Annotated in this window: 106 protein-coding genes and 1 riboswitch (2 of these 107 running past the window's edge); of the genes, 44 read left to right on the forward strand and 62 right to left on the reverse strand. The window is 68.8% G+C overall.

The window, feature by feature from the left end; all coding sequences use genetic code 11:
* Positions 1-534, reverse strand: partial view of a diguanylate cyclase domain-containing protein gene (locus ACE3SG_RS04040; RefSeq protein WP_374562712.1) — the 5' portion only. The gene continues 1,239 nt to the left of window position 1, outside the view; only the first 534 of its 1,773 coding nucleotides appear in the window; it begins with the start codon at positions 532-534; the stop codon falls past the left edge of the window.
* A gap of 61 nt (positions 535-595) precedes the next feature.
* A complete protein-coding gene (locus tag ACE3SG_RS04045; protein ID WP_374562714.1) occupies positions 596-1,645 on the reverse strand; it encodes an extracellular solute-binding protein in 1,050 nt (349 codons plus the stop codon).
* Between the two features lie 293 nt (positions 1,646-1,938).
* Here ACE3SG_RS04045 and ACE3SG_RS04050 point away from each other — a divergent pair, with 293 nt between their 5' ends.
* The 4 genes from ACE3SG_RS04050 to ACE3SG_RS04065 all read left to right on the forward strand — a co-directional run bounded on the left by ACE3SG_RS04050 (position 1,939) and on the right by ACE3SG_RS04065 (position 8,156).
* Positions 1,939-4,683 (forward strand): TonB-dependent receptor, encoded by a 2,745-nt coding sequence (locus ACE3SG_RS04050; RefSeq protein ID WP_374562715.1) that lies wholly within the window; start codon positions 1,939-1,941, stop codon positions 4,681-4,683.
* A gap of 4 nt (positions 4,684-4,687) precedes the next feature.
* On the forward strand, positions 4,688-6,784 hold the full coding sequence (locus ACE3SG_RS04055) for a glycoside hydrolase family 36 protein (RefSeq protein WP_374562716.1): 2,097 nt from the start codon (positions 4,688-4,690) through the stop codon (positions 6,782-6,784).
* Between the two features lie 10 nt (positions 6,785-6,794).
* A complete protein-coding gene (locus ACE3SG_RS04060) occupies positions 6,795-7,598 on the forward strand; it encodes an endo alpha-1,4 polygalactosaminidase (protein ID WP_374562717.1) in 804 nt (267 codons plus the stop codon).
* 123 nt (positions 7,599-7,721) lie between these two features.
* The gene (locus ACE3SG_RS04065) at positions 7,722-8,156 is read left to right on the forward strand and encodes a hypothetical protein (protein WP_374562718.1); all 435 of its coding nucleotides are present in this window, start codon (positions 7,722-7,724) and stop codon (positions 8,154-8,156) included.
* A gap of 127 nt (positions 8,157-8,283) precedes the next feature.
* Here the strand turns inward: ACE3SG_RS04065 and ACE3SG_RS04070 are convergent, their stop codons facing one another.
* Complete coding sequence (locus ACE3SG_RS04070) at positions 8,284-8,568, reverse strand: hypothetical protein (protein ID WP_374562719.1); 285 nt, start codon at positions 8,566-8,568, stop codon at positions 8,284-8,286.
* An 89-nt stretch (positions 8,569-8,657) separates the two neighbouring features.
* On the reverse strand, positions 8,658-8,993 hold the full coding sequence (locus ACE3SG_RS04075; RefSeq protein WP_374562720.1) for a hypothetical protein: 336 nt from the start codon (positions 8,991-8,993) through the stop codon (positions 8,658-8,660).
* Positions 8,994-9,149: 156 nt separating this feature from the next.
* Here ACE3SG_RS04075 and ACE3SG_RS04080 point away from each other — a divergent pair, with 156 nt between their 5' ends.
* Complete coding sequence (locus tag ACE3SG_RS04080) at positions 9,150-9,764, forward strand: hemerythrin domain-containing protein (protein ID WP_374562721.1); 615 nt, start codon at positions 9,150-9,152, stop codon at positions 9,762-9,764.
* Between the two features lie 93 nt (positions 9,765-9,857).
* A complete protein-coding gene (locus ACE3SG_RS04085; protein WP_374562722.1) occupies positions 9,858-10,184 on the forward strand; it encodes a BON domain-containing protein in 327 nt (108 codons plus the stop codon).
* Positions 10,185-10,248: 64 nt separating this feature from the next.
* Here the strand turns inward: ACE3SG_RS04085 and ACE3SG_RS04090 are convergent, their stop codons facing one another.
* Entirely contained in the window at positions 10,249-10,860 is a 612-nt protein-coding gene (locus ACE3SG_RS04090) for an outer membrane beta-barrel protein (protein ID WP_374562723.1), read from the reverse strand.
* Between the two features lie 159 nt (positions 10,861-11,019).
* Here ACE3SG_RS04090 and ACE3SG_RS04095 point away from each other — a divergent pair, with 159 nt between their 5' ends.
* From ACE3SG_RS04095 to ACE3SG_RS04105, 3 genes are all read left to right on the forward strand, one after another.
* The gene (locus tag ACE3SG_RS04095; RefSeq protein ID WP_374562725.1) at positions 11,020-13,239 is read left to right on the forward strand and encodes an ATP-binding protein; all 2,220 of its coding nucleotides are present in this window, start codon (positions 11,020-11,022) and stop codon (positions 13,237-13,239) included.
* 62 nt (positions 13,240-13,301) lie between these two features.
* Entirely contained in the window at positions 13,302-13,655 is a 354-nt protein-coding gene (locus tag ACE3SG_RS04100) for a DUF2845 domain-containing protein (RefSeq protein WP_374562726.1), read from the forward strand.
* Between the two features lie 133 nt (positions 13,656-13,788).
* Positions 13,789-14,796, forward strand: a complete 1,008-nt coding sequence (locus ACE3SG_RS04105) for a DUF3466 family protein (RefSeq protein WP_374562727.1) — start codon at positions 13,789-13,791, stop codon at positions 14,794-14,796.
* Between the two features lie 126 nt (positions 14,797-14,922).
* On the opposite strand, the gene ACE3SG_RS04110 is transcribed toward ACE3SG_RS04105, so the two are convergent.
* Positions 14,923-15,177 carry a hypothetical protein gene (locus ACE3SG_RS04110; protein WP_374562728.1) on the reverse strand — a complete coding sequence of 85 codons (255 nt, stop codon included), beginning with the start codon at positions 15,175-15,177 and terminating at the stop codon, positions 14,923-14,925.
* 201 nt (positions 15,178-15,378) lie between these two features.
* Here ACE3SG_RS04110 and ACE3SG_RS04115 point away from each other — a divergent pair, with 201 nt between their 5' ends.
* Positions 15,379-15,807: a hypothetical protein gene (locus ACE3SG_RS04115; RefSeq protein WP_374562729.1), complete on the forward strand. Its 429-nt coding sequence runs from the start codon at positions 15,379-15,381 to the stop codon at positions 15,805-15,807.
* Positions 15,808-15,837: 30 nt separating this feature from the next.
* On the opposite strand, the gene ACE3SG_RS04120 is transcribed toward ACE3SG_RS04115, so the two are convergent.
* The 4 genes from ACE3SG_RS04120 to ACE3SG_RS04135 all read right to left on the reverse strand — a co-directional run bounded on the left by ACE3SG_RS04120 (position 15,838) and on the right by ACE3SG_RS04135 (position 18,619).
* Positions 15,838-16,797: a lipocalin family protein gene (locus ACE3SG_RS04120; RefSeq protein ID WP_374562731.1), complete on the reverse strand. Its 960-nt coding sequence runs from the start codon at positions 16,795-16,797 to the stop codon at positions 15,838-15,840.
* Entirely contained in the window at positions 16,775-17,233 is a 459-nt protein-coding gene (locus tag ACE3SG_RS04125; RefSeq protein WP_374562732.1) for a phage holin family protein, read from the reverse strand. Before ACE3SG_RS04125 ends, ACE3SG_RS04120 begins: the two co-directional genes overlap by 23 nt.
* 27 nt (positions 17,234-17,260) lie before the next feature.
* Positions 17,261-17,530 (reverse strand): GlsB/YeaQ/YmgE family stress response membrane protein, encoded by a 270-nt coding sequence (locus ACE3SG_RS04130; protein ID WP_374562733.1) that lies wholly within the window; start codon positions 17,528-17,530, stop codon positions 17,261-17,263.
* 111 nt (positions 17,531-17,641) lie between these two features.
* On the reverse strand, positions 17,642-18,619 hold the full coding sequence (locus ACE3SG_RS04135) for an SDR family oxidoreductase (RefSeq protein WP_374562735.1): 978 nt from the start codon (positions 18,617-18,619) through the stop codon (positions 17,642-17,644).
* Positions 18,620-18,862: 243 nt separating this feature from the next.
* Here ACE3SG_RS04135 and ACE3SG_RS04140 point away from each other — a divergent pair, with 243 nt between their 5' ends.
* From ACE3SG_RS04140 to ACE3SG_RS04155, 4 genes are all read left to right on the forward strand, one after another.
* Positions 18,863-19,303, forward strand: a complete 441-nt coding sequence (locus ACE3SG_RS04140; RefSeq protein WP_374562737.1) for a hypothetical protein — start codon at positions 18,863-18,865, stop codon at positions 19,301-19,303.
* A gap of 162 nt (positions 19,304-19,465) precedes the next feature.
* On the forward strand, positions 19,466-20,689 hold the full coding sequence (locus tag ACE3SG_RS04145; protein ID WP_374562738.1) for a glycosyltransferase: 1,224 nt from the start codon (positions 19,466-19,468) through the stop codon (positions 20,687-20,689).
* 113 nt (positions 20,690-20,802) lie between these two features.
* Complete coding sequence (locus ACE3SG_RS04150) at positions 20,803-21,231, forward strand: CBS domain-containing protein (protein ID WP_374562739.1); 429 nt, start codon at positions 20,803-20,805, stop codon at positions 21,229-21,231.
* Positions 21,232-21,317: 86 nt separating this feature from the next.
* Positions 21,318-21,788 carry a response regulator gene (locus tag ACE3SG_RS04155; RefSeq protein WP_374562740.1) on the forward strand — a complete coding sequence of 157 codons (471 nt, stop codon included), beginning with the start codon at positions 21,318-21,320 and terminating at the stop codon, positions 21,786-21,788.
* A gap of 94 nt (positions 21,789-21,882) precedes the next feature.
* On the opposite strand, the gene ACE3SG_RS04160 is transcribed toward ACE3SG_RS04155, so the two are convergent.
* On the reverse strand, positions 21,883-22,149 hold the full coding sequence (locus tag ACE3SG_RS04160) for a hypothetical protein (protein ID WP_374562742.1): 267 nt from the start codon (positions 22,147-22,149) through the stop codon (positions 21,883-21,885).
* 157 nt (positions 22,150-22,306) lie between these two features.
* Complete coding sequence (locus tag ACE3SG_RS04165; RefSeq protein WP_374562743.1) at positions 22,307-22,672, reverse strand: VOC family protein; 366 nt, start codon at positions 22,670-22,672, stop codon at positions 22,307-22,309.
* A gap of 237 nt (positions 22,673-22,909) precedes the next feature.
* Between ACE3SG_RS04165 and ACE3SG_RS04170 the strand changes: the two genes are divergently transcribed.
* Positions 22,910-23,386, forward strand: coding sequence for a PEP-CTERM sorting domain-containing protein (locus ACE3SG_RS04170; RefSeq protein ID WP_374562744.1), 477 nt, complete (start codon positions 22,910-22,912; stop codon positions 23,384-23,386).
* A gap of 51 nt (positions 23,387-23,437) precedes the next feature.
* Here ACE3SG_RS04170 and ACE3SG_RS04175 read toward each other — a convergent pair whose 3' ends face one another.
* The gene (locus ACE3SG_RS04175; RefSeq protein WP_374562745.1) at positions 23,438-24,889 is read right to left on the reverse strand and encodes a UDP-glucose/GDP-mannose dehydrogenase family protein; all 1,452 of its coding nucleotides are present in this window, start codon (positions 24,887-24,889) and stop codon (positions 23,438-23,440) included.
* A gap of 90 nt (positions 24,890-24,979) precedes the next feature.
* On the reverse strand, positions 24,980-27,616 hold the full coding sequence (locus tag ACE3SG_RS04180; RefSeq protein WP_374562746.1) for a PAS domain S-box protein: 2,637 nt from the start codon (positions 27,614-27,616) through the stop codon (positions 24,980-24,982).
* Positions 27,617-27,784: 168 nt separating this feature from the next.
* Here ACE3SG_RS04180 and ACE3SG_RS04185 point away from each other — a divergent pair, with 168 nt between their 5' ends.
* Together ACE3SG_RS04185 and ACE3SG_RS04190 are read left to right on the forward strand one after the other, a co-directional pair.
* Complete coding sequence (locus ACE3SG_RS04185) at positions 27,785-28,057, forward strand: hypothetical protein (protein WP_374562748.1); 273 nt, start codon at positions 27,785-27,787, stop codon at positions 28,055-28,057.
* 103 nt (positions 28,058-28,160) lie between these two features.
* Complete coding sequence (locus tag ACE3SG_RS04190; protein WP_374562750.1) at positions 28,161-28,601, forward strand: response regulator; 441 nt, start codon at positions 28,161-28,163, stop codon at positions 28,599-28,601.
* A gap of 6 nt (positions 28,602-28,607) precedes the next feature.
* Here ACE3SG_RS04190 and ACE3SG_RS04195 read toward each other — a convergent pair whose 3' ends face one another.
* The 14 genes from ACE3SG_RS04195 to ACE3SG_RS04260 form a co-directional block, all read right to left on the reverse strand.
* Positions 28,608-29,753 (reverse strand): putative zinc-binding metallopeptidase, encoded by a 1,146-nt coding sequence (locus ACE3SG_RS04195; protein WP_374562752.1) that lies wholly within the window; start codon positions 29,751-29,753, stop codon positions 28,608-28,610.
* A 52-nt stretch (positions 29,754-29,805) separates the two neighbouring features.
* On the reverse strand, positions 29,806-31,002 hold the full coding sequence (locus ACE3SG_RS04200; RefSeq protein ID WP_374562753.1) for a glycosyltransferase family 4 protein: 1,197 nt from the start codon (positions 31,000-31,002) through the stop codon (positions 29,806-29,808).
* A 115-nt stretch (positions 31,003-31,117) separates the two neighbouring features.
* Positions 31,118-32,203, reverse strand: coding sequence for a DNA topoisomerase IB (locus ACE3SG_RS04205; RefSeq protein WP_374562754.1), 1,086 nt, complete (start codon positions 32,201-32,203; stop codon positions 31,118-31,120).
* 90 nt (positions 32,204-32,293) lie between these two features.
* Complete coding sequence (locus ACE3SG_RS04210) at positions 32,294-33,733, reverse strand: sigma-54-dependent transcriptional regulator (RefSeq protein WP_374562857.1); 1,440 nt, start codon at positions 33,731-33,733, stop codon at positions 32,294-32,296.
* 170 nt (positions 33,734-33,903) lie between these two features.
* Positions 33,904-34,110, reverse strand: a complete 207-nt coding sequence (locus ACE3SG_RS04215; protein ID WP_374562755.1) for a hypothetical protein — start codon at positions 34,108-34,110, stop codon at positions 33,904-33,906.
* Between the two features lie 152 nt (positions 34,111-34,262).
* On the reverse strand, positions 34,263-37,004 hold the full coding sequence (locus tag ACE3SG_RS04220; protein WP_374562756.1) for an ATP-binding protein: 2,742 nt from the start codon (positions 37,002-37,004) through the stop codon (positions 34,263-34,265).
* A 130-nt stretch (positions 37,005-37,134) separates the two neighbouring features.
* Positions 37,135-37,323 carry a hypothetical protein gene (locus ACE3SG_RS04225; protein WP_374562757.1) on the reverse strand — a complete coding sequence of 63 codons (189 nt, stop codon included), beginning with the start codon at positions 37,321-37,323 and terminating at the stop codon, positions 37,135-37,137.
* 43 nt (positions 37,324-37,366) lie between these two features.
* Positions 37,367-38,284 (reverse strand): non-homologous end-joining DNA ligase, encoded by a 918-nt coding sequence (gene ligD, locus ACE3SG_RS04230; RefSeq protein ID WP_374562758.1) that lies wholly within the window; start codon positions 38,282-38,284, stop codon positions 37,367-37,369.
* A complete protein-coding gene (locus ACE3SG_RS04235) occupies positions 38,281-39,267 on the reverse strand; it encodes a lysylphosphatidylglycerol synthase domain-containing protein (RefSeq protein ID WP_374562759.1) in 987 nt (328 codons plus the stop codon). The genes ligD and ACE3SG_RS04235 overlap by 4 nt, the downstream gene beginning before the upstream one ends.
* A complete protein-coding gene (gene clsB / locus ACE3SG_RS04240; RefSeq protein WP_374562760.1) occupies positions 39,257-40,522 on the reverse strand; it encodes a cardiolipin synthase ClsB in 1,266 nt (421 codons plus the stop codon). The genes ACE3SG_RS04235 and clsB overlap by 11 nt, the downstream gene beginning before the upstream one ends.
* Positions 40,519-41,325 carry an endonuclease/exonuclease/phosphatase family protein gene (locus ACE3SG_RS04245; RefSeq protein WP_374562761.1) on the reverse strand — a complete coding sequence of 269 codons (807 nt, stop codon included), beginning with the start codon at positions 41,323-41,325 and terminating at the stop codon, positions 40,519-40,521. Before ACE3SG_RS04245 ends, clsB begins: the two co-directional genes overlap by 4 nt.
* Positions 41,326-41,438: 113 nt before the next feature.
* Entirely contained in the window at positions 41,439-42,242 is an 804-nt protein-coding gene (locus ACE3SG_RS04250) for an alpha/beta hydrolase family protein (protein WP_374562762.1), read from the reverse strand.
* Positions 42,229-43,416: a DUF3182 family protein gene (locus tag ACE3SG_RS04255; protein ID WP_374562763.1), complete on the reverse strand. Its 1,188-nt coding sequence runs from the start codon at positions 43,414-43,416 to the stop codon at positions 42,229-42,231. Before ACE3SG_RS04255 ends, ACE3SG_RS04250 begins: the two co-directional genes overlap by 14 nt.
* A gap of 58 nt (positions 43,417-43,474) precedes the next feature.
* On the reverse strand, positions 43,475-43,678 hold the full coding sequence (locus ACE3SG_RS04260; RefSeq protein WP_374562764.1) for a hypothetical protein: 204 nt from the start codon (positions 43,676-43,678) through the stop codon (positions 43,475-43,477).
* Between the two features lie 550 nt (positions 43,679-44,228).
* Here ACE3SG_RS04260 and ACE3SG_RS04265 point away from each other — a divergent pair.
* The 7 genes from ACE3SG_RS04265 to ACE3SG_RS04295 all read left to right on the forward strand — a co-directional run bounded on the left by ACE3SG_RS04265 (position 44,229) and on the right by ACE3SG_RS04295 (position 50,027).
* Positions 44,229-44,897 (forward strand): energy transducer TonB, encoded by a 669-nt coding sequence (locus tag ACE3SG_RS04265; protein ID WP_374562765.1) that lies wholly within the window; start codon positions 44,229-44,231, stop codon positions 44,895-44,897.
* Between the two features lie 104 nt (positions 44,898-45,001).
* Positions 45,002-45,832: a MotA/TolQ/ExbB proton channel family protein gene (locus tag ACE3SG_RS04270; RefSeq protein WP_374562767.1), complete on the forward strand. Its 831-nt coding sequence runs from the start codon at positions 45,002-45,004 to the stop codon at positions 45,830-45,832.
* Positions 45,833-45,943: 111 nt separating this feature from the next.
* The gene (locus ACE3SG_RS04275; RefSeq protein WP_374562768.1) at positions 45,944-46,375 is read left to right on the forward strand and encodes an ExbD/TolR family protein; all 432 of its coding nucleotides are present in this window, start codon (positions 45,944-45,946) and stop codon (positions 46,373-46,375) included.
* A gap of 13 nt (positions 46,376-46,388) precedes the next feature.
* Positions 46,389-46,811, forward strand: coding sequence for an ExbD/TolR family protein (locus ACE3SG_RS04280; protein ID WP_374562769.1), 423 nt, complete (start codon positions 46,389-46,391; stop codon positions 46,809-46,811).
* A gap of 95 nt (positions 46,812-46,906) precedes the next feature.
* Positions 46,907-48,115 (forward strand): hypothetical protein, encoded by a 1,209-nt coding sequence (locus ACE3SG_RS04285; protein ID WP_374562770.1) that lies wholly within the window; start codon positions 46,907-46,909, stop codon positions 48,113-48,115.
* A gap of 26 nt (positions 48,116-48,141) precedes the next feature.
* Entirely contained in the window at positions 48,142-49,113 is a 972-nt protein-coding gene (locus ACE3SG_RS04290) for an MBL fold metallo-hydrolase (RefSeq protein ID WP_374562771.1), read from the forward strand.
* Positions 49,114-49,220: 107 nt separating this feature from the next.
* Positions 49,221-50,027, forward strand: a complete 807-nt coding sequence (locus ACE3SG_RS04295; protein WP_374562772.1) for an SDR family NAD(P)-dependent oxidoreductase — start codon at positions 49,221-49,223, stop codon at positions 50,025-50,027.
* 31 nt (positions 50,028-50,058) lie between these two features.
* On the opposite strand, the gene eda is transcribed toward ACE3SG_RS04295, so the two are convergent.
* The gene (gene eda, locus ACE3SG_RS04300; RefSeq protein ID WP_374562773.1) at positions 50,059-50,685 is read right to left on the reverse strand and encodes a bifunctional 4-hydroxy-2-oxoglutarate aldolase/2-dehydro-3-deoxy-phosphogluconate aldolase; all 627 of its coding nucleotides are present in this window, start codon (positions 50,683-50,685) and stop codon (positions 50,059-50,061) included.
* A gap of 162 nt (positions 50,686-50,847) precedes the next feature.
* The gene (gene edd / locus ACE3SG_RS04305) at positions 50,848-52,671 is read right to left on the reverse strand and encodes a phosphogluconate dehydratase (RefSeq protein WP_374562774.1); all 1,824 of its coding nucleotides are present in this window, start codon (positions 52,669-52,671) and stop codon (positions 50,848-50,850) included.
* Positions 52,672-52,806: 135 nt separating this feature from the next.
* Between edd and ACE3SG_RS04310 the strand changes: the two genes are divergently transcribed.
* Entirely contained in the window at positions 52,807-53,394 is a 588-nt protein-coding gene (locus ACE3SG_RS04310) for a gamma-glutamylcyclotransferase (RefSeq protein WP_374562775.1), read from the forward strand.
* Positions 53,395-53,401: 7 nt separating this feature from the next.
* Here the strand turns inward: ACE3SG_RS04310 and ACE3SG_RS04315 are convergent, their stop codons facing one another.
* Positions 53,402-54,043 (reverse strand): NTP transferase domain-containing protein, encoded by a 642-nt coding sequence (locus tag ACE3SG_RS04315; RefSeq protein ID WP_374562776.1) that lies wholly within the window; start codon positions 54,041-54,043, stop codon positions 53,402-53,404.
* A 136-nt stretch (positions 54,044-54,179) separates the two neighbouring features.
* Here ACE3SG_RS04315 and pdxH point away from each other — a divergent pair, with 136 nt between their 5' ends.
* Positions 54,180-54,815, forward strand: coding sequence for a pyridoxamine 5'-phosphate oxidase (pdxH, locus tag ACE3SG_RS04320; RefSeq protein ID WP_374562777.1), 636 nt, complete (start codon positions 54,180-54,182; stop codon positions 54,813-54,815).
* Positions 54,816-54,827: 12 nt separating this feature from the next.
* On the opposite strand, the gene ACE3SG_RS04325 is transcribed toward pdxH, so the two are convergent.
* The 4 genes from ACE3SG_RS04325 to ACE3SG_RS04340 all read right to left on the reverse strand — a co-directional run bounded on the left by ACE3SG_RS04325 (position 54,828) and on the right by ACE3SG_RS04340 (position 63,881).
* Positions 54,828-57,599 (reverse strand): PAS domain-containing protein, encoded by a 2,772-nt coding sequence (locus tag ACE3SG_RS04325; RefSeq protein WP_374562778.1) that lies wholly within the window; start codon positions 57,597-57,599, stop codon positions 54,828-54,830.
* A 162-nt stretch (positions 57,600-57,761) separates the two neighbouring features.
* Complete coding sequence (gene msrA, locus ACE3SG_RS04330) at positions 57,762-58,298, reverse strand: peptide-methionine (S)-S-oxide reductase MsrA (RefSeq protein WP_374562779.1); 537 nt, start codon at positions 58,296-58,298, stop codon at positions 57,762-57,764.
* A 66-nt stretch (positions 58,299-58,364) separates the two neighbouring features.
* A complete protein-coding gene (locus ACE3SG_RS04335; RefSeq protein ID WP_374562780.1) occupies positions 58,365-61,994 on the reverse strand; it encodes a DUF748 domain-containing protein in 3,630 nt (1,209 codons plus the stop codon).
* A 333-nt stretch (positions 61,995-62,327) separates the two neighbouring features.
* A complete protein-coding gene (locus ACE3SG_RS04340) occupies positions 62,328-63,881 on the reverse strand; it encodes a UbiD family decarboxylase (protein WP_374562781.1) in 1,554 nt (517 codons plus the stop codon).
* A 262-nt stretch (positions 63,882-64,143) separates the two neighbouring features.
* On the opposite strand from ACE3SG_RS04340, the gene ACE3SG_RS04345 reads away from it, so the two are divergent.
* The 3 genes from ACE3SG_RS04345 to nrdR all read left to right on the forward strand — a co-directional run bounded on the left by ACE3SG_RS04345 (position 64,144) and on the right by nrdR (position 67,064).
* Complete coding sequence (locus ACE3SG_RS04345) at positions 64,144-65,061, forward strand: transglycosylase SLT domain-containing protein (RefSeq protein ID WP_374562782.1); 918 nt, start codon at positions 64,144-64,146, stop codon at positions 65,059-65,061.
* Between the two features lie 55 nt (positions 65,062-65,116).
* A riboswitch (ZMP/ZTP riboswitch) is annotated at positions 65,117-65,253 on the forward strand.
* A 66-nt stretch (positions 65,254-65,319) separates the two neighbouring features.
* Entirely contained in the window at positions 65,320-66,570 is a 1,251-nt protein-coding gene (gene glyA / locus ACE3SG_RS04350; protein WP_374562783.1) for a serine hydroxymethyltransferase, read from the forward strand.
* 50 nt (positions 66,571-66,620) lie between these two features.
* Positions 66,621-67,064, forward strand: coding sequence for a transcriptional regulator NrdR (gene nrdR / locus ACE3SG_RS04355; protein ID WP_374562784.1), 444 nt, complete (start codon positions 66,621-66,623; stop codon positions 67,062-67,064).
* A 58-nt stretch (positions 67,065-67,122) separates the two neighbouring features.
* Here the strand turns inward: nrdR and ACE3SG_RS04360 are convergent, their stop codons facing one another.
* The 7 genes from ACE3SG_RS04360 to ACE3SG_RS04390 all read right to left on the reverse strand — a co-directional run bounded on the left by ACE3SG_RS04360 (position 67,123) and on the right by ACE3SG_RS04390 (position 74,519).
* Positions 67,123-67,614, reverse strand: a complete 492-nt coding sequence (locus tag ACE3SG_RS04360) for a type IV pilin protein (protein WP_374562785.1) — start codon at positions 67,612-67,614, stop codon at positions 67,123-67,125.
* A 4-nt stretch (positions 67,615-67,618) separates the two neighbouring features.
* Entirely contained in the window at positions 67,619-71,236 is a 3,618-nt protein-coding gene (locus ACE3SG_RS04365) for a pilus assembly protein (RefSeq protein WP_374562786.1), read from the reverse strand.
* 55 nt (positions 71,237-71,291) lie between these two features.
* Positions 71,292-71,852, reverse strand: coding sequence for a hypothetical protein (locus ACE3SG_RS04370; protein WP_374562787.1), 561 nt, complete (start codon positions 71,850-71,852; stop codon positions 71,292-71,294).
* Positions 71,849-72,736 (reverse strand): PilW family protein, encoded by an 888-nt coding sequence (locus ACE3SG_RS04375; RefSeq protein ID WP_374562788.1) that lies wholly within the window; start codon positions 72,734-72,736, stop codon positions 71,849-71,851. Before ACE3SG_RS04375 ends, ACE3SG_RS04370 begins: the two co-directional genes overlap by 4 nt.
* A gap of 2 nt (positions 72,737-72,738) precedes the next feature.
* Positions 72,739-73,326 (reverse strand): type IV pilus modification protein PilV, encoded by a 588-nt coding sequence (pilV, locus tag ACE3SG_RS04380; protein WP_374562789.1) that lies wholly within the window; start codon positions 73,324-73,326, stop codon positions 72,739-72,741.
* Positions 73,326-73,850, reverse strand: coding sequence for a GspH/FimT family pseudopilin (locus ACE3SG_RS04385; protein WP_374562790.1), 525 nt, complete (start codon positions 73,848-73,850; stop codon positions 73,326-73,328). Before ACE3SG_RS04385 ends, pilV begins: the two co-directional genes overlap by 1 nt.
* Before the next feature lie 105 nt (positions 73,851-73,955).
* Positions 73,956-74,519 (reverse strand): GspH/FimT family pseudopilin, encoded by a 564-nt coding sequence (locus ACE3SG_RS04390; RefSeq protein ID WP_374562792.1) that lies wholly within the window; start codon positions 74,517-74,519, stop codon positions 73,956-73,958.
* Between the two features lie 143 nt (positions 74,520-74,662).
* Between ACE3SG_RS04390 and ribD the strand changes: the two genes are divergently transcribed.
* The 11 genes from ribD (at position 74,663) to tolA (ending at position 83,798) form a co-directional block, all read left to right on the forward strand.
* Positions 74,663-75,805 (forward strand): bifunctional diaminohydroxyphosphoribosylaminopyrimidine deaminase/5-amino-6-(5-phosphoribosylamino)uracil reductase RibD, encoded by a 1,143-nt coding sequence (gene ribD, locus ACE3SG_RS04395; RefSeq protein ID WP_374562793.1) that lies wholly within the window; start codon positions 74,663-74,665, stop codon positions 75,803-75,805.
* A gap of 47 nt (positions 75,806-75,852) precedes the next feature.
* Positions 75,853-76,950 (forward strand): bifunctional 3,4-dihydroxy-2-butanone-4-phosphate synthase/GTP cyclohydrolase II, encoded by a 1,098-nt coding sequence (gene ribBA, locus ACE3SG_RS04400; RefSeq protein ID WP_374562795.1) that lies wholly within the window; start codon positions 75,853-75,855, stop codon positions 76,948-76,950.
* 36 nt (positions 76,951-76,986) lie between these two features.
* Positions 76,987-77,451: a 6,7-dimethyl-8-ribityllumazine synthase gene (gene ribH, locus ACE3SG_RS04405; protein WP_374562796.1), complete on the forward strand. Its 465-nt coding sequence runs from the start codon at positions 76,987-76,989 to the stop codon at positions 77,449-77,451.
* On the forward strand, positions 77,448-77,930 hold the full coding sequence (nusB, locus tag ACE3SG_RS04410; RefSeq protein ID WP_374562797.1) for a transcription antitermination factor NusB: 483 nt from the start codon (positions 77,448-77,450) through the stop codon (positions 77,928-77,930). The genes ribH and nusB overlap by 4 nt, the downstream gene beginning before the upstream one ends.
* A gap of 7 nt (positions 77,931-77,937) precedes the next feature.
* Complete coding sequence (locus ACE3SG_RS04415; protein WP_374562798.1) at positions 77,938-79,122, forward strand: pyridoxal phosphate-dependent aminotransferase; 1,185 nt, start codon at positions 77,938-77,940, stop codon at positions 79,120-79,122.
* A gap of 76 nt (positions 79,123-79,198) precedes the next feature.
* Positions 79,199-80,803, forward strand: a complete 1,605-nt coding sequence (locus ACE3SG_RS04420) for a serine/threonine-protein kinase (protein ID WP_374562799.1) — start codon at positions 79,199-79,201, stop codon at positions 80,801-80,803.
* A complete protein-coding gene (locus tag ACE3SG_RS04425; protein WP_374562801.1) occupies positions 80,800-81,177 on the forward strand; it encodes a TssQ family T6SS-associated lipoprotein in 378 nt (125 codons plus the stop codon). The genes ACE3SG_RS04420 and ACE3SG_RS04425 overlap by 4 nt, the downstream gene beginning before the upstream one ends.
* 85 nt (positions 81,178-81,262) lie before the next feature.
* Complete coding sequence (gene ybgC, locus ACE3SG_RS04430) at positions 81,263-81,658, forward strand: tol-pal system-associated acyl-CoA thioesterase (RefSeq protein ID WP_374562858.1); 396 nt, start codon at positions 81,263-81,265, stop codon at positions 81,656-81,658.
* Positions 81,655-82,347 (forward strand): protein TolQ, encoded by a 693-nt coding sequence (gene tolQ / locus ACE3SG_RS04435; RefSeq protein WP_374562802.1) that lies wholly within the window; start codon positions 81,655-81,657, stop codon positions 82,345-82,347. Before ybgC ends, tolQ begins: the two co-directional genes overlap by 4 nt.
* Positions 82,348-82,366: 19 nt before the next feature.
* Positions 82,367-82,801 carry an ExbD/TolR family protein gene (locus ACE3SG_RS04440; protein WP_374562803.1) on the forward strand — a complete coding sequence of 145 codons (435 nt, stop codon included), beginning with the start codon at positions 82,367-82,369 and terminating at the stop codon, positions 82,799-82,801.
* Positions 82,802-82,871: 70 nt separating this feature from the next.
* On the forward strand, positions 82,872-83,798 hold the full coding sequence (tolA, locus tag ACE3SG_RS04445; RefSeq protein ID WP_374562804.1) for a cell envelope integrity protein TolA: 927 nt from the start codon (positions 82,872-82,874) through the stop codon (positions 83,796-83,798).
* On the opposite strand, the gene ACE3SG_RS04450 is transcribed toward tolA, so the two are convergent.
* Genes ACE3SG_RS04450 through ACE3SG_RS04465 form a run of 4 tightly spaced genes read right to left on the reverse strand, consistent with a single transcriptional unit; the run spans position 83,770 to position 86,244 of the window.
* The gene (locus ACE3SG_RS04450) at positions 83,770-84,234 is read right to left on the reverse strand and encodes a DoxX family protein (protein ID WP_374562805.1); all 465 of its coding nucleotides are present in this window, start codon (positions 84,232-84,234) and stop codon (positions 83,770-83,772) included. The genes tolA and ACE3SG_RS04450 overlap by 29 nt on opposite strands.
* A 12-nt stretch (positions 84,235-84,246) precedes the next feature.
* Positions 84,247-85,074: a putative DNA-binding domain-containing protein gene (locus ACE3SG_RS04455; RefSeq protein ID WP_374562806.1), complete on the reverse strand. Its 828-nt coding sequence runs from the start codon at positions 85,072-85,074 to the stop codon at positions 84,247-84,249.
* Positions 85,071-85,904: a DUF692 domain-containing protein gene (locus ACE3SG_RS04460; RefSeq protein ID WP_374562807.1), complete on the reverse strand. Its 834-nt coding sequence runs from the start codon at positions 85,902-85,904 to the stop codon at positions 85,071-85,073. Before ACE3SG_RS04460 ends, ACE3SG_RS04455 begins: the two co-directional genes overlap by 4 nt.
* Before the next feature lie 58 nt (positions 85,905-85,962).
* Positions 85,963-86,244, reverse strand: coding sequence for a DUF2282 domain-containing protein (locus tag ACE3SG_RS04465; RefSeq protein ID WP_374562808.1), 282 nt, complete (start codon positions 86,242-86,244; stop codon positions 85,963-85,965).
* A 102-nt stretch (positions 86,245-86,346) separates the two neighbouring features.
* On the opposite strand from ACE3SG_RS04465, the gene ACE3SG_RS04470 reads away from it, so the two are divergent.
* Complete coding sequence (locus ACE3SG_RS04470) at positions 86,347-86,922, forward strand: sigma-70 family RNA polymerase sigma factor (protein WP_374562809.1); 576 nt, start codon at positions 86,347-86,349, stop codon at positions 86,920-86,922.
* On the forward strand, positions 86,919-87,143 hold the full coding sequence (locus ACE3SG_RS04475; protein ID WP_374562810.1) for a zf-HC2 domain-containing protein: 225 nt from the start codon (positions 86,919-86,921) through the stop codon (positions 87,141-87,143). The genes ACE3SG_RS04470 and ACE3SG_RS04475 overlap by 4 nt, the downstream gene beginning before the upstream one ends.
* 45 nt (positions 87,144-87,188) lie before the next feature.
* Here the strand turns inward: ACE3SG_RS04475 and ACE3SG_RS04480 are convergent, their stop codons facing one another.
* The 12 genes from ACE3SG_RS04480 to ACE3SG_RS04535 form a co-directional block, all read right to left on the reverse strand.
* Entirely contained in the window at positions 87,189-88,346 is a 1,158-nt protein-coding gene (locus ACE3SG_RS04480; protein ID WP_374562811.1) for a hypothetical protein, read from the reverse strand.
* Positions 88,347-88,422: 76 nt separating this feature from the next.
* Positions 88,423-89,574 (reverse strand): hypothetical protein, encoded by a 1,152-nt coding sequence (locus ACE3SG_RS04485; protein ID WP_374562812.1) that lies wholly within the window; start codon positions 89,572-89,574, stop codon positions 88,423-88,425.
* 74 nt (positions 89,575-89,648) lie between these two features.
* On the reverse strand, positions 89,649-90,866 hold the full coding sequence (locus ACE3SG_RS04490) for a hypothetical protein (protein ID WP_374562813.1): 1,218 nt from the start codon (positions 90,864-90,866) through the stop codon (positions 89,649-89,651).
* 204 nt (positions 90,867-91,070) lie between these two features.
* Positions 91,071-92,279, reverse strand: coding sequence for a hypothetical protein (locus ACE3SG_RS04495; RefSeq protein ID WP_374562814.1), 1,209 nt, complete (start codon positions 92,277-92,279; stop codon positions 91,071-91,073).
* 85 nt (positions 92,280-92,364) lie between these two features.
* Complete coding sequence (gene pcp / locus ACE3SG_RS04500; RefSeq protein ID WP_374562815.1) at positions 92,365-93,024, reverse strand: pyroglutamyl-peptidase I; 660 nt, start codon at positions 93,022-93,024, stop codon at positions 92,365-92,367.
* On the reverse strand, positions 93,024-96,677 hold the full coding sequence (locus tag ACE3SG_RS04505; RefSeq protein ID WP_374562817.1) for a hydantoinase B/oxoprolinase family protein: 3,654 nt from the start codon (positions 96,675-96,677) through the stop codon (positions 93,024-93,026). Before ACE3SG_RS04505 ends, pcp begins: the two co-directional genes overlap by 1 nt.
* Positions 96,678-96,719: 42 nt before the next feature.
* On the reverse strand, positions 96,720-97,706 hold the full coding sequence (locus tag ACE3SG_RS04510; protein WP_374562819.1) for a TRAP transporter substrate-binding protein: 987 nt from the start codon (positions 97,704-97,706) through the stop codon (positions 96,720-96,722).
* Between the two features lie 46 nt (positions 97,707-97,752).
* Entirely contained in the window at positions 97,753-99,045 is a 1,293-nt protein-coding gene (locus ACE3SG_RS04515; RefSeq protein ID WP_374562821.1) for a TRAP transporter large permease, read from the reverse strand.
* Positions 99,046-99,064: 19 nt separating this feature from the next.
* Positions 99,065-99,577: a TRAP transporter small permease gene (locus tag ACE3SG_RS04520; protein ID WP_374562823.1), complete on the reverse strand. Its 513-nt coding sequence runs from the start codon at positions 99,575-99,577 to the stop codon at positions 99,065-99,067.
* 17 nt (positions 99,578-99,594) lie between these two features.
* On the reverse strand, positions 99,595-100,569 hold the full coding sequence (locus ACE3SG_RS04525) for a TRAP transporter substrate-binding protein (RefSeq protein WP_374562824.1): 975 nt from the start codon (positions 100,567-100,569) through the stop codon (positions 99,595-99,597).
* Between the two features lie 44 nt (positions 100,570-100,613).
* Entirely contained in the window at positions 100,614-101,411 is a 798-nt protein-coding gene (locus ACE3SG_RS04530) for a putative hydro-lyase (protein WP_374562826.1), read from the reverse strand.
* An 85-nt stretch (positions 101,412-101,496) separates the two neighbouring features.
* Positions 101,497-102,417: a LysR family transcriptional regulator gene (locus ACE3SG_RS04535; protein ID WP_374562827.1), complete on the reverse strand. Its 921-nt coding sequence runs from the start codon at positions 102,415-102,417 to the stop codon at positions 101,497-101,499.
* A gap of 181 nt (positions 102,418-102,598) precedes the next feature.
* Here ACE3SG_RS04535 and ACE3SG_RS04540 point away from each other — a divergent pair, with 181 nt between their 5' ends.
* On the forward strand, positions 102,599-105,148 hold the full coding sequence (locus ACE3SG_RS04540) for an ATPase, T2SS/T4P/T4SS family (RefSeq protein WP_374562828.1): 2,550 nt from the start codon (positions 102,599-102,601) through the stop codon (positions 105,146-105,148).
* Between the two features lie 8 nt (positions 105,149-105,156).
* Here ACE3SG_RS04540 and ACE3SG_RS04545 read toward each other — a convergent pair whose 3' ends face one another.
* From ACE3SG_RS04545 to ACE3SG_RS04555, 3 genes are all read right to left on the reverse strand, one after another.
* Positions 105,157-106,047: a LamG-like jellyroll fold domain-containing protein gene (locus tag ACE3SG_RS04545; RefSeq protein ID WP_374562829.1), complete on the reverse strand. Its 891-nt coding sequence runs from the start codon at positions 106,045-106,047 to the stop codon at positions 105,157-105,159.
* 218 nt (positions 106,048-106,265) lie between these two features.
* The gene (locus ACE3SG_RS04550; RefSeq protein ID WP_374562830.1) at positions 106,266-107,396 is read right to left on the reverse strand and encodes a hypothetical protein; all 1,131 of its coding nucleotides are present in this window, start codon (positions 107,394-107,396) and stop codon (positions 106,266-106,268) included.
* Between the two features lie 26 nt (positions 107,397-107,422).
* Positions 107,423-109,969, reverse strand: coding sequence for a hypothetical protein (locus ACE3SG_RS04555; protein WP_374562831.1), 2,547 nt, complete (start codon positions 109,967-109,969; stop codon positions 107,423-107,425).
* Between the two features lie 262 nt (positions 109,970-110,231).
* Here ACE3SG_RS04555 and ACE3SG_RS04560 point away from each other — a divergent pair, with 262 nt between their 5' ends.
* Complete coding sequence (locus ACE3SG_RS04560) at positions 110,232-111,104, forward strand: helix-turn-helix domain-containing protein (protein ID WP_374562832.1); 873 nt, start codon at positions 110,232-110,234, stop codon at positions 111,102-111,104.
* A 15-nt stretch (positions 111,105-111,119) separates the two neighbouring features.
* On the opposite strand, the gene ACE3SG_RS04565 is transcribed toward ACE3SG_RS04560, so the two are convergent.
* Positions 111,120-112,225, reverse strand: partial view of a glycoside hydrolase family 18 protein gene (locus tag ACE3SG_RS04565; RefSeq protein ID WP_374562833.1) — the 3' portion only. The gene runs 193 nt beyond the window's last position; the window shows 1,106 of its 1,299 coding nt (coding positions 194-1,299); its start codon lies beyond the right edge, outside the window; it ends in the stop codon at positions 111,120-111,122.

Raw genomic sequence — 112,225 nt, forward strand, 5'->3', positions numbered from 1 at the left:
CGCGTGGGCCCCCACTTCGTGGTTGATCGCCGGGCGCGACACGTAGACCGCGCCGGCAGGCAGGCGCAGCGTCTCGAACACATACGGGTAGTGGCCTTTTTCCTGCAGGTCGTCGCCGCGCACCCGCACCAGGCCCCCTTCGTCGCGGTCGACACGGATGCGCTCCAGGCCGTGGTCGGTCACGTCGATCAGCCGCATCTGGAAATACTCGGGGTGCGTCGCCAGCATGCGTTCAAACAGCAGGCCCACGTTGTTCTCGCTCAAGGCCTGCATGCCCGCGTCGGCGCGGGCAAGCAGGCGCGCGGCCTGCGGGTGATCGGCCACCAGCCGCACATCGCGCGCGGTGCCGTTCAGGCCGATCGCCAGTTGCCGCACCAGCACCCGCGTGGCCGTCTTCAGGCGCTCCTCGGCGCCAGCGATCAGCATCGCGCGGCTGGCCAGGTAGCCGTAGTAGCCGGTCAGGCCGGCCGCCAGCACGCCGACGCAGGCCAGCGCCAGCGCCAGGCGGCGGGCGATGCCCAGGGTCGGCTTCATGGGTGCCCCCTCCTCTTCCTCTGCGAAAGGGAACGGGGCTGTGCGGGCGGCCGTGGGTGACTCATGGCGCCAGCACGCGCGACGCGCGGTCGCCCGAGCGGATGCGGGCCCACAAGGTCTCGCGCCGGCCGGCGTCCTCAACCGGCTCGAGCCACAGCAGCCGCACCTCGGGCCGGCTCGACGCCGACTCGGTGGTGGTGCTGGCCAGGCCCTGGCGCTGCACCAGCAGCCGGCCGGCCTGGTCGCTCAGCAACTGGTCGATCCAGGCATGGGCCAGCGTGGCGTCGCGGGCCCGGCGGGTGATGGCCCAGCAGTCGAGCCAGGCCAGCGCCCCTTCGCGCGGGATCACGTAGCCCGCGTCGACCCCCTGGGCCTTCAGCAGGTGCAGTTGCTGGGTGCCGTAATTGGCGTACATCAGCGCCGCCTTGTGGCGCTGGAACAGGCGCACCGACTCGTCGGGCTGGTTGTAGAAACCCAGCACGTTGCGCCGCAGGTCGACCAGCGCGTCGACCGCGCGGGGCCACAGCGCGGTGTCGATCTTAAATGGTGACGGGGCGCCCAGCATCTGCGCGGCTAGCGAGAAGTTGTGGGTGCCGCCGCTGTAGGCGATCACCTTGCCCTGGTAGCGGGTGTCCCACAGCGCGGCGATCGAGTCCGGCGGGTCGCTGATCTGGCGCCGGTCGTAGATCAGCCCCATCTCGGAATAGGTGAACGGGATCGCGTAGGTCTGCGCCACGCCCGCCTGCACATGGACCAGCCCGGCGATGCTGGCGCGCTGGCGAAAACGCGGCAGCTGCGTGAGGGTGTTGGGGATCTTGTCGGTGTCCACCGGCTGCACCAGCTTGGCCTGGATGTAGCGCTGCAGCTCGGCGGTGTTGACCGCGAACACATCGAAATCGGCGCCGTCGTGCGCGCTGAGCTTTTGCCACATCGACTCGTCGGAGTCGATCACCGTCAGCTCGACGCGGGCGCCGGTCTTGGTCTCGAACTCGCGCACCACCTCGGGCTCGGCATAACCCGGCCACGCCAGCACGCGCAGCACCGGGCCTGCCATCGCCTGCGCGCAGGCGATGGCGAGCGCCACCGCCACTGGAACCAGCTTCAACCGCATCGGCACCCCGCCAAACCACCGGTTTTTCGTAACAGCCATCTTAGGTCCGCCACCGGCCACCGGCGCAATCTAATCTTCAGCGTTTTGCACACATCGGGCCACCCGCGCGCGGGCGGGTCAGGCCCCACAGAGAGCGGCGTCGCCTTCGAAAAACTGCGCCTCGAAAGGCTTTCGAATTTAATTTGAAAGAAAGAAAAAGACATTATCGACAGCATACGAAAGCACATCTACATTTCGCACGAACGGTGCAGACGTTTGGACAGGTGCACTGAAGCCCCCTGGAGGAGAACCCCTTGCCCCGCCACGCCGCCGATCGTTTCGCCTTGACCACCCTGGCCGCCGCGGCCCTGTCGGTGGCCGCCTCGCCGCTGTGGGCGCAAGACACCGCGACGACCACGCCGGACCAACCGGCCGACACGGTCGAAAGCATCGTCGTCACCGGCACCCGCGCCAGCCTGGCCAAATCGCTCGAGCTCAAGCGCAACGCCAGCCGCGTGCAAGACTCGATCTCGGCCACCGAGCTGGGCCGCTTCCCCGACGACAACGTGGCCGATTCGCTGAGCCACATCACCGGTGTCGCGATCAGCCGCACCGCCGGCGGCGAGGGCCTGAAGGTCAGCGTGCGCGGCCTGGGGCCGGGCTACAGCCTGGTCACGCTGAACAACCGCATCCTGGCCACCGACGACGCCGGCCGCGACTTCGCATTCGACGTGCTGCCGGCCGACGTGATCGGCGGCGCCGACGTGGTCAAGTCGGCCCAGGCCTCGTTGACCGAAGGCGCGATCGGCGGCCTGGTCAACCTGCGCTCGGCGCACCCGTTCGACGAGCCCGGCCGGCATGCACTGGTGCGCGCCGAGACCGACTACAACACGATGTCGCGCCTGTCCGGCAACAAGCTGTCGGCGGTCTACAGCGACACCTTCGCCGACAACACCATGGGCCTGCTGATCGGCGCGGTGCTGGCGCATCGCAAGGTGCGCACCGACAACGCCGGCTACACCTACTTTCGCGGCATCGACCTGAACGGCGACGGCACGATGAGCGACGCCGACCTGGACCTCGCCGGCACCTGCTGCATGACCTTCGGCTCGATCATGGAGGACAAGAAGCGCACGGCCGTGTCAGCCGCCTTCGAGTGGCGGCCGAGCCCCGACATGAAGATGGTGCTCGACGGCCTGTACACCCGGCTCGACTCGCCGCAGGTCGGCTACAACCAGGCCTACTTTCCGAACTGGGTCGACGGCCGCTGGTCCGACATGCAGGTGACCAACGGCGTGGTCACCGCGATGACGGTGAAAGACCTGGTGCCCGAGATCGCCAACATCACCACCGACCGCGTCGTCGACACCACGCAGTTCGGCTGGAACGGCAGCTGGCAGGCCACGCCCGACCTGGTGCTGACGGGCGATGCCTACCAGTCCACCTCCACGCGGCTGGGCGGCGGCAAGGACACCTATGTGGTCGCGCAACTGGCCGGCCACACCACCGGCTACTGGGCCAACACCGGCCAGATGCTGCCCCACATCCGCGTGCAGCTCGAAGACGGGCGCGACCTGGCCACCGCGCTGGCCGCGGGCCAGCTGGGCGATGCCAACTTCGGCCCGCACTACGTGGGCCTGCACGGCGACGATGTGCACGACACCATCAACGGGGCCAGCGCCGGTGGCCGCTGGGCCATCGACTCGGGCATCTTCGACCAGCTGCACTTCGGCTGGGCGGGCACCGACCGCACCAAGAAGCGCGACTACTTCGAAAACGACTTCACCAACGGCAGCGTGCAGTACTCGGGCAGCGAGTCGACCACCTTTGCATCGATGGGCGCGCATGTGGCGCAGCGCTCGTTCACGCTGCCGAACTTCATGCCGGGCGCGGGCAGCGGCTTTCCCACCTCGTTCGTCGCATTCGACGTGCCGGCCTACCTCGACGCGCTGAAGAAGCTCGACGGCCAGCCGAACCCGAACGGTGGCGTGTTCGACTACCGCAAGACCTTGCCGGTGCTGAACCCGGTGCAAAGCTACCGCGTGAAAGAGAAGACCGACGCGGCCTACCTGCAGCTCGACCTGGCCGGCGAGCAATGGAGCGGCGATGTCGGCGTGCGGCTGGTGCACACCCGCACGCAGTCGTCGAGCGCGTACAACCAGATCATCTCGATCACGCCACCGCCGCCCAACGACCCGACCGGTGCCTACTTCGTCGAGTACAGCCCGGCGGTGCCGATCGATGTGGGCGGCAGCTACACCAAGGCGCTGCCCGCGGCGAATTTTCTATACCACCTGAACAAGACGCTGCAGATGCGCCTGGGCGTGGCCGAGACGATCGCGCGGCCCAGCGTCGACCAGCTCGCCCCGACCCGCACCGACGGCGCCAGCTGGGGCGCCGACGTGATCTGGATCTCGGGCGACCCGCACCTGAAGCCCTACACCGCCTGGCAGCAAGACCTGTCGCTCGAGTGGTACTACGCGCCCAAGTCGGCGCTGAACGGCGCGGTATTCGCCAAGCAGATCAAGAACTTCATCACCGCGACCGCCGAAGAGAACGTCGACATCGGCGTGCCCGGCCACCTGTTCACGATCGTCTCGCCGATCAACGGCGACAAGGCCACCGTGCTCGGCTTCGAGCTGGGTTGGCAACACCTGATGGACAACGGCTTCGGCATCCGCGCGCAGTACACCTACAACAAGACTCGCTCGTGGGTCGATGGCGAACTGGTGGGTGAACTCGAAGGCGTGGCCCCGGCCAGCTCGTCGCTCGGGCTGATCTACGAGAAGGGCCCGGTCAGCCTGAACCTGTCGGCCGACTACACCAGCCCCTACACCGTGACCAGTGGCACCGAGCTCGGCGTGCCCAGCAAGGCCAAGGCGGTCACCTGGGTCACGGCGCAGGCCGCGTACGAGTTCACCGGCGGTTTCAAGCTCACGCTCGAGGGGCGTAACCTGACGAACGCCCAGGAGCGCACCGACCTGGGCCGGCGCGACCTGCCCTACAGCTACAACGCCTACGGCCGCTCGTTCACCCTCGGTGCCAGCCTGAAGTTCTGACCACATGCCACGAGCCCTCCCCATCGCCCGGCGCGCGTTCTTGCAGTGGCTGGGCGCGTCGGCCTTGTGTGCACCGGCGGTGGCGGCCAGCGCGCCAGCCATCGGCCGCGGCCACGTGCGCATCGCCGATGCGGTGGTCTCGCTGCAGTTCGACGAGTGGATGAGCTGCCGTGTCGTCCACCTGGCCGGCCCACGGACCGCGGCGCTGACCGGTTTCGACGCCAGCGAAACCTTGACGCTGGCCGATGGCGCCAGCGTCGAGCGCTTCGTGCTGCGCCAGACGCAGGTCGACGCGCTGCACGACGACGCCCACGGCCCCGGCCGCCGGCTGCGCATCGAAGGCCGCTCGGCGCAGGGCATCGTCAAGACAGTGGCGGTGACGCTGCACGATGCCTTCCCCGGCGTCGCCTGGCTGGCGGTGAGCTACCGCAACGAGTCAGCGGCCACGCTGTCGATCAAGGGCTGGGGCAATGCGCAGCACCGCGTGCTGCCGCGCGCGGGCCGCACCGAAGCCTTCTGGTCATTCGCCGGCGCCAGCCACGAAGACCGGCACGACTGGGTGCAGCCCGTGAAAGCCGGCTTCGCGCAAGACAACTTCATGGGCATGAACGCGCCCGACTACGGCGGCGGCACGCCGGTGGTCGACGTGTGGCGGCGCGACGCGGGCCTGGCCGTCGGCCACCTCGAACGCGTGCCGCAGCAGGTGTCGCTGCCGCTGCGCTGGTCGCGCGGCGGTGTGCAGCTGGGCATCAGCGCCAAGCGCGCCACCACGCTGGCGCCGGGGCAGACGCTGACCACCGCGCTGAGCTTCGTCGCCGTGCACCGGGGCGACTACTTCGCCGCGCTCGACGCCTACCGCCGTGTGATGGCGCAGCGCGGCATCGCCGCCGCCACGCCACCGGCGGCGGCCTACGAGCCGATCTGGTGTGCCTGGGGCTACGAGCGCGAGTTCAGCGTCGAGCGGGTCGAGGCCACGCTGCCCAAGGTCAAAGAGTTGGGCCTCGATTGGGCGGTGATCGACGACGGCTGGCAGGCCGCGATCGGCGACTGGCGGCCGAACGCCGACAAGTTCCCTGGCGGCGACGCGCAGCTGAAGGCATTGGCGGCGAACATCCGCAGCGCCGGCCTGAAGCCGCGGCTGTGGATCGCACCGCTGGCCGTGGCCCCCGGCAGCGACGAGCTGCACGAGCACAGTGACATGCTGCTGCGCGACAAAGACGGCGCGGTGCAGAACGTGAGCTGGTGGAACAGCTTCTACCTCTGCCCGGCCTACGGCAAGACGATCGAGCGCGCCCAGGCGCTGGTGCGCAAGGTCATCGGCGAGTGGGGCTTCGAGGGCCTGAAGATCGACGGCCAACACTTGAACGGCGCCGCGCTGTGCCACAACCCGGCCCACCGGCACGCGCGGCCCGAAGAGTCGGCCGAGCAGCTGAGCCAGTTCTTCCGCGCGATCTACGACACCGCGCGCGCGATCAACCCGAATGCCGTGATCGAGCTGTGCCCTTGCGGCACCTCGTTCGCCTTCCACAACCTGCCCTACATGAACCAGACACCGGCGTCGGACCCGCTGTCGTCGTGGCAGGTGCGGCACAAGGGCAAGACGCTGAAGGCGCTGATGGGGCCCAGCGCCGCCTATGCCGGCGACCATGTCGAGCTGAGCGACGGTGGTGCCGACTTCGCGTCCACCGTCGGCATCGGCGGCGTGGTGTCGACCAAATTCACCTGGCCCGAAGACCCGAAGCCGAAAGACTCGTTCTTGCTGACACCCGAGCACGAGGCCCTGTGGCGGCGCTGGATCACGCTCTACCGCGCGCAGATGCTGCCCACCGGGGTCTACCGCGGCGAGCTCTACGACATCGGCTTCGACCAACCCGAGGCCCACGTGGTCGAGAAAGACGGCCGCCTGCACTACGCCTTCTACGCGCCGCAGTGGAACGGCGTGGTCGAGTTGCGTGGCCTGACCGAGGCGCTGTACGAACTGCGCGACCTGTTCGATGGCCGGGCGCTGGGCACCGTGAGCGCCGCCCACCCCCGCGTCAAGCTGGCCTTCAAGAACCACCTGCTGCTGTGCGCCACACCACTCGACACCCACATCACCTGAGGAGACCCCGATGCCACTGCCCCGTTCATCGAAACTGCTGACCGCCGTGTGCCTCGCCGGCTGGGCGCTGGCCGCCTGGGCCGCGCCCTGGGTGCCGCATGTGGACGACAGCTTCCAGATCCAGCTGACCGGCAAGATCAACACCGGCTACGACGTCGAGGTCTACGACATCGACCTGTTCGACACCCCCGATGCGGTGATGAACACGCTGCACGGCCGCGGTGTTCATGTGGTCTGCTACTTCTCGGCCGGCACCGCCGAAGACTGGCGCCCCGACTACGCGCAGTTCAAGCCGGCCGACCTGGGCGGCAACCTCGACGGCTGGCCCGGCGAGCGCTGGGTCGACACCCGCTCGGCCAATGTGCGCGCGATCATGAAGGCACGCTTCGACCGCGCCGCGGCGCGCGGCTGCGACGGTGTCGACACCGACAACGTCGACGAGTACACCTACACCGACTCGGGCTTCCCGCTTACCGCCAGCACGCAGCTGAACTACAACCGCTTCCTGGCGAAAGAGGCCCACGCGCGCGGCCTGAAGATCGGGCTGAAGAACGACGTCGGCCAGCTGTCGGCGCTGGTCGCGAGCTTCGATTTCGCGGTCAACGAGTCGTGCCACGTCTACAAGGAATGCGGCGGCTATTCGTTGTTCACCGGCGCCGACAAGCCGGTGTTCAACATCGAATACAAGAAGAAGTGGGTCGACGACCCCGACGCGCGTGCCCGCATGTGCGCGCAAGCCCGCGCCGCCAACCTGCGCACGCTGGTGATGCCGCACCTGCTGAACGACGACTTTCGCTTGAGCTGCGACGAGTAGCCCCGAAACCTGGGCCTGACCCGATGCTGGTCAGCCCCAAGATACCCAGCCGTGTCGTTGTGCTACACCGTCGATCTTTCGCGGGAGCGTTTTCATGTTGTCGACTGCCAGCCGTTGCGCGCCATGAACAAGTACAGGCTGTCGCCCTCGTGCGACTACGTGGCTTTGTTCAAGAGCACGCCGATCGACTTCTTCTCGCCCGAGAAGCGGCGGCCGCTGCAGCGCCTGCGGTTCGGCCGGCGGCCCCAGCGCGGCGTGGTCGAGATCAACGACGGCAAGCTCGACTTCGAGATCCACCTGCGCGCGCGCAACTCGGTCGTCCCGCCGGGCGACCTCGCTTTTGCGCAGCAGGTGCTGGCCCAGGTCGCCGAAATGGACTCGGCCGCGCGCGAGCTGCCACAACGGCTGGGCATGGACCATGAAGAGTACCTGGCCTACATCACGATCGCGCCGCCCAAGGTGGTGCTGCGTTACTGCGCCGCGGCCTTCAACACCGAGTGGAGCGCCCACTTCGTGCCCGGCAAGAGCGGGCGCTACCAGCTCGTCCGCCTGGGCTGAGCGGCGGCGGCGTCAGGCTGCGGCCTGGTTGTGCAGCAGCGCCGTTGGTGAGTTTTTGTAGCCTTTGCCCGAGGCTTGAAAAAAAGGGCTCGGGCCGCTTCGGCCCGAGCCCCGTCTGGCGGGGTGATCAGCGCTGGTCGCGCTTTTGCTGGCCTTGCTGACCCAGTTGGTCGCGGCCGGCGTCTTGCGAGCCCTGCCCTTGCTGGTCACGGCCCAGGTTCTGGCCGCTCTGGCCTTGCTGGCCCTGGTTGCCCGAGCGTTGCTGCTGCTGGTCTTCAGGCTTCTTCTGCTGCGACTGGCCCGGCTGACCTTGCCCCTGGCGCGGTTGCTGTTGCTGGTCCTGGGTGCGGCTCGAGTCGCTGGTGCCTTGCTGGGTGGTCTTCTGGTCTTCCGGGTTGCGGTTCTGTTGCATGGTCACTCCTTGGGTTGAATCGACGGGATCGCCGACACGGTGGAGATGGCAATCTCGATGCCCGACCAGGTGGCAGCCGGGCCCCGAGTTCAGCGGCTCAACCGCCCCACCAGCACGCCCAGCAGCAATGCGCCGGCGAGGTAGCTGAGCGGGTGTTCCCGCACGCTGGCGCGGCAGGCTTCGGCGTATTCCTTCTCCATCGCGCTCAGGCGATCGGCCTTGTTGCGCAGCGTCTCGGCCGCTTGCGCCATCGATTCGGCCGCGCTGTCCACCGCTTCGTGGGCACTGCTGACGACCTTGTCCAGCCGCGGGTGGGCAGACGAGTCGGCGCTGCCGTTGCCAGGGTTGGCGCTGCGCGAGGTGTCGGCATTCGAGCCGGTGGGGGGGTTGCTGGCGTAGCCCTGGTAGGGCAGATCGTTGGCCATGGTGCGTTCTCCTGGAATGAGGTCAAGGGAAAGGGACTGCCCCGATCAGCGGCAAGCAGCGTTCCTTCACAGGTCACTCCAGCGATATGGGCGCGGCAGCCGGCACACCGCTTGCCATCTCAGTGAAGAACCCTTGCCGCCTACAGGAGCCGCACCATGCCGCAAAGCCACCCCAACAGCCGCGCCGCCACCGCCGCGCGCAGTCACATCATCGAGCTGCTGCAGGACGACCATTGGCGGCTCAAGCGCGCGTACCGCGAATTCCAGCGGCTCGATGCCGAGCGCAACGGCGACCTCTGCGAATCGATCGTGCGCCGCACGCTGCACGAGTTGCGCGTGCACGCCGCGCTGGAAGAAGAGCTGATCTACCCGGTGATGCGCCCGATCGTCGGCGACCCCGAGCGTGTCGACCAGGCCGAGGTCGAGCACGAAACCATTCACCTGCTGATCACCCAGCTCGAGGCCGCCCATGCGGTCGACGAGAAGTTCTCGGCCCGCTTCGTGGTGCTGTGCGAATACGTGCTGCACCACATCAAGGAAGAAGAAGGCGAGCTGTTCCCGCAGCTCAAGCGCGCCAAGCTGGACTGGGAGTCGCTGTGCGCCGAGTTCACTGAGCGCCGCGAAGCGCTGCTGACGGCCGACGCGAACGAAAGCCTGACCGGGCTGAACGACCTCGCGCCGGTCGACGAGACCGGCCTGCTGATGACCGGCCAGTACCCGGCGCGCTACCCGCCGCACGAAGCCGGCTCGATCACCAGCCGCAAGATCTGACGGGGCGGACCACCATGTATTTCTGACCCCGATCACTGGGCGGGCACACGGCTTGCTCCATGGGCAGTCCATCCATACATGAGGAGCCTGGAAATGAGAAAACTCTCTCTGATCGCCGCTGCGTTCATTGCCGCCGGCGCCGTGTTGGGCAGCGTGGGTTGCGCCGTCACCAGCGGCCAAAGCAGCGTCGGCCAGTACGTCGACGACAGCACCATCACCGCCCGCGTCAAGACCAAGATGGCCACCGACCCGACGGTCAGCGCGATGCGCATCGACGTGAAGACGGTGAACGGCACCGTGCAGTTGGCGGGCTTCGCCACCAGCCAGGCCGAAAAGGAAGCTGCGGGCAAGATGGCCGCCGACGTGCCCGACGTGAAGTCGGTGCGCAACGACATCATCGTGCGCGCGCCCAGCAACTGAGCTGGGTCTCGTGACCCGGACACACGGGGCCCGCGGGCCCCGTTTCAATGTCTTGCCTGCATGTTCAGAACCGGTAGCGGTAGCCCAGCGTCGTCAACTGCACTTCGCGCTTGCCCTGGCCCTGGAACCTGAAGTCGTGGCGCTCCCATTCGAGCACCAGCGCCGAGCTGCGCGCGACCTCGTAGGTCAGGCCGGCGCCGTAAGAGCTGCCCCAGCCCTTGGCCACCCCGGTCGGCAGCCCCGACAGGTCATCGGCGCTCACCTCGGTGCGGCCATAGGTGCCGCCGAGCTTGAAGAAGGCGCTCCACGCGCCCATCGGCAGGCGCCCGAGCAGGCTCAGGTTCACGCCCTGCGCCGAGGTGCGCCCCCCGGCCCGCTCGGCACTGCCCATGTGCACGTAGCCCAGCTCGACACCGACGTGGTTGCTGAACAAGCCGCCCACATGCACGCGGCCGGCCAGGTCGGGGTTCTTGCACCGGTAGCCGCCGAAGCCGCAACCGGTGGAATAGCGGGCCTGGCCGAAGTCGATGCCGAGGTAGCCGCTCTTGCCGATGTTGGCCGGCGTGAAGCCCTCGACGAGCACGGGCGCGTTGCCCTCCTGTGCGTGCGCCGGCAGGCCCACCGTCGCGCAGACGGCCAAGGTGATCAACGCGATGCAAGGTTTGCGGGCTGGCATGACTCGCCTTTCAACTGAAACAGTTCAGACACCTCTTGGCGACATCGTGGCCATGGCGTGGCCTCTACGGTGTCGGACGGCGCCGCATCCACAGCTGCTCTAAAGTCTGAGCGTGCTGTGGGCCGGCCGGCCCTGCCGCTGCCCCCGCTCCCCTTGCCCATGCCGATCTCGATCCGTTCCCGTTTGCTGTTGCTGCTGATGTCGGTGCTGCTGCCCGCGATGGCCGGTGCACTGTGGGTGCTGTTCAACACCTTTCGCGCCGAGCAGCGCACGATGGAGCGTGGGCTGCGCGACACCGCCAACGCGTTGTCGATGGTGGTCGACCGCGAGCTGGCGCAACGCGCCGCCATCGCCCGCATGCTGTCGATGTCGGCCATGCTGGACAACGCGCCCGCGTTGACCAAGGACCAGCTGAGCTACTTCGATAGCCAGGCCCGCCATGCGCTGCAAGGCCTGGGCGGCTGGGTCGAGCTGCACTCCGACCAGGGCCTGCTGCTGAGCACGCGCTACCCGCCCGGCATGCCGGGGCCCGCGCCCACGGCGGCCAGCGCCCCGGCCACGCTGGCCGAGACCGAGCAGGTCGGCCCGCTCGCCCGCGACCCGGCCAACGGCGAATGGCGCGCCTCGGTCGTCGCGCCGGTACGCCGCGCCGAGCACACCGCGCTGAACCTGGCGGTCACGATCCTGCCGATCGAGCTGCAGCAGATCGTCGACCACCAGCGCCTGCCGCACGGCTGGGTTGCCACCGTGATGGACGCGCAAGGCGCGGTCGTGGCCCGCTTTCCCGGCGGCTCGTCGTACATCGGGCGGCCCACCACGCCCGACCTGAAGGCGCAGATCGCCGCCAAGCGCGAGGGCCTGTTCCAGTCGACCTCGCTGGACGGCGAGCCCGTCACCGGCTACTTCAGCACCTCGCCGCAGGGCTGGACCTTCCTCACCGCGGTGCCCCGCTCGCAGCTCGCCGGCCATGTGCCGGCGGCGGTGATGCAGTTGCTGGCGGTCGGCGCGGTGCTGGCCGGCGTGGCGATCTTCGGCGCACGCTGGCTGTCGCGCCGCATCGTCGAGCCGGTGGTCGCCTTGAAAGACATGGCCGAGCGCATGCAGGCCGGCCTGCCGGTGCATGCCGAGCCGACCGGCATCGAAGAGTGCGACAAGGTGGCCAACGCGCTCGAAGCCGCCGCCTATGCCCAGCAGCGCGCCCGCGGCGAACTCGAGCGCCAGGTCAACGACGCGATCGCGCGCACCCGCGACGCCGAGCAACGCGCCTCGCACAACCAGCGTGTCGAGGCGCTGGGCCGCCTGACCGGCGGGGTGGCGCACGACGTCAACAACTTGCTCGGCGTGATCAGCAACAGCGCCTACCTGATCGAGCGCCGCAACGACGGCCAGCTCGACATCGACTCCCCGCTGGCCGCCACGATGCGCGCGGTCGAGGCCGGCCGCCGGTTGACCCAGCACCTGCTGCGCTTTGCCGGCCGCCACGCCACGCGGCCCGAGCGCGTCGACCTGGTCAGCACCCTGCCCGAGCTGCGCGAGCTGCTGGGCATCGTGCTGGGCAAGCGCATCGCGGTCGAGGTCAAGGTCGCACCCGACACACGCGCCGTGGTGGTCGACGCGGGCGAGCTGGAGCTGGCGCTGATCAACCTGGCCCTGAACGCACGCGACGCGATGCCGAACGGCGGCCACCTGTGGCTCGAAGCCGGCAACGCCGGCCCGGCCGACACCACCGAGCTGCCGGCGGGCGCGTATGTGCTGATCACCGTGACCGACGACGGCACGGGTATCAGCGACGAGGTGGCCAACCGCGCCTTCGAACCCTTCTTCACCACCAAGGCGACCGGCCTGGGCAGCGGGCTGGGGCTGAGCCAGGTGCACGGCTTCTGCACCGAGGCCGGGGGTGCCGCGCGCATCGCCGGCACGCCGGGCATGGGCACCGCGGTGACGCTGGTGCTGCCGGCCGCCCCGGCCACGGCCACCACGCCGGCCCGCAAGCCCGCGGCCGACGCGGGCGCGATGGCCGGCCTGCGGGTGCTGGTGGTCGAAGACAACGAATCGCTCGGCGACGTGACGGCGGCGCTGCTCGGCTCGTATGGCTGCCAGGTGCACCTGGCCCGCAGTGCCGAGCAGGCGCTGACCTGCTTCGACGGGGGCGAGCCGCCGTTCGACGCCGTGTTGTCCGACATCGTGATGCCGGGCGGGATGGACGGCGTGGCGCTGGCCCGCCAGCTGCGCGCGCGCTACCCGCAGCTGCCGCTGGTGCTGATCAGCGGCTACAGCAACGTGCGGCCGGCACAGAGCGAATTCACCGTGCTGAGCAAGCCCTGCAGCCCGGACGACCTGGTCGGTGCGCTGAAGCAGGCGGTGGCCGCCAAGGCCTGACGCCGGCGCCAACGCACGCCCGCGCGCACAATGCTCGCAGCCTGTTGCCGGCCGAGGCCGCCATGAAACCACGTCACGCCATCGTTTGCATCGCCGCCGCCGCGCTGGGCCCATGGGCCGCGGCGCCGGCCTGGGCCGAATCGCTGCGCTGCAACGGCAGCAGCACCGGCGAGGGCGATTCGCGCCTGGCGGTGCTCTACAAGTGCGGCGAGCCGCTGCTGAAAGACAGCTACTGCGCCCCGTGGGTGCAGGCCGGCACGCTGCAGCCGCTGCCCGGCCCCTACGCCGCCGTAGTGGCGCCCTGCCAGCCGGTCGAAGAGTGGGTCTACGACCGCGGCCCCGGCAACCTGATGGCCACCGTGCGCTTCAAGTCGGGCGTCGTGCAGTCGATCCTCTACGGCCGCGCGCCGCAGTGAAGCCCCCCTCGCGGGGACTTATTCAGCGCCGCCCTAACCAGCAAGTTAGGGGGTCAACGGGATCGGTTCGAAGGGCTACGATCGGCCGTCCGCACCCGCCCCCCGCACCCTCGCACTCGGGAGAGCTTTCAGCATGGCCGCCTCACACGCCCTCGCCGGTCTCGTCGCCGCCTTCAGCATCGCCGCTGCCCAGGCCGCCACTTACCAAGTCACCGATGTCGCAGCCTCCCAGGCTTTCCACATGGGCATCAATCGAAGCGGCGCGGTGACCAGCACGCTGGGCATCGACGGTGTCGACTATGCGTTCGTGTTCGAGAACGGCAGCCTGCGCTTGCTCGAAGCCGCCGGCCAATACAACTCGGGCAACGCCATCAACGACCGGGGCGACGTGGCGGGCACCTGCCAGGGCCCCCAGGCCCGCCGGCCGAAGGCCTGCATCTGGACCACCGCCGGGCTGCGCAAGTTCAAGGGGCTGCTCGGCGGTGGCATGGTCACCGTCGAGGGCATCAACGAGGCGCGCCAGGTCGTGGGTTCGTCAGACGCAGGTTTGGGCCGGGTCCACCCATACCGCTACGACCATGGTGTGATGATCGATCTCGGCACCCTGGGCGGCAACGATTCGCGCGCCTTCGCGATCAACCGGGCGGGCCACGTGGCGGGCTACTCGCTCGTGGCAGGCAACCAGATCCACTACCACGCCTTCATCCACGACGGTGCCCAGCTGAAAGACCTCGGCACGCTGTCGGGCGGCTCCAGCTTTGCCTATGCGCTGAACGACGCCGACGTGGCGGTCGGTGCCAGCGACCTGGACGACGGCCGACGCCACGCGGTGATCTTCGATGGCGGGCGGGTCACCGACCTCGGCACACTGGGCGGCAGCAGCAGCGCCGCGCGGGCCATCAACAACCATGGCGTCGTCGTCGGCTGGTCCGACACCCCCACCTACCGCCACCAGCGGGCCTTCATCTATCGCAATGGCCACATGACCCCGCTCACCCATCACCTGGACCCGGTCAGCGGCGCGGGCTGGACGCTGACCAACGCAGGCGCCATCAACGACGCCGGCCAGATCGTCGCGCAGGGCTACCGTGGCGAAGACACGCAAGACGCCCACACCCTGCTGCTGACACCGATCGACTAGGGCCTGTTCACACTACGCAAGCCCGTGCGAACGGGCCGGGCAGGGATGCAGGGCAAGGCGCACGCCGCCGCCCAGGCTGATGCCTGGGCAAGGTGGGCAACGACGCCATGCGCCGGGCCCGGCAGGTCACCCGATCAACAGCCCGGCCGCGGCCAGGCGCGACTTCATCGCCGCGAAGCCGCCTTCGTATTCCCAGTACATCACCCGGCCGTGCGACGAGGTGACCAGCAGGTACTTTTCGGACACCGACTGGATGCGGTCGACCGCGACGAGTTTCTCGACGAAGGCCTCGTCGCGGATCTCTTCGACGACCTCCTGGTTGTCATCGGTGTAGCCATGCATGACGATGGCCGAGCGAACGCGAACGGAGATGAATTTCATGGGGGGTGGGGTACAGCAGCGCAAGGTTGGCCCACTATTCTGGCGTGGCGCTGCCAGCCTTGCAGCCGTGGGGTTAGGATCTGCTCGCGCTGGGTGAGCGCCCCCCCGCGGCGACCCGCACCGCGCCACCACAGCATTCCAAGGCGCCGGACTCGCGCACGATCGCCAGGGCCCTGGCGACACTGAAGAAAGGACACCGCCATGTTCCCCTGGCTCTGGTTCTGGGCACCCCAAATCCACTTCCCCTGGAGCGGCAACGACGCGCTGCGCGTCGACCCGAACACGCATTGGTTCTTCCAGGGCATCAGCCCGGGGGCCGGCAACGCCCAGATCGAAGAAAAGGCCTTCGGCGTGGCCAGCTACGGCAAGCAGCTGGGCCTGATCACCGAGGTGCTGATCGCGCAGGCCGAGCAGAACGGCAGCGCCACGCCGCAGGCGGCCGAATCGCTGGCCAAGCTGAAGGCGATCGCCCGCGAGATCGAGGCCATCAAGCATGGCGAATACGAGCAGGCCGCGGTCGACCTCGAAGCGCAGCTGCAATCCCTGCAGCGCCGCGGCGGGCCGGCCTACGCGCAGCTGAGCGCGCGGCTGCTGCCGTTGCTGCAGGCGCCCCCGGCGATCGGCGGCTGACGGCCCACCGGCGCGCTGCGCGCAGCCCCGTCAGCTCGCCGCCGGGCCCGGCTGCGACACCTGCAGCTGCTCGACCGGAAAGCCCAGCCCACGCGCCAGCTCGACCATCTCGGCCAGAGCCTCGGGCGCGATCTGCGGCTCGCGCGCCAGCACCCACAGGTTGCGTCGGCCCGGCTCGCCGATCAGCGCCAGCGAGTAGTCGTCGGCGAGGTGCAGGATCCAGTAGTCGGCCCAGCCGATCGGCAGCCAACGCAGCCAGGTCGGCAGGAACGTGACCTCCAGCTTGGCGCCGTGGCTGCCGGGCCGCACCCGCGCCTGGCCGTGCGCCAGGCGCTCGTGGCCATCGGCCTCGAAGCAGCCGTTCAAGACCTCGAGCACCCCGCCCTCGCGCAGCGCGTAATGCGCCCGCGGCTGGCCACTGCAGGCCCGCTCGAACGTGTTGGGCAGGCGCGCGATCTCGTACCAGGTGCCGGCGTAACGCCCCAGGTCCACCTGGGCCACGGTGCGCAGCGGTGGCAGCCCGGCGCCGGCGTCGCGAGCCTCGCCGGCGTGGCTGAAGGCGTCGCGCAACCCGTCCATCAGGTAGCGCGAGGCGAGCATGCCCAGGTTCATCATCGCGCTGGTCGGGTTCGAGCCCCAGCGCTGGCGCCAGTGCTCGGGGATGAAGGGCCAGGCCAGCGCCACCAGCTCGAGCCAGTCGAGCTTGCCGGGCCGGGCAGCGCCCGCGGCGGCCGCATGGTGCGCCGCCGCGTGGGGCGCAGGCCGCGGGCGCACGCGGCGCCACAGCCACCAGCCTGCCAGCAACGCCAGCGCCCCACCGGCCACCGGCATCACCCAGCGCGCCGGGTCGCGCGCGCGCCGCACGCGTTGGCCGAGCAAGGCCACCTGGCGCTTGACGCGTGCGTCGCGGGCCATCAGCGCCAGCTCGGCGCGGCGGATGCGCGTGTCGAGATCGTCGCTGCTGGCGTCAGGGAGCGGTGGGTGGGCCATCGGGCTCGTCAGGGTTGGCTTCAGGGGGAGCCGGCGGCGACGACATCGTCAGGTGCCGGCGCGTCGCGGGCAGGCTCAGCCGGGTGGCCAGCTGGCGCACCTGGCCCACGGCCAGCAGCACCGCCGCCAGGTTGATCAGCAGCACCGGCAGCAAGGCCAGCGCCCAGTGCACGCCCAGGCCCACCAGCGCGATCACCACGCCGGCCCACAGGGCCAGCCAGGCGGTGACGCCGAGGATGGCGATCGCCACCACCCAGGCCACGATGCGCGCCAGCGCCGAGCCGGCGCGCGCGAGTTCGAGCGCGAACAGCTCGACCCGGTCGCTGACCAGGCCGGGCAATTCATGCAGCAGGCTCTGCAGCGACTCGGTCAGCGTCTCGCCGCGCGCGGCGCCGCCGCCGGCCAGTGGCTCATCGTCTCGGGATCCATCGGCCATGCGCGGCGCCTCGTTTCAGCGGCGGGCTCAGCGGGGTGTCCCGCGGCGCACCAGGTTGACGATGGCCAGCAGGATGACGGCCCCGACCAGCGACACCAGCAGCGCGCCCAGGCTGAAGGCGCCCTGGTTGATCGTCGGCACGCCGACCATCGGTGAAATGAACCAGCCGCCCAGCATGGCGCCGACGATGCCGACGATCACGTTGAGCAGCACGCCTTGCTGCGCATCGGTGCGCATGATCATGCTGGCGACCCAGCCCAGAAGACCACCAATAACCAGCCAGATGATGAGGTTCATGTCGGCAACTCCTTGTGAGAGGTGGGGAAGTTTGAAAACGCGAACCCTCTTTGAGCAAACGCCGTGCCTTGCGCCTTATGCCATATGCCTGCCGGGCGCCAGCCGCCCCACTCAGATGGCGCCAACGCTGCCGGTGACCGGCAGCACCACCCCGCTGATGTAACCCGAACACACCGGCGATGCAAGAAAGACGTAGGCCGGCGACAACTCCTCGGGCTGGGCCGCGCGCTTCATGTCGGTCTTCTGGCCGAACTCGGCCACCTTGTCGGCCGGGCTGTCGGCCGGGTTCAGCGGCGTCCACACCGGGCCGGGCGCCACCGCGTTGACGCGGATGCCCCGCTCGAGCAGGTTGCTGGCCAGCGACTTGGTGAAAGCGTGGATCGCCCCCTTGGTGGCCGAGTAGTCGAGCAGCTTCTCGCTGCCGCGCAGGCCGACGACCGAGCCGGTGTTGATGATCGAGCCGCCGCGCCGCAGGTGCGGCAAGGCGGCGCGGGCCATGCGGAAATAACCGCCAATGTTGGTGTCCAGCGTCTCCTGCAGGCGCACGTCGTCGATGTCTTCCAGCGACGCCGCATGCTCCTGGAAGGCGGCGTTGTTGACCAGCACGTCGAGCTTGCCGAATTCGGCCACGGTTTGCTGCACGGCCTGGCGGCACCAGGCGTCGTCCTTCACGTCGCCCGGCAGCAGCAGGCAGCGCCTGCCCTCGGCCTCGACGCACCGTTTGGTTTCGGCCGCATCGTCGTGCGACGAGTGGTAGGCCACGGCCACATCGGCCCCCTCGCGGGCGAACAGCACCGCCACCGCGCGGCCGATGCCTGAATCGGCACCGGTGATCAGCGCCGCAAAGCCCTGCAGCTTGCCGCTGCCGCGGTAGTCGGGCGCCATGAAGCGCGGCTTCAGCTCCAGGTCAGCCTCGCGGCCCGGCTTGGCCAGGTGCTGGGCTGGCAGTTTCTCGGGCTGGCGGCGGGCACCGGCCTGCACCGCGTGGTGGCCGGCATCGTCCTGCCCGGCCTGGCGTTCCTGGTCACGGCGGTCTTGCTGTTGCTGGATCTCGCGTTGGGTCTTCGAGGTGGTGTCGGCCTTGGCCATGGGCTTGCTCCTGTTGAAACGATCGGCACAGGCCCGGTGGCCGGGCCCGCAAGGGGCCCTGAGCAGCCCGCGTGCCGCCAGCCGTGGCAGGACCGGCCGACCGCAGGCATGCCCCGATGGCCGCCCGGTGCGCCGCACGCGGCACGAGGATTGCCGGCCAGACGACGCGGCGCTTGCCGCGCCAACGGCCTTCAACCGCCCGCGGCGCGCAGCGAATCCTCAACCTACCTTGGAGTCTTTGAGATGAACAAACTCGTCACCCGTCTGACCAGCGCAGCCGCTGCTTGCCTCGTCGTGGTCGCCGGCGTCGCCGTCGCCCAGAACACCGACAGCGGCAAGGGCGGCGGCACCACCGGCCCGGACACCACCGCCTCGCCGACGCTGCCCAATTCGGCCAACACGACCACCATGCCGTCGACGACCACGCCGTCGACCACCACACCGTCGACGAGCGGCAGCTCGACCACGATGCCCAGCTCGACCTCGTCGCCGAGCACGGTGAACCCCAACACCAGCACCGGCACGACGCCGAGCACCGGCGCCACCGGCACCAGCAGCTACAACAGCGGCAGCGCCACCACGCCGTCGACCACCGACTCGTCGGCCACCGGCAGCAGCTACGGCTCGACCCCGTCGAGCGACTCGACGCTGACCGACCGCGCGGCGCGCAGCGACCGCAACTGAGTGCCAAGCGTGCCGCCGGGCGCAGCAAGAACTGCCGTCCGTCGGTAGGCCTTACGGCACAACGGGCGCGCGCCGGCCATGCCGGGACGCGCCGCTTTCCTGCCCTTGCGGGTGAAACCCGCCGCAACGACGCGGTGGCATAAGCCTTGCAACGACCGCTGCATGCCCGACACCTCGCGCCCCCCGCCGCGCAGCCTTTACCGGCCGGAGGGCCCTCACCTGCTCGACGCCACGATGCTGTGGGCGCGCGAGGCCTGCGGTGGGGTGCGGCGGGCCATCAGCACCAAGCGCGCCATGCTGGTGGCGCAGGGCTGGCGGCACACCCTGGTGGCGCCGGGTGTGCGCGGGCCGGACATGGTCGACGTTGGCGGCGTGCCGCTGCCCCTGTCCGGCGGTTACCGGTGTGTCTGGAACCGCGCCCAGGCCACCCGGCTGATCGAAAAGGCCGAGCCCGAGATCATCGAGTCGTCCGACCCCTTCACGCTGGCCTGGGCCGCGCTCGACGCGGCGCGCGCGCTGCAGGTGCCGTCGGTGGCGTTCTGCCACAGCAACCTGCCGGCACTGGCGGCGCATTGGGCCGGCAACCGCTGCGCCACCGCCTGGCCCGGCCGCTGGGCCGAACGCCAGGCCCAGCGCTACCTGGCGCGCGTGTATGCCGGCTTCGACATGGTGCTGGCCCCCAGCCGCGCGATGACCGACACGCTGCACGACCTGGGTGTGCGTCACGCGCAGCACCAGCCGCTGGGGGTGGACTGCGCGGTCTTCAACCCGGCCGCGGCCGACCCGGCGTGGCGGCGCGCGCTCGAGCGCCGGCTGCAGTTGCCGCCGGGCACGCGCCTGCTGGTCTACATCGGCCGATTTGCCGCCGAGAAGCACCTCGACCTGCTGAGCCGGGCCGTCGAGCTGCTCGGGCCGAAGCATGTGTTGCTAGCGGTGGGCAGCGGCCCGCGCCCGCCCAAGGGCCGCCAAGTGATCGTGCTCAAGCCCCAGTTCCACAGTGGCCGACTGGCGCGGCTGCTGGCCAGTTGCGACGCGTTCGTGCACGCCGGCGACCAGGAAACCTTCGGCCTCGCCGCGCTGGAGGCGATGGCCTGCGGCACCCCGCTGGTCGCCAGCGCTGCCGCCGGCCTGGGCGAGCTGGCCGACGGGGTGGCGATCACGATGACCTCGCGCCGCCCCGGCGACTGGGCCGAGGCGATGCGCGCCGCGCTGGCCGGGCGCGACGGCGACCTGGCCGGCCGGGCGCTGGCCCGCGCCCGTGAACACGACTGGAAGCGCGTGCTCGACGGGTTGTCGCAGCGCTACCTGCACCTGCTGCAGCGCGGCCCGCTCGACACCGACGAGCCCAGCGCCACCCCGACCCAGCCCCTGTTGCTGCAAGCCTGACGCCGGGTCGCCCGCCGGGGCGGCCGATGCGCAGCCCCGCGCCACAAGAGGCCACCACGCGGGCGCGCGGTTTGCCCGGTCAGGGTTCCGTGTTCGTGCCTCAGGAGAACCCCATGCCCCACGTGAGCGAGATCATGTCCCCCAGCCCCCAGGTCATCGGCCCCGAAGACACGCTGCAGCGTGCCGCCCGGATGATGAAGGAGCTCAATGTCGGCGCGCTGCCGGTGTGCAACGGCAAGCGTGTGCTCGGCATGGTGACCGACCGCGATATCGCGATCCGCGGCGTGGCCGCCGGCATGAAGCCCGATGCGGCCTGCGTGTCCGACATCATGACCGTCGACGTGCAATGCGCCACCGAGGACCAGGACAGCGACGAGGTGATGCGCCTGATGGGCGACGCGCAGGTGCGCCGCGTGCCGGTCGTCAACCGCCGGCACGAACTGGTCGGCATCTTGTCGCTCGGCGACCTGGCGCTGCGCCAGTCGCACGACACCGACCAGACCCTGCGCGAGATCTCGCTGCCCACCGCCCACGCGGCTTAGGACCCCCTACTTCCTGCCGCCGCCCCCGCCGCGGCGGGATCGGCGCTTGCCGCTCGGGGCCACAACGGCTGTGAGAGGGATCCTGGGTGAGCGATGACATCGACAACCTGGCCGAGTTGCGTGTGTTGATCGTCGACGACAGCGTCGACGCGGCCACGTCACTGAGCTATCTGCTGCAAATGATCGGCTGCAAGACCGCCGTCGCCTTTGGCGGCGAGATGGGGCTGCGCGTGGCCGAGCTGTTCCAGCCGGCGCTGGTGTTCCTCGATCTGAACATGCCGGGCCACGACGGCTGCGAGGTGCTGGCCAAGGCGCGCAAGCTGCAGGGCCGCATCACGCACGCGCTGTTCGTCTGCCTGACGGCCACCGGCAGCCTCGACGATGAGCAGCGCTGCCTGGCCGCCGGTTTCGACCACTTCATCCGCAAGCCGCTCGAACCGCAGGTGCTGAGCGACATCCTGCTGAAGGCCCGCGCCCGCCAGGCCAGCGTGGCCGCGGGCTGGTGGCCGCTCGACGCGGCGCAGCAGCCGCCCGACGCCGACGACCCCCGCTCCTGAAGCGAGGTTGTGCGCACGTGAGGCGCACGACAAAACGGGCGGTGCCCGAAGACACCGCCCGCCGATCAGAGACAGGTTCGGGGCGCTTGGGCGCCTACTTCGCCTCGCCCTGCGGTTTCGGCTCGGGCTTGGGCTGCTTGTTCTCTTTCTTGCCGCTGTCGGCCTTCGGGTCGGTGGGCGACGAGGCAGGCGCGGTCGGCGCAGCAGGCGCCGAGGCGGCCACCGTCGGGGCGGCGACCGGGGCGGCGACCGGGGCGGCGACCGGGGCGGCGACCGGGGTGGCGACCGGGGCGGTGGTCTGGGCCAGCACCGGTGCGGCCATGGCGGCGAAGGTCACAAGGGCCATCAGGGAACGGGTCATCGGATGAAGTCCTTTCGAGGTGGTTGCCGCCGGCGATGGGGTTCATCACCCGACGTGCGAAGCCATCCTAGAAAGCTTTGGCTGATGCAAACCGGCCCAAGGCGCTACAGCTGCAACCCTGTGCAAATGCGCCAGGCGTTGTCCTACACGGCGGCTTTCAGTCGATGTTCTGCGCCACGCGCCACAGCACGCCGCTGGGGTCGAACAGCACGAAGTCGCGCATGCGCCAGGGTTGGTCCTGCGGCTGATCGACGCGCACGCCGAAGCGCTGCTGCACCCCCGACTGCAGCACATGCGCATGCCAATCGTCCACGTTGGCCACCAGCAGGTGCATCTGAAAGTTCTTCACGAACTCGGGCTGGTTGAAGTCTTGCAGCAAGAAGCTCGTGTCGCCGTGGCGAACGTAGGCCAGGCCCTCGCCCGACCACGGGATCTCGAAGCCGAGGGCACGGTAGAACTGCTGCGAGCGCTCGAAGTCGAGCGCGGGTACGAAGGCCTTGATTTCGGTCGTGGCGAGGTTCATTGGCAGACGCTCGGCGAAGGTGGAAGCCGCCGATTCTGGCAGCCCACGCGCCGCCGAAACGCTTGCAGAAAAAGCTGCCCCGCCGACCGCGCCGCCGCCGCTCGTGCCGGCCGTTTCGCGCCCGATTCGCCGGGCCGGCCTGGCCTGTGGTTTGCCATTGCACAAAGCCGCACCTCGTCTGCAAAAGGCGCCCGGGCGGCACAGCCGCAGGGATCTGTCGCCGCCGAAGGAGAAGTCATGAATCTGATGTGTGGGGCCGTCGTGATCATGGTGCTGGCCGCGGGCCCAGCCGGCGCCGCCCTGCCGCAACCTCATCGCGACATGCGCGACGATCACTGGGGCTCGGTGGCAGGCCACCCCATCGCCGGGGCCGACCTGACCGGCAGCGACTGGGCCCAGCGCATCGACTTCGCCTCGGCCGCCAACGGCCCGCTGCAACCGGTGGCCTGGTCACCCCCGCCGGTGCGGGCAGACTTCGATCACCTGCCGCCGCCCGCGCTGCCAGCGCCATTGGCCGACACCGCCGACCCGCTCGGCCCGATGCCACGCAGCGGCGACACCGGCGCCGCGCTGGCGGGCGACATCGTCGCCGAGGACGGCCTGGCCCATCTGGGCGAGGTGCTGGCGGTGCCCGAGCCTTCGGCCCTGCTGATGATGCTGGCCGGCCTGGGGGCGATCGCGTTCGTGATCCGCCGCCGCATCAACGACGCCTGACGGCCTCGCGGCCCGCGCAGGCCACCAAGCCCACCCCGGCGGGCCGCGGCATCAACGCGCGAAGGCGACGATCTCGGCCGGCCTGTCGTGCACGGCTCGGCCGACCCCGCGGTAGCCGAAGCCCAGCTCGACCAGCTCGTGCGCCGGGCAGACGTTGCGGCCGTCGAAGACCCGGTGGCCCTGCATGCAGCGGCGCACCTTGCGCCAGTCGATGCGGCGGAACTCGGGCCAGTCGGTGACGATGGCCAGCGCATCGGCGCCCACCACCGCGCCGAACGGATCGGCGGCAAAGCGCAGCCGCGGCAACCCGGCGTAGCGCAGCCGCGCGGCCGGCATCGCCTGCGGGTCGTAGGCCACCACCTCGGCCCCTTCGGCCAACAGCGCCTGGATCAGCGCCTCGCTGGGCGACTCGCTCAGGCTGTCGGTGCCCGGCTTGTAGGCCAGGCCCCACAGCGCGATGCGGCGCCCCGCCAGGTGGCCGTCGAAGGCCTGGATGATGTGCCACGGCAGCAGCGTCTTCTGGCGCTCGTTGGCCTGCTCGATCGCGTCCAGCATCGGCAGCACCAGCCCCAGGTCGGCCGCGCTGCGGCGCATCGCGCGCACATCGCCGGGCAGCCCGGGGCCGCCGAAGCCGCAGCCGGGCGACAAGGCCCGCTCGCCGATGCGGGCGTCGCCGGCCATGCCGCGCTGGACCTCGCCGATGTCCACCTGCAGTTGCTCGGCCAGCAGCGCCAGGTCGTTCATCAGGCTGATGCGCGCGGCCAGCATCGTGTTGCTGGCGTACTTGGTGAACTCGGCAGCGCGCAGGCCCATCGGCACCCACTGCACCGGCGCCTGCAGCAGCGGCGCGTACAGCTGCCGCAGCAGCCGAAACGCGGCCGGCGTGTCGGCACCGGCCACGATGCGCGGCGGTTGCAGAAAGTCGTTGACCGCCTGGCCGTGGCGCAGGAAGCCGGGGGTGGCCGCGACCGCGAACGGCAGCGCCGCACCACGGCGGGCCAGTGCCGCGCCGATCACCTCGCGCACCCGATCGGCCGTGCCGACCGGGGCCGTGCAGTGGGTGGCCACCAGCACCTCGCGCGTGATGCGCTCGCCAATGCCACGGGCCGCGGCCAGCACCTGCCGCACGTCGACCCAGCCGCCTTCCTGGGCCTGGCCGCCGTAGATGCCAGAGGGCGTCTGCGCGATCAGCTGCACCCGGCCATGCGCGACCGCCATGTCGGTGTCGGCGGTCAGGCGCAGGCGGCAGGTTAGGCCGTGCCGCACGATCAGCTCGGCCAGCCCCGGCTCGTCGAACGGCAGCTCGGCGCGGGCCAGCTGCGCCAGGCGGGCCGCGCCCGCGTCGGTGCAGACCACGCTGTGGCCGAGCTCGGCCAGGCAGGCCGCGGCGACTAGGCCGGCGTGGCCGGCGCCGTGCACGGTGACCGCCAGCGGCTCGAACGGCACGGGTCTGTCGACCGGCGCGGGCCGGGCGCCTGGCGATGCCGAGTCGTCGGCCCTCATGGTTGCACCTCGTGGGGGGCGACGCAGCGGTGGAGCACGGGCAAGGTCATGCCCGCGCATCGGGCAAGCGGCGTTCCTGCACCGGGGCCTTCAATGCCGCGGCGCCGCGGTGGTCTCGGCCACGCCCAGCAGGCGCAGCAGGCTGTTGATGTCGACCGGCTTGACGAGGTGGAAATCGAAGCCGGCTTCGTTCGCGCGCTCGCGGTCGGCCTCTTGGCCCCAGCCGGTGCAGGCGATGCACAGCGGCGGCCGGCCGGCGCTCTGGTCGCGCAGGCGCCGGCACAGCTCGTAGCCGTTCAGCTCGGGCATGCCGATGTCGAGCACTGCCACGTCGGGCCGCCACTGCGAAGCGAGCTGCAGCGCCTCGCGCCCGCCATAGGCCGTGCGCACCTCTTGCCCGTGCAGCGACAGCATGGCCGCAAGCGTCTGCGCCGCGTCGACGTTGTCGTCGACCACCAGCAGCCGGTGGCGCGGCGGGTCGGTGGCCTCGGGCCGCGCCGGCGCGCCGGCCTCGACCGGCACCGCCTCGCCCACCGGCAGCCGCAGCGTGAATTCGCTGCCCCGGCCGGGCCCGTCGCTGTGGGCGTGCAGCGTGCCGCCGTGCTGCTCGGCCAGCCCGCGCGCCAGCGCCAGGCCGATGCCCAGGCCACCGCGCGTGCGCTCGAGCGCCGGCGACAGCTGCGAGAACATGTCGAAGATCAGCGGCAACTGTTCGGCGGCGATGCCGATGCCGCTGTCGCGCACGCTGACGCAGGCGTGGTCGCCGTCGCGCCAGGCGCGCAGCACGATCTCGCTGCCGGGGTCGGAGTACTTGGCCGCGTTGCTCAGCAGGTTGGCCAGCACCTGCGTCAGCCGCGTCAGGTCGGCGTGCACGGTGATCGGCTGCCCGGGCAGCGCCAGCTGCAGCCGGTGCCGCTTCTCGTCGACCAGCGGCTGCGTCGCCTCGATGGCCTGGCCGACCACCCGCTGCAGGTCGAGCCGCTCGAGCCGCAGCTCGATCTTGCGGCGGGTCAGCCGGCTCGCATCCAGCAGGTCTTCGAGCAGGTGGCTCATCTGCACCACCTGGCGCTCGATGATGTCGCGGCACCAGGCCACGCGCTGCGGGTCGCTCACGTCGTGGTGCAGGATGCTGACCGCGTTGCGCAGCGGCGCCAGCGGGTTGCGCAGTTCATGGGCCAGCGTGGCGATCATCTCGTCCTTGGCCTGGTCGGACTTGCGCAGCGTCTGCTCGCGCTGGCGCAGCTCGGCGACCAGGTGGCTGCGCTCGAGCATCGCCGCCACCTGGCTGCACAGGCTCTTGATGACCAGCAGGTCGCCGCCGCGAAAACGGTCGCGGCTGGTCGACACGAAGGCCGCCACGCCATAGACCCGGCCGTGCGCCATCAGCGGCCAGCCGACATAGCAGCGTGCCCCCGCCTGCCTCAGCCGCCGCACCTTGTCGAACGGGCTGTTCTGCACGTCGTCGACCACGATGCGGCTCTTGCGCTGCACCGCCAGGCCGCAGGGCGAATCGGCCACGGGCACGCGGGCCAGCTCGGCCTGCTGCTCGTCGCTCAGGCCGATCGACGACTGCAGCTGCATCACCTGGCCGTCTTCGCTGACGCCGTAGTTCAGGCAGATCTCGCACCCCACGGCGGCGCGCACCCGCTCGAGCAGCTCGCGTTGCATCGTGGCCGGGTCCTGCTCGCCCAGGATCAGCCCCTGGCTCGCGCTGGCCAGCACATCGAGCTGGCGGATGCGCTCGTGCAGCGCCCGGTCGACACGGTGGCGCTCGCTGATGTCGCGCGCGATCAGCGCCGAGCCCACGACCTCGCCCCGCTCGTCACGGATCGGCGACAGGCTCATCGACACCGGCACCCGCGCGCCGTCGGGCTGCAGCCGCTCGGACTCGAGGTGCGCCACCTTCTGGCCCTGCCGCAGGCGGTACAGCAGGTCGGCCTCTTGCGCCTGCAGCTCGGGCGGCACGAGCGCGTCCATCGTCTGGCCCAGCATCTCGTCGGCCGTGCGCCCCAGCAGCCGGTGGGCGCCCTCGTTCCACGAGGTGACCCGGCCCTCGACGTCGCGGCTGACGATCGCATCGTCCGACGACGCGACGATGGCCGCGAGCCGCGCCAGGCCCTCGCGCATGCGCACCCGCTCGCTGATGTCCAGCAGCGCGATGCGGCATTGGCGGCCGCCGTACGGCGTGGCCTTGACCACCGTGGTCTCGAGCGCAACCCAGCGCCCCGCCCCGCCGCGCGCCGGCAGCAGCGGCAGCTCGAGCGGGCCGCCCCCGCGGCCGTGCTCGACCGCGTCGATGTGCAGGCGCAGGCCGACCAGGTCTTCGCGGTGAAAGAACTGCCGCAGCGAGCAGCCCAGCAGCTCGGCCTGCGGCACGCCCAGCAGGGCCGCGGCCACGTGGTTGCCGTCGACGATGCGGCCCTGCGCATCGAGCGTCACATAGCCCAGGGGCGCGCGGTCGTACAGGTCGACATAGCGGTCGCGCGATTGCTTCAGCTCGACGTGGGCCTGGCGCAGCTGCTCGTTCTGCATCTCCAGCTCGACCTGGTGCTGGCCCAGCTCACGGATCAGGCGCGCCATCTCGTCGGGCTCGATCGCGCCGTCGTCCCGCTGCAGGGCCTCGGCCACGCGCGCCTCGGTGCGGCGGTGGATGTCCGAGAGGGTCGCGCCCAACCCAGCCGCTGCCGGCTGGGCGGGGTCGAATGGGGTGGGGTCGAGAGAGGTCAACGGCTTCCCAGCGTTTGCAAGGTGCCGGCCCACACTGACCGGTCGCTCTTGCGCAGTGCCGACACGGCAATCCCCGTACCTGAAAGCCTGGCGGGCGGGCATGGCAAATGCCGCGGGCTTTGCCACGTGCCCGGGCTGCCCGAGCAAAGCTTGCCGAAAGGAGTTCCGATGAAAGCCCGGCCCCGCGTCGTCCCCGCCCCTGCGAAGTCACCGCGCAACGTCGGCAAGCCGCCGATCGCGCCCGGTTCTTCGATGAAAAGCGATGGCCGCGACCTGGCCTTGCCGCACGAGCGCGACGAGTCGGCCGGCTCGGCCAACCCCGAGCCGCAGCCCGTGATGCAGCAGGCCTACGCCGACATCCAGGCCGGCCAGGTCGACACCGACCTGCGGGCCACACCGGGCCTGGACGCACGCCGACGACGGGCCTTGCTGCGGCGCTGATACGAGCTGTTTCCAAGCCACCGCGGCCAAGCGGGGCTTGGGCACGTCGATTGCTCTTCTGTTTGATCGTTGGCCCATCATCAAACAGACCGGAGTGTCGCGAATGGATGACTTGTACGGCAGGCCCGGCCGGCCGCAGGTGTTGTACGTCGAAGACGAGCCCACCAACGCTTTCCTGATGCGCGCGTTGTTCCGCTTGCGACCCCATCTGGAGTTGATCGTGGCCGCCGATGGCGCCGAAGCCATCGCGCTCGGCGGGGCCATCCGCCCGGCGCTGCTGCTGCTGGACCTGCGCCTGCCCGACTGCTGGGGCAGCGACCTGCTGCCGCGCTTGCGCACGCAGTTTCGCTGGCGCCATGTTCCCGCGGTGGCGGTCACGGCCGAGGCCGATTTCGACGGCGCCCACAGCGGGTTCATCGAGACCTGGCAAAAGCCGCTGGACCTGCATTTCGTGATGCAGCGGCTCGACCGCTGGCTGCCGGCGCCCACCGGGTGGCGACCGCCGGCTGCGGCCCCGGCGGCGCACGAAGCGCGCGCCTGCTGAGCCAGTCTATGCCGGTGCACCGATCACCCGGTGCACCAGGTAGAGCTTGCGCAGCACCGCGGCCGACAGCACGAAGGGGTAGAAATCGGGCACGCCCATGCTGCGTGACAGCTCGTTGAGCACGCCGGTCAGCTCCATCCAGCCGTTCACCAGCCGCAGGAAGCCCGGCGCGCTGGCGTCGGCCCAGGTGCCCAGCACGTCCGGCGTGAAGCGCTCGTAGTCGAGCTCGATGGTTTCGCCGTCGACACCGAAGCTGCGCGCGGTGTCCAGCGTGTCGCGCAGGTGCAGGTAGTGGGCCCAGGTTTCGGCCCAGTCTTCCCATGGGTGGCTGCTGGCGTAGGCGCTCACATGGCGCTCGCGCCAGTCGGCCTGAGCACCCTGCTGGTAGTGGGCCTGCAGCGCCGCGGCGTAGTCCTGCCGCTCGTCGCCGAACAGTTCGCGAAATGCGTCGAGCCAGGGGCTGGCCTCGTCGCCCACCAGGCGTTGCCAGTAGTAGTGGCCGGTTTCGTGGCGCAGGTGGCCCAGCAGCGTGCGGTAGGGTTCTTGCAGGTCGGCCCGGCGCTGCTCGCGCCGCGCGTCGTCGGCCTCTTCGGCGTCGAGCGTGATCACGCCGTCGGCGTGGCCGGTCATCACCGGCGGCTGGCCGGGCAGGCTGCGCAGCACGTCGAACACCAGCCCGTGCTGCGGGTCTTCGCTGATGCGCGACTGCACCGGCAAGCCCAGCCCGATCAGCGCCGACACGAGCCGGCGCTGGGCCTGTGCGATGCGCAGCCAGTAGCCCTGGTTCTCTGGCACCGACAGGTCGGGCAGCGTGCGGGTCAGCCGGCAGCAGCGGCACAGCGGCGCCTGGCCGGGCTGCAGCACCGCATGGGTGTCCCCCGGGTCGACCAGCCAGTTGCAGGCGGCCGGGCTGTCGCGGTGGGCGCAGAGCTGGTAGGGCCGGCTCTTGCGGGCACCGGCGGCGCGCCAGAGCTCCGGTCCGCCCGCGTCGCCCTGCGGGGTGTCCACGCGCTGCAGCGGCAGCAGCAGGCGCCGGGCCGGGTCGTAGCCCAGCGGCGTGTGGCAGGCCAGGCACTGGCTGTTGCGAAAGAAGATCGGCCGGCCACATCGACAGCGAAACGCGCGTGGCGTCAACGGCCGCGGCACTGCCATTGCGCGTCAGCCCCGCGTCGGCAAGGGTCTGTCGGCGGCGTGCAAGCCCGGCTCAGGCGAGCGCGGCATCACGCACCTGCGAGCCGGCCAGCGCTTCGGCCAGCACTGCGCTGAGCTGTTGCTCGAACGCGTGCAGCGCGCTGTCCCAGTCGCTGCGCAGGGCCAGCGTGCGGGCCCGCTGGCGCAGCGGGCAGCCCAGCGCCGAGTCTTGCAGCGCCAGCTCGGCCGCATGGAAGAAGCTGCCCCGGTCGCCGGGCGCCGCCAACCAGCCATCGTGGCCGTGGTGGATCAGCCCACCGGCGCCGGCACCGTTGAACGCGACCACCGCCAGCCCGCTGGCCAGCGCTTCGAGCACCACGTTGCCGAAGGTGTCGTTGTCGCTGGGGAACAGGAACACATCGGCGCTGGCATAACAGCGGGCCAAGGCACCGGCACGCTGCACGCCCACGAAGCGCACGTCGGGGTGCTCGGCCGCCAGCCTGGCGCGCAGCGGCCCTTCGCCGGCCACCACCATGCGCAGCCCCGGGCGGCGGCGGCGCAGGTATTCGAAGGTGTCCAGCGCCAGGCCCACGTTCTTCTCCGATGTGAGCCGGCCCACGTACAGCAACACCCGCTCGTCGGGCCCGACACCCCAGGCCTCGCGCAGGCCGTCGTCGCGCTCGGCGGGCGAGAACAGGCCCGCATCGACCCCCCGGCCGATCACCGAGGGGCGCTGGAAGCCGCGCGCCGTCAGCTCGTCGGCGAGCGAGCGGGTCGGCACGAAGGTGCGGTGCGCCATGTTGTAGAGCTGGCGCAGGTAGGCCAGCACCGCAGGCTGCAACCAGGCCAGGCCGAGGTGCCGGCCGTAGGCGGGCAGGTTGGTGCGGAAGTCGGCCGTCGACGGCAGCCCCTCGGCCTTGGCCGCGCGCAATGCCGACCAGGCCAGCGGCCCCGGCGTGGCCACATGCACCAGCTGCGGCGCACTGCGCTGCCAGCGCTCGCGCAAGGCGCCCACGGTGGCCCAGCCGAAGCGCAGCCCGGGGTGCATCGGCACCGGCGCCCCAGCGGTGCGCCATTCGCCGTTGTCGAAGGTGTGGTCGCCGGGGTGCTCGGTGTCTTCGAACGAACGCGTGGCCTCATGCGCTTGGCGCGGCCGGATCAGCTGCACCGTGTGGCCGGCCCGGCGCAGGTGGTGCACGGCGCGCGCGGTCGTCAGCGAGACGCCGTTGATCTCGGGCGGAAAGGTTTCGGTGATGTAGGCAATGCGCACGGCGGACTTTCACTTCGAGGTTGTGGACACCTGGCGGGGCAACCAGCGGCTTGTCGCTGGCTGGCAAGCCCTGTTCCCGCCGCGAGCCTGCCCACGCACGCCGTGGGCCGCCGCGTCAAGCGCCTGGCCGGCGCCGGCTACCCGCCTGCAGCAGGCCCAGCAGCTGCCGCTCGGCCAGCGCCAGCCCCCGCCGCGCGGGCGGCGACACCACCCACGGCTGCGCCAGCAGCCCGGCCCGGCCCTCGGCGCTGGCCAGTGCGTCGCCCAGCGCGAGCACCGCCGGGTGGATGTAAGCCTTGCGGCAAACCGCCGGGGTGTTGCCCAGGCGGCGCGCCACCTCGGCCACCACCATCGCCGGGGTCGGCACCGGCTCGGCGCTGCAGGCGGCCAGCGTCAAGGCCAGCGCCTGCACGCTGCCATGCCAGGTGCGAAAGTCTTTCGCGGTCGCATGCAGCTCGCCGCTCGCGTCTGCCAGCCAGGCGTTGACATCGGCCGAGCCGAGCCGGCAGACCTTGCCGTCGTCGTCGAGGTACTGGAACAGCTCCTGGCCCGGCAGGTCCTGGCAGCGGCGCACGACCCGGGCCACACGGCGGTCGGCCAGCCGCACCTCGTGCCGCACCCCGCTCTTGCCGACGAAGGCCAGCCTCAGCTCGGCGCCGCGCACGCCCGCATGCCGGTTGCGCAAGGTGCTCAGGCCATACGAGCCGTTGCTGCGCGCGTACTCGTCGTTGCCGATGCGCAGCCAGGTGGTGTCGAGCAGGCGCACGAGGGTGGCGAGCACGCGCTCGCGCGTCGGCTCGGCCGCACCGCCCAGGCGCCGCAGCACCCGCTGGCGCAGCCGCGGCAGCACCTGGCCAAAGGCCCGCAGGCGATCGAACTTGGTCTGCCCGCGGTGGGCCTGCCAGTCGGCGTGGTAACGGTACTGCTTGCGCCCGCGGGCATCGCGGCCGGTGGCCTGGATGTGGCCATCGGCGCGCGGGCAGATCCACACGTCCTGGTAGGCCGGCGGCACCGCGAGGCGGCGGATGCGTTGCAGCTGCGCTTCGTCGCGCAGCGGGCGGCCGCTGGGCAGCAGGTAGACGAACTGCTGGCCGCGGCGCTCGCGGCGAATGCCGGGTTCGCTGTCGCTCACCCAGACCAGATGGCTGCACACCGGCAGCGTGTCGCGGGTCGGCATGCGCTGCAGGATTGCAAACGACATGCCGGCCATGGCCGCCGGACCGCCCGGTTCAGGCCGACGCTGAATGGGCCCACGCGAGGCGGCGCGCCCTGGTTTGGGTTCAGCGTTGCCTCAGGTCGAGGCCGAGGTGTCCTCGCTGTCGGCGGCGTATTCCTTCAGGCGGTTGTACAGCGTCTTCAGGCTGATGCCGAGGACCGCCGCGGTGCGCTCTTTCTGGAACTTGTGATAACGCAGCGTGGCTTCGATCAGCGCCCGCTCGGCCTGGGCCATCGAGGTGCCGACCGGCAGCGACACGATCATCGATGGGTCGACAGCCGGCGCGGCGAGCTCGGCAGCCGCCACCGGTGCCGCCGGCTCGGCCTGCAGCGCCGCCGCGGCCGGCAGCGCCACACCCGCCTGGGGGCGTGGCAGCCATTCCTCGTTGATCTCTTCGCCGGCCGCCATCACATAGGCCCGCTGCACCGCGTTGCGCAGCTCGCGCACGTTGCCCGGCCAATGGTAGGTGGCCAGGCGCTCGAGGGCCGAACTGGTGAAGCGCTTGGGCTGGCCCTCTTGCTTGGCGATGCCTTCGAGAAAGTGCTGGGCCAGCAGCCCGACGTCCGACAGGCGATCGCGCAGCGGCGGCAGCTCGATCGGGAACACGTTCAGCCGGTACAGCAGGTCTTCGCGCAGCTTGCCCGACGCCACGGCCTGCTCGGGCAGGCGGTTGGTGGCGGCGATCACGCGCACGTCGGCCTCCTGGCTTTGCGTCGAGCCCACGCGCATGAAGCGGCCTGTCTCCAGCACGCGCAGCAGCTTGACCTGCAGCTCGAGCGGCATCTCGGTGATCTCGTCGAGGAACAGCGTGCCGCCGTTCGCGCGCTCGAAGAAGCCCAGGTGCTGGCGGTCGGCTCCGGTGAAGCTGCCCTTCTCGTGGCCGAATATCTCGCTTTCGATCAGGTTGGGCGAGATCGCGCCGCAGTTCACCGCGAGGAAAGGCTGCTTGCGCCGCCGGCTCAGGTCGTGCACGGTTTGCGCCACCACCTCTTTGCCGGTGCCGCTCTCGCCGGTGATGAAAACGGTGACGGCCGTGCCGGCCACGCGCGAGATCTGCTCGTACACGCGCAGCATCGGCGGCGCCTGGCCCCACAGGTGGCCGAAGTGGCCCTTGCTGGCCAGGCCGGCGTTCATGCGCGCCACATCGGCCTTCAGCGCCGCGGGCTTCATGAAGCGCGACAGCACGCCCTGCAGCTGCCGCATCACGATCGGCTTGACGATGTAGTCGGCCGCGCCCAGGCGCAGCGCCTCGATCGAGGTCTCCAGGCTGGCGTGGCCGGTGATCAACACCAGCTCCGAGCTGGCGACCAGGTCGGGGTCGGAGAACAGGTCCAGCCCGCTGCCGTCGGGCAGTTGCAGGTCGAGCAGCACCAGGTCGGGCGGCTGCAAGGCGATTTGCCGCCGGGCGTCGCGCAGCGTGTGCGCGAGCGCAACGGAGAAGTTTTCGGTCGCGACGAGATCGCGCAACGAAGTCGCGGAGTCGACGTCGTCGTCAACAATGAGCACGTGGTTCAGGGCGGTCCTCCCGCAGAGCTGCAGTTTTGGCCGATTATGGAACCGGCCCGCGTGGACAACATCATTCAACCGGCGTCGCCGTGTTTGTATCGCCGTGTGTCGGTCGGCGGGGAAGAACTATCCCTCATGGGTTTTTGTACTGGCGCCGCGGCCGGCGCATCGACATGCGCTCAAGGCGTGGGCACCGACGCGGGCGACCCCTCGGGTGCCTTGGTGTCGGGCAGGGTCTTGGGCTTCGGGGTGTTGCGCTCGGGGTCGGACGGCCGTGGCACGTTGCTCGGCCGGTGGTCGCAGCCGGCCAGCGGGCCGACCGCGCCCAGGCCGGCCAGCAAGGCCAGGCACGCGGCCGCGCGGCGCCGCGGGAAACGCTTGTTCATCACCAGGCTCCGATGAGGAGGTGCCGCAGCGGCACGGGCCCAGGCCAGGGCAAACGGCGTGCCTGAGGCGGTCAGCCGCAGCGCCGCGAGGCGCAGTCAGCCGAACAGCGCCGCGAGGCGCAAATCAACCAAACAGCGCCGCCAGGCGTAAATCAACCAAACAGCGCCGCCAGGCGCTGGGGATCCACCGGCTTGGTCAGGTGGTGGTTGAAGCCGGCCTCCAGCGCGAGGTGGCGGTCGCTTTCCTGGCCCCAGCCGGTGATCGCGATCAGCACCGGGCGCTGGCCGCCGGGCAGACCGCGGATCGCCCGCGCCAGCTCGTAGCCGTTGCGGCCCGGCATGCCGATGTCGAACAGGCACACATCGGGGTCGAAGTGCTGCCAGGTCGACAAGGCCTCGTTGCCGTCGAATGAGAGCCGGGTGTCGTGGCCGTCGAGCTGCAGCAGCGCGGCCAGGCTGTCGGCGGCGTCGCGGTTGTCGTCGGCGATCAGCACCTTGCGTGGTGCCAACGTGGCCGATGCCATGCTGACCGGCCCCTGCGCTTGGGCAGCGGCCTCGCCGGCGGGCAGGCGCACGGTGAAGGTGCTGCCGGTGCCGGGGCCGGCGCTGCGCACCGCGATGCTGCCGCCGTGCAGCTCGACCAGGCCTTTGGACAAGGCCAGCCCGATGCCCAGGCCGGCGCTCGACCGCTCGCCGGTCGCGTGCAGCTGCGAGAACATGCGAAAGACCTCGGGCATCGAGCCCGCCGCGATGCCGATGCCGTCGTCGCTGACCTCGATCACCACGTCGCCGCCCTCGCGCTGCGCCGACAGGCGGATGTGACCACCGCGGTCGGTGTACTTGGCGGCGTTGGTCAGCAGGTTGGCCACCACCTGTGCCAGGCGCAACGGGTCGGCCTCAAAGTGCACGGGCTCTGGCGGCAGGCTGATCGCCAGCTGGTGGTCCATGCCGTCGATCACCGGCCGCGCCGTCTCGACCGCGCTCGCCACCACCGCCGACAGCTCGGTGCCGGTCTTGCGCAGCGGCAGCACGCCGCGGGTGATGCGCGAGACGTCGAGCAGGTCGTCCAGCAGCAGCGCCATGTGCTGCACCTGGCGCTCGATCACCTCCTGGCTCCAGCGCTTTTGCGCCTCGGTCGCGTGCGGCGCGGTCGACAGCTGCGCGGCCTGGCGGATCGGCGCCAGCGGGTTGCGCAGCTCGTGGGCCAGCGTGGCGAGGAACTCGTCCTTGCGCCGATCGGCCTCGCGCAGCAGCGCCTCGTTCTTCTTGCGGTCGGTGATGTCGTTGAACCAGACGGCCACCGACTCGCGCATCGGCGACGCGATGCAGTGAACCCAGCCCTCGCTGCCGCGCAGCTGCGTGCGGGCCTCGAACTCGCGCGTCTGCCGATCGCGCACCACCGCCACGTACTGCTGGAACGCGTGGCTGTCGGTCCAGCTCTTGGGCAGCACCTCGGACAGCCGGTGGCCCATCAGCTCTTGCGGCGTGCGCTGCTGCACCTGGGCGGCGGCGCCGTTCATGTAGTTCCAGCTGAAGTCGGTGATGTTGCCGTCGTCGTCGTACAGCGGTGTCAGCACGATGAAGGGCACGGCCGAGGTTTCGAGCACCGCGCGGAACCGCCCCTGCGATTCTTCGAGCGCGGCCTGGGCGCGGGCGCGCTCGCTGAACACGGCCGCCTTGCGGGCGCAGATGTCGGCCAGCGCGCACTCGCGCTCGGTCGGCTCGCGCGGCCGGTCCAGGTGCACCGAGATCACGCCCAGCACCTCGCCGCGCAGGCTCAGCAGCGGGGTGCAGTGCACGGCCCGAAAGCCCTCGCGCCGCGCGATCGCGCGCAGGCCTGGGAAGCGCTCGTCGGTCTCGGTGTCGGCCACGACCATGCGCTGGCGCTGCATGCCGGCCATGGCACAGGCGCCTTCGCTCAACGCGGCGCGGGCCCCGGCGTCGGAGCTGAAGCCGATGCTGGCCTCCAGCCCGAGGCGGCCGGTGGCCGGGTCGAGCAGCGCGGCCAGGCCGCGGCCGCTGCCGTGGAAATGCGCCAGCGTCACCAGGATCATCTGCAACTGCTCGCGCAGCGTGCCGGCGTCGGGCAGGTTGCTGCTCAGCTCGTGCAGTTGGTCCAGGTCGTCGACCTGCTGGCTCAGCTCGGCCTTGGCGCGGCTCAGCTGCGAATCGATGGTCTTGCGCTCGGTGATGTCGACGCAGGCGCCGCGCAACCGCACCGCACGGTCTTCGACCCAGGTCAGGTGCACGCGCAGCAGCAGCCACAGCGGCGTGCCGTCGCTTTGCGGCACGCGGATCTCGCGCTCATAACCACGCGAGCGGGCTCGGAACTTGTCGATCAGCTGGCGGCGGCTCTCGGCCAGCAGGTCGGGTGGCGTGCGGGCCAGCCAATCGGCCAGCGGCACCGCGCCCGACGACACCGGCAGGTTGACCAGCCGCGCCAGCGCCGGCGAGACATAGGCCGTCTCGGCCATCAGGTCGATGTCGAACACGCCGATGCCGGTGCCCTGGATCGCCATCACCAGCCGCTCTTCGGCCGCCAGCGCGCGCGCGCCGGAGCGGCGCATCATCGTGCCCAGCTCGGCCAGGAAAGCCCCGAAGGCGCAGAACAGCAGCAGCGACAACCAGTCCGCCGGGTCGCTGGTGGTGCCGTGTTCGCCGATCAACGGAAACCACAGCGCAGCGCTGACGATGCCGCCGCCCAGCGGCAGCAGCCCAGGGCCACGGCCGCCGGTGGCCGCGGCCAGCGCGATCGCCGGCAGAAAGGCCATGAACGGCACCTTGTTGCCCAGCCACGGCTGCAGCACCCACTGCAGGCCGAAGGCGAGCAGCGTCACCAGCACGGCCACCAAGTAGGCGCGCAGCAGCGACAGCGAGAAACGACGAGCAGGCATGAAGGGCGGGCACCCAGGCAGCACGAGGGCTGCAAGCGTATCCCAGCGCGGGCCGCACGCTGTGACAGGGCGCACAGGCCCCACGGCCTTCAGGCGCGCGCCTCACCCTGTGGCGCGCCGGCGCCGCATGTCAGACCGCGGCGAATTCGCGGGTGGAGTCGTGCCTGGGGTCGGCGGCCGCCTGGCCCTGCGGCGACATCGGCCACGCCCAGGTCGACGTGGCGGGCGAGGCGTGGTCGTCCGCGCCCGCCTCGTCCAGCGGCGGCGTGCCGCCATAGAACCACAGGCGCACGCCTTCGAGATCTTGGTTGTCGCACATGCCGAAGTCCCTCTCGGTCGTCGTGGATCGCGCGGCCCGGTGGCTACGCGCGGCTGGATCTGGCGGTGGCAAATTTCAGGCCCAGGGCCCGGGCCGGCGCCGAGAGCGACTGGCGGCAGGCGGCGTAGCCGGCCCACGGGTCGGGGCCCTGCGCCAACAAGTGATCGGCGGCGGTCGCCACGGTCCAGTGGGCGCCGCCGGTCAGCTCGGGCAGCTGGTCCCAAGCCACCGGCATCGACACGCCCAGCCCCGGCCGCGCGCGGGCCGAGAAGGCGGCCGCGGTGGTGGCCGCGGCGCCGTTGCGCAGGTAGTCGATGAAGATCTTGCCGACGCGGTTGCGCGCCCCGCTCCTGGCCACGAAACGCCCCGGCTGCTCGTGCACCAGGCGCTCGACCACCGCTTTCGAAAAGGCCTTGACCGCATCGAGCGGCCAGCGGCGCGCGATCGGCACGACCACGTGCAGGCCCTTGCCGCCGCTGGTCTTCAGCCAGGCTTGCAGCCCGAGCGCCTGCAGCACGTCGCGCACCTGCTGGGCACCTTGCTGAACCTGCGGCCACGCGGCGCCCTCGCCCGGGTCGAGGTCAAAGACGATGCGGTCGGGCCGGTCGGGTGACCTCAGGCCGGCGTTGCCGGTGTGGAACTCGATCACGTTGAGCTGCGCCGCCGCCAGCAACGCTGCCGCCGTGGCGATCTTCAGCGGCGCCTCGCCATCGTCGGCATGGCCGTCGTGGCGCTGGAAGAACAGCGGGCCCCGAATGCCTTGCGGCCCGCGCACCTCGGCCACCGGCCGGCCTTGGAGATGCGGCAGCATGCGCTCGGCGACGGCGCTGTAGTGGCGCACCAGATCGAGCTTCGTCAGGCCGGTGCTGGGGTCGATCACGCGGTCGGGGTGCGACACCCGCAGTCCGCCCAGGCGCGTGCGGGCGCGGCCCGCAGCGGTGGGGGTGGCGGCGTGGCTCACCGGGCCCTCCGATGGCGGTCGATGACGAAGAACAGCAGCGTGGCCAAGGCCAGCGGCAGCACGTAGTAGATGACCCGGTAGCCGAGCATCGCGGCCAGCAGGTCGGCCTGGCCGGCGCGGTGTTGCAGCAGCGCCAGGAAGATCGCCTCGAGCACCCCGAGCCCACCCGGCACGTGGGTGATGAGGCCAGCGACGGCCGACACGAGCAGCGCGTTGAGCACGCTGGCAAAGTCGACCTGCCGCTCCAGCAGCGCCCAGCAGACGGCGGCCGTCAAGGCCCAGTGCAGCGCCGACAGCGCCAGCTGCGCGAGCGCCATCCGCAGCGAAGGCAAGGTGATCACATGGCGGCGCCAGCGCCACTGGTGGCCCTCGGCCCAGTAGCACGCCGCGGCGTAGGCCAGCGTGACCAGCACCATGCCGACGCCGAGCGCCTGCAGCGCCGCGTCGCCGAGCGCCCAGCCCGCCGGCAACACGGGTGGGCGCCACAGCAGCAGCAGGCCGGCCAGGCCGGTGTAGCCCAGCCAGTTGGTCAGCACGCTCGACGCCAGGATGCGGGTGATCTCGTCCACCGTCATGCCCAGGCGCGAATAGAGCCGGTAGCGCAGCGCCACGCCGCCGAGCAAGGTGCCCAGGTTGAGCTTGAAAGCGAACGACACGAAGCCGACCGCCAGCACCCAGCGCGACGGCACCGCCGCCCCGGCGCCGGCCAGCGCCACATCGGGCTCGCGCCCGAGCACGTCATAACTCGCATACAGCACGTGACCGACCGCCGCGAAACCCAGCCCCGCGAGCAGGGCCGTCCGCGGCAGGCCACGCAACGCGGCGAGTGCGCTCGACCAGTCCCAATGCCGGCCGGTCTCGACCAGCAGCACGGCGGTGATCAACAGGCACAGCGTCCAGAAGGCGCGCTGCGCGGCGGGCCACCAGGGCCTGGTCGTCAGGCCAGCGGGCGCGGGCGGCGGCGCAATGGCATCAGCGGCCATGCGTGCCCCCGGCGGCCTGCGGCTGCGCTTCGGCCGGCGCCAGCAGCTCGAGCTTGGGCGCATGCGTGGGCAGGCGCGCCGCCCAGACCGGGAAGCGGCGCAGGAAGTGGAACACCACGAACCCGCGCAGCTGCGCCCACCAGGCCACGCTCTGCTTCGCCGGCACCTCGACCTGCCGGCAGCTGTGCTCGATCAGGTGGTCGAGCCGCGAGCGCAGGTGGCGCGCAAACGGCTTGTCGCGCAGCACCACGTTGGCCTCGAGGTTGAGCGACAGGCTCAGCGGGTCGAGGTTGCTGGAGCCGACCGTCGACCACTCGTCGTCGATCACCGCCACCTTGCCGTGCAGCGGCCGCTCGCAGTATTCGTAGATCTTCACGCCGCCACCGTGCAGGTAGTCGTACAGCGTCGACGCGGCGGTGCGGGCGATCGGCACGTCGGGCTCGCCCTGCAGGATGAGCTTGACCTCGACCCCGCGCTTGGCCGCGCGGCGCAGCTCGTGCAGCAGGCGGTAGCCAGGGAAGAAATAGGCGTTGGCGATCAGCACCTGCTTGCGCGCGCGGCGGATGGCGATGCGGTAGTAGCGCTCGATGTCGTTGCGGTGCTGCAGGTTGTCGCGCCGCACGAACAAGGCATCGGCACCGCCGGCGGGCACCGTGCTGGCGGGCCCACGCCCTGCTCCACCCTGCAGGCGCCAGCGGCCCCACGCGGCGCGCAAGCCGTGGTGGTGGGGCGCGCCGCCTTCGGTGGGGCCGTGGATCGCCGAGCGGGCAAAACGGTGGATCTCGCCGACAATCGGGCCGACCAGCTCGACGGCGTAGTCCTGCTTGGCCTGCGGGCCGAAGTCGGCCAGGTGGTCGGCCGAGTAGTTGATGCCGCCGACGAAGGCCCGCTCACCATCGACCACCACGATCTTGCGGTGCATGCGGCGCAGCACGTTGAAGCGCATGCCGAGCACCCGCACCGCGGGGTCGAAGGTGCGCACGCGCACGCCGGCGGCGGTGAGGCTGTGGATGTAGTCCGGCGTCAGGTCGGCCGAGCCGAAACCGTCGACCAGCATGTCGATCTGCACGCCGCGCCGGGCCGCGCCCAGCAACACCTCGTGCAGCTCGCGCCCGACCTTGTCTTCGAAGACGATGAAGGTCTCGAGGATGACCTCGCGTTGCGCATGGCGGATGGCATCGAACACGGCCGGGAAGAAGGCCTCGCCGTTCTCCAGCAGGTCGACACGGTTTCCGCGGTACCAGGGGGTTTTCACAGCATGATCTCCGCAGCCAAAGGGGCGTGGTCCGACAGGTGCGACCACGGGAATCGGGGCAACGCGACAGGCCGGTGGGCCCGCACGTTGCGCACGTAGATGCGGTCCAGCGGCAGCAGCGGGAAGCGCGCCGGAAAGGTCTTGGCCGCGCTGCCGTGGGCCTGCACGAACACCTCTTGCAGGCCGGCGCAGCGGCCCAGCACCTGGTGGGCCTTGTTGCGCCAGTCGTTGAAGTCACCGGCCACCAGCAGCGCCGCGGTCGGCGGGATCTGCTGGTCGACGATGCCGCACAGCAGCTCGAGCTGATGGCGCCGGTGCGACTCGGCCAGGCCCAGGTGCACGCTGATCGCATGCACCGGCTCGCCGCGGCCCGGCACATCGAGCAGGCAGTGCAGCAGGCCGCGCGCCTCGTGCTTGGGCAGCGACACGTCATGGTTCAGCTGGCCGACGATCGGGTACTTCGACAACACCGCGTTGCCGTGGTCACCTTGCTGGTACACCGCATTGCGCCCGTACGCGAACTGCGGCCAGATCTCGTCGGCCAAGAACTCGTAGTGCGGCGCCTGCGGCCAGCTGGCGCCGACGGCCGCATGGTGGCTGTACTCGCCCTGCACCTCTTGCAGGAACACCACGTCGGCGTTGACGGTGCGCACCGCGTCGCGCAGCTCGGGCAGCACGAAGCGGCGGTTCAGCAGCGTGAAGCCCTTGTGGGTGTTGACGGTCAACACGCGCAGCAGGGCCGGCCGGGCCGGCGCCGGGGTGGTCGAGGGGTGCGGGTGATGCGGAGGGGTCGCCGGGGACATGCGACTTTTTTATCCGCAGCCCCTGGCCGGGCTTGTAGGAAAGCGCCCCCATGGCGTGCAGGCGCCGGCCGCGAGGGGCCGGCGCCTGCACGCTCAAGAAGCAAGGGGCCGCATCAATGCGAACGAGGTGGCGTCTCGGGGTGGACCACGCGATCGGCCGCCGGCGGCACCACCGCCCCACGCCGCGCGCCGTGGATCATTTCCTTCAGCCACGCGACCAGCACCTTGGTGTAGGCCCGCTGGTCGCTTTCGCTGGTCAGGCCGTGGTCGGCGCCATCGAGGCAACGGTAGGTCAGCGAGCGGGCGTGCGTGGCCGCCTCGCGGTAGCTGGTCAACACCGTCTTCGGGATGATGGTGTCCTGCTCCGACTCGATCAGCATCACGTCGCCCTCGAACGACTGCACCGCCTGCAGCGCGCGGTTCTCGCTGGCCAGCACCAGGCGCTGGCGGTAGGTGCGCAGGTCCTGGTCCTTGTGCAGCTGCAGCTTGGGGCTTTCCCAGCCCGAGTCGATGTAGAGCGCCGGCGAGCGCAGCGCCAGCCATTTGACCGGCCGCATCGAGCTGAGGATGGTCGCCAGGTAGCCGCCATAGCTGCTGCCCACCACCGCGATGGCGGCGGGGTCGACGTGTCGGCGCTTGACCAGCGTGTCATAGGCGGTCAACACATCTTGCAGGTTGTTGGCCCTGGACACGGTTTCGAACTGGCGTTTGGTCTGCGCGTGGCCACGCAGGTCGAAGGTCAGGCAGACACAGCCGAGCGCGGCCACGTCCCTCGCCCGCGACAGGTACTGCGCCTGGCTGCCGCCCCAGCCGTGCACGAACAGCACGCCGGGGATCAGCGTGCCCGGCGTGACGAAGGTGCCGGCGATGTCGACGCCGTCGACCGAGATCTGGGTGGTTTCCTCAAGCGTCGACATCCGGCGTCACCTGCGCGTATTTGACCAGCCGGCCCCCTTGGTTGTCCGGGCCATCGTAGAGCAACCACGCGCCGCGCGGCAGCGTGAAAGCGTCGTCGTAGACCTCGCAGGTCGACGCCTGCACGCGGCGCAGCGTCGGGTTGGCGGCGAAGGCGTGCAGCGCGGCGGCCTCGGCCCCGCTGGCGCCGCCGATGCGCCACGACTGCTCGAGCACACCGGACAGCGGCCGGCCGTCATCGTCCAGCCCCTGGGCCACGTCGTAGTTGCAGCGCGAGGCGAAGAAGCCCGGGAAGCAGCTGGCCGTGGCTTTGTGGAAAACCAGCGCCTGCTCGACCGCGGTGCACACATCCGGCTCGAGCGGCTGCTTCAGCAGCGCATCGAAGCCACCGCGGCAGACGGTGAGCTGCGAGCCACCGTAGACTTCGTGGCCACGGTGGTTGCGTGTCAGGCCCTGGGTGCCGAAGTAACTCGCCACGTGGGCGCCCACCACCACCTGGCCCACGCTGTGCGTGACCACCTGGTTCAGGTTGCGCTCCAGCACCAGGCCGTGTTGCATCAGCCGTTGCGGCCCGATCTCGGCCAGTCGCGCGTCGAGCTCGTCCAGGCTCTCGATCACCCATTGGCCCACGCCGCCGACACCGGCGGGGTCCTTCAGCCGCACGCCGCCGCCCTGGAACAGGCGCTCGGCGGCCAGTCGCGCGTCTTCGGCGCTGAAGACCGAGTAGCCGGGCAGCACCGCGTCGCGCACCTGGTCACCGTAGGCTGCCGACCAGCCCGGCAGCGAGCAGGCACCGGGCTGCACCAGCGGGTGCGAGATCACCTTGGTGGCAACGAAGGGCTGCGGCACCACGCCGCCGAACAGCTGGTCGGCCCGGTTGATGCCCAGGCGCTGCGCTTCGGCAAGCGTCGGCAGGGTGTCGGTGGGCACCAGGTACAGGCTGCCGGTAGGCGGGTGGGCCAGGTCCAGCTCGCCGACGAATTCGTGGCCGAGCAGGCGGGCCAGCGACTCGGCCACCCTGCATTTGGAGCTGGCGTCGTGGTCCAGCGGGCCGGTCTGGCCATTGCTGCGAAAGAAGGCCACGGCGGGCGCCGGCGCGCGCGTCGGGCGCGGGCGCGCACGGGGCTGGCTGCGGCTGCTGGGTTCGGCGCGCGGGGCAGCGAGGGCGGTGATCATGGTGTCTCCTTCAGCGGATGCAGGTGATGGATGGGAGGGAACACGGGGTCAGGCGGCCTCAATGCGCCGGCGCCGTCGCGGGCGGGCGCAGGCCGGCCAGATCCTTGACCGTGTCAGGCACCGCCAGCACCGTCTTCGGGGCGGCGAAATCGATCGACAAGGCGTGCAGGCGCTCAATCGGGCTCGGTGCCTGGTCAGATGCCAGACCCAGCGCTCGTAGGTGGCTAGGGAAAACTCGCAAATCGTCGGATGGGCCGCGCATGGCGTCGCTCCTGGCTGCTGAATGTCAGACGCAGCGTAGAAACAGGCCAGCGCCGTGGCTGTCAGCCGCCGGCGCGACGGCGTGTAGGAACAGTCCAGCAAGACAAGTGGTTGCCAATACGCTGCCGCCGCAGGCCGGCGCTGAGCTATAGTCCGGGCCACTGAAAAACGACGCGCGCGACGCGGCCACCGAGCCTGCAGCCGCCGCGTCTGACTGACAGAGGTCGAAACTGCGGTTTCGGCCTTTTTCGTTTCTGGGCTGCCGTAACCGCGCTGTACCTTTTCTCCCCCCAGTTTCGAAACCGCCGAGCGGGCCGCCGAGCAAGAGCGGACCAAAGCATCGGTGTGGCCAGCCTATGGCCTTGCAACACTCGGTCACGGCCGCCAACCGGCACATTCCATGCGGCGAACATCCAGTTTCAGGCGTGAATCATTAGGGTGAAGCCTATATCGATCGAGATTAACTCCGCGCTATAGTCTTCGATCCGGTGGCCCTCGAGGCTGCGTTTTGATGACAAGACAGCGCCCAACTTGGCGACTGGAGGAACCGAGTGAACTACGCAGAAGCGCAGCGCAATCCGACCAAGCATCCGGTCGGACTCAGCGTTGTCATCGTGCTGCACGTGCTACTGGGCTATGCGCTAGTCAGTGGCTTGGCACGTCGAGTGGTCGAGGTGGCGATCAAGCCGGTCGAGACCAAGATCATCGAGGAGGTCAAGCCTCCGCCGCCGCCAGAGCCTGAAAAGCTGCCGCCCCCGCCGCCGAAGATGCCTCCGCCGCCGGTCTTCGCGCCGCCGCCGGAAGTCAACGTGGCAGCACCGCCAGTGCAGGCCCCGACCGTGGCAGCCACCACCGTCGCTCCGCCGCCCACCGCCCCGGCCCCCGTGGTCGCGGCAGCGCCGCCGGCCCCGCCGGCCCCGGCACGCGTGGCCACCCCCGCCCGCATCGATTTCGCCAATTGCGAAAAGCCCGAGTACCCCGCAGCGGCCCGCCGCGCCGAAGCCACCGGTGTCACCCGCGTGCGCTTCAGCATCGACGAGACCGGCCACGTGGTGAAGGCCGAGGTGACCGGTTCGTCCGGCTCGTCACGCGAACACCGACAACTCGACAAGGTGGCCGTCGAAGCCCTGAGCCAGTGCCGTTTCAAACCCGGCATGGACGAGAACGGCAAGCCCGTGGGCGCCTTCTCGAACGTCGAGTACGTCTGGAAGCTCGACTGATCCCAGCCTAGCCCCGCCCCCGATTCTTTCTTTTCACTAAGGCGCAGATCGCTGCACCAACGGCACGACGTTGCGCCACTGACCCATTGCCCCCTGGAGGAAACATGTCTTTGATGAAAATCGTGCGCGCCCCCTTCCTGGCCGCCTGCATCGCCCTGATGGGCGCCGTCGCGATCACCCCGGTTGACGCACTGGCTCAAGAAGCCGCTTCGGCACCTGCCGCCACCACCGACACCGCCCCGGCCGGCGTGGTGACGCCCGAAGTGAAGAAGGAAACGATCGACAACCCGTACGGCCTCGAAGCCCTGTGGACGCAAGGTGACTTCGTCGCCCGCGGCACGCTGATCATCATGATCATCATGTCGATGGGCAGCTGGTACATCATCTTCACGAAGATCTGGGAACAGTCGAAGCTGATGAAGAGCGCCAAGGCCGCTGCCGACACCTTCTGGACCGCCGGTTCGGTCAAGAAGGGTGCCGAGACGCTGGACGAAGCCAGCGCCTTCCGCTACATGGCCGAACAAGGTCTGAAGGCCGCTGACCACCACGAAGGCAGCCTGGTCGAGCAAATCGACCGCCACACCTGGATCGGCATGAGCGTGCAGCGCTCGGTCGACAACATCAACAGCCGCCTGCAAGACGGCCTGGCCTTCCTGGCCACCGTCGGTTCCACCTCGCCGTTCGTCGGCCTGTTCGGTACCGTCTGGGGTATCTACCACGCCCTGACGCAGATCGGTATCTCCGGCCAAGCCTCGATCGACAAGGTCGCTGGCCCGGTGGGTGAAGCGCTGATCATGACCGCCTTCGGCCTGGCCGTCGCGGTGCCCGCGGTGATGGGCTACAACTGGCTGATCCGCCGCAACAAGGGTGCGATGGAACGTGTTCGCGCCTTCTCGGGCGACCTGCACAACGTGCTGCTGGCCGGCAAGCGCTGATTGGGGCCCGGCGCCGCTCAGGCGGCGCTGCCCCCAGCGGGAAACCCTTCCCGCTGGGTGGCACGGCAGGCAATCTGCCGCCCCTGTTGCGAATGAGCGAAGGAATTCGAGATGGCCATGACTGTAGGCGCCGCCGATGGCGGTGACGAAGAGCAGATGAATTCCAGCATCAACACCACGCCCCTGGTGGACGTGATGCTGGTGCTGCTGATCATCTTTCTGATCACGATTCCCGTGGTGACCCAGTCGGTGCAGCTGACGCTGCCCAAGGAAATCAACGTCCCCACACAGACCAAGCCGGAGAACATCCTGCTGGCGGTGACCAAGGACGGCGACATCTACTGGAACACCAAGAAGATGGCCGACATGGAGACCATCGTCGACGCGCTGAAGAAGGAATCGATCAAGGAACCCCAACCCGAAGTGCACATCCGCGGTGACGAGAATGTGCGCTACGAGTCGGTGGGCCGCCTGATCGTGGCCTGCCAGCGCGCGGGCATTGCCAAGGTCGGGTTCATCACTGAACCGCCGGCCAAGAACTGAAAGGACCCCCACCATGGCAATGAGCGTTGGCTCCGCCGGTGAAGACGACATGATGGTGGAAATGAACACCACGCCGTTGATCGACGTGATGTTGGTTCTGCTGATCATGTTCATCATCACGATCCCCGTGCAGACGCACGCGGTGAAGATGAACATGCCGGTGAACTCTCCTCCCAATGTGACGACACCGCCGGAAGTGATCGAGATCGACGTCGACTTCGACGGCACGATCGCCTGGAATCACGAACTGGTCCCCACCCGCGCCGACCTGCAGGCCCGCCTGTACCGCACGGCGCAGATGGCGGATCAGCCCGAGGTTCACCTGAACCCCAACAAGCTGGTCACCTACAAGTACGTGGCCATGGTGATGGCCGAGGCGCAGCGCCTGGGTGTCACCAAGATCGGTATCGTTGGCAACGAGAAGTTCATGAACTGATCGTCTCAAAACGTATCGCCGGGGATCGGCCGTCAGCGGTTCGGTCCCCGTTTGCGTTTTGACCTGCGACTGTCTTTCCTTTCCGGACCCGCCTCATGAAATCCCTGCGTGCCCTCACCTTGGCCCTGGTGGCCGCCGGCTGCCTGACCGTGGCCCACGCCCAGAACGTCCGCCCCGAAGTGGGCAAACCGCTGCAAGCCGCCGGCGACCTGCTGCGCGCCGGCAAGGCCCGCGAAGCCCTGGCCAAAGTGCGAGAAGCCGATGCGGTGGGTGGCAAGACCGCCCAGGAACAGCTGATGATCGACCGCATGCGTGGCTCGGCCGCGCAGCGCGCCGGCGACAACGCAACGGCCATCCAGGCATTCGAATCGGCCTTCAACTCGGGCAAGCTCAGTGGGGCCGACCAGGCCCAGGTGGCCGAGTCGCTCGCCTTTGCCTACTCGCAGCAGCGCGACAACGCCAAAGCCAGCCAGTGGGCGAGCCGCGCCCAGCAGCTGGGTGCCAACAGCGCGCAACTGAAGCAGTTGCAAAGCTACCTGCAGTCGCAAAGCGGTGACTATGGCGCGATCGCGAAGGACGCCGCCGCCGCCGTGTCCGCCGCCGAGCAGGCCGGCCGTCGCCCGGAAGAAAACGACCTGCTGCGCCTGGCCGATGCCTACCAGCACACCAATGCCAGCGCGGCCCAGAGCGCCACGCTCGAAAAGCTGGTCGCCTACTACCCGAAGAAAGATTACTGGGCCGCCCTGCTCGGCCGCCTGCCCCGCAAGCCCGGCTTTGCCGACCGCTTCGCGCTCGACGTGCTGCGCCTGAAGCTGGCCACCGGCAACCTGAGCAAGACCGAAGACTTCATGGAAATGGCCCAGCTGTCGCTGCAAGGCGGCTACCCGGCCGAGGCCAAGGCCATCGTCGACAAGGGCTTTGCCTCGGGCGCCCTCGGTACCGGCGCCGAAGCCGAACGCCACAAGCGCCTGCGCGACCTGGCCAACAAGCAAGACGCCGAAGTCCGCGCGAACCTGGAAAAGAACATCGCTGCGGCCACCGCGGCCAAGGACGGCAACGACCTGGTCCAGGTCGGCACCGTGCTGGCGAGCATGGGCCAAGCCGAGCAAGGCGCGGCGCTGATCCAGCAAGGCATCGCCAAAGACGGTTTGAAGCGGCCCGAAGATGCCAAGCTGCGTCTGGGCCAAGCCCTGGCGCAAAACCCCAAGACCCGCTCGAAGGGCCAACAGACGCTGCGCAGCGTGCAAGGCACCGACGGCGCTGCCGACCTCGGCCGCCTGTACGCGGTGCTGGCCGCGCAGTAAGCAAGTCGCGGCGGCGTGATTCAGCCATGAGTTCACCCGCCGCTCCCCTGCCCGACAGCCTGCAAGCGCTGGGTCATGGCGTCTACGCCATCGACACCGGCTTCCAACGGCCGCGCTTCGACGCGGCCTATTTGTTGGTCGACCAGGGCCGTGCGGCCTTTGTCGACACCGGCACACGGCACGCGTTGCCGCGCCTGCTCGGCGCGCTGCAGGCGCTCGGCCTGCCGCTGGGCGCGGTCGACTGGGTCATCCCGACCCATGTGCACCTCGACCACGCCGGCGGCGTCGGCCCGCTGATGCAGGCGCTGCCGAACGCCCGGCTGCTGGTCCACCCGCGCGGCGCCCGCCACATGATCGACCCGAGCGCGTTGTACCAGGGCGCCCTCGCCGTTTACGGCCAGGCCGAGATGGAGCGCTCGTATGGCGAGTTGGTGGGGGTCGACGCCGAGCGCGTGCAGACCAGCACCGACGGCATGACGATCACGCTCGGCGCGCGCACGCTGGAATTGATCGACACCCCTGGGCACGCTCTGCACCACCACTGCGTCTGGGACCCGGTCTCGCGCGGCTGGTTCACCGGCGACACCTTCGGCATCTCGTACCGCGAGTTGGACAACCCCGCCGGCGAGCCCTTTGTCTTTCCCGCGTCGACACCGGTGCAGTTCCAGCCCGACGCGCTGCGCGGCTCACTGGCCCGCCTGCTGGCCCGCGAACCCGAGGTGGTCTACCTCACGCACTACGGCCGGCTCGACCAGGTGCCGTCACTGGGCCGCCAGTTCCTGCGCATGCTGGACGACGTGGTGGCGCTTGGGCGCGCTGTTCGAGACGACCCGCAACGCCACGACGCGCTGTGCCGGGGCCTGCGCGCGCTCTACCTGCGCAGCGCGCGCGAGCACGGCTGCAGGCTGGCCGACTCGGCGATCGACGAGATCCTCGCGATCGACATCGAGCTCAATGCACAAGGCATGGCCGTCTGGCTCGACCGCGAAAAACGCTGACCTTTTCGGCGCAGGGGCAAGCCGCCCGGGCTTCGCGAGGCCAAACCCGGCCGCTACACTGACCGATTCCCCCTCGCCAACGCAGCGCCATTGACGGCGCACCTGCCATGCTGAACCCCGCCTCTTCGACCCGCCCCCACTTCGGCCTCGGTGGCCGCGTGATCGTGATCACCGGCGGTGGGCAAGGCATCGGCGCCGCGTGTGCCGAGCGCTTCGCTGCCGAAGGCGCCAAAGTCGCGCTGTGGGACGTGAACCTCGCCGCCGCGCAAGCGCTGGCGCAGCGCCTGACCGATGCCGGTGGCCAGGCCGAAGCGATGCCCTGCAACGTGGCCCGCAAGAGCGAAGTCGATGCCGCCCTGGCCGCCACGGTGCTGGCCTTCGGCCGCGTCGACGGCTTGGTCAGCAATGCCGGCATCTTTCGCGCCGCAGACTTTCTCGACGTCACCGAAGACGACTGGGACGCCGTGATCGACGTCAACCTCAAAGGTGCCTTCCTGGTCGGCCAGGCAGTCGCGCAGCAAATGGTGCGCCAGGGCCAGGGTGGCGCGATCGTCAACATGTCGTCGGTCAACGGCTCGATGGCGATCGCCAGCATCGCCAGCTACAACGCCAGCAAGGGCGGCATCAACCAGCTGACGCGGGCGATGGCGCTTGCGCTGGCCGACCACCAGATCCGCGTCAACGCCGCGGCCCCCGGCACCATCGCCACCGCGCTGGCGCGCGAGGCCGTGTTGACCAGCGAAGAAGCCAAGCAGCGCATCCTCGGCCGCACGCCGATGAAGCGGCTGGGCGAGCCCGAAGAAGTGGCCGACGTGGTGGGCTTCTTGCTCAGCGATGCGGCCCGCTACATGACCGGCGAAATCGTGCACATCGACGGTGGCCGCATGGCGCTGAACTACACCGTGCCGGTCTGACCCTCGCCGGCCATGCCGGCGACGCCCGGCCCTAACGCCGCAATGCAGCGGCTTCTGCCGCCAGTCGGGTGATCCGGGCCCAGTCGCCGCTCTTGACCGCGTCGGCGGGTGTCAGCCACGAGCCACCGCAGACCTTCACTTTCGGCAGCGACAGGAACTCGGGCGCGCTTTGCAGCGTGATACCGCCGGTCGGGCAGAAAGCCACGTCGGGGAACGGCCCGGCCAGAGCCTTCAGCATCGGGATGCCGCCCGCCGCCGTGGCCGGGAAGAATTTCAGGAACGACAGGCCATCGGCCTGCGCCGCCATCACCTCGCTCGCGGTCGCCACGCCAGGCAACAGCGGCAGGCCGATCTCGCGGCAAGCCGCCCCCACCTCGGCCGTGTAGCCCGGGCTGACGCCGAAGATCGCGCCCGCCTGCCGCGCCGCGCGGGCATCCGCCGCCGAGCGAATGGTGCCGGCCCCGACGATCGCGCCGGGAACGTCACGCACCATCGCCTCGATCGCCCCCAGCGCCACCGGCGTGCGCAAGGTCACCTCAAGCACCTTCACCCCACCTTCGACCAACGCGCGCGCCAGCGGCACAGCGTCTTCGAGCCGGTCGATGACGATGACCGGAATGACCGGCCCCTGGTTAGCCAGTTCAAGCGTGTTCAGCATATTCAATGTTCAATCAAACCAAGACAAGACCAGGAACCGAAGTTGACGTCTCAGGCGCTCCGCAGGAGCCGCCGCCCTTCAAGCGGCGTGCGCGGATCCGGCTCTGCCGGTCCGCTGCGCGAGCCCCCCTGGGGGGCAGCCCCCAGAGGGGGCGTGGGGGCCTCATAACCACGTGCAAGCCCCCTCTTCAGCGCTGTTGACATTGCGGCGCATGCCGGCAAACAACTCGCGGCCCAGGCCATGGGCGTGTTCGTCGGCCATCGCCTCGCTGCGCTTGGCGGGGGTGCGGGCGGCCCATTCTTCGGCCGGCACCAGTGCGGCCAGGCTGCCGGTGGTCGCGTCGAGGCGGATCAGATCACCGTCGCGCACCTTGCCCAGCGGCCCGCCGGCGAGCGCTTCGGGGCTGACATGGATCGCTGCCGGCACCTTGCCCGACGCACCGCTCATGCGGCCATCGGTGACCAGCGCCACGCGGAAGCCCTTGCCCTGCAACACCGCCAGCGGCGGCGTCAGCTTGTGCAGCTCGGGCATGCCGTTCGCGTGCGGGCCCTGGAAGCGCACGACGACGACGACGTCTCGGTCGAGCTCACCGGCCTTGAAGGCGGCGTGCAGGTCTTCCTGGCTGTCGAAGACGCGAGCCGGGGCCTCGATGATGTGGCGATCGTCCGGCACCGCCGAGACCTTGATCACCGCACGGCCGAGGTTGCCTTGCAGCAGCGCCAGGCCGCCAGTCGGCGAGAAGGGATCGGCGGCGGTGCGCAGCACCGCGGCGTCACCGCTGTCGGCCGGCAGCTTGGCCCAGCGCACCCGCTCGCCGTCGAGCTGCGGCACGTCGGCATAACGCGCCATCCCACCTTCGGCGACGGCGCCTGCGTCGGCGTGCATCAGCCCGGCCGACATCAGCTCGCGCAACACGAACGACGGGCCACCCGCGGCCTGGAACTGGTTCACGTCGGCACTGCCGTTCGGGTAGACACGCGCCAGCAGTGGCACCACCGCAGACAGCTCGGAGAAGTCGTTCCAGTCGATCAGGATGCCGGCCGCGCGCGCCACCGCCACCCAGTGGATCAGGTGGTTGGTGGAGCCGCCGGTTGCCAGCAAGGCCACCATCGCGTTGACGATGCTGCGCTCGTCGACCAGGTGGCCGATGGGCAGGTCACGCCGGCCGGCGCGCAGGCTCAGCACGGTGGCCACCGCCTCGTCGGTCAAGGCCTGGCGCAGCGGTGCATGCGGGTGCACGAAGGCGGCGCCGGGCACATGCAGGCCCATCGCCTCCAGCAGCATCTGGTTCGAATTGGCGGTGCCGTAGAAGGTGCAGGTGCCCGGCGAGTGGTAGGCCGCCTGCTCGGCCTGCAGCAGCTCGCTGCGCCCGACCAAGCCCTGCGCCGCCTGCTCGCGCACCTTGGCCTTGTCGTTGTTCGACAGGCCCGAGCCCATCGGCCCGGCCGGCACGAACACACAAGGCAGGTGGCCGAAGTGCAGTGCGCCGATCAACAGGCCCGGCACGATCTTGTCGCAGATGCCCAGCAGCAGCGCCGCATCGAAAACGTCGTGCGACAGCGCGATCGCGGTGCCCATGGCGATGGTGTCGCGCGAGAACAGGCTCAGCTCCATGCCGGCGTAGCCCTGCGTGACGCCGTCGCACATCGCCGGCACACCGCCGGCGACCTGCGCGGTGGCGCCCAGGCGGTGCGCGGTCGCGCGGATCTGCGCCGGGTAGCCTTCGTACGGCTGGTGCGCCGACAGCATGTCGTTGTAGGCGGTGACGATGCCGATGTGCGGCGCCTTCTCGGCGACGATGCGCAGCTTGTCTTCGCCCGGCATCGCGGCGAAAGCGTGCGCCACGTTGGCACAGCCCATGCGGTCGGCACCGCGGGGCCGTTGGCGCAGCGCGTCGACCCGTTTCAGGTAGGCGCCACGCGCGCTGGCACTGCGCTCGCGGATGCGGTTGGTGACCTGGGCCAGAACGGTGTTCAAAGTGTTCATGGCAGACGGTGGAAGAGAATCCAGTGGATGTAACCCATGGACAGATTATCAGGTAACTTGGTTACATGGTCAAACCAAGATGCAAACCTGTGACGAGGGTGCGGACAGCCTGCTAGATTCGCCGGCATGGATGGCATGGACCATGAAGCGCTGACGCTGCGTGACCCCGCCCCGCTGCTCGAACGCACCCTGCACGAATGGGGCGGCCGCGAGGCGCTGTGGATCTTTGGTTATGGCTCGCTGCTGTGGCGGCGAGAGTTCGAAACCGACGCCGAAGTGCCGGCGCAGGTGCACGGTTGGCACCGGGCGTTTCGCATGCGCTCGCGCGTCAACCGCGGCACGGCGGCCCAGCCGGGGCTGGTGTTTGCGCTGATGGCCGGCGGCTCGTGCCATGGCGCGGTGTTTCGCGTGCCGCTCGAGCGCGCCGAGGCCGAGCTGAGGCAGCTGTGGCTGCGCGAGATGCCGACCGGCGTCTACGACCCGCGCTGGCTCGCTTGCCGCACGCCCCGCGGCACGATCAACGCGCTGGCCTTTACCCTGCACCGCAGCAGCCCGGGGCACACCGGCCGGCTGGCGGACGCGCAGATGCGGCACATCCTCGCCCATGCACAGGGCCGCTATGGCAGCACGCTGGACTACTTGCGTGAAACCGCGTTGGAACTTCGCCGCCGCGGCATCCGCGACCGAGAGGTCGAGCGGCTGATGCGGCTGGCCGGCGATTGAAGCCGGCTCACGGCCTCGTGGACGACGCGTTGGTATTGGCCAGGTGGGCGCGCAGGCTGGCGAGATCGGCCTCGGTGTCCATGTCGAGCAGCACGCCGGGGTCGTCGACCTCCACCGCCTGCCCCGGGAAGCGAGCCAGGATGCGCCGCGCACCCTCTTCGCCGCTCAGGCGCACCAGCTCGGAGAACAGCTCGCCGCCAAACGCCACCGGGTGACCGCGCCGCCCCTGGTATTGGGCGTAGGCCACCGGGTGCGGCCCGAGGCCGGCGGCAACCGCCGCCATCGTCGACGGGCGCACCAGCGGCATGTCGGCCGGCATCACCAGCCAGCCGCCCGCGCCCGGCCGGGCCGCGACGCCGGCGGCGATCGAATCGCCCATGCCGCCCGGTGCAGCGCCGCCGTTTTCGCCCAGCACCACGATGTCGCGCTTGGCGACCAGGTCGGCCACTTCGTCGGCAAAGCGCGCGGTCGTGACCACGAGCACCGGCAGGCCGCTGGCCAGCGCGTTGCGCACGGTGCGGCCCAGCACGCTGTCGCCGTCCGCATGGCCCTGCCCGAGGCCCAGCGGTTCGGCCAGTTTGTGCCGTGGGCCGGTGTAGCGGCTGCCCCGCCCGGCGCCCAGCACGATGATGGTGGGTGGCGTCTTCATTCTGTTGGACCGTCCCCTCGAAGCCCCTGTCGGCTTCGCCCAAACGCAAGTTGTTGTGGTGACCCTAGGATGGGAGCGATGGGTCGCAGGTTCCAGTGGGACGATCACCTAAGGCCTAGCCCCTACACTGCGCTGCATGGATGATCTGGCCGCGCTGAGAAAAAGCTATGAACGCGCCGAGCTCGACGAATCGGCTTCGGCCGCCGAGCCCTGGCAGCAGTTTTCCCACTGGCTGAATGAAGCCATCACCGCCAAAATCCCCGAGCCCAATGCGATGACCTTGGCCACCGTGGGCGCCGATGGCCGGCCGTCGACCCGCATCGTGCTGATCAAGGGCTTCGATGCGCAGGGCATCGTCTGGTACACCAACTACGAAAGCCGCAAGGGCCACGAGCTGGCCGGCAACGCTTTCGCGGCGCTGCAGTTCCACTGGGTCGAGCTGGAGCGGGTGGTGCGCATCGAAGGCCGGGTCGACAAGGTCAGCGAGCAGGAGTCGGACGCCTACTACCGCTCACGCCCGCTCGACTCTCGCCTGGGCGCCTGGGCCTCGCCGCAAAGCCAGGTGATCGGCTCGCGTGCAGTGCTGGTGGCCAATGCGGCCAAGGCCGCCGTGCAACATGGCTTGAACCCGGCGCGGCCACCGCATTGGGGCGGCTACCGCCTGCAGCCCGACCGCTGGGAGTTCTGGCAGGGCCGCAAATCGCGCCTGCACGACCGCCTGCGCTACCGCCTGGTCGACGGGGCCTGGCTGCGCGAGCGGCTGGCGCCGTAGCCGGCGCGCGGGTCAGCCCCGCCCGAGCCGCTTGGCCAGGGCGTCCATGTCGGCCAAGAACTGCTGCAGGTTCAGCGGCTTGGTCCAGTACTCGTTGAAACCCGCCGCCAGCGCCTGGGACACGTCTTCGGGCATCGCATTGGCCGACAGCGCCACGAAGCGGCAGGCCGACAGCGCCGGCTCGGGGCGCAGGCGTTTCATCACGTCGATGCCGTTCATGTCGGGCAACTGCAGATCGAGCAGGATCAGGTCCGGCACGCTGGCCAGGGCCTGGTGGATGCCGCTGCCGCCATCGGGCGCGCTGTCGAGCACGATGCCGGGCCGCAGGCTCAGCATCTCGCGCACCAGCATCTCGTTGACCGGGTTGTCTTCGATGTAGAGCACGCGCAACGTCGGCGCGGCGGTGTCTGCCACGGCGGGTGCAGCCGCGGCGGGCGGTGCCGTGGGTTCGACCATCTCGCCCGGCGCCTGGGCCGTGGCCGCGTCAGCGCCCTGCTGCGCGCCAGGCGCTGGCAAGCGCACGCTGAACCGGCTGCCTTCACCCAGCCGGCTGTCGACCGACAACTCGCCGCCCATCCCGGTCACCAGCTGCTGCACGATGCTCAGGCCAATGCCCGTGCCGGGGATGCCCTCGCGCTCGGCCCCGAGGCGGTTGAAGGGCTCGAACAGGCGTTGCAGCTGCTCGGGCGACAGGCCGCGGCCGTCGTCGTGCACGGTCAGCTCCCAGGCGGGCTGCTCGGCCATCACCGTGGGCCGCAGGTCGAGCCAGACACGGCCGCCCGGCTGGTTGTACTTGATGCCGTTGGTCAGCAGGTTGATCAGCACCTGACCCAGCCGGCGCCGGTCGGCCAGCACCGCGGCATCGGCCGCCACCGCATCGGCCACGACCTCGACGCCGGCATCGGCGGCCAGCGTGGCGACCCAGGGCAAGGCGTCTTGCAGCACATCGGCCAGCGGCACCGCCTGAACGTCCACCACGCGGCCGCCCTGGTCGGCGCGCGACAGCTCCAGCAGGTCGTCGATCAGGCCCAGCAGGTGCGTGCCGGCGGCCCGGATGTGGCCCAGCCGCTCGGCCTGCGCCTCGGGCAGCGCGGCGTCGTGCGCCATCAGGTCGGCAAAGCCCAGCACCGCGTTCATCGGCGTGCGCAGCTCGTGGCTCACGCGGGCCATCAGCTCGGACTTGGCGGCGCTGGCCTGCTGCGCCCGGTCGCGCTCGCGGGCCAGTTGCTCGACGCGCCGGCGCTCGGTGATGTCGACGTTGATGCCGGCCACCGCGACGGCGTTGCCGTTCGAGTCGCGCACCGCGCGCCCGTTGGATGCCAGCCAGCGCCGCGTGCCATCGGGCCAGGTCACCTCGAACTCGAACGTGAGCCGCTCGCCGGTGGCAATGCACTGCTTCAGCCGCCGCAGGGCCTCGGCGTCGTCGTCCGGTCGCATCGTCGCGTCGACGATGTCCTGCAGCGGCCGCGGGTCGTCGGCATCGAGGCCGCGCAGCCGGTACATCGTCGGGCTCCAGTAGACGGGCATGCCATCGGGGGCGCGCCGCTCCCACACGCCGATGCCGGCCGCCTCGATCGCGAACTGGTCGCGCTGGCGCTCGAGCTCCGAGCGTTGCTCGGCGCGCCGGCGCTCGGTGATGTCGACGTGGATGCCGAGCGAGACACGGTGGCCATGGCGCATCAAACGGCGCGTCCACGACTGGATCCAGCGCTCGCTGCCGTCCGGCGCGAGGGTGCGGAAGGTCACGTCCGACGCCGGCGTCCACTGGTGGTAGTGCACCTCCTGGCGCGCCGCCATCCAGCCGCGGTCAGCCGGGTGCACGTGGCGGCTGATCCACTCGTCCAGGCTCGGCGGGCCCTCTGCCGGCTGGCGGTGGTGCATGCGGTACATCTGCTCGTCCCACTCGAAGATGCCTGCATCGAGGTCGCGCCACCAGAAGCCGACGCCGATCGTCTCGGCCACCATCTGCATGCGCTCGAGCAACGACAGCGACCGCTCGCGCTCGCGCACCAGCTCGCTCACGTCGAGCGACATGCCGCGCAGCGCGACCGTGCGGCCGAGCTCGTCGCGCATGCGGTAGCGGCGGGTCAGCAGGTGCTTGTATTCGCCGGTCGAATCGCGGTAGCGCGCCACCGCCTCGACCAGCCGGTCGGTGCCCATCGCCTCTTCGGCCGCGCGCTCGATCAGGCCGCGGTCTTCGGGGTGGATCGCGGCGCGCACATCGGCCAGGCGCACGCCCTCGGGGTGCCGGTCGGCGCCGAGGATGCGAAAGCCCTGCTGGTTGTAGAACACACGCTGCGCCGCCAGGTCGATGTGCCACAGCGAGATGCCGGCCATCGTCAAGGCGCGGCCGATCACGCTTTCGTCTTCCCACTGTGCGCTGTAGGTGTCGACCGCGTCGGTGTCGTCGATGACGAGCGTCCAGCGCAGCGTTGCCGCCGCCTGGCTGGCGGCCGGCGTCGCGCTCAGCAGCTGAAGGTGGCGCACCGCGCCGTCGTTGCGCAGCACGCGGCAGCGCAAGGCGGCAGGCGCTGCGCCGCCCTCGGCAGGCCGCGCCAGGCCCGGCCACGCCTCGCGCACGCGCTTGGCATCTTGCGGGTGCAGCCGGCCGAGCAAGCCGCCAGCGGGCACGCCCTGCGCCGGGTCCATCCCGAGCATGCGGAAGGTGGCGTCGTCCCAGCCTTCGGCATCGGTGGCGGTGTCTTGCCAGAGCCGGCCCAGGCGACCAGCGGCGCACAGCAGCGCTTGCGCGTCTGGTTCAAGGGCCGGTGGGGCTTCGATCATGAACAGCGGCAGCCGGTTCGTGGTGGGAGTAGCACCCTGAACACAGTGTAGCGGCGAGGCTGCCGCCCCCGGCACCGCACCCGGCCCCTGTTGCCAGGGTTTGCGCCAGGACCGCACGGCGCCTGGCGCCGACGCGCCCAGGCGCCCAAGCGCCCAAGCGCTCTACGCCGGCTTCATCAGCCGGGTGAAGCTGTGGCGAAACTTCTCGACCTTGGGCGCCACCACGAACGCACAGTAGCCCTGGCCAGGGTGCTGGACGAAGTAGTGCTGGTGGTAGGCCTCGGCCCGCCAGTAGTTGGCCACCGGCTCCAGCTCGGTGACCGCGCGGTTGCCGGTGGCGGCATTGACTTCGGCCAGCACCTCGCGTGCGACGGCGGCCTGGGCCTCGTCGTGGGTGTAGATGCCCGAGCGGTACTGCGGCCCCACGTCGTTGCCCTGGCGGTTGCGTGTCGTCGGGTCATGGATGCTGAAGAACACCTCCAGCAGCTCGCGCAGGCTCACCACCGCCGGGTCGAACTCGATCTTCACGACCTCGGCGTGGCCGGTCTCGCCGCCGCAGACCTGCTCGTAGCTCGGGTTCAGCACCTGCCCGTTGCTGTAGCCCGACTCGACGGCGACCACGCCGCGTACCTGCTCGTAGACCGCCTCCAGGCACCAGAAGCAGCCGCCGGCCAGGGTGATCGTTTCTGTCTTGCTCATGCTCGCGTTTCCTTGGTTGCCAAGTCTGTCGGCGACGTGAGTTAGAACCTTACGGCCAGCGCGGCGTCAATGCGTTCCCAGGCCCAGCTGCACGCGTGGCGTCCAGTGTGCTTCTGCCTCACCGGCGGGCTGCAGCTTCGGCGCGGCCAGGAACAGCCGCTCGCCGGGTAGGCCTTTGGCGATCAGCGCGTCGCGCACCGCCAAGCCACGCTGCAGGGCCAGCTCGCGCGCATTGTCTGCGCTGACGGCGTGCGACGCGCGCAGCAGGGCTTCCATCTCCGCGACCGGGATGTCCTTGGCCAGCCCGACCACGTTGCGCGGCTTGTTCGGCAGCTTGGCTTCGCCGTACAGGCGGCGCACCAGGCGGGCGCGCTCTTCGGGCGCCAACGCCACGACGGCGGCGGTGCCGGGCGCCTCGGGCGTTTCGCCGGCGCGCAGCTTGTCCTTGCGCAGCTCGGCCACCAGCCGCTCGTCGAGCCACTGGGCCTGCATGGCCTCACGCTCGGCCTGCAGGTCGGCCGAGGCCGTGACCGTCAGGCGCAAGGCCGGCCGATCGGTCAGCGCCTTGGCCACCTTGTCGAGAACAGGGGCCGCGTTGTCGGCCAACTGCACGCTGCCGGGCTTGAACTCAACCACGCTGAGGTCGTCGCTGCCGCCACCCGCCAACAGCGCAAACGGCGCGGTCAATGCCTTGGCCAGCAGGTTGACGATCAGCTTCAGCACCACGCCACCGACGCTGAACTCGGGGTCGTTCAGCGAGCCGCCGATCGGCAGGTTCAGGTCGATCACGCCGTCGCGGTCTTTCAACAAGGCCACGGCCAGCAAGACCGGCAGCTTGGTGGCATCGGGGCTCTCAACGCGCTCGCCAAAGGTGAGCTGGTTCAGCACGATCTGGTTCGAGGCATCGAGACGGCCATCGGCACCGATGCGGTAGCTGACGTCCATCGTCAGCTTGCCGCGCTCGATCGCATAACCGGCGTATTTGGCGGCATAGGGCGACAGCGGCGCCAGCTCCAGGTCGCTGGCGCGAGCCTGGACATCGAGCGCCAGCGGGCGGGCCGTTGGGTTCAGCGCGCCGCGCACCTCCAGTTGCGCCGTGCCGGCCACGCGGCCGCGCAGGTCCAGCGTGGCCATGTCGCGGCTGCCACTGCGAAACCCGCCGAGCCGGCCGTTCAGCTCGGACAACGCGGCGCTGTAGTTGGGCCGCACGAAGTGGTCCGAGAAATCGACCTTGCCGTTTTTCAACTGAACGCCGCCGACCACCAGGTCGAGCGGGAACTCGCCACTGGGCGCAGCAACGGCAGAGGCGGCCGATGCCGCGGGCGCTGGCGGCGCGGCGTCGGCCGGCGCCGCATTCAGGTCGGCCAGGTTGAAGTGCCCCGCCTCGTTGACCATCAACTGGGCGTAGAAATCGTTCAGCTGGGCCTCGCCCACCTCGACACGCGGCCGCTTGCCGGGGCTCAGGGCCACCTGCACGCCGGGCAGCTCCATCGATTGCCAGCTGAGCAGCTCGTCCGCCCCCACGCCGGCCGCGCCGCGCGGGTAGAGCCGCAGGTCGGTCAACCGACCCTCCCCTTTCAGCGCCAGGCTCAGGCCTTCGGCGGCCCACCCGCCTGACACCTGACCCGCCCAACCCAGGTCCGCTCGGCCCACCGCAACCGGCAGCGACGCCGCGGCGTAAGCCGCCACGGCCTGCAGCGGGACACGCGTGAGCTTGGCCGTGCCACGCCAGGCCAGCGGCGCCAAGCCTATGTCGCCTTGAAAGCTGAGCGAGCCCGCGGGCGTGTTGCCGGCGCCGGGCACCTGGGCGCTGAGTTGCCAGCGCGAGGTGGCGCCAGCCGCCGCCGGCCATTGCACCGCCTGGGCGCTGAGCTTCAGGCGCTGCAGGTCCAGCGCCACCGGCTCGGCGCCTTGCAGGGCCGCGTCGCGCCAGCTGAGCCGGCCACCATCGACCGCGGCCTCTTGCAGGCGCACCTGCCAGGCCGCAGAAGCAGGCGAATCGTTGGCGGCAACCGACGGGGGCGCGATCCACCACTGTGCCAGGTCGATCTCGCCGGCAGCACTGCGCCGAGCGCGCAGCGCCGGCTGGTCCCAGGCCAGGCGACCCAGGGTTGCACTGCGCTGCGCCAGGTTGATCTGCAGGTCGGTGAGGTGCAGCTGTTTCCACGCGGCCGAAGGTTGCTTGTCGCCCGGCTCGGCCGCGGCAAAGTCGTCGACCTGCAAGTCGGCCACTTGAATCTCTGGCGCCTGCGCGCCCGGCTCGCCCTGCCACTTGGCCGTGGCATCGAACGCCAGGCTGCCCGCCAGACGTGGCTTCAGCAATTTGGCGGTGTATGGCGCCGCCCAGGCCAGCGCCCACTCGCTGCCGCGGGCCCGGAGCTGGCCACCTGCAGCCGTCCAGTCCCCTTCCAGCCGCCATTCGGGGGCCGACGCGGCGGCCGAGGGCGGCGCGGCGCTGTTGGCCAGATGGGCACTGGCGCTCAGGCGTGCGGGGGCGGCCCCGCCCTCGAGCGGCCAGCGTAGGTTGTCCAGCTGCAGTTGCAGCGCCTCGGTCGACCACTGCACCGGCGGTTGAACAGCTTCGTCATGCCATTGAATCTTCGTGTCAGTGACCGCCAATTTGGCCAGAGCCAGCTGCCACGGCGTGGCCCCGCCGGGCGGGGCATTCGCCGGCGCCGCGCCGGACGATGGCAGGTTGAGCCGCCCTTGCGCATCACGCGCGGCATGCAGCACCAACCCGTCGGCCGCCACCGTGCCCAGCGACACGCGGTGGCGCAACGGCTGCAGGTCGACGATCTGCAACGCGAGCGTGCCCAACTCGGCCAACGGCGCACGAGACGCGTCTTCGAGCCGAATGGACCGGGCTCGCACGCCGCCGCGAATCGCGATGTGGGCGTTGCCCTGCACCGGTGCCTTGAACTCGAGCGTCAGGTCCAATGCCACCGCCCCCGACACCGGGCGCACCGACAGGTCGGCCGGCAGATAGGGTAGCCAATCGCTCAGGTCGATGTCACCCGTCTTCAGCGTCAGCACACCGGCCCGCTCGGGCGTGAAGAGCGTGGCCTGTGCGCCGGTGTCGAAGCGGGTGTCATCGGCCTGGAACGACAGGTGCGGCTCGACCTTGACTTCGACCGCATCGTCGAGGTTGGACAGGAACGGCACGCCCAACTCGATGTGCGTGATGTCGTGCACCCGCGCCTTCGGCCGATCGTCGAAGCGGATGCGGCCACCGGTGACGCGCAGGTTGTACAAGGCGAATCGCTGCGGCTCTTGCCCTGCGACCGAAGGCTGGTTGAAGCGGGTCAGCAGATCGTCGATGTCGTAGCGACCATCGGCCAGCCGCGCGACGTTGAGCTCGGGCGACTGCAGCTCGATGGCCCCCACCACCGGCGCGCGGCGCCACAGGCTGATCAACTGCGCGTTCACTTCGCCGTGGGCCAGGCGCAGCAATGGCTTGTCGGCAGCGCCCGCGGGCCCTGCGACAACCAGGCCGTCGACGCCGATCGTCAACGTCAATGGATTGACCTGCAGCGCCTCGATGGTCACGGTGCGCCCCAGCGCGGTCGAGGCTTGGTCTTGCGCAAAGCCGCGCAGCCAAAGCGGCAACACCAGCCACGCCAGCAGCATCAGCGAGGCGAGCGCCGCTGCCGAGCCCAGCAGCCAACGCCGGCCGCGCGTCGAGGTGGCCATCTGCATCAAAGGGGGCGTCGGCAACAGAGGCATCGGCAGCGCACGCAGGCGAGATTCAGGTGCCCATGATTGTGGCCGAGCGCTGCGTGTACACGTGAAACAAACGCCCCAATGACGAAGCCCCTCCTGACCCTTTCGGGCGGAGGGGCCTGTGAGTGGCGATGCCACTCAGTGGGGCTCCGGCAGGGAAGTGGGCCGGGGCTCCGTAGGCGCGGGAATTGCGCTTACAGGGTATTGCCTCGAAGAGGCGGAGCCAGTGTGCGACAGCCTCGTGAGCGGGGCAAGCATCTTTACACGCTCATCCAGTGGGGCTGTACGCCGTGCACCCGGCCGTCTCGATCACCGCTTCAACAGCGCCTCGACGAGGCCGGCCATGCGCGCTTGCACCGCAGCGTCCATCGTGATCGTGCGGCCCCACTCGCGGTTCGTTTCGCCCGGCCATTTGTTGGTCGCATCCAGGCCCATCTTGCCGCCCAGGCCACTGACGGGCGACGCGAAGTCGAGGTAGTCGATCGGCGTCTCGCCGACCAGCGTCGTGTCGCGGACCGGGTCCATCCGGGTGGTGATGGCCCAGATCACTTCCTTCCAGTCGCGGATGTTCACGTCGTCGTCGGTGACGATGATGAACTTGGTGTACATGAACTGGCGCAGAAAGCTCCACAGCCCGAACATCAAGCGCTTAGCGTGGCCGGGGTAGCTCTTCTTGATCGAGATCACCGCCAGACGGTAGCTGCAGCCTTCGGGCGGCAGGTAGAAATCGGTGATCTCGGCAAACTGCTTCTGCAGAATCGGAACGAAGACCTCGTTCAGCGCGACCCCCAGCACCGCCGGCTCGTCGGGCGGCTTGCCGGTGTAGGTGGAGTGATAGATCGGATCGCGCCGGTGCGTGAGCCGGCTCAGCTCGAACACCGGGAACCAGTCCTGCTCGTTGTAGTAGCCAGTGTGGTCACCGAACGGGCCTTCGAGCGCGTGCAGGTAGCCGTTGACCTCGCGCAGCGGCACGCCCAGCTCGCTGTGGCCCTCGTAGCCGGCGGGTGCCGGCGGGATGTGCCCTTCGAGCACCAGCTCAGCCCGCGCCGGCACCTGCAGTTTCAGATCACCCTCGCCGACCGAGCTGTCGGCCAACTCGGTGCGGCCACCACGCAGCAAGCCGGCGAACTGGTACTCGGACAAGCTGTCGGGCACCGGCGTGACGGCACCCAGCGTCGTCGCCGGGTCTGCCCCCAGCGCCACCGCGATGGGAAACGGCTGCCCCGGGTTGACGCGGGCGAAGTCGCGAAAGTCGAGCGCCCCGCCGCGGTGGGCCAGCCACCGCATGATGACCTGGCGCCGCCCGATCACCTGCTGCCGGTAGATGCCCAGGTTCTGCCTCAAACGAGGCCGCCGCACTTGGCGGGGGCCCCGGGTGATGACCAGGCCCCAGGTGATCAACGGCCCGGCATCGCCCGGCCAGCAGAACTGGATCGGCCAGCGGCCAAGGTCGACATCCGGCCCGTCGATGACCACTTCCTGACAAGGCGGGGCGCTGACGCGGGCCGGTTTCATGTCCCAAACCGCCTTCGCCATGTCCCAAAGTTTGCCGACCTCCCTCAACGAATTAGGGGGTTCCGGCTCTTTCAGCGCGGCCAGCAGCCGGCCGACGTCACGCAATTCGGCGACATCCTCGGCCCCCATTCCCAAGGCCACCCGGCGTGGCGTGCCAAACAGGTTGACCAAGGCCGGCATGTTGAATCCCGGCACGTTTTGCAGCAGCAATGCTGGGCCGCCAGCCCGCAGCACCTGGTCTGACAAGGCCGTCATTTCGAGCCGAGGGGACACCGGATCGACCACGCGGCGCAGCTCGCCGAGGCCCTCCAGGCCGTCCATGAAGCCTCGCAAGTCCCTGTATTTCATACCGAAAAGTAATTAGACGTAGACTTCATATGCTTGACTGGTTATTTGTCGGCTTCCTAAAATTCGCCGCAACAACCGTAACCAGGGTTTACCCGCGCCACCCGTTGGGGCGCGAGTCAAGGTAAACACCCGCCCTGCCGCCGGCGCGCCTGCCTTGCAGCGCACCTTTGCGAGGTGGCAGCCGATTATCACCAGCCCCTCGGCACGGGGCCGGGCCTTTGCCCGCCGTGCCGCCAGCCTGGTGGAGAGAGGAAGGATGGACATGAACGAGCCCCAGTGGTGGCTGCGCATGACCCAGGCCACCCGTCGAGCGAGCAGCGTCTTTCTGCGCGACGTCGGCAACGGCCTGCTGGAAGTCAGCCACAACATGCTCGCTTTGGTCGGCCTGCTGGTCGTCGCACTGAGCGTGTTCGCCGCCGGTCGCGCCGACCTGCGCGCCAGTGTCGAACAGCAAGCCTTGGACTGGCTGCAACAGCGCCACAGCGCCCGCGCCGAAGACCTGGTCGGCTATGTGGCCGAGCCGGACGACGCCGACAGCGCCGCGCTGGCGAAGGCCCTGGCCGCCGACCCCGCCGGGCTGAACCGCCAGCAGGCCGCCGTGGCCACGTGGCTGTCGCGCCGCTACCGCGTGGCACCCGAGCCCGTGGCCCGGCTGGTGCAAGAGGCCTGGCAAGTGGGCCAGCGCGCGAGCCTGGACCCGACACTGATCCTGGCCATCGTCGCGATCGAATCCAGCTTCAACCCGTTTGCCCAGAGCCCCGTCGGTGCACAGGGCCTGATGCAGGTGATGACCCGGATTCACAATCAGAAGTACGAAGCCTTCGGCGGCGCCCTGACCGCGTTCGACCCCGTGACCAACCTGCGCGTGGGCGTGCAGGTGCTGAAGGAGTGCATCGCGCGCGCCGGCAGCCTGGAAGCGGGGCTGAAGTTCTATGTGGGCAGCGGCAACATGGAAGACGACGGAGGCTACGCCGCAAAGGTGCTGGCCGAGCAGCGTCATCTGGTTCGCGTGGCCGCCGGCCAGCAGGTGCCGGTGACGGTGCCAACCGTTCTGACGCCGGCCGTGGCGGCCACCGCACCGAGCGCCGGGGCAGCCTCTGCAGCCGCCGCCAATCGCGCTGAAACGCCCCCCGCGGAAACGAAGCCTTCCGAACACGAGCAGGTGGCGCTCGCCCGCTGATGGTGCACGACGCTCGCCAAGTGCCGCAAGTCACGCCCCTTCGCGGGATACACTAGCTTCGACGCGCAACTGGCGATAGTGGCGCCGCCGACCGAACCCTCGGCTCTGGTGGTCCCCACGAGGTGGATCACCACCGGGAAGCGCGGGGCGGCACACTGCCGCCTTGAACAGCCGTTCGCCTGGGCAGCCTCTGGTTTGTTTCGTCATACCGAAACAGCCTGCGCAGGTGCAACCGCCCCGACTTGAAGGAAGCCTCCCATGTTCGACCGCTCGCAATCGACGATCGCCAACGTCGACCCCGATATTTGGGCCGCCATCCAGGCCGAGAACCGCCGGCAAGAAGAGCACATCGAGCTCATCGCCTCGGAAAACTACACCTCGCCGGCCGTGATGGCCGCGCAAGGTTCGCAGCTGACCAACAAATACGCCGAGGGCTACCCCGACAAGCGCTACTACGGCGGCTGCGAGTATGTCGACGTCGTCGAGCAACTGGCCATCGATCGCCTGAAGCAGCTCTACGGCGCCCAGTTCGCCAACGTGCAGGCCAACTCGGGCTCACAAGCCAACCAGGCCGTCTTCTTCGGCCTGCTGCAGCCCGGCGACACGATCATGGGCATGAGCCTGGCCGAAGGCGGCCACCTGACCCACGGCATGGCGCTCAACATGAGCGGCAAGTGGTTCAACGTCGTCAGCTACGGCCTGGACGCCAACGAGGCCATCGACTACGACGCGATGGAGCGCCTGGCCCACGAGCACAAGCCGAAGCTGATCATCGCCGGCGCCTCGGCCTACAGCCTGCGCATCGACTTCGAGCGCTTCGCCAAGGTGGCCAAGGCCATCGGCGCCTATTTCATGGTCGACATGGCCCACTACGCGGGCCTGATCGCCGCCGGCGTCTACCCGAACCCGGTACCGCACGCCGACGTGGTGACCTCGACCACCCACAAGAGCCTGCGCGGCCCGCGTGGTGGCATCGTGCTGATGAACGATGAGGCGATCGCCAAGAAGATCAACAGCGCCATCTTCCCGGGCATCCAGGGTGGCCCGTTGATGCACGTGATCGCCGGCAAGGCGGTGGCTTTCAAGGAGGCCCTCGGCCCCGACTTCAAGGTCTATCAGCAGCAAGTGCTGGCCAACGCCGAGGTGCTGGCCGACACTCTGACCGAGCGAGGCCTGCGCATCGTCAGTGGTCGCACCGAAAGCCACGTGATGCTGGTTGACCTGCGCCCAAAGAACCTGACCGGCAAGGAAGCCGAGGCCATCCTGGGTGCCGCGCACATGACCTGCAACAAGAACGGCATCCCGAACGACCCGCAGAAGCCGATGGTGACCAGCGGCATCCGCCTGGGCAGCCCGGCGATGACCACGCGCGGCTTCAAGGAAGAGCAAGCGCGCGCCACCGCTAACCTGATCGCCGACGTGCTGGACAACCCGCACGACGAAGCGAACATCGCTCGCGTGCGCGAGAAGGTCGCCGCGCTGACGCGCGACTTCCCGGTCTACCGTTGATCACGGCTGCGCACGGTCAAGCCTAGCGTCACCGCCCCAGCACTGCTGCCATGCGCTGCCCCTACTGCTCCCACGTCGAAACCCAGGTCGTCGAGACCCGGGAATCCGATGAAGGCGATGTGGTACGGCGGCGGCGCAAGTGCACCAAGTGCGACAAGCGCTTCACCACCTACGAACGCGCCGAAATCGCCCTCCCGGCGATCGTCAAGCGCAGCGGCGCCCGGGTCGAGTTCGACCCGGCCAAGCTGCGCGCCTCCATGACCCTGGCGCTGCGCAAGCGCCAGGTCAGCATTGAGCAGGTCGATGCGGCCATCGAACGCATCCAGGACAAGCTCCTCGCCAGCGGATTGCGCGAAGTGCCATCCACCCGCATCGGCGAGTTGGTCATGCGAGAGCTCAAGCGCCTGGACAAGGTCGCCTACGTCCGCTTTGCTTCGGTCTATCGGAGCTTTGAGGATGTGGATGAGTTCAGCAGGTTGATCAAGGAAATCTGAATAGAAAACGGCTGCCCTTGGCAGCCGTTTGTTCATCGACAGGACGGCCTGCAGTTGGTCACTTCCAGCATTCAGGGACGGTACCTGCGGAAACACCCTTTTCGCCCCTGTGGGTCAACGTGAGGTTGCCGCAGTCGCTGTCTGTACGTGCAGGCGTAGCGGTCAATTTGTAGCCACGCCCTGAGTCGGTGACTTCGATTCTGATCGCGTAGCTGGCCGTATCGGCATTCTTGGGCGCTTGGTCCAGCCCGGCTCCATGGAGTGCGCTCTGTGCCACCGTATCCGAGGCACCGAACGTGTTGTTAGCGTTGTAGTAGCGCTGCATAAACTGCGCCGCCTCCTGCAGGACGGTCGCCGCATCACTGCGTTTGCCGCGCTGCACCTGCTTCGTGTAGGACGGGTAGGCAATCGCAGCCAGGATGCCGATGATGGCCACCACGATCATCACCTCGATGAGGGTGAAACCCGCCTCCCGCCCGCGGCGACGATCGTGGGTTGATGCGTAAGCCAAGGTCATAACGTGAGCCTCGCTCTTCAATTCGTGGATCATGGTGTCAGCCACCCGTGGGCGGATTGACGATCTGCTTCCAGACGCGATCCTTCGGGCCGGTCGAGATCGCCGAGCAAGGCACCCGTACCTTCTGAGCCTGACCAGTGGTGTCGATCCGGTAGTAGGTGCGCCAGCCATCCACGCACGGCGGGTCGGGCTCATTCTTGTCGTCTTCCTTGATGATGGTGTCTCGTCCGTCGGCGGGTGTCTTCACGCCTTGCACGATCTTGTCATCGCCGTTGATCTTGCCGTCGCCATTCGTGTCAAACAGCGGTTCGGTGGTAACCCCACCATCAGAACCATGCAGCAGGAAGTTGTAGCCCTCACCGCTGGAAGCGTCGCACTGCGATGCAGGTGCAGCCGGCACGATCGTACTGAAGTACACATACTCGCCCGCCAGCACAATCGACGGGTAGATCACCCGCTGACGACTCCATGGCAGGTCGATGTACCAGCCCTTCTGGGTCACCCAATCCACCTCCTTGGAGACGACATTGAAAAAGGTGCCGCCTTTGTCCTCAACCGGCGTGGTGTCGATCTGTTGCTGCTGCAGGGCGCTTCGATTGGGCTTGTCGTCGGCAAACGGGCTCTTCGAGTCGGAAGAGGCACCGATAGGCGTCTTGTCCCACACGCCGTAGTAGGTCTGCACGTCGACGTTATCAGAGTCAACCTTGTTGATCAGCTTGCCCGTACCGAACAACACGACCCGACCATACTCGGTGTGGTTGACGAATACCGGCGGCGCTGTGATGGGTTGCCGAAGTTGGCCGGGGCTGGGGTCGGTCGCAACGAACAGCGGGTTGCCGCCAAAGCCCACCTTCACCACCCCGTCCACGACGTCGAAGCGCCACAGGTTACCCTTCAAGTCTCCGGCGTAGGCGCCGACGACCTCATTGCTCGTAACGTCACGGATCAACGAAACGCCCATCAGTCCGGTATCGCCCCCATCGTCCACCTTGATGCGCTCGACCGTGCCATCAGCCAGATCGACCACCAACAACACGGCGTCACCACTGGTGCTGTACACACCGTTACCGATGAAGGCCTTCCAGCCGCCACCCTTTACCTTGCCTGTGGCGAAGTCGGCAAACATGTAGCCGATGTCCTCGTCGTCGACGCCGGATTTGTCCCACATCACCGTGTCGGCACCGAAGTCTGACGCCGTCAGGCCCCCATACGCTGTGGGAACCCGCAGTGCAAAGAAGCCCTTGCCACCTGCGCCCATCGCACCCAGCACCATGTTGGTCCACTGGCCACCGATCTTGGCATCGGCTTCGGTCATCGGGCCGTCCACGAAAAAGCGATGGAAGCTGTCGTTGGTACCGTAGTCTTTGCTGGCAATCAGCTTCAGATTTGCCAAGCCCGTCTTGGGCAGGTACCCGAACACCTCGGTGCCATCGCTACCTCGAAAGAAGTGAACCATGCCACCATTGCCACCGAGCACGATCAGCGGTTCCGCGCGATTGTTGCTCTTGCTGGACAGATAGTCCGTGTAGGTCGGATCGAACGCCGCATAGCCCATGTCGAGATAGTTGCCCACCAGCACCGGCGGCGAATTCACGAAATCGGCCAGCACTTTGCCCGAACGATCGCGAAACAACTTTCCCTCTCCTTCCTGGCTATGGTCGCCACGGATGAAGTCGGTCAACTCTGCACTACCCACCAGCGCTTGATTCGCCGAGCCCATCCCGCCCCAGGTGAACGGGAGGGGCGATGACACGTCCCAAGTGAAAAGGTTGCGATCAGACGGCGCCGGAACCTTGTCGCTGGCCTTCCATTTCAGGCTTTCCTGATCGCCGGTATCCGTCAACTCATAGGCCTCCAAGTCGCCGTACCACTTCACCGATTGGTACTTGGGCACGTACTTGACGTTGTCCGCCGTAGTAAAGGGCGCTGCGGTAGCCACCCCCGCCTCTTTGGCCTCCACGCTCAAAGCCCCCTCAATGGCGCTTGCAAATGCCTTCGTCAATTCGTCACCGTTGGCGACCGAATAGAAGTCCCCTCCCGTGTTGAAGGCGGCATGCCACATGTCGTCGATCAGTGTCGGCGCATTGGTTTGACTCGGCACAGGCCAGTGAAGATCGCCGGCTCTGATCTTGTCGATGGTGACCTTCTTGGCGTCGGGGGTCGATGAATCCAATGTCCCGCGGACGCCCAAGCCCACCATAAACTGCGTCAGGTGCTGCCAGTAGGCAATGTCGTCGGTACGCGTCCGCACCTTGTTTTGGATGTTCGGGTCGAGGTCCTTCTTGAAGTACTGTGTTGCCACATCCGCCAACGTGTTGGACACGGCATCGGGTTCATCGATGAAGGGGCGGATTGCCTCGTACTGATTGGGCGGCGGATTGCCGTTCGGGTTTTGGGCGTCCACATACGGGGGGCCCGACGAGCCGTCGGCGTCACCAGCCGATTTGTAGTCATTGTCGTTATAGTAACCGTCCGTCATCAACAGACTGACCGAGCGGCGACAAGAGAGCTTTCTGGAGTCCGGATTCGCAGGATCCTCCAACCAGGGATTACCCTTTTGGTCGTCGATGTTTTTGGTAGGGCGGTCGAAGTAGCTGCCAATGGCGTCTAGTGCATATCGCAAGGGCGTGCTGCCGCTCGACCTGACGGCCTGAATACCCGTCAGCACTGTCTTCATCCGCGCCGCACTGAAGGGTCGCATCGGCCCGCCCTTGGCTTCAGTCTCAACGCGAGAAACCATCTTGCCGCCGTCAACGGAGTATTCCGTGGTCTTATTGATATGCGCCCAGCCCACGCGCAGCTTGTCGACATATTGGCTCAGCGATTTCGAGACGGCCGCCTTGGTCAAGGTCTCCCGCATACGGTGGTAGGTGAACCAATTGGCAAAATTCTGCCGCTCTTGCTCTTGCGTACACCTAATTGGCTTCTTGTCGGTGTCGACGCATTCTGTACGACCAGCTCCGGGTGTGGCCGGCGCATACTTGTTGGCGTCATTGATGTTATAGGGAACGTAGCTGGACGCCTGGGTCGGGTCCGCCTTGTCCTTCAGGCGATAGTAGAGGCCCGGGTCGAAGTTGCGCGTTTCCCATACGCATGTGTTCGCAGCGGTGCACCATGAAGCGTCAATGTTTTTCCATCGCGCCGTCAGGTTGCGAGTTACGGTCGGCGACGTGGGATCAATTGCCGCATTCGCAGGTGGGCTGTCCGGCAATAGCCCACCGCCGGGTGCAACCCAGGGGTAGTAGCGTATGTCGGGGTTGTAGTAGATGCGGTTGACATCTGGGGAGCGGTACTGCCGCTGATAGACATTGGTGGCATCGCCCGCCAGCCCCACGACCACACCGTCGTAGAGACGTGCATTGGACTTGCGCACATCATTGGGGTAGCCGCCGATATAGCCAGTGCCACCCCGGACACCGATGGACAGATTGACCTTGAATCCATTGAGAGTGAAATCGTCCTCGGGCATGAAATCGGCCAGCATCGAACCCGAGTCATCGATCGTGACCATGAAGTTCGGCGGCGGGGGTATCGAAACTCGGCTGGTCAGCGGAATCTGCGCCGGCTCCACAGCGACAGCGCCAGCGCCTGCCAGGGCCAATGCCAGCCAAGTGGCCGCCGCATGAAGGTGGAAGGAACGGATAGAGAACGACATATGGACCTCGCAGGGGGTCAAGGGCATTCGAAGAAGGGGCGAAGGTGGCAGCGACTTAGTGGTACAGCACGCGCGACTGAAGCCACACCGCCGAGCCAGATTGCGGATTGCCGTTTTCGTCGGCCGAGTAGTCAGGACTGAAGCCGCGGGCGGTCACGACAAAGTCCTTTTCGTTCGAGGCCGTGTCTTGCAACTGCTCCACCATGCACTCTGGGCGGGTCTCCGGAATGAAACTGCTGTCGCGGGACTCCATCCACGTAGTCGGCACGGTTTCGATATTGGCAGACCTCCAGTTGCGCAGGTCGTTGAAGAACGACGGCTCCCGCGCTTCCGTCTTATGCAACTTCGCCATGTTCGAACCATCGGACGGCGTGCTGTCGTCGAGCAGGCGCTCGCAATAGGCCAGGCCAATCTGAGCGGCCTGGCTGGCCAGCGACTGCACCCGTGTGTTGTTGGCGACCAGATCGGAGCTGAGCGCGCCGCGCATGACGGAAACCGAGGCCAGACCAATGATGACCAGCATGACAAGTGCGACCAGCAACGCAACGCCGCGCTGGCCTACTGCAGGCTTGATGTGGCGACGGCGATGATCTCGAGGTGAAGCAATGTGGTTCACAGGTGCCCCTCCAGTCGGTTGTTCAGAACGACGGTGGTGTTATAGGAGCGGAACATGCGCCGGTCAGTGTCGCCACCAGGCGGGTTGACCAGATTGCCTTCGCAATCGACGTATTGCGTCACCGCGTCCAGCACGTCGGCGGCGCTGGCTACGGTGACACAGACGCGCACCGACAACACCTGGTCAAACAAGTTGCCTAATGCGTCCTCGGTCCAGATACCCGCGGCATCCATATAACGCACCACGCGGTACCTCTTGAATGGATCGCTCGGATCACCGCCGACGCCGTAGGTCACCCGAAGATCGATCACGTTGTCCACCAGCGCCTGCGGGTCGGCGCTGCCCGGGCCTTGACACTCCAGTGCTCCATTGCTGACGAAGAAACGCTGGTAGGCCATTCGGACGCCGCTGCCCGGGTCCGGCACCTCGTTGCCAATGCAGTCCAGGGGATTGCCGGCGGAGTTCACGGCGCTGTTCTGCGCGTCGGCCTGGTAGGTCACCGCAATGGCGTCGGGCTGGGTCGCATCGGTCCCACAGGTCAAGCCGCCCATGGTCTGGTCAGGATCGGCAAACGGCGCACTGCAGCCCCGTAGCGTCACTCTGCGACCGTTGTCGCCCGCCGCATTGACGAATCCGTCAACGTCGGAACCCGTGGGCACGATGTAGCTGGTGGACGCAATCGCCGAGCGCATCACACTCAACGCGATGCTGGCGTCTTCGGTGATCTGGGTCATGGCCCGGGTGTTGCGGCTGGACAGACCCGAGCCCAGGTAGGCCGAGAACATGGCGCCGATGATCACCAGGCCAATGACCATGGCGATCAGCAGTTCAACGAGCGAAAAGCCTGATTGCAGCGCGCGGGAAGGTTGATGAAGCGTTGTCATGTTCACAATCCCACGCGGAAGAATGCGCAGCGCGGCTGAGGACTGCCAGTGACTTCAAAGTCCGGAGGGCATTCCTTGTCGGCCGCAGGAAGCCCAGAATCGGCATCCGGATCCAGCCATGCGATCCAGATATCGGCAGCGAAATTCTCCCGCGCCGCGCCCGCATCACCGACCTGAGCCACCGACACATAGCCGGCGCCACCCGGCAGGCTGGAAAAGACCGATCGCGACCATTCGGCGATGTCGCGCGCAGCGAGTTCCGCCGCGGTACATTCGTTCACGTTTGCGCAGGCTTGCGGATCGCCGGGCTCAGTCTCCCAACTGCTGTAGTCACCGGTCACGTTGTAGGCGGTGACACTGCCAGGCGTTGGCACGTTGCTCCTGAGTGCGTCCTTGTTCGCCCGAATCCGGTCCGCCATGTCGGTCGCCAGCAAGGTGGCCACCGCACGAAACTCGCTTGTCTTGCCGTAGCGCGAAGCCGTCGCCAGCAGACCGGCCATGGCGAGCACGCCGACCGACACCACCAGCATGGCCACCAGCACCTCGACGAGCGCCACACCCTTCGGGCGCTGCCGCAGACTGCGCTTCATCACTCGACCCCCTTGGTTACCTTGACCTTGCCTTGGACATCCAGCTGGACAACGCGCTGCAAACTGGTGTCCCCACCGGTGGGCACAAATGTGAAGGAACTACTACCGTCCGTAAGACCGGTCACAAGGCCCGTGGAGGTAAAAGTCGCTGTGTCAACCCCCCCCGTCAGACTGCTCATCGCGGCCAGCCCGTTCTGAACGCGCAGCACCGTGCCCGAGGAGGTCGTCACAATCCAGCCGGCCTTCCAATCCTGGCCACACGCCTGCCCGTCGCTGCTTGCGCAAACCGTGATGCTGGCCGAGCGTTTGATGGCCTCCGAGCGGGCAAAGCGAAACGCTGCGGCCAACTCGTCGGCGTTGCCGGCAGCCGCCTGCTCGGCGAGGAAACTGGTCATGGATGGCACGGCAAGCGCGACCAGAATGGCGGCGATCGCGAGGGTCACCATCAGTTCGACCAGCGTGAACCCACGCGTCCGGTGCAATGATCGGCCGCGCGGCGAGGGAATGAGCGGGAGGCTATCCATGCACTCATGATTGCGCAGCACGAAGGCACCCGCGCTGGCCACCTGACGAACGGCGACCGCCGGCCGATCAGCGGCAGCCTCGACTGACGCCGATCGGCAAATTCTTCAGTCGCAGTGCGGCTTGCTTGCGATGCGGGGCCGCCCCGTCTTGTTCAGGCAAATCAATGAGGCACCCGGCATGTCCTGGTCCAACAGTGGCTGCCCTGGGCCCAGCACACGGAAGTGCGCCATGGCGGACAGGAGGACGCCTGTCGGCCGATAGGTGACGAAGCGCCCGGTACCCACGACGCCAGCCCGCGCTGGCGCCTGCTGCACGAACACGACGCGGTCGGCGTCGTCCATATCCCCTCGATCGTCGCGATCGATGAAGACAATCCAGCCCGCACTCCAGTTCTTACCGCGGGCCAGGCACTTCGGTGCGCCAGACTCGGCGCTGGCCGGGTCCATAGCGCATACGCTGACCTGCTCCCCGCGGCTCACGGCCTCGTTGCGAGCCAGCCGCAGCGCGGACATCAGCCCCTCGGACTGCGCGCTCACCACCGCCTTGCCGTTGAACGACGCCATGGTAGGCATACCCACCGCAGCGAGCGCGCCAGAAACTGCCATTGCGGCGCACAGCTCGGCCAGGGTAAAGCCCATCTGGCGCTTGCGGATCGTCGATCGATTCATGTGTATTCCCTCCTGTTTGTGAACTCCCGCCGTGAATTTTTCGTGCCGCCGGCACCTTCGTCTCTCCCCCTGAAGGGCTCCACAACCTGATGAGGACACCCTCTTTCGGGGGGATACCGCAGCACCCGTAAACTCGCCTGGCCATGCCTGTCGCGATCGCCTTCCAGTCGAATCCCCTGCCGATGCAGCATGCCTTGGCGCTGGCCGAAGCCGCCGTCGGGCTGACCGAGCCCAACCCGCGGGTCGGCTGCGTTCTGGTCGCGCCCGGCGGCCAGTGGATCGGCGAGGGCCATACGCAGGCCGCCGGCTCGGCCCATGCCGAGGTGATGGCCTTGCAGGACGCGCGGGCCAAAGGCCATTCACCCGAAGGTGCGACCGCCTACGTCACGCTGGAGCCTTGTTCTCACCATGGCCGCACCCCCCCTTGTTGTGACGCGCTGGTCGCGGCCAAGGTAGCCCGGGTGGTCGTCGCTCTGGGCGACCCGAACCCGGCGGTGAGTGGCCGTGGCGTTGCCCGACTTCAAGCCGCCGGAATCCAGGTTGATTTCGCGGACGACGCGGCGGCGACCGCCTCTCGCGAGCTGAACATCGGCTTCTTCTCGCGCATGCAACGTGGCCGCCCTTGGGTGCGGATGAAGATCGCCGCGTCGCTGGATGGCCGCACGGCGCTGGACAACGGCGTCAGCCAATGGATCACCGGCGAAGCCGCCCGCCACGACGGCCATGCCTGGCGCAAGCGCGCCGCGGCGTTGTTGACCGGCTCCGGCACCGTATTGGCCGACAACCCGAGGCTGGATGTTCGGGGCCATGCCATCGCCCGCCAGCCGCTACGAATCGTGCTGGATTCGAAGCTCGCGACCCCCGCCGACGCCCGCCTGTTCGACGCTTCGGCGCCCACCCTGTTCGTGACGGCCGGGTCAGACGCTCAGCGATCGCAAGGCCTTCAAGCCCGTGGCGCCGAGGTCATCAACTGCCCTGGTCCGGACGGCCGGGTCGACCTGGCAGCGCTGCTGGGTGAACTGGCGCGCCGTGAGCTGAACGAGATTCACGTCGAAGCCGGCGCCCGCTTGAATGCCGCCTTGCTGCAGGCCGGCTGGGTCGACGAGTTGCTGGTGTACCAAGCCCCGCTGTTGATCGGCCCGGGCCGGGGCATGGCCGCGCTGCCGGCACTGGATTCTTTGAACGAACTGCAGCGCTTCGCCTACCACCGGGTCGACCGGGTGGGCAGCGACCTGCGCCTGCTGTTGCGGCAGGCCGCTCAAGCGCCAAGCCCACCGTTGGTTTGAGCCCCGCGCCACTGCGCGGCGCAGACCCCGCCGCCTACAATGGCCGGATGCCCATTTCTCCCATTCCCGAGCTGGTCGCCGAGCTGGCGGCCGGCCGCATGGTGATCCTCGTCGACGAGGAAGACCGCGAAAACGAGGGCGACCTGGTTCTGGCCGCCGACCACGTCAGCCCCGAGGCCATCAACTTCATGGCCAAGCATGGCCGCGGGCTGATCTGCCTGACGCTGACGCGTGAGCGCTGCGAGCGTCTGCACCTGACGCCCATGGCCAGCCGCAACGGCACCGTGCACGGCACCGCCTTCACCGTGTCGATCGAAGCCGCCACCGGCGTGACCACCGGCATCTCGGCGGCCGACCGTGCGCGCACCGTGCAGGCCGCCGTCGCCCGCGACGCCAAGGCGTCCGACCTGGTGCAGCCCGGCCACATCTTCCCGCTGCAGGCGCAAGACGGTGGGGTGCTGATGCGAGCGGGCCACACCGAAGCCGGTTGCGACATGGCGGCGATGGCGGGCCTGTCGCCCACCGCGGTGATCTGCGAAATCATGAACGACGACGGCACCATGGCCCGCTTGCCGGACCTGGAGGTCTTCGCTCGCGAACACGGCCTGAAGATCGGCACGATCGCCGACCTGATCCACTACCGCAGCCGCAACGAAACCCTCGTCACCCGCGCCGGTGAACGGCCCTTGCAAACCGCCCAGGGCAGCTTCAACGCCCAGGTCTTCCGTGACCGGTCCGGCGGCGTGCACCTGGCATTGGTGAAGGGCCAATGGACGGCCGACGACGAGGTGCTGGTGCGTGTGCACGAGCCGCTGTCGGTGCTCGACCTGCTGGACACCGGCACCTGCGGCCACTCGTGGCCGCTGCCCAAGGCCTTGGCCAAGCTGCAGGCCAGCGAACGCGGCGTGGCGGTGCTGCTGAACTGCGGCGCCGCCGAGGCCGACCGCCTGGTCGCCGGCTTGCTGCCCCACGCCGAAGCCGCGGCCACCGCCCCGTCGATGATGGACCTGCGCACCTACGGCGTGGGTGCCCAGATCCTGCGCGAGCTCGGCATCACCCGCATGCGCCTGCTCGGCAGCCCGCGCCGCATGCCCAGCATGACCGGCTACGGCCTCGAGGTCACTGGTTTCATGGCGGCCGAATGAGCGCCCTCACCTCTTTCTTCAAACAAGGAAACTCCCATGCAAGGTGCTGACCAGGGCCAAAGCGCGCCGCTCGACGGCGACGGGCTGTCCATTGGCATCGTGCGGGCCCGCTTCAACGACACGATCACCCGCGCGCTGGCCGATGCCTGCCTGGCCGAGCTCGCCGCGCTGGGCGTGGCCGACAAGCACATCGTGCAGGTCACCGTGCCCGGCGCGCTCGAGGTGCCGGTCGCGCTGAAGGCGATGGCCGACAGCGAAGACTTCGACGCGCTGATCGCACTGGGCTGCATCATCCGCGGCGAAACCTACCATTTCGAATTGGTGGCCAACGAAAGCGGCGCCGGCGTCTCGCGCGTGGCGCTGGACCACCAGATCCCGGTGGCCAACGCCATCCTCACGGTCGAGAACGAAGAGCAGGCCTGGGCCCGCGCTGCCGACAAGGGCCGCGACGCCGCCCGCGTTGCCGTTGAAATGGCCAACCTGCTGGACGAGTTGTTGTGAACACCCCTGAATCGAGCGCGCCCAAGAAGCGCGTCGCCCCCAAGTCCGCCCGCCGCCGATCACGCGAGGTCGCGCTGCAAGGCCTGTACGAATGGCTGATCGCCGGCAGCGACGCCGGTGTCATCGAGGCTCACATGCGCGAGCAAGACGGCTTCGACAAATGCGACGCGGTGCATTTCGACGCGCTGCTGCACGGCTGCATCCGCGATGCGGCCACGCTGGACGCCGTGCTGTCGAAGCACGTCGACCGGCCGACCAACGAGCTGTCCCCCATCGAGCACGGCGTGCTGTTGATCGGCGCCTACGAGTTGAAGAACTGCGTGGACGTGCCCTACAAGGTCGCCATCAACGAAGCGGTCGAGCTGGCCAAGAGCTTCGGCGGCACCGACGGCCACAAATACGTGAACGGTGTGCTGGACAAGGCCGCTGCAGAGCTGCGCCCCGCCGAAGTGGGCGCGGCGCGCTCGGCGCGGCGCTGAGGGCGGGATGAAGCTCAGCGCCCGGCTCGACCACATCGAGCCCTTCTACGTGATGGAGTTCGCCAAGGCCGCGCGCGAGCTCGCGTCGTCGCCGGCCTGCGACCCGGCGCAAGGCGGCCGGCCGATGATCTTCCTGAACATCGGCGAGCCCGACTTCACCGCACCGCCGCTGGTGCAGGCCGCGGCCAAGGCGGCCGTGGCGGCCGGCCGCAGCCAATACACCGAAGCCACCGGGCTGAAGCCGCTGCGCGAGCGCATCTCGCGCTGGTATGCCGAACACCACGGCCTGGCCATCGACCCTGGCCGCATCATCGTCACGGCCGGTGCATCCGCCGCGCTGCAACTGGCTTGCCTGGCACTGTTCGAGCCGGGCGACGAGGTGCTGATGCCGGACCCGTGCTACCCCTGCAACCGCCATTTCGTGGCGGCCACCGGGGCCCGGGCCAAGCTGGTGCCGTCGGGCCCGCCAGAGCGCTTCCAGCTCAGCGCCGACGGCGTCAGCGCGAACTGGACCAGCGCGACGCGCGGTGTGCTGCTGGCCTCGCCGTCCAACCCGACCGGCACATCGATCGCGCCGGCCGAACTGGCCCGCATCGTCAATGCGGTGCGCGAGCGCGATGGTGTCAGCATCGTCGACGAGATCTACCTCGGCCTGAGTTACGACAGCGCTTTCAGCCACAGCGCGCTGGCGCTCGGCGACGACGTCATCTCGGTCAACAGCTTCTCGAAGTACTTCTCGATGACCGGCTGGCGGCTCGGCTGGCTGGTGGTGCCGCCAGAGCTGGTCGCGCCGATCGAGAAACTGGCGCAGAACCTGTACATCTGCCCGTCGACCATCGCGCAGCACGCCGCGCAGGCCTGCTTCGAGCCCGAATCGCTGGCCGAGTACGAACGCCGGCGCGAATCTTTCCGCGCGCGGCGTGATTTTGTCGTGCCCGCGCTGAATGCCCTCGGGCTTACAGTGCCGGTGCTGCCGGACGGGGCGTTTTACGCATGGGCCGACTGCAGTGCCCATGCCGAAAGCAGTTGGGCTTTGTGCGAACAATTGATGCAGCGTGCTCATGTGGCGCTGACACCCGGGCGGGATTTCGGCCCCGCTGCTGCCGAACGTTATGTGCGCCTGTCCTTCGCGACGAGCTTGCCGCTGTTGCAGGAAGCCGTCACTCGCATCGAACAGGCGCTGATTCAGTGACAAGCCGTTAACCACCAAGCTTGAACCCGATCAATTCCCCCGTTGCAGGCTGACCGCCTTGGCTATGCTTGCGTCCATGCGTTGGAACCCGTTCCGGCGAGCCCCGTCTTCGGATGCGAGTGCCGCCGCCTTTGAAGCCACCGTGGCCGACGACCTGTTGGCCACCGCCGGCCTCATGGGAGAGGTAGCGCCCAGCGCGAATGGCGGCGGGGCGTTCCCCACGGGCGAGAAGCCCGAAGTCGGCGCCTCGACCTTGCCGGTCAAGCGGCCGGTGATCGGCCATGTGGGGCGTTATGCCCTGAAGGCCGTGTTGGGTGAAGGTGGCCTGGGCACGGTCTACGCCGCCTGGGACCCGCTGTTGTCCCGCGCCGTGGCGGTCAAGACGCTGCGCCTGCACATCGAGACCCAGGCGCTCGGCGCGCTCGACGACCTGATCCTGAACGAAGCGCGCGCGGCCGCCCGGCTGTCGCACCCGCACATCGTGACGGTGTTCGATGCCGGCCCTTCGGACCAGGGCATCTACATCGCGATGGAGCCGCTGCGCGGCCGCGACCTGCGCCACATGCTGCACGAGGGTTGGCGGCCCACGCCGATCGAAGCCGCGCAGATCGTGCGCCGTGTGGCCGATGCCCTGGCCTATGCCCACGGCAAAGGCGTGGTGCACTGCGACATCAAGCCGGCCAACATCTTCATGGTCGGTCGGCGCCAGCCCAAGGTGCTTGATTTCGGCATTGCCCGCGTCGCCCACCGCGAGACGCCGTCGGTCGAAGGGCCGGTCGCCGGTTCGCCCTACTATCTCGCGCCAGAGCAGCTGCGCGCCGAGGCCGTCGACCGCCGCTGCGACGTCTATTCGCTGGGCGTCGTGTTGTTCGAGTTGCTGACGGGGCAGCGCCCCTTCACCGGCCAGACGCTGGACGACATCAACCACGCCGTGCTGAACGCGCCGACGCCGTTGGCGCGCCAGGTCAATTCCAAGGTGCCGGCCTCCCTGTCGGCCATCGTTGCCCGCGCGATGGCGCGCAACCCGAACGACCGTTACCCCTCGGCGCGCCACCTGTCGATGGAGCTGCGCCACTGGCTGGAGCAACCAGAAGCCCGCGCGCTGGTTGAAAGCCCCGACAGCGTGCGCCGCCGCCGCCTGACGCTGGTGGCCTTCGGCGCCGGGACCGCGGCCGTCGCCGCGGCGCTGCAATCCTGGCTGCCCTGGGCCAGCGACCCGACCCCCGTGGCCGAAGAGGTGCCTGCGGTGGCTGCCCCCGCGTCAGTGCCCAGCCCGGCCCCCGCGCCCGAGCAGGCCGCATCCGCCACCATCGTCGCCGAGCCGCCCCCTGCCGAAGCGCCGCCCCCGGCGGCAGCGCCGGTCGAAGAAGCCGCCAAACCCAAACCCACCGCTGCAGCAAAAGACCGCAAGCCCGCACGCCCGACCGTGGCGCCCGTGGCAGTCGAGCCCGAACCCGTCGTTCCCCCGCCCCCCGGCACCGTTCAACTGGCGGTCAGCCCCTGGGGCCAGGTCGAGGTGGACGGCAACTTTGTCGGTCTGGCGCCACCCCTGAATCGGCTCAGTTTGCCCGGCGGCTCACACACGATCACAATTCGAAACGGCGACTTTCCGCCGCTGGTGCGGCAGATCACTGTCTCTGCCGATCAACCGGTGGTTATCAAGCATCGTTTCGAACAATGACTGTTTCCCATCGATTCGCAGGCCTCGCCGCGACCAGCCTGCTGGTCTTGCTGACGGGCTGTGTCGCACCCAGCCCCAAGACCGACGACGGCGCCGAGCGCAACCTGCAGCTCGGCCTGCGCGCCTACGACGAAGGCCAATACACCGACTCTGAGCGCGCGCTGAACGAGGCCCTGCGCCTGCAGCTGAAGTCGCCCAAGGACCGCGCGTCTGCCTACAAGACGCTGGCCTTCATCTATTGCACCAGCGGCCGCACCGGTGAGTGCAGCTCGGCCTTCAAGGCCGCCCGGGCCGCCGACCCCAACTTCACGCTGAGCAAGGCCGAGGCCGGCCACCCCGTCTGGGGCCCGGTTTACGAACACTCCAAGTTCTGACGCCGGCCCGGCGACGGGCCCCTGAAGGCAGGCCCAGGCCGTCGCGTATCATCGCCGGCTTGTTGTCATGAGCCTGCCTCGCGCCGTGCGCTTTTCTCTCCCGCTGCGCGTCTACTGGGAAGACACCGACGCCGGCGGCGTCGTCTTCTACGCCAACTACCTGAAGTTCTTCGAGCGTGCGCGCACCGAATGGCTGCGCAGCGCCGGCCACGGCCAGCAGGCCATGGTGGAGACGAGCGGCACGATGTTCGTCGTCACCGACGCGCGCCTGCGCTACCTGCGCCCGGCGCGGCTCGATGACCTGCTGACCATCACGGTGGACCCGGCCCAGATCGGCCGCGCCCGCATGGTCGTGGCCCAGCAAGCCTTGTGCGGCGACCAGCTGTTGTGCGAGGGCGAGATCAGCATCGCCTGCGTCGACCGAGGAACCTTCCGCCCCTGCCGCATTCCGACCGACATTCTCGACACCCTCACCCCATGAACCAGGACCTTTCCATCATCTCCCTCGTCATGGGCGCCAGCTGGGTGGTTCAGCTGGTGATCGCCGGCCTGCTGCTGGTGTCGCTGGCCAGCTGGTCGGTGATCTTCGCCAAACTCGTCGGCCTGGCCCGGGTGCGCAGCCGCAACGACCAGTTCGAGCAAGAGTTCTGGTCGGGCAAGAACCTGAACGACCTGTACCAGAGCGCCAGCAACAGCGCGGACACCGCGCCGATGGAGCGCCTGTTCGCCAGTGGCATGCGCGAGTTCCTCAAGCTGCGTGAGCGGCGGCTGGACACCGGCGCCCAGCTCGACGGCGCCCGCCGCGCCATGCGTGCCAGCCTGCACCGCGAACTGGATTCGATCGAAGGCAACCTGGGCTTCCTCGGCACCGTCGGTTCGGTCAGCCCGTATGTCGGCCTGTTCGGCACTGTGTGGGGGATCATGCACGCCTTCGTCGGCCTGTCGAACCTGCAGCAGGTGACGCTGGCCACGGTGGCCCCGGGCATTGCCGAATCGCTGGTGGCCACCGCCATCGGCCTGTTCGCCGCGATCCCCGCGGTGATTGGCTACAACCGCTTCGCACGCGACATCGACCGCATCGCGATCCAGCTCGAGAGCTTCACCGAAGAGTTCTCGAACATCCTGCAGCGCAACGTCGGCACGCCCACCGCGGCGCCGTCGACGCGCTGAAGCGCGAGGAGCCGCAGCAATGGCAGGAGTCATGGCCCGTGGCGGCCCGGTGGCACGCCGGCGCCGCACGATGAACGAGATCAACATGGTGCCGTTCATCGACGTGATGCTGGTGCTGCTGATCATCTTCATGGTCAGTGCACCCTTGATCACCACCGGCGTGGTCGACCTGCCCAGCGTCGGCCGCGCCAAGCAGCGGCCGCAAAGCGTGATCGAGATCGTGGTCGGGCTGGACGAGAAGCTCAAGCTCAAGGTCGACAAGGGCGACCCCACGGCCGTGGCGCTGACGCAGCTGGTGTCGCGCGTGCGCGAAGCGCAGAAGGGCCAGGCCGACGTGCCGGTGGTCATCTCGGCCGACCGGCAGGTGAAGTACGAGAGCGTGGTCAAAGTGATGGACATGCTGCAGCGCGCCGGCGTACAACGTGTGGGCCTGTCGGTCAAGCAAGGGGCCTGAGCGATGCCGGCCCACGCGTCGTCACCGTGCCGCGGCCCCCTGAAGCGGCTTTGCGCCGGCTGAGCCTCGCATGAGCGCGACCTCGTCGTTCGACCCCCGTCATCCGCTGAAATCGCTGACGATTCCGCGCGACGCGCTGCGCCCGCCGAGCGCCGACAACCCGCGCCTGGGCGCCACGCTGTCATTGCTGGCCCATGCCGGCCTGATTGCCGCGCTCGCGCTCAGCGTGCAATGGCACACCGAAGATCCGGCCGGCGTCGAGGCCGAGCTGTGGGCCGCGGTGCCCGAGATCGCCGCGCCGCGCGCACAAGCCCCCGAGCCGGCACCCGAGGTCGCGCCGCCACCGCCACCGAAGGCCGTGACGCCGCCGCAGCCAACCGCGGCCGAGCGCGAGGCCGAGATCGCGATCGAAATGGCCAAGCAGGAAAAGCTCGAGAAAGAGCGCCAGGAGGCGCTCGACCAGAAGGCCCGCGAGAAGCGCCAGCGCGACGAGAAGGCGCGCAAGGAACAGCTGCAGAAAGACGCCGAGAAAGAGCGGCTGGACCGTGAGAAGGCCGAGGCCAAGGAACGCGAGAAGGACAAGCTCGCGCAGCAGAAGCAAGAGCAAGCCGCAGCCGCCGCGCGCGAGAAGGCTCGCCAGGACCAGCTGCGCCGCATGAACGAACAGCTCGGCGGCAACGGTGCCCCCACCAGCACCGGCACGGCGGCCCGCGATGCCGGCCCGAGCGCCAACTACGCCGGCCGCATCAAGGCCCGCATCCAGCCCAACATCCAGCTGCTGTTCGAGGTGCCCGGCAACCCGCAGGCCGAGGTCAGGATCACCGTGATGCCCGACGGCACGATCACCAAGTGGGAGATCACCAAGTCGAGCGGTGTGAAGGAATGGGACGACGCGGTGCTGCGCGCGGTCGAGAAGACCGGCGTGCTGCCGCGCGACGAGAACGGCCGCGTGCCGTCCCCGATGGTGATCACCTTCTCGCCGCGCCCAAGAACCTAGGCGCGACCACCGCGTCGGCCGACCACTTGCCCGGCCCCCACAGGATCAGCCCGGTCAGCAAGCTGCCCCAGAAGATGTGCTGCTGCAGTGCAGCGTCGGCCACTTCTTGCAGGCTCAGCACGGCGACGATGTTCAGCACGAACAAACCCATCGCGCCGAAGCGCCCGGCCAGGCCAACGGCCACCAGCACCGGCAAGACGAGCTCGCCGGTGGTGCCGGCGACCGCGGCCACTTCGGGCGGCAGCACGGGCACGTGGTACTCATCGGCAAACAACGCCAATGTCGTGTCCCAGTCGCGGATCTTCGTCAGGCCGGACCAGAAAAAAGCCTTGGCCACGTACAGGCGCGCCGCCAATAACGCCAAGGGTTGCAGGGCTTCGAGCCAGCCGATCACGCGCAGCCAGGCGCGCGCCAGCACAGGGGGCGCAGTCAACATCGGGTATCTCCTTCAGGTTTTGGGGATCAGGGGTTGCAGCCCGGCCAGCCAGCCATCGCGCAACGCGCGCAGCAGCCAATGCTCGAAGCTGAATTCAGGGTGGCGGGCCGACACGCTCGCCAGGGCTGGGCCGAGCGCCTGGCCGGCCAGCAGGTCTTGGTTGAACGCACACTCGGCCGGCGTCAATGCGGCCACCTCGACCCGGTGGCCACGCCGCCAGACCCAGGCGGCTTCGCCCTGCCCGGCCGCCAGCGCCTGGCGCGCGGGCCCGAGGTCGGGCGCTGCATCGGCCGGCACCTGGTGCGCGCACCAGATCGTGTACACCGGCCAAGCCGACGCCGCGCACGCGCTGCCGTCGACGAAGCGCACGCACAGCGCATCGGGGTCTTCGCTGGCCAGCGGCTGCAGATCGGGGGCACTGTCTGGCGGATCGGCCGCCACGTGGGCACGGTGCACCGCCCACTCCAACCGCGCCACGTCGGCCAGGTACGGCACATCGGCCAACTCGGCCGTTGACGCCAGCTGATCGGCCAGCTCGGCGCCGAACCAGGCCAGGTCACCCCGGACGGGCGGATGGTCTCGCCACAGGTCGCGCGCCAAGGCCGCCATCGCCTCTTCGCCCACCAGGCGCGCCACCACCGGGCAGGCGGCGGACAAGGCCCGCTCCGCAATGGCCTGGGCGTTTGCGCGGTAGGCTTGCAGGCCAGCCAGGCGGTCGGCCGGCCGTGCGCCGGCGCGCCCCGGCAAGGCCACGGCGGCGACCGGCAGGCCCGAAGCCGAGACGGCACGGATGGCGTCCAGCAGCGCGCGCTGGCGCGCCTGTTCGGCGGCAGCGCTCATGCCGCCCACCTCTGCGCGCGCCGCGCCTCGCCGAGCAAGACATCGAGCGACGGCAGGTTCGTGTCCCACTCGATCAGGGTCGGGCGCGGGCCCAGCCGCTGCATCGTGTGGCGATACACCTGCCAGACCGGCGCATGCACGGTCGAACCATGGTCGTCGATCACCAGCGGGCCGTCGTCGTTGTAGCCGGCCAGGTGGATCTCGCCGACGATGTCGGGCACGAGCGCGTCGACCCAGGCGCAGGCATCGGCCACCGGGTCGGCCGCGCCGCGGTTCAAGCTGTTGACGACGAGATTGTTCACGTCCAGCAGCAGGCCACAACCGCTGCGCCGCGCCAGCGCATTGAAAAATTCGGGCTCGGCCAGGTGGTCGTCTTCCCAGCGCAGGTAGGCCGAGATGTTTTCGACCAGCAAGGGGCGCTTCAGGCGCTCTTGCACCTGCTGCACATGGGTCACCATCAGGTCGAGCGAGGTATCGGTGAAGGCGATCGGCAGCAGGTCGCTGCCATGCAGCACCGCAGCGCCGCCGGGCATGGCCACGCGGGCAAAGCTCGCGTGGTCGGATACCCGCACCGGCTGCATGCGCTCGACCAACGCAGCCAATTGGTCCAGATGCCACGGGTCCAGCCCCGCGGCCGAGCCCAGCGCCAGGCCCACGCCATGCAGGCTCACCGGGTAGTGCTCACGCGCCTCGCCGAGCAAGGCCAACGCCGCGCCGCCATCGGCAAAGAAGTTTTCCGAGTGCACCTCGATGAAGTCCAGCTCGGGGCTGCGCTCCAGCAGCTCGCGGTAGTGCGGCTGGCGCCAGCCAATGCCCACCGGGGTCGGCATGGGATGCAGAGGGGTCGTCATTGGCAGGTCGAGGTGCTGGCGGCTGTTGGCGTCCGGCTTACTTCTTGGTCTTGGCCTTGGCTTCGTCCACCGACAGACCCTTCAGATCCTTGCAGGTGCCCTTGGCCACGTACTTCCATTCATTGGCGTCCATGTCCGTCTTGGACTGGCCGGCGCACGAGTGGCTGCCGTTGAGGTTCGAGCAGTCGTTCTGGCCGGCCTTGACGATGCCGTAGCACTTCTCCTTGCCCTTTTCTTCGGCGTGGACGCTGGTGCTGGCCAGGCCCAGGGCGAACACGGTGGCGAGGGCGGAAGCGACGATCTGGCGTTGTTGGCTCATGTCTGAAAATCTCCTTGAGAGGTTGAAGAACGGGACAAGCATGGGTCGACGGCAGCCCAAGTTCCTTACACTGCCGGCCAAACCATTTCAGAAAGCGCCCGCATGACGGATTTTGCGCAGCAGGTCGAGTCCTTGCGACCCCAGTTGTTGCGATATGCGCGCAGTCAGCTGCGCAACGACGCCTGGGCCGAAGACGCCGTGTCCGACACCTTGCTCGCCGCCCTCGAAAAGCCTCAGAGCTTTGGCGGCGGCTCGGCCCTGAAGACCTGGCTCGTCGGCATCTTGAAACACAAGCTGATCGATCAGCTGCGCCGCCACGCGCGCGAGGCCACCGTGCTGGACCGCGAAGACGGCGAAGACCTCGACGCCCTGATGTTCGACGACACCGGCCACTGGCGGGAAACCCCGGTGGATTGGGCCGACCAGCCCGAAGCCCTGTGCGGCCAACGCCAGTTCCTGGCCGTGCTCGACGCCTGCGTCGAAAAACTGCCGACCACCCAGGGCCGTGTCTTCATGATGCGCGAATGGCTCGAGCTGGAAACCGACGAGATTTGTAAGGAATTGGCCATCACGTCGACCAACTTGTGGGTGCTGCTGCACCGAGCCCGGCTGCGTTTGCGAGACTGTCTGCAAGCCAGCTGGTTCACCCCCGTGGGCAGTGCCGGAGGCCGGGCATGAGTTGGAAAATCGACTGCAGGGAAGCGACGCACCTGGTGCTGCAAGGCGAAGACCAGCCGCTGGGCTGGGCCGACCGCCTGCGCCTGCGCATGCACCTGGCCATCTGCGCCGCCTGCCCGCGCTTCGTGCGCCAGGTCAGCCTGATGCGCCATGCGATCGACGGGTGGCGGGCTTACAAGGACGAAGGTGACGGGCCGGGCGAACCGCCGGCGGCACCATGAACAAAGGGCCCGAAGGGCCCTTTGTGTTTCAGCAGGCGACCCGCGTCAGCGTGCAGGCGGGACTGCCTTGCCGGTATCAACCAGATAGTTCACGCGCGCCGGCAGCAGCACTGTCGTCACGCCGTCCTGCATCGATTCGTAATGCTCGATCACCCAATGGATCTTGTTGCCGTGCCTGCTCACCGGCACCCAACGGCGATTGAGCAGGATCGAGGAATTGGAAAGCTTGCGCTGCTCCCACAGATCCGCCTCGTCCAGGCCCCAGGCGTCGATCGGCGCCCTCGTCTCCCCACCGGTGTCGAGGCTCTTGGTCACCCGCTCGCCCCATCCACTCTTGTAGAGGTAGTGGAAGAAGGGACTGCTGGTGCCGACCGACCCACCGTACTGCCACATGCGCGCCGCCTTCGCGACCGTACCAAAGCCAGCATCCAGGCTGGTCTTGGCGAAACTGACCGCCGTCACGCGCTGCGCCAAGCCGTTGGCCCAGTCGGCCATCAGCCAGAATTCGCCGCCAGTCTTGGCGTCCACACGCAGGCGCGTCTGCGTGCGCTGGTGCCCTGCCAGGTCCATCACCCACCATCCGTCGGGGCTGAAGGCAGCAGGATAGACATGCCCAGCGCCCTTGAACATCACGGCACCTGATTGGACCGACACCGTCGCCTGCGCCGGCCAGAAGTCGATCATCAGTGGCCAATCTTCGTCGCTCGGGCCCGCCATCTCGAGGCCAGGCACGATGTCGGTCATCGGTGGCCGGGCGCCCATCGACATGCGCTGCATGGACGTGCCGACGTCGTCGAACGACCCGAACGGCGTGGTGTCACCATCGGAGCAACCGCCCCGCCAAACGTCCTGCCCGATTTCCACGATCTGCGTTTCGGCCGGCAGATCACGAACGATCACCTGCTTGATCTGACGCACGAGTTCGGCCGCGCCACAAGCATCAGGCTCCACGACCCAAGCCGACTCGATCGGCGGGTTCAAGGTGATGACGCGTTGAGACCCGTCATCGGTATACACCCCCACCGATGCCCCGACGCCACTGACCACGCGCGTGCGACTCTTGGGCTGCCAATCGACGAGGTAGGCGGCCCCTGGCGCCGGAAAGCCGTTGAAATACACCATGGACTTCGCCGCGACGGGCGAAGCGCCAACACCGAGCAGCGAGACCATGCCTGCTGCGACAACGATGCGAATCCTCTTCAAGTTCATTCCCTCCGAACCCTGTTCTGTCGATGAAAAAGGGCCCCTCGCGGGGCCCGTGGTGCGATGTTCGGGTGGCTCAGCGCGCAGCAGGCGGCACCGCCTTGCCCGTATCAAGGTAGTAGTTCACCCGCGGCAGGATGACCGGAATGGTCTGGCCATCGACGGTGATGTTGGTGCTCTCCAGCACCCAGCGTCGCTTGTCGCCCTCGTTGCGCAGCGGCACCCAACGGCGGGTGTGCACATACGAAGTCTCCCGCCTGTGCACCACATCGTTGCCGTCAAAGCTCCAAGTCGTGGGGGTGTGGAATTCCTCGCCCGTATCGAGGTACTTCGACACCTGCTCGCCGGTGCCGTTCTTGTACATGTAGAGGTAGAACGGCCTGTCAAGGTAAGGATTGTTCGGGCCAACCGTCAGGCCAGACTGCCACATCCGCGACGCCTGAGCCACGGTGCCAAAGCCCGCACCTGCAGCCGTCTTCACGAAACTGACATAGGCCACACGCTGCGGCTGACCGTTGACCCACTCAGCAGCCATCCAGGTCTCACCTCCAGTCTTGGCGCTGACCTCCAGGCGCGTGTAGGCGCGCTGGAAACCGCCGAGGTCGAAGACCCACCAACCCTTGGCATCGATCGTCGCCGGGAAGACATGCCCGGTCGCGTGAAACGCGACGGTCCCACTCTGGACCGTGACCACATCCTGAGTGGGAATGGGGTAGCTCATTTCCCAGGCCTGTTCACCCGGCCCGGCCAGTTGCAGACCGGGCGCAATGTCGGTCATCGGCGGTCGCGCGGTCATCGCAAGGCGACGGCTCGTCTGGCCATCGTCCGCCGGGGTCCCGAACGGTGTGCGTTGACCATCGAGGCAGCCGCCAACGACGACGTTGGCCCCGATGTTCACGAGCTGGCTGAGACCACCGGGAAGATCCCGCACGACCAGTTGCTCGGTCACATGCCGTTCTTCGTAGCTTCCGCATTCGTCACTGCCGGCAGTCCAAACCTCAGAAAAGGGTGCGTCGAATGTGATCAGCCGCTGCGAACCATCGTCGGCGACGGTGCCGGCTGTCGTGCCCAGGTTGTTGATCACCCAAGCACGCTGTTTCGACTGCCAGTCGATCAGGTGGGCAGGGCCGCCGGCGTAGTAGGCGACAGACTTCGCGAGGACCGACGACGCACCACTAGCCATGGCGATCAACGCGCCAGTCACGGCCAAGAGACGATAAAACTTCAAGGCAATCCCTCCAGGAAAACGAGAGAAAGCAACAAGGGGCCCAATGAGCCCCTCGCTGCCAAACACCCACGCGCTCAGCGCGCGATCTTTGACTTCTCGTGCATCGACACGAAGCCGCGGCTGGCCTTCAGGCCGTTGGCCGGCGGCACGGCTTTGCCGGTGTCGAGGTAGTAGTTGACGCGCGGCTTGACCAGCACGAACGTGTCGCTGCCGTCGAACGCCGTTTCGCTCTCCATCACCCAGTGGAATTTGCCGGTATTGCTCAGCGGCGCCCAGGTGCGGTCACGCGTGCCGGGGCCAAAGGGCCGCTGTTGCACGAGGTTCAGGCCATCGAAACCCCACGAAGGGATCGGTGTTCGGCTTTCGGTGCCCAGATCCAAGTCCTTCTGCACACGCTCGCCGGTGCCGTTCTTGTAGAGATAGAAGTAGAACGGCGTGCGGGATTCGATGAACAGGCCCGAGTTCCACATGCGCGACGCCTGCGCAACCGTGCCGAAGCCGGCGCCGGCCGTGGGCTTGACGACCATCAATTCTTCAATGCGCTGGGGCTTGCCGGCCGACCAGTCGGCCATCAGCCAAGTCTCGCCGCCCGTTTTGGCATCCAGCGCGAGGCGGGTGTAGGCACGTTGGCCGGATGGCAGGTCGAGCACCAGCCACTGGTCGGCATTGAAGGCCGCCGGCACGGTGTGCCCGCTGGCATGGAATTGCATGCTGCCGGACTGCATCGTCACCACGTCATGCGCCACGGCGGTCTCGCCCGGCAGCATCACGTCTTCGCTGAAACCTGCGATCTGCGTGCCCGGCACGAGATCGGTCACCGGCGGACGTGCCGCCATCGCCAGGCGGTTCAGATTCCGCCCTGCGTCGGTCAGGCCGCCGAACGGCACCGACAGGCCATCCTGGCAACCGCCGATGTTGGTGGTCGCGCCGATCTCGACGAACTCCGTCACGCCGCCCGTGTGATCACGCACGACCACTTGCTGCGTATCAGAGCGCTGACGGATTTCTTCGCCGCAATCATCCCAGTTGTCGAAGGTGTAGCTGATCGGCGTGTTCAGTGTGATGACCTTCTGCGTGCCGTCATCGGTCACGACGCCGCTCTGCGCGCCGTTGTTGTTGGCCAGGCGCGCCTTGCTCTTTGGCAACCAGTCGATCAGGTAAGCGCTGGAGTTGCCGTCGCTCACGGCGACATAGGCAGTCGACTTGGTGGCGGCGAACGCAGCACCAGGCAGGGTGGTCGCCACCAGGGCAGCACCGGCACACAGGCCGAACAGACGTCGGGAAGAGGTCATGACAGATCCAGTCTTTGGGATGTGAGCGGCGCGGTACACCGCCCTGCGCCTTCGCAGGGCCGCATTGTCTGGGCGGCGCGCGGCGGCGCGGTGCCTGTGCGCTCACTCCTGCTCAATATGTTGAGCCGGGCTTACCCTGGGGCGCCGCTCTGCATCGGCAGGGGCTGACGCCGCCCGTACATGCGGCGGGCGCCAGCGTGTCCCTCAGCGTGCAGCCGTTGGCGGCACGGCCTTACCGGTGTCGACGTAGTAGTTGACGCGCGGCTTGATCTGGATCTTGTCGACGCCGTCCTGCACCCACGACTCAGACTCCAGCACCCAGCGCGTCTTCGTGCCCTCGTTGCGCAACGGCTGCCAGCGACGCGTCGCCACGGCGTCACCGCCCAGGGCGCGCTCCTGCCACAGGGTCAGGCCCTGGAAACCCCATTCGCTGATGGGGGTGCGGCGCTCGGTGCCGGCGTCCAGGTCCTTCTGCACGCGCTCGCCGGTGCTGTCACCGTAGAGGTAGATGAAGAAGGGCTGGCGCGAGCCGCGGAACAGGCCCGACTCCCACTTGCGCGAGGCCTGTGCCACGGTGCCGAAGCCGGCTCCCTCCAGCGTCTTGACGACCCGCAGCTTGATCACCCAGGTGGCCTGGTCCTTGGCCCAGCCGGCCATCAGCCAGGTTTCGCCCTGCGTCGTGTCGTTCACCGCCAGTCGGGTGAACGCACGCTGGTCGCCTTGCGGCAGCGTCATCACCAGCCACTTCTTGGCGTTGATGGCCGCCGGAACGACGTCTCCCGTGGCGCGGAAGCGGACGCGGTTGTCCAGGAACGTGACCACATCCTGCGCGTAGCTGGTCTCAGCGAAGTCGAGGTGGTCCTCGCTGAAGCCCGCGATCTCCAGGCCGTACTGCAAGTCGTCCATCGCCGGACGCGCATTCATGGCCAGGCGCTTCATGCCGAGGCCTTCGTCAGTCGCCGAGCCGAACGGCGTGACCTCGCCATCATGGCAACCACCGATCTGGGTGAAATCGCCAATCTGGACGGTCTGCGCCTGGCCGTCGGGCAGGTCGCGCACCACCAGTTGACGAGTAGCCCACTTGGCATACACCGTGCCGCACTCGTCATAGGTGTAAAGCCCCGTTTCAGTCAGCGGGGTCGCCAGCGTGAGCAGCCTTTGCGTGCCGTCGTCGACGTAGGTTGCGGCCGACGCGCCGCCCTGGCCCGCCACGCGGGCCTTGTTGCCCGCGCCATACCAATCGATGAGATAGGCCGTGTCGCTGCTGTCCTCGAGCGCGTAATAGGCAATGGATTTGGTGCCGGCTGCAGCAACCGGCAAGGCGAAGCACGCCGCCACCATCACGGCAGACATGGCCGCGCCTCGCCAGAGGCGTTGAATCAGAATCATGAAATCTCCTCCTTCGGACTGCACCGGGCGAACTACCCGGTGTCGATCCGCGGCGGATTATTCAGTGGTGTGCCGAGGCAGGGGCGGCGCCCCCCCTAATGTGCAGTCCTCACGCAATCTGACCCTCTGCCTGCACGGCATCGCCGCCTTGGTGGGTCGCCGCGATGCGCAGCGCCTGGCGCACGCCTTCGATCATCAGTGGCAGCGGCATGCAGGCCAGGCCGGGGTGGCGGGAGGCCTGGGCGGGCAGCAGCGGCAGATGCATGAAACCGGCGCGCACGTCGGGGTGCTGGCGCAGGCTGTGCATCAACGAGTAGAAGACGTGGTTGCAGACGAAGGTGCCGGCGCTTTGCGACACCGAGGCGGGCAGCCCCGCGGCGCGAAGGCCGGCCACCATCGCCTTGATCGGCAGCGTCGAGAAGTAGCCCGCCGGGCCTTCGGCCACCACCGGCTCGTCGATCGGTTGCGCGCCGTCGTTGTCGGGGATGCGCGCATCGTCGACGTTGATCGCCACCCGCTCGATCGAGAAATCGGCGCGGCCGCTGGCCTGGCCGAGCGCCAGCACGCAGACCGGCCGCAGCTCGGCCACGAACCGCTGCATCGCCTCGCCGGCCGCGCGGAACCGGCATGGCAGCAGTTGCGCCACCACCCGCGCGCCGGCGATGGGCGCGCCATCGAGCGCGCGCGCCACCTCCCAGCTCGGGTTGATCAGCTCGCCGCCGAAGGGCTCGAAGCCAGTCAGCAGGATCACCGCATCGTTTTCAGTCATCACGCATCACCGTAGCCACCGCCCCCGGGCGTGTCGATCACGAACACGTCGTCGATGCCCATCTCGACCGACGCGATGTGCGGCAAGTTCTCGACCTGCCCATCGGCCCGCTCGACGCGGTTGGCCCCCAGCGCGCCCGGCTGCCCGCCGGCCATGCCGAAGGCCGGGTGCACGCGGCCGTTGCTGAGGATCGACGCGGTCATCGGCGCGAGAAAGCGCACACGCCGCGTGCCACCATCGCCGCCGCGCCAGCGGCCGGCGCCGCCCGAGCCGGCGCGGATCGCATAGCTGTCCAGCCGCACCGGGAAGCGGAACTCCAGCACCTCGGGGTCGGTGAGGTACGAATTGGTCATGTGCGTCTGCACGACCGCCGTGCCGTCGAAGCCCTGTCCGGCACCCGAGCCGCCCGAGATCGTCTCGTAGTACTGGTGCTGCGCGTCGCCAAAGGTGAAGTTGTTCATCGTGCAGGGGCCCGAGGCCATCACGCCGAGGGCGCCGTACAGCGCGTTGGTCACGCACTGCGAAGTCTCGACGTTGCCGGCCACCACCGCCGCGGGCGAACGTGGGTTCAGCAGCGAGCCCTCGGGCACGATCACCTTCAGCGGCTTCAGGCAACCGGCGTTGAGCGGGATGTCGTCGTCGACCAGCGTGCGAAAGACATACAGCACCGCGGCCATCGTCACCGACTTCGGCGCGTTGAAGTTGTTGGCCGTCTGCGCGCTGGTGCCGGTGAAATCGATCGTCGCGCCGCGCGCTGCCGAGTCGACAGTCACCTTGACCTGGATCTGCGCACCGTTGTCCAGCGGCAGCGTAAACGCCCCATTTTTCAGCGCGGTGATGACGCGGCGCACAGACTCTTCGGCATTCGCCTGCACATGGCCCATGTAGGCGGCCACCGTCTCGCGGCCGAACTGCGTGACCATCGCGCGCAGCTCTTGCACGCCCTTCTCGTTGGCAGCGATCTGCGCGCGCAGGTCCGCCAGCGTCTGCTCGGGGTTGCGTGCCGGGTAGCGGCCCGAGCGCAGCAGCGCCATGAATTCGGCCTCGCGCAGGCGGCCCTCGCGCACCAGCAGGAAGTTGTCGATCAGCACGCCTTCTTCGTCGATGGTCTTCGACAGCGGCGGCATTGAGCCCGGCGTCAGGCCACCGATGTCGGCGTGGTGGCCACGGGCGGCCACGTAGAACGACGGCCTCGCGTCGCCGGCCTCGAGGTACACCGGCGTCACCACCGTCACGTCCGGCAGGTGGGTGCCGCCATGGTAGGGGTCGTTCAGCACGTAGACATCGCCCGGCCGCATCTGCGGGTTGCCGGCGATCACGGTCTGGATCGATTCGCTCATCGAGCCCAGGTGCACCGGCATGTGCGGCGCGTTGGCGATCAACTGGCCGGCCGCGTCGAACAGCGCGCAAGAGAAGTCGAGCCGCTCCTTGATGTTGACCGACACGGCCGTGTTCTGCAGCCTCAGGCCCATCTGCTCGGCGATGTTCATGAACAGGTTGTTGAACACCTCCAGCATCACCGGGTCGACCTGTGTGCCCAACGCATGGCGCGTGGCGCGCGCCCGCACACGCTGCAGCTCCAACGAGCCGCTGGCCGCCAGCAGCGCCTGCCAGCCCGGCTCGACGACCGTCGTCGCGTTCGCCTCGGCGATCACCGCCGGCCCGGTGATGGTGGCGCCGGGTTGCAGGTTGTCGCGCAGGAACAGCCCGGCGTCGTGCCAGGCTTCGGCACCATCGGCCCCTTCGGCGTACATGCGCACCGTGTCGACCGGCTGCGGCGAATAGGCTTCGGCCTTCGGCGCGGTGACCACGCTGAGCTGCTCGTCGCTCGCCCCCGTCGCCTCGACCGAGACCGCCTCGATGACCAGCGGCCGGCCTTCCATCAAGAACGCGAACCGCTGGCGGTAGGCCGCCTCGAAGCCGGCTTGCAGCGTCGCGATGTCACGCGCCGCGTCACCCGTCACCGGCAGGTCGACGCGCAGCGCCGTGTCGGTGCCTTCGTAGCGCAGCAGCAGGCCGATCCTGGCCGCGATGCGCGGGGCGGGCAGGCCCTGGCCCAGCAGTTCGCTGGTGGCCGACTCGGCCAGCGCCGCGCCCTTGGCCCGCGCGGCGTCCAGCCCACCCGCATCGAGCGGACGCTCGACCGAGGCTTCGCGCATCGCGATCTGGTCGGCCAGCCCCATGCCGTAGGCCGACAGCACCCCCGCCAGCGGGTGCACCAGCACACGCGTCATGCCCAGCGCATCGGCCACCAGGCAGGCGTGCTGGCCACCGGCACCGCCGAAGCACTGCAAGGTGTAGCGCGTCACGTCGTAGCCACGCGCCACCGAGATGCGCTTGATCGCATTGGCCATGCTCTGAACGGCGATGCGCAACGCGCCGTTGGCGACCTGCTCGGCACTCACCGGCCGGCCAGACGCCTGGCTCATCTGCTCGGCCAGCTCGGTGAAGCGGCGCACCACCACCGCGCGGTCCAGCGGCTCGTTCGCGCCAGGGCCGAAGACCTTCGGGAACCAGTCCGGCTGTACCTTGCCGAGCATCACGTTGGCATCGGTGGTGGCCAGCGGCCCGCCGCGGCGGTAGCTGGCCGGGCCGGGGTTCGCACCCGCCGACTCCGGCCCCACGCGCAACCGCGCCCCATCGAAGCGGATCACCGAGCCGCCGCCGGCCGCGACGGTGTGGATGCTCATCATCGGCGCCCTCACCCGCACGCCCGCCACCTGGGTATCGAACGCACGCTCGAACTCGCCGGCGAAGTGCGACACATCGGTCGAGGTGCCGCCCATGTCGAAGCCGATGACCTTGTCGTGCCCCGCGGCCAGCGCGGTGCGCACCATGCCGACGATGCCACCGGCCGGGCCGGACAGGATCGCGTCCTTGCCCTGGAAGCGGTGGGCCTCGGTGAGGCCGCCCGAGCTTTGCATGAAGTACAGCGGCACGCCCGGCATCTGGCTCGCGACCTGCTCGACATAACGCCGCAGAATGGGTGACAGGTAGGCATCGACCACCGCCGTGTCGCCGCGCGCCACCAGCTTCATCAACGGGCTCACCTCGTGCGACGCGCTGACCTGCGTGAAGCCGACCTCGCGCGCCAGCCGCGCCGCAGCTTGCTCGTGCGCGGTGTGGCGGTAGCCGTGCATGAAGACGATCGCGCAGGCGCGGATGCCACCAGCGTGTGCCTCGGCCAGCTCGCGCCGCAGCGCGGCTTCGTCCAGCGCCTGCACCAGCTCGCCGTTCGCGCCCACACGCTCGTCGGCCTCGATCACGCGCTCGTACAGCAGCTCGGGCAGCACGATGTGCCGGTCGAACAACCGGGGCCGCGCCTGGTAGGCGATGCGCAGCGCGTCGCGAAAGCCGCGCGTCGTGACCAGCAGCGTGCGGTCGCCCTTGCGCTCGAGCAGCGCGTTGGTGGCCACCGTGGTGCCCATCTTCACGCACTCCACCCGCTCGGGCGTGATCGCCTCGCCGGGCTTCAGGCCCAGCAAACGGCGGATGCCTTCGATCGCCGCATCGCGGTACTGCTCGGGGTTCTCGCTCAGCAGCTTGGCGGTCGCCAGCGTGCCATCGGGCCGGCGCGCGACGATGTCGGTGAAGGTGCCGCCACGGTCGATCCAGAACTGCCAACGGGACGGGGTGTTGTCTTGCATGGTCATGGGTGAAGTGAACTCAGTGTAGGCACGCAGGCAATGACACGGTCACGCCTGGGTGTAATAGGGAATGAAAATCTGATTGGCCTGCGGGCCGATCTCGCGCAACCATTCGAGCGAGCAGCGCTCGCCCAGGCGGCGCAGTTCGTTCAGCGCGGTGACGGGCAATGGGTCGACCTTCATGCCCTGGCGCTTCAGCTCGGCCACCGACTCGGTGGCCGCCGCTTCGCTGGCCGCCCAGCCGCGCGCCTCGGCCGCGCCGGTGGCGTTTTGCAGCGCGCGGCGGGTCGACGCGTCCAGCTGGCCGTAGGCCTGGGCATTGGCGAACACGATGTTCTTCGGGAACCACGCGTTGATCTCGTGGTAGTGCTTCAACTGGCGCCAGACCTGGTTCTCGACCCCGGTCACGGCCGAGGTGATCATGCAGTCGATCCGGCCGTCGGCCAACGCCTGGCCCACGTCGGCCATCGGCACATCGACCGGCGTGCAGCCCAGGAGCTCGGCGATGCGCGCCGTGCTGCGGTTGTAGCTGCGCATGCGGCCGCCGCGCAACTCGGACAGACCGGCCAGCGGGCGCATCGTGTACAGCCCCTGCGGCGGCCACGGCACCGCGTACAACGGCACCAGGCCCATGTCGGCAAACGCGCGTTCGATGATCGGGCGCTGGTAGCGCCACAGGCGCTTCGCGTCGGCATAACCCCGCACGACGAAGGGCACGCTGTCGGCGCCGGCCACCGGCATCTCGGTCACCAGGCTGCTCATGATGGTCTCGCCCAGCTCCACGTCACCGGCCCGCACCTGCCCGGCGATCGACGCCAGCGGGACCAGGCTGTTGTTGGCGTGCAGCTCCACCTTGGGGGCCCCCGGCGCGGCCGCGGCCCACTCGCCCAGCCACTGGCTGAGGTTGCGGCCGTGGAAAGAATCGGCGCGGTAGCCGGTGGCACAGCGCCAGCGCCCCGCGTCGGCGCGTGCCGGCACGCCAGCCAACAAGGTAGCCAGACCGAGCAGACCGAGTACATCCCTGCGATGGTTCATCGCATGCTCCTTTCAGCGCCGAGGGTGGGAAGGGGTTGACGCCGCTCTACATCACGCTCGGGCCGTACAGCACGAGGATCGGAAAGCGGTAGATCAGCCAGATGGCCAGGACCAGCAACAGGAAGAACGGCATGGCCATGCGTGCCAGCTCCGGCAGCTCGCGCTTGGTCAGGCCCTGCAGCACGAACAGGTTGAAGCCCACGGGCGGCGTGATCTGCGCCATCTCGACCACCAGCACCACGAAGATGCCGAACCAGATCAGGTCGATGCCGGCGGCCTGGACCGTGGGCAACAACACCGCCATCGTCAGCACCACCATCGAGATGCCATCGAGGAAGCAGCCGAGCAAGATGAAGAATGCCATCAGCATCAGCAACAGCCAGCCGGGCGACAGGTGCAACCCGCTGATGAACTGCGCAACCTCGCGGGGCAAGCCGATGAAACCCATCGCCAGTGTCAGAAAGGACGCGCCGGCCAGGATCAAGCCGATCATGCAATAGACGCGACAGGCGGCGAACAGCCCGTCGACAAAGCGCGACCATGTGAGCGAGCCATCGATCCGGCTGAGCAACAGCGACCCCGCGACCCCGAGCGCCGCCGACTCCGTCGCCGTGGCCAGGCCGCTGTAGATGGCGCCGATCACGAGCACGATCAACGCCGTGATCGGGAACAGGTGGCGCCCGGCCCGCAGCTTGTCAACCAGGCTCATGCCCGCATCGGCACTCGGCACCTGCTCGGGGTGACGCCATGCCCACAGCATCAGGTAGGCTGAAAAGATGGCCATCAGCATCAAGCCCGGGATCACGCCAGCAACGAACAGCTTGGCGATCGACACATCGGCCGCCACGGCATAGACGATCATGATGATCGATGGCGGGATCAGCAGGCCAAACGTGCCCGCCCCCGCCAGCGAGCCCATCGAGATCGCGTCGGGGTAGCCGCGGCGCTTGAGCTCGGGCAAGGTGATCTTGCCGATCGTGGCGCAGGTGGCGGCACTGGAGCCTGACACCGCCGCGAAGATGCCGCAGCCCAGCACGTTGGTGTGCAGCAAGCGGCCCGGCACGCGGTTCAGCCAAGGAGCCAGTCCCTTGAACATGTCCTCGGTCAAGCGCGAACGGAACAGGATCTCGCCCATCCACAAGAACAGCGGCAGCGCGGTCAGCGTCCAGTTGGATGTCGATCCCCAGATCGTCAACACCATGCTGTCGCCGGCCGGGCGGGCCGAAAAGGCCTCCATCGCGAACAGCGCCACGCCCAGCAGGGTGAGACCGATCCACAGGCCGGAGGCCAGGATGGCGATGAGCAGCGCAATCAGCAGCGCGGCGGTCAGGATGTCCATGAAGTCTGTCGCCTCTTGCTCATTCGATGTGGGCGGCTTCGCCACCCGCTGCGGGAAAGAACGGCCGGCCCTGCCGGCGCGCCACCAGGCTGTCGGCGAAGGCCACCGCCAGCCCGACACAACCGAGCGCCATCGCGATCTGCGGCAGCCACAACGGCGTGGCATCGGCCCCCTGGGATATGTCGTGCGTGTCCCACGACACCCACACCAGCCGCACGGCGAACCAGGCCAGGTAGACCGACAGGCCGAACGCCGCCAACAGCGACCACCACTCCAGTGCCGACCTCAGCCTCGAAGGCACCTTCTGCAGCACCAGCGTCACCCGGATGTGGTCGCCCCGGCGCAGCGTTTCAGGCAGCGCCAGGAACAACGCCGCGGCAATGCAGTAGCCCGCATAGGCGTCGAGCCCACGCAGGTTCAGGTTGAACTGCCGGTCGGCGATTCCCAGCAGCACCGAAACCAGCGAAGCGACCATGGCCAGTGCCGCCAGGAAGCAAAGCGCACGATAGAACCGATCAAGCAGCGTGCTCATTGGTGGCCCCGGTTGCCTCAATGCGCCGCCGCAGCGCGATAGGCGTCGACGATGGCCCGGCCGTCTTCACCAGCGGTCTTGAGCCACTCCACGGTCATGCGGCCCCCGATGACCTTGAGCTCACGCTTGAGCAGGTCGTTGCCGCGATCCACCTGCATGCCCTTGGCGGACAGCTCTTTCAGGTATTCGTCATCCTTCTGGTCGCTCATCTTCCAGCCGCGCTCGCTGGCCGCCTGCGCCACCTTGAGCACCGCCGCCTGCGTCGCCTTGTCCAGCGCGTCGAAGGCCTTTTGATTAACCACCACCGCATTGCGCGGCAGCCAGGCGTTGACGTCGTAGAAATACTTGACGTGCTCGTAGAGCTTGCTGTCCACACCGCTCGCACTGGAGGTGAGGAAGTTGTCGACGCCGCCGGTGGCCAGGGCCTGCGGCAACTCGGCCAGCTGGATCGTCACTGGCTGCGCCCCCACGTACTCGGCGATGCGGGTCGTGGCAGGGTTGTAGGCACGCATCTTGGTGCCTTTCAGGTCCTGCATCGAGGCCAAGGGCTTCTTCGAATACAGCGACTGGCCCGGCCACGGCACGGTGTACAGCAGCTTCAGGTTCTGGCTCCCCAGCAGCTTTTCGAGGTAAGGGTTGGAGATGTCATTGAGCTTCTTCGCCTCGGCATACGTGGTGGCCAGGAACGGGATCGAGTCGATGCCGAACAACGGGTTCTCGTTGGACGCGCTCGACAGGATGAACTCGCCTGCCTGCGTCTGCCCCGTCTGCACCGCACGCTTGATCTCGTTGGCCTTGTAGAGCGATGCGCCGGGGTGCAACGTGATCTTCAGCTTGCCTGCACTGGCCTTGTCGACCTCGTCGGCGAACCACTGCAGGTTCTGCACCTGGAAGGTGTTGACGGCGTAGCCCGACGGCAGGTCCCACTTGGTCTGGGCCTGGGCGAACGGGGTGATGGTGACGGCCAGTGCGGCGGCGATCCAGGTCTTCATCAATGTCTCCTCTGTGAACAGCAAAAAGGGATTCGGTGCCTGGCTCAGTGCCCGGCCATCTGGTGGTTGAGCCAATCGGTGATCAGCATCGCGCCGGGCGCGTGGGTGATGCAGAACTCGGGGCGCGCTGCCGCCAGCGCCGCCTGCGGGGTGACGCCGCAGGCCCAGAACACCGGCACCTCGCCGTCTCGGATCTCGACCGCGTCGCCGTAGTCGGGCCGCTGGAGGTCGGCAATGCCGATCTCGGCCGGATCGCCGATGTGCACCGGCGCGCCGTGCACCCGGGGGTAGCGAGCCGTGATCTCGGCGGCACGGTGCGCGTCGTCGGGCCGCAGGGGCCGCATCGTCACGACCATCGGGCCCGAGAAGCGGCCGGCCGGTACGGTGGCGATCGACGTGCGGAACATCGCCACGTTCAGGCCCTGCTCCACGTGGCGCAGCGGAATGCCCTCGTCGGCCAGGGCCTGCTCGAACGAGAACGAGCAGCCCAGCACGAAGCTCACCAGGTCATCGCGCCAATGGGCGCGGATGTCGGTCGGCTCGTCGACCAGCTCGCCATGGCGCCAGACGCGGTAGCGCGGCACATCCGTGCGGATGTCGATGTTGTCGCCCAGTGTCGGCATCGCCGGGTCGCCGGCTTCGGTCACCGCCAGCAGCGGGCAAGGCTTGGGGTTGGCCTGGCAGTACTGCAGGAATTCACCCGCCCAGGCCTGCGGCAGGATCACCAGATTGCCCTGCACATGGCGGCCCGCGAGGCCACTGGTGTGACCGCTGACCTGGCCGGCGCGGATGGCCGCCCGGGCCACCGCTGCGCTGCTTGCAAACACCGTCGCCGTACTCATCGAATCACCCCTTTTGTCGCTGTGGGTTCACCAATGGGGCGCATTGTGTGAGCCACCCATGGCGGCCCACAAACGGGAAATTTCTCTATGACCTCATCGACTTTTTCGATGACCCCTTCGACGCCCCGAGGTGGAGCGCCTTGAAGCCCAACAGGGCGTCCACCACAGTGCGGGTTAACGCTGATCCCGGGTCGTCGCGGTAGCTCAAGAAGATCGGCAACGGCGGCATCTCGGCCTCGCACGGCAGCACCCGCAACGGCTGCCGCTCAGACAATCGGCGCACCACCGCCAGCGGCAAGGTGGCCACGCCGAGCCCACCTTCGATCAGCTCGACCATCGCCGAGACCGACGAGATCGCGTGCACCTTCAGCCGCGTGTGGCCGGCCTGGCGCATCAGGTCGACCAGCGCCACATGCGGCTGCGAGCCGCGCTGAAACGTCAGCAGCTCCAGCGTTGCCAGGTCGGCCAGCGAGTAGCGGCGTTTCTTGTGCAGTTGCGCATGGCCGACGAAGCACATCGGCATCGGCGGCAGCGCCTGCTGGCGCAGCCCGTCGCCCGATGACGGCAAGGCCGCCATCGCCAGATCGAGCCGGCCGCGGCGCATCTGGTCGACCAGCACCGGCGTGGTTTCGACCGTCAGCTCCAGCTCCAGCCCGGGCTGCGCGGCGCGCATCTCTCGCACCCAGTCGATCAGCCAGGAATGCAGCACCGACTCAATCGCGCCGATGCGCAGGCTGAGGCCAGACTCGGCATTGCGCCCCATCTCGTCGCGGATCTCGCGCTGCAGCGACAACAGCCGCTCGGCCATCACCAGGAAGCGGCCGCCGGCCGCCGTGAGCCGCACCTGCTTGTCGCGCCGGTCCAGCAGCAGCACGCCGAGCTCGTCTTCCAGCGCGGCGATGCGGCTGGACATGGCCGACTGGGTGATGAAGAGCTTCTCGGCCGCGCGTGACACGCTCTTCAGCGTGGCCACCCAGTAGAAAGCCTCGACGAAACGAAGGTTCATGCGGTGTGCGCCCGGTTGCCGTTGCGGCTGATTGTGACCGCCGCCGGCGGCCGGCCGTAAGCGCCGAACTGGCCGGGGCCGGCAGCGCTTTTCCGGCCACCGCGACAGCGCTACCACCCTAGCATCGGAGCCAGGCCGAAGCCACGCCTGTCGCGTGCGCCTGGCCACTCTTCGCAAGGCCATGTCCGACCTCTCCGCCCAGCTGTCCCTGGTTCCGCACGACACCGACGCGCTCGCGCCGCGTGCGCAGCGCGAGCACGCCACGGCGAGCACGGCGTTCGCCTGGCCGACACCGCCCTACGCCGTCTACCCCAACCCCGAGCCGCTGGCCGACCACATGCCCTGCGAGGTGCTCGGCCTGAACGGCAAGGCGATGAATGCGCGCCTGGTGTCGTTCGACCCGGTGCAAGGCGTGGCCCAGGTGCAGGTGCCGCCGTCGCGCACCAACATGCCTCTGCGGCTGTCGCAGTTCCGCAGCCTGACGCTGACCACGCCGCTGCGCCCCGCCCTGAGCGCCGCCACCGGCGCCCCCGGCGCGTTGATGGACTTTCACCCCACCGGCGACTACACCGTTCACCTGACCGGCGGCGGCGAGTTGCAAGGCAAGACCGTGGGCCATGTGGAAACCGCGCACGGGGTGTTCTTCTTCCCGCCGGTGGACGACAAGGGCGCGGTGCTGCGCCTGTTCTGCCCGCGCAGCGCCTACGACTCGTTCGACTTCGGCCCGCGCCTGGGTGAGCAGCTGGTGGCCGACAACACCGCCACGCCGGCGCAGATTGCCGCGGCGCTGGCCGAGCAGGCGCGCCTGCGCGAGCAACGCATCGGCGATGTGCTGCTGGGCAGCCGCGTCGTCACCCCCGATCAGCTGATGCAGGCGCTGGACGCCCAGTCGCGCATGCCGATGGTGCGCGTTGGCGAGGCCTTGATCGCACTCGGCTTCATCACCGCCACGCAGCTGGGCGACGCGCTGGCCCAGCAACGCGGCGACCGCTCGGTGCCGCTGGGTGAGCTGCTGGTGCGCAGCGGCGCCGTGCAGCGGCAAGACCTTCGCACCGCGCTGGCCCGCAAGATGGGCTACCCGGTGGTCGACACCGACGCCTACCCGATCGAGGCCGAGGCCGTGCGCAAGCTGCCGATCAGCGCCGCCAAGCGGCTGCAGGTGCTGCCGCTGCAGTTGCTGCCTGGCCGGCTGGTGGTGGCGATCGAAGACCCGTCGCGCCGTGATGTGCTCGACGAGATTGAGTTCACCGCCCAGTGCAAGATCGTGCCGGTGCTGCCGCTGGCCGACAACCTGGCGCGCGGCATCAGCCTGGTCTACCAGAAGCATGGGCTGGACGACGGCAGCGGCGGGCCGGGCCCGGTCGACGCGAGCGGCGCGATCAACTTCGACGAAGGCGGCACCGACCAGTTGCTGGCCGCGCTGGAGCAGTCGTACGACAACGCACCGACGCAGTCCGAGGACGAGAAGCCGATCGAGCAGAGCGACAACTCGCTGGTGCGGCTGATCAACACGATGATCGTCGAGGCGCACAGCCAGAACGTCTCCGACATCCACATCGAGACCCACCCGGGCCGCGAGAAGGTGCGCATCCGCTTTCGGCGCGACGGCGTGCTCAAGCCCTACCTCGAGCTGCCGCACACCTATCGCAGCGCGCTGATCGCGCGGCTGAAGATCATGTGCGACCTCGACATCTCCGAGCGCCGCCGCCCGCAAGACGGCAAGATCACCTTCAACCGCTTCGTCGCCAACTGCCCGATCGAGCTGCGCGTGGCCACCATCCCCACCGCCAACGGGCTGGAAGACGCGGTGCTGCGCATCCTGTCGTCGGCCAAGCCCTTGCCGCTGGACAAGCTGGGCCTGTCGGCGGCCAACCTGGCCGCGCTGAAGCATGCCATCGAGCGGCCCTACGGCATGGTGTTGTGCGTCGGCCCGACCGGCTCGGGCAAGACCACCACGCTGCACTCGGCGCTCAGCCACATCAACACGCCCGACCGCAAGATCTGGACGGCCGAAGACCCGGTCGAAATCACCCAGTCCGGGCTGCGCCAGGTGCAGGTGAACCCGAAGATCGACTGGACCTTTGCCAAGGCCTTGCGCGCCTTCCTGCGCGCCGACCCGGACGTGATCATGGTCGGCGAGATCCGCGACCAGGAGACCGCGCAGATCGCCGTCGAGTCGTCGCTGACCGGCCACCTGGTGCTGTCGACGCTGCACACCAACAGCGCGGCCGAGACGATCACCCGCCTGCTCGACATGGGCATGGACCCGTTCAACTTCGCCGACTCGTTGCTGGCCGTGCTGGCGCAGCGCCTGGTGCGCCGCATGTGCCCGCACTGCCGGCAAAGCCGCCCGGCCCAGGCCGAAGAGGTAGACGAGTGGGTGCACGACCACCTGCACGCCTGGAACGGCCACGAGGCCGCGCCCAGCCCCGACGCGGTGCTGGCCGACTGGGCCGCCCGCTTCGGCGGCGCCGACGGACGGCTGCAGGTCTGGCACGCGCCGGGTTGCGACCGCTGCGACCGCACCGGCCTGCGCGGCCGTGCCGGCATCCATGAGCTGCTGACCGTCTCGCGCGGAGTGCGCCACCTGATCCAGACCGGCGCACGCGCCGAGCAGATCCAGCGCCTGGCGATGACCGAGGGCCTGCGCACCCTGCGCCAGGACGGGTTGGAAAAGGTGCTGGCCGGCGTGACGACGATCGAGGAAGTGCGCGCCACCAGCAACGGCTGACGCGCCCTTCAGCGAGCCGCGGTGGCGGCCTGGTAGTGCCGCAGCACCTGCGCGGCCTTGAGCTCGCGCTTGTACAGCGCGACCTTGGCGATCGCCCCTTCGAAGAAGCCTTCGAGCCGCGCGCTGCCGATGCGAAACGGCGCCGTGCCGTTGCCGGGGTCGATGTCGTAGTCGGCCAGCGCGTCCTGGTCGCGCAGCTGGCCGTTCTTGTAGACCTTGGTGTAGCCGGTCGGGTAGTCGCCGCTGCGCTTGTTGGTGTTGATCACCAGCACGTAGTGGATCCACTGGCCCACCCCCACGGCATCCTGGAAGTAGCTGCCGGCCCCGAGCCCACCACCCAGGTTGAAGGCATAGCCGCTGATGCGGTTGGGCCGCGGCGGGTCGATGCCGTCGCCGGCCCAGTCGGCATCGTGCGAATACATCCGCGCGACGTATTCGGACTGGCCGTTGGTCGACTTGCCCATCCAGTGCACATACGGCTGATCGGCCGACTCTTCGTGGCTGAAGTTCAGCACGTCGGGCCGCACCCAGGCCTCCATCGTCAGCACGCCGGCAGCGGTGATGCTGAGGCTGTCCTTGTCTTTCACCTCGATGTACTGGTCGACACCGTTGAAGCGGGTGGCCAGGTCGCCGTTGAGAAAGCTCGTCGTGCCCGGCGCGTGGTGGGCCACGCCGTCGTGGTGGTGGCCGCTCGCATCGACCAGGCCGCTGGCGCCACCCAGCGGCAGGTACAGCTGCGGGCTGTCGGCCAGCACCGTGCGGTCATAGGCCGACAGCGGCGCCGGCGCCGGCGGGCTCGGCTCGACGATGCCGAGCCCCGGCACGCCGGCTTCGGCCACCACCGCCCAGCATGCGCAGCCCAACGCAGCCCATTGCAGCACCCGCAGCATCCGGTTCATTTCCGTCTCCTCTCTTGTTCTTGGCCACAGCATACCGACCCCGCCCGGTGAGCGGACATCAGCAGTCCGCCCTTCGACAGACTCAGGGCGAACGGTTCCGAGGTGTTCCAGGCGCGCGAAGCGCCGCCGCCCATCAAGTGGCGTGCGCGGATCCGGCTTGGCCGGTCCGCTGCGCGAGCCCCCTCGGGGGGCAGGCCCCGGAAGGGGCCGTGGGGGTCTCAAGGTCTTGGGTTGGCGAACGAGTTCGGGTCGAAGCCGGGCTCGTCGTGCAGGCTGCTGTTGTCGACGAACTCCATCTGCGCCAGCGTGATCGACTGCAGCTGCGAGATGGTCGAGCTGCTCCATGCCGCGCTCGGCTCGCCCTGCACGAAGAAGTTGGAGCCGATGTCGGCCACGTACAGGCCGTAGCGCTTCATCGCGGTGGCCAGTGCCTTGGCCTGCGTCGTCCAGTTGGCCGGGATCACGAAACTCGACTTCAGCCGCATCACCGTGCCGTAGGGGATGCCGTCGGCCGGCCCGCCGGACGTCGTGTGCCGTGCCGGCCACTGCACGCCGTGGATGCGCGAGCTGCTCAGCGTGACCCGCAGCGCATGGGCCACGACACCGCTGTTGGCCTCGGACACGCGGGCCAGGAACGGCGAGATCGGCAGGCCGGCCGCGTCGCCCGAGGTCCAGCCCATCGGCCGCAGCTTGTTCGAGTTCAGGCCCCAGGCCGCGGTCGAATAGGCGAACCACTTGCCGTCGACCTTGTAGCTGAAGTAGCTCTCCCACAGCCGGCAGTTGTCCTGCTCGACCACCAGCACGTGCCGGTCGCCGCACTGCTGCGCGTCGTTGCAGGTGCCGTGCTCGGCGCGGATGATGTTGTCGTTCGGGTAGGGGAAGTGGCGGTTGCTGGCGGTCAGCTGGTCGCAGCCGCGCTTGATCGTCGTCTTGCCGGTGGCGGCGCAGTCGCTTTCGTCCGGCACGCCGTTGCCGTTGCCGGCCCGCGGGTCGGTGATCTTGAAGCTGACCACCGGCCAGGTGGTGGTGGCCGCGCTGCTGTCGATCAGGTTCAGCGGGATGCCGTAGTACGGCTTGTCCCAGTGGTCTTGCCAGTGGGTCGGGTCGTCGGTCATGCCCCAATCGGCATGAAAGCGCGTCGAGCTGCCGAGCTGGCCGATCCAGCGGCTGCTCGACGCATGGGTCGGGTAGCGCTGGGTGTCGTCGACACGGGTGTTGAAGACCGCGGTGGCCGGGAACGACGGGCAGCTGCCGAGCTTGGGCGCGGCCAGCAGCTCGGCCGGCGCGGCGGCAAGGGTGGCGACAACGGCCATGCCGATCACCGCGGGGATGAAACGAATACGGGACATGGGGATTCCTTTGAGGTGATCGTGGCTCACGGCAGCGGGGCGTCGAGCACACCGTGCGCGCCGGCCAGTTGCGTGCCGCCGGCACTGACGTGCAGCGTGCGGGCACCCTGCCCGTCGACGCTCACGCTGACCGTGTAGGCCGCCTTGGCCACGGTGCCGGCCAGCAGCAGCCGGTGGGCAGCCGCCGGCAGCGGCACGGTGAAGCTGGTGATGGCATGCGACAGGTCGTCGACGAACAAGGTCGCCGTGCTACCGACCAGCGCTCCACTCATCGCGGTGCCCGAGTTGCTGCGCAGCAGCTGCGTGGTCGCTGCGGTGGCGCCGGCGTCGTAACCCTGCAGCACGTGCAGGAAGTTCACCGCCGCCGGCTGGCCCGGGTTCTCGACCCGCAGGCGGTAGCCGCCGGTCCAGTTCGACTTGTTGGCCGACATCGGGTCGAGCGTGGCCTTCCACATGCTGTCGGGCAGATTCAGCGTCGGCCCTTCAACCTGGATGCTGCGGCTGCCCGAAGCCGGCAGCAGCGTGCGCACTTCGAGCCGCTGGTTGCCCGGCGTCGAAGCCACGACCTTGTCGCCACTGACCACCGGCGCCGCGCCGTTGCTCGGCAGCATCAGGTTGAAGCGCTTGAAGCGGCCGCTGACGGTCGTCTTCGTGCGGTCCATCAGCACCAGCGCATCGGGCTGCAGCCACAGCAGGCTGCGGCTGACATGCGACACGTCACGCGCCGTGACCCAGCCGTTGTCGAAGTTGTAGAGGTTGGTGGCGTCGCCGGTGACCGTGACGAAGTCCTTGCCCTGGCCTTGCAGCAAGACCTTCGGGTCACCATCGTGGTTGCCCAACAGGAACTGGCTGCCGCGCACCAGTTGCTCGTGCTGGTAGTCGCCGACTTGCGCGTTCGGGTTGTTCTGCACGCTGGGCGCGTTCTTGAACTCGCTCATCGCAGCGCCGGCGCCGTAGGCGGTGAACTCCTTCGTCAGCCATTCGCCCTTGCGCCAGAAGTCGAAGCTGTTGCCGTCGCCGTGCTGGTGGTCGATGGTGTTGTAGCTGAGCTTGTAGTCGAACAGGCGGGTCTTGTTGCCGTCGGCCCAGCTGGTGCGCGCCTGGATGCGGCCGATGCCTGGTGCGTAGTTGTAGGTCTTCAGGCCCGCACGCGGGTCGGTCGGCGTGCCGGACGCCGGGTCGAACAGCAGAAAGTAGTAGATCGAGTCGACGATCGCATCGTCGTTGTTGGCCTTGCGTGACAGGCGGCCCGGGTTGTCGGGCGGCGCCACGTATTCCATCCAGCGCGCGCCGTTCAGCGTGGCGGCATCGGCCGCGTAGCGCGCCCCGAGCGCGTTCGGGCCCATCACCCGCATCGGGTCTTGCAGGTAGAGCTGTTCGCCGTCGCCGAACCACGAGGGCTGGTAGACGCTGCCGTAGTCGGTGGCCACCTTCTTCGTCGTCAGGCTGTGGTAGTAGCCGGGCAGCAGCGTCTTGTAGACCGGGTTGCCGGTGAAGCTGACCTTCTTGCCGTCGCGCGCGGTGTCGTCGCGGCCCGAGGTGTTCAGCGCCAGCAGCAGGCCGTAGTAGAAGCCGATCGATTCGCCGTACTCGGCGCCCTCGGGGCTGATGCCGCCCTTGCCGTCGTTGCGGTAGGCGTAGTCGGTCATGTAGAGGTAGGTGCCGATCGCCTCGTCCATGAAGTCGCCCAGCGCGCCGGCGCGGTCGTTCGGCACCTTCGGGTCCACCTGGTCGTCGGCCGGGTCGATCGCGTTGCCCATCATGAAGATGTTGCGTGCGTGGGCCATGAAGTAGTTGTTCATCGCGTAGCGCACGGCGCTGCGCTTCGGGTCCTTCAGGTCCAGCAGCGCGGGGTTGTTGCGGCGCGAGGCGTCTTTCGGCACCTCGTTCGGGTGGGTGTTGTAGTAGGTCACCGAGGGGTAGCCGTCGCGGTCCTCCGCACACCAGCGCAGGAACACGCGGCGAATGCGCTGGCGCTCGGCCGCGCTCAGCTGCGGGTACAGCCAGTCCACCGCGAGCGGGAACGATTCGCCGTGCCAGCGGCCGCGGTCGGAGTTGGCGAACGACGGGCTGCGGAACTTGCCGGGCCCGACGCCCTTGTCGGCCTCGTCGATCACCGCGAACAGCGCGGTGCGTGCGGTGCGGATCCAGCGCGCGCGGCGGTTCGTGTCGCTGTCGACCAGCGACATGAAGGCCAGCAGTGCGGCGTACGACTCGGTCGGGTACGGCGTGTAGGTCGAGCCGCCGTTGTCCTGGCCCGGCACGGTGCCGTCTTCCACCCGCTGCGCCGCGGTCAGCGCGAGCTGCAACAGGCCACCGCCGTTGGCACGGTCGTCGAACATCGGGTTGGACGAGGTCGCCCAGGCCTGCAGCGTCGGCAGGTCTTGCGCGCGGATCCACAGCCGCGGGTGCTGCGTGACCGGCGCGCGCGCTGCCAGCGTTTGAACCCCGGCTGCGATGGAAGCGTTTTCCGCCGCGTTGGCCGCGTGCGGCGCGGCGCCCATCAGCAGGGCCGCCAGGGGCACGGCCCAGGCGCACCAGGCGCGGCCATTCGTTCGTGTGTTGTTGTTCATGTCTCGCGAAGTGGGTGGAACGGAGAGCTCCTTTCCGCAATCCGCGTGCCACGAACCTTCACGCCCTCGTCTGCTCTCTGTCGGCTCTCTGTGCTGTCACGTCCGGGCGCTGACAAATCGCGTCAGCGGCCGCGAAATGTCGACAGATCGTGGCGACCGCCCGCCTGGCAACGCCGCCGGATGTCCGATTTCTTGGACTACGTCACGCTTTGCGCGTGGCCCGTGGATTGCATGTCGTGGCCGCCACCTGCTGTTTGCCCCGATGTCCGCGCCACGCTACCGAGTCCTGTTCCTGCACCCTTCGCCGGCCCTGGCGAACCACGTGGTCGGTTATGTCGTGCGGCGCCGCGCCGGCATCGGCCCGGCCCCCAACGGCCCGGGTGAGGCGGTGAGCTTTCCGGCCAATGTCTACTCGGCGCTGTCGATCGTTCACCGCGGCGCGCGGCGCGATCCGGCCAGCGGCCAGCTGACCACCTGGGCCACCTTCTCCGGCGCGATGACCCGGCCGGTGCGGCGCGAGCTGGTCGGCGAGCCCGAGATCACCACGGTGCTGTTCAGGCCCGGCGGCGCGGCGCGCATGGCCCGCGTGGCCAGCCACGAGCTGACCAATGCGTGGGTCGACGCCCAGCACATCCTGTCGCCCGCCGAGCACCTGGAGATCAGCGAGCGCGTGGCCGAGCAGCCGACCATCGCGCGCCAGATCATGGTGATCGAGCAGTTGCTGTTGCGGCGCCTCGACCGCTATGCGCTGTCCACCGGGCCGCAGCCGCTGTCGGCGCTGCTGGGGCCGGTCGGCTTCGGGCTGGGCCGGCTGAAGGTGACCGACCTGGCGCGGCACGCCGGCATCAGCGAGCGGCAGCTGAACCGGCGCGTGATGGACGCGCTGGGGATCGGCCCGAAGATGCTGCTGCGCCTGGCCCGGGTGCAAGAGTCGGTGCGCATCGTGCGCGAGCTGCAAACGCAGCGCGGCCAGCGCTCGCTGGCCCAGCTGGCGCGCGACGCCGGCTTTGCCGACGTGTCGCACATGACGAAGGAATTGCAGCTGTTCACCAGCCAGCCGCCACCGCTGCTGCGCGAACGGCTGCGCCAGTCGAACCTCAACGAGTGGGCCTACGAGCTGCCGCAGGACTGGTGATCACGCGCTGGGCATTCAGGGCTTGCGCGGCACGTGGCCGACGCCCAGGTTCATCGCGTTCAGCAGGTCGCCGTTGTCTTGCGACAGCTCCCACGCGAACACCCCCGCCAGCCCCTGCTCGACGGCGAAGCGGCCCTTGCGCAGCACCGCGCGGGGGTCGTCGTAGCCGAGGTAGAAGCGGGTCGATGGGTTCCACAGCGCATAGGCCTCGCCCTTCGGGTCGTAGATGACCTGGTAGCCGCTGCGGCCCTGGCCCTGCTTGTCGAGATAACGCGCGGCGATGTCGCGGTAGATCACCGAGCCGTCGGCACCGGCGAACACGCCGTCGCGCTTGCTGCCGTTGAACTGCGTCGGCTTGGGCGACGGCGGCACCACGCCGGTGAAGCCGCGGCCGTACATCGCCACGCCGGCCACCAGCTTGGCCGCCGGCACACCCGCCGCGAGCATCGTCTTCAGGCCACCGGCCAGGCTGTCGTCCAGCCCATCGCCCACGCTGCGCAGCGCGGTGTGGTGGCCGGCCTGCGGCGTCCACGGGCCGAAGTAGTCGTAGCTCATCATGAACACGAGGTCCATCGCCTTTGCCGCGTCGCGGTAGTTGATCTTGCCGACCAGCGATTCGGTGGTGTTGATCGCGCTGGTCACCAGATACGGCCGGCCGGTCTCAGCCGACAGCGTGTCGACCGTCTTGCGCAGCGTCTGCATCAGGTCGGCATAACCTTGCCCGTCCGCGGCGGCGCCGAGCGGCACGCCGTTGGCGCTGCCGTTGCTGGTGGGGTGTTCCCAGTCGATGTCGATGCCGTCGAAGCCCGGGTGGCGGCGCAGGAAGTCGGCCACCGAGGCCGCAAATCGCGCCCGCTTGGCAGGGTCGTTGGCGAGGTGGAAGAACGGGTCCGAGCCGCCCCAGCCGCCCACCGAGGCCAGCACCTTGATGTGCGAGGCGCGCTTCTTCAGGCGTTGAAACGCTTCGTCGAAGGTCTGGTCGATCGCGCTTTCGGCCAACTGCTGCTCGCCCTTGCCTTCGCAGCGCGGCGCGTCCTTCTCCAGCTGGCCGGGGCCGCAGACATGCAGGAAGGCGTAGATCAGGTGGGTCACGTTCTGGCCACTGAGGCCATCGACCAGCG

This window comes from Ideonella sp. (assembly GCF_041914305.1).
Lineage (GTDB): Bacteria > Pseudomonadota > Gammaproteobacteria > Burkholderiales > Burkholderiaceae_C > Ideonella.

Bases quoted from the DNA above. Each gene is read 5' to 3' on its own strand.
- ACE3SG_RS04045 (WP_374562714.1), bottom strand. From the start codon at position 1,645: ATGCGGTTGAAGCTGGTTCCAGTGGCGGTGGCGCTCGCCATCGCCTGC.
- ACE3SG_RS04055 (WP_374562716.1), top strand. From the start codon at position 4,688: ATGCCACGAGCCCTCCCCATCGCCCGGCGCGCGTTCTTGCAGTGGCTG.
- ACE3SG_RS04060 (WP_374562717.1), top strand. From the start codon at position 6,795: ATGCCACTGCCCCGTTCATCGAAACTGCTGACCGCCGTGTGCCTCGCC.
- ACE3SG_RS04065 (WP_374562718.1), top strand. From the start codon at position 7,722: ATGAACAAGTACAGGCTGTCGCCCTCGTGCGACTACGTGGCTTTGTTC.
- ACE3SG_RS04070 (WP_374562719.1), bottom strand. From the start codon at position 8,568: ATGCAACAGAACCGCAACCCGGAAGACCAGAAGACCACCCAGCAAGGC.
- ACE3SG_RS04075 (WP_374562720.1), bottom strand. From the start codon at position 8,993: ATGGCCAACGATCTGCCCTACCAGGGCTACGCCAGCAACCCCCCCACC.
- ACE3SG_RS04080 (WP_374562721.1), top strand. From the start codon at position 9,150: ATGCCGCAAAGCCACCCCAACAGCCGCGCCGCCACCGCCGCGCGCAGT.
- ACE3SG_RS04085 (WP_374562722.1), top strand. From the start codon at position 9,858: ATGAGAAAACTCTCTCTGATCGCCGCTGCGTTCATTGCCGCCGGCGCC.
- ACE3SG_RS04090 (WP_374562723.1), bottom strand. From the start codon at position 10,860: ATGCCAGCCCGCAAACCTTGCATCGCGTTGATCACCTTGGCCGTCTGC.
- ACE3SG_RS04095 (WP_374562725.1), top strand. From the start codon at position 11,020: ATGCCGATCTCGATCCGTTCCCGTTTGCTGTTGCTGCTGATGTCGGTG.
- ACE3SG_RS04100 (WP_374562726.1), top strand. From the start codon at position 13,302: ATGAAACCACGTCACGCCATCGTTTGCATCGCCGCCGCCGCGCTGGGC.
- ACE3SG_RS04105 (WP_374562727.1), top strand. From the start codon at position 13,789: ATGGCCGCCTCACACGCCCTCGCCGGTCTCGTCGCCGCCTTCAGCATC.
- ACE3SG_RS04110 (WP_374562728.1), bottom strand. From the start codon at position 15,177: ATGAAATTCATCTCCGTTCGCGTTCGCTCGGCCATCGTCATGCATGGC.
- ACE3SG_RS04115 (WP_374562729.1), top strand. From the start codon at position 15,379: ATGTTCCCCTGGCTCTGGTTCTGGGCACCCCAAATCCACTTCCCCTGG.
- ACE3SG_RS04120 (WP_374562731.1), bottom strand. From the start codon at position 16,797: ATGGCCCACCCACCGCTCCCTGACGCCAGCAGCGACGATCTCGACACG.
- ACE3SG_RS04125 (WP_374562732.1), bottom strand. From the start codon at position 17,233: ATGGCCGATGGATCCCGAGACGATGAGCCACTGGCCGGCGGCGGCGCC.
- ACE3SG_RS04130 (WP_374562733.1), bottom strand. From the start codon at position 17,530: ATGAACCTCATCATCTGGCTGGTTATTGGTGGTCTTCTGGGCTGGGTC.
- ACE3SG_RS04135 (WP_374562735.1), bottom strand. From the start codon at position 18,619: ATGGCCAAGGCCGACACCACCTCGAAGACCCAACGCGAGATCCAGCAA.
- ACE3SG_RS04140 (WP_374562737.1), top strand. From the start codon at position 18,863: ATGAACAAACTCGTCACCCGTCTGACCAGCGCAGCCGCTGCTTGCCTC.
- ACE3SG_RS04145 (WP_374562738.1), top strand. From the start codon at position 19,466: ATGCCCGACACCTCGCGCCCCCCGCCGCGCAGCCTTTACCGGCCGGAG.
- ACE3SG_RS04150 (WP_374562739.1), top strand. From the start codon at position 20,803: ATGCCCCACGTGAGCGAGATCATGTCCCCCAGCCCCCAGGTCATCGGC.
- ACE3SG_RS04160 (WP_374562742.1), bottom strand. From the start codon at position 22,149: ATGACCCGTTCCCTGATGGCCCTTGTGACCTTCGCCGCCATGGCCGCA.
- ACE3SG_RS04165 (WP_374562743.1), bottom strand. From the start codon at position 22,672: ATGAACCTCGCCACGACCGAAATCAAGGCCTTCGTACCCGCGCTCGAC.
- ACE3SG_RS04170 (WP_374562744.1), top strand. From the start codon at position 22,910: ATGAATCTGATGTGTGGGGCCGTCGTGATCATGGTGCTGGCCGCGGGC.
- ACE3SG_RS04175 (WP_374562745.1), bottom strand. From the start codon at position 24,889: ATGAGGGCCGACGACTCGGCATCGCCAGGCGCCCGGCCCGCGCCGGTC.
- ACE3SG_RS04185 (WP_374562748.1), top strand. From the start codon at position 27,785: ATGAAAGCCCGGCCCCGCGTCGTCCCCGCCCCTGCGAAGTCACCGCGC.
- ACE3SG_RS04190 (WP_374562750.1), top strand. From the start codon at position 28,161: ATGGATGACTTGTACGGCAGGCCCGGCCGGCCGCAGGTGTTGTACGTC.
- ACE3SG_RS04195 (WP_374562752.1), bottom strand. From the start codon at position 29,753: ATGGCAGTGCCGCGGCCGTTGACGCCACGCGCGTTTCGCTGTCGATGT.
- ACE3SG_RS04205 (WP_374562754.1), bottom strand. From the start codon at position 32,203: ATGTCGTTTGCAATCCTGCAGCGCATGCCGACCCGCGACACGCTGCCG.
- ACE3SG_RS04215 (WP_374562755.1), bottom strand. From the start codon at position 34,110: ATGAACAAGCGTTTCCCGCGGCGCCGCGCGGCCGCGTGCCTGGCCTTG.
- ACE3SG_RS04220 (WP_374562756.1), bottom strand. From the start codon at position 37,004: ATGCCTGCTCGTCGTTTCTCGCTGTCGCTGCTGCGCGCCTACTTGGTG.
- ACE3SG_RS04225 (WP_374562757.1), bottom strand. From the start codon at position 37,323: ATGTGCGACAACCAAGATCTCGAAGGCGTGCGCCTGTGGTTCTATGGC.
- ACE3SG_RS04235 (WP_374562759.1), bottom strand. From the start codon at position 39,267: ATGGCCGCTGATGCCATTGCGCCGCCGCCCGCGCCCGCTGGCCTGACG.
- ACE3SG_RS04245 (WP_374562761.1), bottom strand. From the start codon at position 41,325: ATGTCCCCGGCGACCCCTCCGCATCACCCGCACCCCTCGACCACCCCG.
- ACE3SG_RS04250 (WP_374562762.1), bottom strand. From the start codon at position 42,242: ATGTCGACGCTTGAGGAAACCACCCAGATCTCGGTCGACGGCGTCGAC.
- ACE3SG_RS04255 (WP_374562763.1), bottom strand. From the start codon at position 43,416: ATGATCACCGCCCTCGCTGCCCCGCGCGCCGAACCCAGCAGCCGCAGC.
- ACE3SG_RS04260 (WP_374562764.1), bottom strand. From the start codon at position 43,678: ATGCGCGGCCCATCCGACGATTTGCGAGTTTTCCCTAGCCACCTACGA.
- ACE3SG_RS04270 (WP_374562767.1), top strand. From the start codon at position 45,002: ATGTCTTTGATGAAAATCGTGCGCGCCCCCTTCCTGGCCGCCTGCATC.
- ACE3SG_RS04275 (WP_374562768.1), top strand. From the start codon at position 45,944: ATGGCCATGACTGTAGGCGCCGCCGATGGCGGTGACGAAGAGCAGATG.
- ACE3SG_RS04280 (WP_374562769.1), top strand. From the start codon at position 46,389: ATGGCAATGAGCGTTGGCTCCGCCGGTGAAGACGACATGATGGTGGAA.
- ACE3SG_RS04285 (WP_374562770.1), top strand. From the start codon at position 46,907: ATGAAATCCCTGCGTGCCCTCACCTTGGCCCTGGTGGCCGCCGGCTGC.
- ACE3SG_RS04290 (WP_374562771.1), top strand. From the start codon at position 48,142: ATGAGTTCACCCGCCGCTCCCCTGCCCGACAGCCTGCAAGCGCTGGGT.
- ACE3SG_RS04295 (WP_374562772.1), top strand. From the start codon at position 49,221: ATGCTGAACCCCGCCTCTTCGACCCGCCCCCACTTCGGCCTCGGTGGC.
- eda (WP_374562773.1), bottom strand. From the start codon at position 50,685: ATGCTGAACACGCTTGAACTGGCTAACCAGGGGCCGGTCATTCCGGTC.
- edd (WP_374562774.1), bottom strand. From the start codon at position 52,671: ATGAACACTTTGAACACCGTTCTGGCCCAGGTCACCAACCGCATCCGC.
- ACE3SG_RS04310 (WP_374562775.1), top strand. From the start codon at position 52,807: ATGGACCATGAAGCGCTGACGCTGCGTGACCCCGCCCCGCTGCTCGAA.
- ACE3SG_RS04315 (WP_374562776.1), bottom strand. From the start codon at position 54,043: ATGAAGACGCCACCCACCATCATCGTGCTGGGCGCCGGGCGGGGCAGC.
- pdxH (WP_374562777.1), top strand. From the start codon at position 54,180: ATGGATGATCTGGCCGCGCTGAGAAAAAGCTATGAACGCGCCGAGCTC.
- ACE3SG_RS04325 (WP_374562778.1), bottom strand. From the start codon at position 57,599: ATGATCGAAGCCCCACCGGCCCTTGAACCAGACGCGCAAGCGCTGCTG.
- msrA (WP_374562779.1), bottom strand. From the start codon at position 58,298: ATGAGCAAGACAGAAACGATCACCCTGGCCGGCGGCTGCTTCTGGTGC.
- ACE3SG_RS04335 (WP_374562780.1), bottom strand. From the start codon at position 61,994: ATGCAGATGGCCACCTCGACGCGCGGCCGGCGTTGGCTGCTGGGCTCG.
- ACE3SG_RS04340 (WP_374562781.1), bottom strand. From the start codon at position 63,881: ATGAAATACAGGGACTTGCGAGGCTTCATGGACGGCCTGGAGGGCCTC.
- ACE3SG_RS04345 (WP_374562782.1), top strand. From the start codon at position 64,144: ATGAACGAGCCCCAGTGGTGGCTGCGCATGACCCAGGCCACCCGTCGA.
- glyA (WP_374562783.1), top strand. From the start codon at position 65,320: ATGTTCGACCGCTCGCAATCGACGATCGCCAACGTCGACCCCGATATT.
- nrdR (WP_374562784.1), top strand. From the start codon at position 66,621: ATGCGCTGCCCCTACTGCTCCCACGTCGAAACCCAGGTCGTCGAGACC.
- ACE3SG_RS04360 (WP_374562785.1), bottom strand. From the start codon at position 67,614: ATGATCCACGAATTGAAGAGCGAGGCTCACGTTATGACCTTGGCTTAC.
- ACE3SG_RS04365 (WP_374562786.1), bottom strand. From the start codon at position 71,236: ATGTCGTTCTCTATCCGTTCCTTCCACCTTCATGCGGCGGCCACTTGG.
- ACE3SG_RS04375 (WP_374562788.1), bottom strand. From the start codon at position 72,736: ATGACAACGCTTCATCAACCTTCCCGCGCGCTGCAATCAGGCTTTTCG.
- pilV (WP_374562789.1), bottom strand. From the start codon at position 73,326: ATGAAGCGCAGTCTGCGGCAGCGCCCGAAGGGTGTGGCGCTCGTCGAG.
- ACE3SG_RS04385 (WP_374562790.1), bottom strand. From the start codon at position 73,850: ATGGATAGCCTCCCGCTCATTCCCTCGCCGCGCGGCCGATCATTGCAC.
- ACE3SG_RS04390 (WP_374562792.1), bottom strand. From the start codon at position 74,519: ATGAATCGATCGACGATCCGCAAGCGCCAGATGGGCTTTACCCTGGCC.
- ribD (WP_374562793.1), top strand. From the start codon at position 74,663: ATGCCTGTCGCGATCGCCTTCCAGTCGAATCCCCTGCCGATGCAGCAT.
- ribBA (WP_374562795.1), top strand. From the start codon at position 75,853: ATGCCCATTTCTCCCATTCCCGAGCTGGTCGCCGAGCTGGCGGCCGGC.
- ribH (WP_374562796.1), top strand. From the start codon at position 76,987: ATGCAAGGTGCTGACCAGGGCCAAAGCGCGCCGCTCGACGGCGACGGG.
- ACE3SG_RS04415 (WP_374562798.1), top strand. From the start codon at position 77,938: ATGAAGCTCAGCGCCCGGCTCGACCACATCGAGCCCTTCTACGTGATG.
- ACE3SG_RS04420 (WP_374562799.1), top strand. From the start codon at position 79,199: ATGCGTTGGAACCCGTTCCGGCGAGCCCCGTCTTCGGATGCGAGTGCC.
- ACE3SG_RS04425 (WP_374562801.1), top strand. From the start codon at position 80,800: ATGACTGTTTCCCATCGATTCGCAGGCCTCGCCGCGACCAGCCTGCTG.
- tolQ (WP_374562802.1), top strand. From the start codon at position 81,655: ATGAACCAGGACCTTTCCATCATCTCCCTCGTCATGGGCGCCAGCTGG.
- ACE3SG_RS04440 (WP_374562803.1), top strand. From the start codon at position 82,367: ATGGCAGGAGTCATGGCCCGTGGCGGCCCGGTGGCACGCCGGCGCCGC.
- tolA (WP_374562804.1), top strand. From the start codon at position 82,872: ATGAGCGCGACCTCGTCGTTCGACCCCCGTCATCCGCTGAAATCGCTG.
- ACE3SG_RS04450 (WP_374562805.1), bottom strand. From the start codon at position 84,234: ATGTTGACTGCGCCCCCTGTGCTGGCGCGCGCCTGGCTGCGCGTGATC.
- ACE3SG_RS04455 (WP_374562806.1), bottom strand. From the start codon at position 85,074: ATGAGCGCTGCCGCCGAACAGGCGCGCCAGCGCGCGCTGCTGGACGCC.
- ACE3SG_RS04460 (WP_374562807.1), bottom strand. From the start codon at position 85,904: ATGCCGACCCCGGTGGGCATTGGCTGGCGCCAGCCGCACTACCGCGAG.
- ACE3SG_RS04465 (WP_374562808.1), bottom strand. From the start codon at position 86,244: ATGAGCCAACAACGCCAGATCGTCGCTTCCGCCCTCGCCACCGTGTTC.
- ACE3SG_RS04470 (WP_374562809.1), top strand. From the start codon at position 86,347: ATGACGGATTTTGCGCAGCAGGTCGAGTCCTTGCGACCCCAGTTGTTG.
- ACE3SG_RS04475 (WP_374562810.1), top strand. From the start codon at position 86,919: ATGAGTTGGAAAATCGACTGCAGGGAAGCGACGCACCTGGTGCTGCAA.
- ACE3SG_RS04490 (WP_374562813.1), bottom strand. From the start codon at position 90,866: ATGACCTCTTCCCGACGTCTGTTCGGCCTGTGTGCCGGTGCTGCCCTG.
- pcp (WP_374562815.1), bottom strand. From the start codon at position 93,024: ATGACTGAAAACGATGCGGTGATCCTGCTGACTGGCTTCGAGCCCTTC.
- ACE3SG_RS04505 (WP_374562817.1), bottom strand. From the start codon at position 96,677: ATGACCATGCAAGACAACACCCCGTCCCGTTGGCAGTTCTGGATCGAC.
- ACE3SG_RS04510 (WP_374562819.1), bottom strand. From the start codon at position 97,706: ATGAACCATCGCAGGGATGTACTCGGTCTGCTCGGTCTGGCTACCTTG.
- ACE3SG_RS04515 (WP_374562821.1), bottom strand. From the start codon at position 99,045: ATGGACATCCTGACCGCCGCGCTGCTGATTGCGCTGCTCATCGCCATC.
- ACE3SG_RS04520 (WP_374562823.1), bottom strand. From the start codon at position 99,577: ATGAGCACGCTGCTTGATCGGTTCTATCGTGCGCTTTGCTTCCTGGCG.
- ACE3SG_RS04525 (WP_374562824.1), bottom strand. From the start codon at position 100,569: ATGAAGACCTGGATCGCCGCCGCACTGGCCGTCACCATCACCCCGTTC.
- ACE3SG_RS04530 (WP_374562826.1), bottom strand. From the start codon at position 101,411: ATGAGTACGGCGACGGTGTTTGCAAGCAGCGCAGCGGTGGCCCGGGCG.
- ACE3SG_RS04535 (WP_374562827.1), bottom strand. From the start codon at position 102,417: ATGAACCTTCGTTTCGTCGAGGCTTTCTACTGGGTGGCCACGCTGAAG.
- ACE3SG_RS04540 (WP_374562828.1), top strand. From the start codon at position 102,599: ATGTCCGACCTCTCCGCCCAGCTGTCCCTGGTTCCGCACGACACCGAC.
- ACE3SG_RS04545 (WP_374562829.1), bottom strand. From the start codon at position 106,047: ATGAACCGGATGCTGCGGGTGCTGCAATGGGCTGCGTTGGGCTGCGCA.
- ACE3SG_RS04550 (WP_374562830.1), bottom strand. From the start codon at position 107,396: ATGTCCCGTATTCGTTTCATCCCCGCGGTGATCGGCATGGCCGTTGTC.
- ACE3SG_RS04555 (WP_374562831.1), bottom strand. From the start codon at position 109,969: ATGAACAACAACACACGAACGAATGGCCGCGCCTGGTGCGCCTGGGCC.
- ACE3SG_RS04560 (WP_374562832.1), top strand. From the start codon at position 110,232: ATGTCCGCGCCACGCTACCGAGTCCTGTTCCTGCACCCTTCGCCGGCC.